Here is a 115343-nt window from a genome sequence, read left to right on the forward strand (position 1 = left end):
ACTATGTAAGCTATTAGCTTTACCACCACTACTCTCGGTCGGCTTGATGCTCTTAGCGGCTTCCCCAGGTGGAGCCACAGCCAACCTGTTTAGTTATCTGTTCAAAGGTGATCTGGCGCTAAATATCACCCTGACCGCAATCAACTCAGTCATTGCAGCGATTACCCTGCCTTTAATTATCAACTTTTCGATCATGCACTTTATGCAGGATAGCCAGCAAATCGGCCTTCAGTTTGGCAAAATCTTGCAAGTCTTTGCAATTATCCTGATTCCAGTGGGAATCGGTATGTTGATTCGTCATTATGCACCGGGTATCACAGCAAAATTAAACCGACCACTGCGGATTTTTGCTGTTACCTTCCTGGTACTCATTATTGTGGCAACGATTGTGAAGGAGCGCGCTAATATTAGTGAATACCTGACTCAAGTGGGTCTAGCGACTGCCTTATTCTGCATACTTAGTCTCGGCATCGGCTATCTGGTACCACGAATGCTTAACATTAATAGTGCTCAAGCACGCGCTAGCGCCTTTGAAATTGGTATTCATAATAGTACGCTCGCCATGACCATTGCTTTAACTGTCATAGGCAGCTCAGCGGTAGCGATGCCAGCTGCGGTTTATTCTATTTTTATGTATATCTTTGCGGCATTTTTTGGAACCTTATTGAATCGACTAGCACCGCTACAGGTACAAAAACCACTGACAAATATCGATTAGATAAAATTTAGCCCTTTTTAAAGGATGTCTTAGGCATCCTTTTTTTATTTACACCCGCACAGCAATCAAGCCGCACAAAAACCGGAACTTCCGTTACAATAGCTTTTTGAAAAGATATACATAAGGTTATTTCTGTGAAGTGGTTACAAATTCATATTACGGTTGATCAGGCTCAGGTTGATTTCACTGAAACATTACTCAGCTCGCTGGGTGCGGTGAGCGTGACCCTAGATGATGCTGAAAATCAGGATTTACTTGAACCACTTCCGGGTGAAACACCGTTGTGGAATAAAGTGATTGTTACCGGTATTTATGCACAAGAAGAAGGCGAAGAGATCGATGTTGATGCACTCGAAACCTTTATTCGTGCACAAATGCCTGAAGCACCAATCCGTCATGAGTTCCTGGAAGATCAGGCTTGGGAACGTACCTGGATGGATACTTACGAGCCAATTCAGATTTCTGACAAGTTCTGGATCGTACCGGAATGGATGAAAGCACCTGAATCAGACGCGGTGAATATCAAGCTTGATCCAGGTTTAGCTTTCGGTACAGGTAACCATGCGTCGACTTTCCTATGCCTGCAATGGCTAGGCAAAACCGATGTCAAAGACAAGATCGTGATCGATTATGGCTGTGGTTCAGGCATTTTGGCTGTGGCTGCTCTGCTACTTGGCGCGAAAAAAGCATATGCAACAGATATCGATCCACAAGCAGTATTAGCAACTCAACAAAATGCTGAACTGAATGGTGTGCTTGATCGACTCTATGTAGGCTTGCCTGAAGAGTTCAATGAAGAACTTGGCCCGATTAAAGCTGACGTCTTTGTTGCCAATATCCTGGCAGGTCCACTGATGATGCTTGAGCCACACTTCGCAGAATTGGTAAAAGCTGAGGGTGAGTTCGCACTTGCTGGGGTGATTGAAGAGCAAGTTGCTGATGTTACTAGCATTTACTCTAATCATTTTGATATATTAGAAGTCGAAAAACGAGATGAATACTGGTGCCGTATTTCAGGTAAACGCCATAAGGACTAAAAAAGCGTAAATGTATGAGTAACAAACGAACCCTCTGCCCGACTTGTTCCACAATCTACAAAGTAACGGTTGCTCAGTTAACTATTGCTCAGGGTATGGTTTGTTGTCCCAAATGCACCACGTCATTTAATGCACTTTCTCATCTGGTGACTGAACCTCAGGCTTCAGCCACCAATACCACGCCTGAAGCCACTGTTGAATCGCTTAATACAGTGCAAGGTGCTTCAGAATTTGATGCCGACTTATATAACAGCAAAATTTCTTCACGTCTGAACAACCTGCTACATATTTTTGATGAAAAGGTCGAAAACTCGAATATTGACCTGAAAACCTATCTAAATAACCTGAATTACTTTAGTACCGAGCCGATCAGTGCCCTACCAACCATGAACTGGGATGAAGATACGGATGACAAAAGCTCGCGCTCTGTAGTGCAATACGCTGGCTGGACAGCAATCAATGTACTATTACTTGCTGTATTGGTATTCCAGTTTTTCTGGTTTAACCCACAATACTTAAAGAATAGTCATGTGATGGGTACCGCATTTAATGCAGTGTGTGATGTATTCAACTGTTCCAATATGGAAGAACATTACAATCTGATTAATACCAAGAAGGTTAAGATCATTGCCCTAGATTCAAAGCAAACCCAGTTCACAGGTGAACTGATCAATTATCATGACCGCAGTCTGGCCATGCCAATTTTACGTCTGGATTTAAAAGACAATGGTGTCATTACAGCTTCTTATACACTTTCACCTTCTGAATACCTGATTGAAAGTTTAGTCCGCATTGAACGCATTCCCCAAAATAGTCCTTTTAAATTTGACTTTAAGGTTCCAGTCGAGCGAAAAAGTTTCGATAGTTATACTTTAGAAATAATTCGCCCATAATATTGAAAAAAACTATTAAAAAAACAAAAAAAAACTAAAAAAAATGCAGTTTTCTTGCTCACTTTTGCCTAGACAATGGTATTATACGCGCCACGAAAGCTATGTGCTGCCAACTCCTCGCGACTTTTTCACTAAAAATACAGTCTTGCCTAATGCGCTTATTCATTAATGCGTATCGAGCAGATTTTTTTGTGTTAATTTTGGCCAGTAACAAAAATTTAACTATTGTTACGCTTATTTTTCGACCAATTCGCACAGATGTGGCAAGCTACTAAGCTCAATGTAATGACCAAGTTTTAGAACTCCAGTTTTAGGATCTAAAATGGAGTTCATTTCAATTTCTAGACCACTTTTATATATCGCTTTACCCAAGTGATATTTGATTTTTCGGATTAATTCGCATGAATAGCAAATCTCCTATTTTTACTGCACAATCTGATGTCGCTCTTCGTATTCACGTAGATCGCGCAGTTCGCCACTACTTTGCACAACTGCAAGGCGAGCAACCTTCTCAGGTGTATGACATGGTGCTAGCAGAAATGGAGAAGCCTCTTCTATCTGTAGTTCTAGAATATACGCGTGGTAACCAGACCCGCGCTGCTGAAATTCTCGGCTTAAACCGTGGTACTTTACGTAAAAAGTTAAAAGCACACGGTTTAATGAGTGAATAAATGATAAAATGCTTGCGTTAATCGCAGGCATTTTTTTTGACTGTAAATTAGCTATTTAGATTTAATCTGTTCCTTGGTAACTGTGACGAAGATCATGACTATTAAACGCGCTTTAATCTCTGTTTCTGACAAAACCGGTATTGTCGAATTTGCACAAGACCTTGCTGCTCTTGGGGTAGAAATTTTATCTACAGGTGGTACATACAAATTGTTGAAAGACAATGATGTCGCTGTAGTCGAAGTTTCGGAGCACACTGGTTTCCCAGAGATGATGGACGGCCGTGTAAAAACACTACATCCGAAAATTCATGGTGGCATCCTGGCTCGTCGTGGTCTAGACGAAGCTGTGATGGCTGAACACAACATCGATGCGATCGATCTTGTCGTTGTTAACCTGTATCCATTTGCTGCAACTGTAGCGAAACCAAACTGTTCACTGGCTGATGCGATTGAAAATATCGACATCGGTGGTCCAACAATGGTCCGTGCTGCTGCGAAAAACCACGCATCTGTTGGTATCGTGGTAAATGCTGCTGACTACGCAACTGTAATTGCTGAGCTTAAAGCTGAGGGTGCTTTATCTTATGCAACCCGTTTCGACCTTGCTGTTAAAGCATTCGAACATACTGCTCAATACGACGGTATGATCGCATCTTACTTGGGCGCTCGCGTAGGTAAAGAAGAAGGTCAGGCAGATAAATTTGCGCGTACTTTCAATACTCAATTGAACAAAGCTCAAGACTTACGTTACGGTGAAAACCCACATCAGTCTGCTGCGTTCTATGTAGATCCAGCTGCGAAAGAAGCTTCTGTTGCGACTGCTAAACAGTTACAAGGTAAAGAATTATCTTATAACAACATCGCTGACACTGACGCTGCACTTGAATGTGTTAAATCATTTTCGAAACCTGCTTGTGTGATTGTAAAACACGCGAACCCATGTGGCGTTGCAGTATCTCTGGACGGTATTAAAGCAGCTTATGATCTTGCATATGCAACGGATCCAGAATCTGCATTCGGTGGCATCATTGCATTCAACCGTGAATTAGACGTTGCAACTGCGCAAGCAATTGTGGATCGTCAATTCGTTGAAGTAATCATTGCACCAAGCGTTGCTGACGGTGTACTTGACGTGACTGGCGCGAAGAAAAACGTCCGTGTACTTGTATGTGGCGAACTTCCGAAGATTGACGAACGTGCTGCACAGCTTGACTACAAACGCGTAAACGGTGGTTTACTGGTTCAAGATCAAGACTTGGGCATGATCACTAAAGATGACCTGAAAGTTGTGACTAAACGTGCACCAACTGAACAAGAAATCGATGACATGATCTTCGCTTGGAAAGTGGCGAAATACGTGAAGTCTAACGCGATTGTTTATGCGAAAAACCGTCAAACTATTGGTGTGGGCGCTGGTCAAATGAGCCGCGTAAATTCTGCTCGTATTGCTGCGATCAAGGCTGAACATGCAGGTTTAGTGGTTGAAGGTGCAGTGATGGCGTCTGATGCATTCTTCCCATTCCGTGATGGTATTGATAACGCTGCGAAAGCAGGTATCAAATGCATTATCCAACCGGGTGGTTCAATGCGTGACGAAGAAACAATTGCAGCAGCTGATGAAGCTGGTATTGCAATGGTATTCACTGGCATGCGTCATTTCCGCCACTAATTTTTAAGTATTAAATTCCAGACCCTCCTTTTCGTAAGGAGGGTTTGTTACATCAGTAGATTATTTAATATCTTGCTATAAGATGTTAAAAGATTTTTAAACCTCATTGGGTTTGTGGAATTTCATTTTCGAGGGAATTTTCTAAAGATGAACATTTTAGTTTTAGGTAGTGGCGGCCGTGAACATGCACTTGCATGGAAAATCGCACAAGACGATCAAGTAGCAAAAGTATTTGTTGCACCGGGCAATGCAGGCACCGCAACTGAAAATAAATGTGAAAATGTCACTTTGGACATTCTCGACAATCCTGCCATCATTGATTTTGCAAAAAACAATGCAATTGAAATGATTATCGTGGGACCTGAAGCACCGCTGGTAAATGGTGTGGTAGATGCTTGCCGCGAAGCAGGTGTGAAAGTTTGGGGGCCTACTCAATTTGCTGCTCAGCTGGAAGGCTCTAAAGCATTCGCTAAACATTTCTTAAAACGTCATAACATTCCAACAGCTTTCTACGATGTATTTACCGAAGTGGAAGCAGCAAAAGCATTTGTTGAAAAAAATGGTGCGCCAATTGTGATCAAGGCCGATGGCCTTGCTGCAGGTAAAGGCGTGATTGTTGCCATGACTAATCAGGAAGCATTTGATGCGATTGATGACATGCTGGCAGGCAACAAATTTGGTGATGCCGGTTCTCGTGTAGTCATTGAAGAATTCCTTGCTGGTGAAGAAGCATCTTTCATTTGTATGATTGATGGCGACAACATCCTGCCAATGGCAACTTCTCAAGATCACAAACGTATCTTTGAAGGTGACCAAGGTCCAAACACAGGTGGTATGGGTGCGTACTCTCCTGCTCCTGTTGTCACTGCTGATGTGTTTGAAAAAGCCATGAACGAGGTGATGCGTCCAACTGTTGAAGGTATGAAAAAAGACGGTCACGTATACACAGGTTTCTTGTATGCAGGTCTGATGATTGACGACAAAGGTCAACCAAAAGTGATCGAGTTCAACTGCCGTTTTGGTGATCCTGAAACTCAACCGATCATGATGCGTCTAAAATCATCTTTAGTTGATTTGGTTCAAGCAGGTCTTGAAGGTAATTTACCGAAAGAAGCTGAATGGGATGAGCGTAAAACTGTGGGGATCGTACTGGCATCTAAAGGCTATCCAGAAACTTCAAGCAATGGCGATGTGATTTCAGGCCTAGATACTGAAATGACTGATGCGAAAGTATTCCATGCAGGTACGAAAGCCAATGAAAAAGGCGAAATCGTCACTGCGGGTGGTCGTGTGCTCTGTGTGACTGCACTAGGTAATACCATTGGTGAAGCACAAGCGAAAGCATTAGAACTTTGTGAAAAAGTGACTTTTGACGGCGTTCAATACCGTAAAGATATTGGTTACCGTGCGATTGCACGTGAAAATGCTTAATTGTTTTTTTCTAAAATATTAAGTAAAGAGCCCTGCTGAATGCGGGGCTTTTTTTATAGTTAAGAATTTCAACTTTACTCATGCTTGGCTTTATAGTTTTATAAATAGCTAGATCACTAAATTCCATTTTTAGAAATGTTAGAAACAGAACGCCTCATCCTCCGCCAATGGAAAGACTCCGACATTGCCCCATCTATCCAAATGTGTGCAGATGATGAGGTCATGCGTTATTTTCCTGCCCCACTGACACCTGAACAAAGCCTACAGTTTATTGAAAAAGTTACTCGACAGATTGATCAGTATGGTTGGGGTTTATGGGCAGTTGAACTTAAAGAGACTAAAGAATTTATTGGCTTTATTGGCCTGCAACCACAGCCTGATCTGTTTGAGTTTTCACCCTGTATTGAAATCGGCTGGCGACTTGCCAAAAAGTATTGGCATCGAGGTTATGCCACTGAAGGTGCACGTGCAGTATTGGATTACGCATTTACCACTTTAGGTTTGGATAAAGTTGTGTCTTTCACCGCCACAATCAATACGCCTTCTGAAGCGGTGATGAAAAAGATAGGTATGGTAAAGACTCAAGAATTTCAGCATCCAAAGCTGCCAGAAGATCACCCTTTATGTTGGCATGTGTTGTATGAGATCGATCAAAGCAATTATTCAAGTAAATAAGAGTTGATTTAAGTTATCCTTAATCATTCTTTAAAAAAGATCGTTCAGTAGCTTAATAAACTGGTAGATTTATCATGTTTATTCATTTTTATGATTTCTATTGGATAAAATCTTATAAAGATCAATATTTAAGCATTTCATAATTCCGCCTTATCTTCAATAAAAATAATATATTGTATTCATTAATATTTTGATCATTTTCATCTAATTTATATTCTATTAAAAAGATAAGTAAATAGTTTTTATCCACTATATCGAATAAATAATAATTGCTATGATTGCGCCCATTCAGAGCACCAAATACGATTATATCTTTTAAAAATCTCTATTTACTCTCTCCAAATAGAAAAATGATATAGCGGCTTGGTGAACTCTGACCCGATCGAATTAACGTGAACTGTTGCAGTACATTTGCATTTTCCCTGCCGGAGCCACATGCGACTCGATCTAAGGTCAGCTGAAAGTGTAATAAAACTCCACTTTAACATGATCTTAAAATGCATATACTTTAGGCAACACGAGAATTAGGACATCTTTATGAAAAAGCTACTTGGCGTTTTACTCAGTGCATCTGTACTGACTTTAACTGCGTGCGGAAAACAAGAAGCGCCTGCAACGGACGCAGCACAAAACAAAGACTCAGGTGAACTGCAAACAGTTACTATGGCATCCACTGGTTCAGATGCTGACGTATGGCGCTACATTTCAACTTTGCCTGAAACTAAACAAGCCGGCATCAAACTTGATGTGAAAAACTTCACTGACTATGTGGCGATGAATACTGCTGTTGCCAATAAAGAAATTGATGTCAACGCATTCCAGTCTTATGCCTATATGGTCGCTTATAACGACGCCAATACTCAAAAGATCGCTCCGCTTTCTACGACTTATCTTGAGCCAATGGGGATTTACTCAAGCAAAGTGAAAAAAGTTGAAGAGTTTAAGCAAGGTGCGACAATTGCTATTCCTAACGATGGCGCGAATGAATCACGTGCATTGTTATTATTACAATCTGCAGGTCTGGTAAAACTTAAACCAAACTTTGACCTGGTAAAAGGTACGCCTGCTGACATTACTGAAAATGCGAAACAGATTGTGATTAAGCCAATTCAAATGGCAACTGCAGTTCGTGTGAAAGATGAAGTTGATGCGATTGTTCTAGGTAATACTTTGGCAATGGAAGGTGGTCTGAACGTATTGAAAGATGCGATCTACTACGAAGCGATTGATCAAAGCACTAAAATGAATGTTAACGTTTTAGCCGTTGCTGCTGACCGTCAAAATGATCCTGTACTTCAAAAAGTTGGCCAGTTGTATCATACTCCTGCTGTGAAAGCCTATGTTGATGAACACTTCGGTGGTACTAAAGTTGCTGTAAATAAACCAGTGACTTATTTAACCGAAGAAAAGTAATACAATAATCAATATTCAGAACAGGCAAGATTTCTTGCCTGTTTTTTTATTCGTGATGCAGTATTTGACACTATGATTGAATTTAAAGACATCTCCAAACAGTATGAGCTCAAGGGTCAAACCTTACGTGCCCTGAATCGGATCAATTTGCAGATTCCGACTGGCAGTATCTTTGGCATTATTGGCTATAGTGGTGCAGGTAAAAGTACCCTGATCCGCCTGATTAATCTGCTTGAACGCCCTACTTCTGGTCAGGTGATTATCAATGGCACGAACTTTACTGCTTTGGATGCCAAATCATTGCGTCAGGAACGTACCCAGATCGGCATGATTTTTCAGCATTTTAACTTGATGCAGACTAAAACAGTGGCTGCCAATATTGAAATGCCAATGAAGTTGCTTGGCTGGAGTAAAGCTGAACGGGAAAAACGTCTCGAAGAACTGCTGGATTTTATTGACCTAAAACATAAGCGTCATGCTTTCCCGGATGAATTGTCAGGCGGTCAAAAGCAGCGTGTTGGTATTGCGCGTGCCCTAGCGAATCATCCAAAAATTCTGCTGTGTGATGAAGCCACTTCTGCTCTTGATCCACAAACCACCAAGTCTGTATTGCAACTTCTGAAACGTATTAATCAGGAACAAGGCATTACCATTGTCATGGTGACTCATGAAATGGATGTGATCGAAACCGTGTGCGATTATGTGGCCGTGATGGAAAAAGGTGATGTGATTGAAACGGGTTCTACCCTACAGATTTTTAGTCAGCCACAGCATCCAACGACGAAAAATTTTATTCAGACTGTACTCCAGCAAAACTTGCCAGTGAATATTCTGGCGAATCTGGAAAATCAGAATCATCACAGTATTTATTGTTTAAAATTCCTGGGTAGCTCTGCGCAGGAAACCGTGATTCAGGGTGCGATCAAACAGTTCGATATCAGTTTAAATATCCTGTTTGCCAATATGACAGAAATTAATGGGTCGGTGATTGGTCAGATGTTTATCCAACTTTTAGGCGATCCAGCGCAAATCACAGCAGCAATGCAATATCTAAGAGATAACGGCGTACAAGTCGATCAGGCAGGAGTACAAGAATGAGAGACTTAATTGTACAGTGGCTGACCACGATCACTGTACCATTCTGGAAAAGCTCCCTATCGATGGATCAGTTTGTCACTGCGTTGCAAGAAACTTTCCATATGGTGTTCTTTGCAATGCTGTTTGGCTGTATCTGGGGCTTTATTCAGGCGATCATTTTGCTGGTAACACGTCCAAACGGGATTCTGCCAAACCGTGTGATTTACCACGTTCTAAACCCGATCGTGAATGCACTACGTTCCCTGCCATTTATTATCCTGCTAATTGCGGTGATTCCACTAACCAAGTTTTTGGTCGGAACATCAATTGGTACTTGGGCAGCGATTGTACCTCTGACGATTTATGTCGGTCCTTATATCGGCCGTCTGGTAGAAACTTCTCTGCTGGAAGTGAATGAAGGCATTATCGAATCTGCACAAGCGATGGGCGCAACGCCAATGCAGATTATCTTTAAGTTTATTCTGCCGGAAGCACGTAGCTCACTGATTCTGAACCTGACCACAGCAACCATCAGCTTGATTGGTGCAACAGCGATGGCAGGTGCAGTCGGCGCCGGTGGTATTGGCGACTTAGCGATTTCTTATGGTTACCAGCGTTTTGATACCTCTGTCGTGATCATGACTGTAATTGTCTTGTTGATCGTAGTGCAGATTGTACAAAGTGTTGGGGACTGGTTATCACGACTTCGTTAAGCTAAATTCCTAAGTAAATAAAGCCCTCTTTCTGAGGGTTTTATTTTCTACCGATAAAATATCTGCATCTTAAACATCGAAGCGCACATTTGATACATGACTTAGCAGCATGGATGCTGCCGTTGATCTGTGGCACATGGAAGTGCCATCAGATCAACAAAGGGGTTTTGTTATTTTTGGCCCGTCAAAAGTAAGGCATAACTACTCAAAATTTAAATTAAAGTAAAAATAATGAAATTCTAATTTTCAAATAACTTCATGAATAAACTTACTGACACTTGAAATTCTTTTTTTTACTTTTGAAAGATCAAAAGTAAAAAAAATCTTCTGTTGGCTTGATGATACGTCCCTGTATCACAAGCCAACGGCGACATCCATGTCGCCTAATACAAATTCAATTTGGGTGCGTAGTTCTATTCCGATAAAATGATAAACATGACTTTAAGTCAATTCTAATTCACAATCTAAAAGTTCAGCATTTCCCCTCAATTTCAAACTGAAACAATAAATCCCGTGCTAAACTATCGAGTGGTTTTTGCAGGGACTCATTTATGCACTTTGTTCATCTTGGTATTCATACAGAATTTTCGATTACTGAATCCATCGTACGTATACCTGACTTGGTCAAAGCTGCTGCGAATGACGAGATGCCAGCACTCGCGCTGACTGATTTATCCAATCTACATGCCGCGGTTAAATTCTATAAAAAATGTCTGGATAAGGGTATCAAGCCAATTCTTGGCTCTGAAATCCGCCTGAATGATGCCGAGCATCGGGTCACCCTGCTATCCATGACCAACAAAGGCTGGCGCAACCTGACCGAACTGGTTTCTGAAGGTTATATCAGCGGCCAGCAACTAGATATTCCCTGTGTACAGAAAGATTGGATCTTGAACCAACACGATGACATGATCGTGTTATTGGGCATGCAATCCGATGTCGGCAAAATGCTGATTACCTCAAATCCTGATAAAGCTGAACCGCTACTACAAGAATGGGTAGAGAAATTTGGCAACCGTGTTTATCTAGCCCTTACCCGCACCGGCCGTGCTAATGAAGATACATTCATTGAAGAAGCGGTAAAGCTCGCGAAGAAATATAATATCGGTGTGGTGGCACATAATGACGTGCACTTTATTGCTCGTGAAGATTTTGAAGCGCATGAAGCACGTGTCTGTATCGCCGATGGTTATGTGCTCGGTGATAATCGCCGTCCTAAAACCTATAGCCCTGAGCAATATTTTAAAAGCTCAACAGAAATGGCGGAGCTGTTCTCAGATATTCCAACCGCGATTGAGAACACCTTCCATATCGCAAAACGTTGTAATGTCACCTTACGTTTAGGTTTCAACGATTTACCAGATTATCCAATTCCTGAAGGCCATACTATTGATACCTACTTCGCACATTTATGTGAAGAAGGTTTAGAAGAACGCCTGAATTTCCTGTATCCACCAGAAAAACGTGAAGAAGATTGGCCTTTAATCCGGCAGCCTTATGATGAACGTCTGGCCTTTGAAATCAAAATTATTCTGGACATGGGTTTCCCGGGTTACTTCCTGATCGTGATGGACTTCATTCAATGGTCCAAAGGGAATGGTGTACCGGTGGGTCCGGGTCGTGGTTCAGGTGCCGGTTCCCTTGTAGCGTACAGCCTCAAAATTACCGATCTTGACCCACTGCGTTATGACCTGCTGTTCGAACGTTTCTTGAACCCGGAACGTGTGTCAATGCCCGACTTTGACGTCGATTTCTGCATCGCTGGTCGTGACCGCGTAATTGATTATGTGGCACGGACATATGGCCGTGATGCGGTATCCCAGATTGCGACTTTCGGCACCATGGCGGCTAAAGGTGCGATTCGTGACGTAGCCCGTGTACTGGGTAAATCTTATGGTCTGGCTGATCGTATTTCCAAACTAATTCCAACCAAGCCTTTGGGTTTAAGTCTGGAAGAATCGTTGGAAGCCGAACCACAACTAAAAGATGTAGTCACAAATCCATCGAATCCCGATTATGACGATGCTTCAGAAATCTGGGAAATGGCACTCAAGCTTGAAGGTATCACCCGTAATACCGGTAAGCATGCCGGTGGTGTGGTCATTGCGCCAACCAAACTGACCGACTATTCAGCTGTCATGTGTGATGCCGATGGTACTGCACGTGTTGCTCAATTTGATAAGGATGATGTCGAAGCTGCTGGTCTGGTCAAATTCGACTTCTTGGGTCTACGTAACCTGACCGTTATTGAAGATGCCATCAAGCACATCAATGCTCGTCCGGATGTCACTGAGCCAGTCAATATTTCCTATATTCCGCTGGATGACAAACCTGCCTATAACATCTTCGCGACGGCGAATACCACCGCGGTATTCCAGTTTGAATCCGTCGGTATGAAGAAGATGCTCAAGGAAGCACGTCCAAGCAAGTTTGAGGAGATTATCGCTTTCGTATCATTGTATCGTCCGGGTCCAATGGACCTGATTCCTGACTTTATCCACCGTATGCATGGTGGTGATTTTGAATACCTGCATCCCTTGCTGGAAAAGGTTCTGGAACCGACTTACGGGATCATGGTCTATCAGGAACAGGTAATGCAATCGGCACAGTTCTGTGCGGGCTATAGCTTGGGTGGTGCGGACTTACTTCGTCGTGCGATGGGTAAGAAAAAACCTGAGGAAATGGTCAAGCAGCGTAAAATCTTCATTGAAGGTGCTGCGAAAAAAGACATTGATGAAGCGACAGCGAACCATATCTTCGACTATATGGAAAAATTCGCAGGCTACGGCTTTAACAAATCGCATGCTGCCGCCTATGCCCTTGTTGCCTATCAAACAGCCTGGTTAAAAGCGCATTATCCTGCTGAATTTATGTCCGCGGTGATGACCTCGGAAATGCAGAACACCGATAACGTGGTGTTCCTGATTGATGACTGCCGTCATAACGGACTTGAAGTTCTTCCACCCTCGGTGAACATGTCGATTTACCAGTTCCATGCCAGCGATCCAAAAACCATTGTTTATGGTTTGGGCGCGATCAAGGGCGTCGGTGAAGCGGCGATGCAGTCGGTAATCGAATCACGTCAGAAAGAGGGTCCATATAAAGACCTGTTTGACTTCTGCCATCGTATTGACCTGAAGAAAATCAACAAACGTACTCTTGAGGCCTTGATTCGTGCTGGTGCACTGGATTGCTTGGGCATTGAACGTGCGGATCTGATGGCGCAACTCCCTGAAGCGGTACAAGCAGCGGATCAGGCCCGTCAAAACCGTGAAACCGGTATTATGGACCTATTTGGTGAAGTTGAAGAAGTTCAACGTAAACCTTCTAAACCTGTCAAACCGTGGTCTGATGAAGTTCGCCTAAAAGGTGAAAAAGATACCTTAGGTCTCTATCTGACCGGCCACCCAATCGATGTTTATCGTACTGAGCTCAAAGCTTTTGTACCTTGTCAGATCAACGAATTAACTCCGACCCGTCGTGGTGTAACCACTGTATTTGCCGGTCTGGTAGTCGATGTCGCTAACTTCCCGAACCGTATGATGGTCACGCTAGATGATGGTACTGCGCGTATCGAAATCTCCACCAACCATGAACGCTTCCAGCGCTTTAAAGACATTGTTCAGGTCGATAAAGTCGTGGTGATTGAAGGTGAAATCTACGAGCGTGAAGGTTTTGACCGTCCACTGGGTCGTCTCACCAAAGCCTTTAGCTTAAATGAGATCCGTCAAAAACGTGCCAACAGCATCAAGATTACCCTTCAAGCTGAACACTATAGCAAGACTCTAAGTCGTGATTTACAGCAAATTTTGATGCCATATACCAATGTGGATATGAGCACCCATATTCCAGTGATTCTGTATCTGGATTATAGCTATGCCACAGCTGAACTGCATCTGGGCTTAAGCTGGAAAGTTGCGCCGCTAGATGATCTTCTCGCCAAGCTGCGTGACTATTTTGGCAAGACTGCGTTATATATCGAGTATCAGGTGAAATCTAAAGCTGCACGTGCTGTGTCTTATGAAGAAGCCAAGCCAGTTGAGGTTCCACCTCCACCTTCAGATATGAGTATGGACGATGCTCTGGCACAATATGAAGCCGAGTCTCAACCGCAATACTCATAAATCCTGACCTTTAAAAATATTTAAATTGGAATCATCATGAGTCAAATTGACAATGCTGTTGTTTCAGCACATCTCTCCCATGTGCGTATTGTCATGGTTAATACCACCCTGCCTGCCAATATCGGTAGTGCATTACGTGCCATGAAAACCATGGGCCTGTGCAAACTGGTTCTGGTTGCGCCTAAAACTTATCCGCACCCAGATATTGATGCACTTGCTGCAGGTGCAACTGATCTGATCGAACAGATTGAAATCGTAGAAACGCTAGAAGATGCGATTAAAGATTGTCAGATTGTGTTTGGTACTAGTGCGCGTAGCCGTACTATTCCATGGCCTTTACTAGATGTCCGTCCAGCAGCAGAAAAAGCACTTTCAGCTGTTGTTGAAGAGAAACAGGAAATTGCCATTTTATTTGGCCGTGAAGACCGTGGCCTGACCAATGAAGAACTGGCGATGGCGAATTATCATTTAACTATTCCTGTAAATACTGACTACGGAGTATTGAATGTTGCGCAAGCGATTCAGGTGATTTGCTATGAATTGCGTATGGCGGCACTGGATCAGGTGGAACATCCTCGTGATCCTAAAGCCACCATGCAAGTTATTGATGGCATTGAAATGGAATGGGATGAGCCACTGGTTAATCATGAGCAAATGAAACAGTTCTACCCTCATTTAGAAAAAATGCTGGCAGAAATTGAGTTTATGGACCCAAAAAATCCACGATTGTTGCCTTTACGCTTGCGTCGCCTATTTGGACGTATACAATTAGATCGTATGGAATATCATTTACTTCGTGGTATTTTCAGTCGGGTCCAAGCATTAAATAATGGTACCTGGAAGAAATCTTCACACACTACCCAACAGGACGAGGATCAAATCTAATGTTCAAACAGCTCAAAGAGGATATACAGGCTGTCTTCGCGCGCGATCCTGCTGCACGTAACACCCTGGAAGTCTTGACTACATATCCTGGTATTCACGCGCTGATGATGCATCGTGTGGCTCATGAACTGTGGAACAAAGACTGTAAAGGCACGGCACGTGCTTTATCCTCATTTAGCCGTTTTGTGACAGGGATTGAAATCCATCCAGGTGCCAAGATTGGCCGCCGTTTCTTTATCGATCATGGCATGGGTGTAGTGATTGGTGAAACTGCGGAAATTGGTGATGATGTTACCCTGTATCATGGCGTAACCTTAGGTGGTACGACCTGGAATAAAGGCAAACGCCATCCGACCCTGGAAGATGGCGTGGTTGTCGGTGCTGGTGCCAAGATTCTAGGTCCTTTTACCGTCGGTAAAAATGCCAAAGTTGGCTCAAATGCCGTAGTGACAAAAGCAGTACCGGAAAATACCACTGCGGTCGGTAATCCAGCCCGATTTATTACTAAAGATCAGCCGAAAGATGATGCAGAAGCACGTCGTCGTGATTATGCCGAAAGTATTGGCTTCCAGCCTTATGCAACGACACAAGATCAGTCTGATCCGATTATTGAAGGTATGCGTGTGCTGCTAGATCGTATTCAGCAAAATGAAAAACGCATGAATATGCTCTGCAACCGTTTATCTCTGCTTGATCCAACTTTCAAGAAAAACCAGCTGAATGAACATCCGCTCAGTAAGGAAGATCTAAAAATTTTGGAAGAAGCACGACGTGAGTGTGAAGCACAGACTTCTCAGTCTAAAGCTTGATCCATCAGTAACATGCCGTAACTTGCATGTTCGCTACAGTTTTTTTAGACTGACGAACATGCAATTTCACAATTTTTTAAAATAACATAAATGGATGTATACCATGACATTTAAGCCTTTGGCACTTGCCTGCTTAGCAGCACTTGCATTGACGGCCTGTTCAACGCCATCACAAAAGCAAGAAGCACCTAAACAGGCGATGGTGTTTGCTGAACCGGAACTCACTCCACCCTTTTATGCCTTAAATCCATTCAATTATAACGAACCACCTCCATTTGAAGTTCACTTGCAAAAAGCTGCAGCTGCGCCTGTAACCAAAATGGTAGTAAACAGCAGTGATGATCCATCTAAAAAAATTACACTTGATGTGAATCGTCTGATCATTCCAGTGGTAAATAGCACTACGCGTTCTATGCGTTATGCAACTTTAGCCGGACCGGATGAAATTGATATCACTGAAGTTGATGATTTCCTGCAACTGGTTGAAGGTAAAGCACGTCATTATCCACCGCGTTTTAGCGACCGTCAGGAGCGTAAAGGTTTTGAACTGAAACTAAAACGCGTGACTCAGGAACTGGATACACTAGCTGCAAATAACAATGCATCTTTTGATATTTTACTGCGTGCATTTAAAGCCAGCGTGATGGCGCGTAATCTGGACTTAGGTTCGGTGTACACCACTAAATCTTTGGCGTATGCTCAGCGTATTTTAAAAGTGAATCAGGATGATGCAGAAGCAAACTTCTGGTTTGGTTTTGGCCTGTCTGAAGGTGGCGGTCAGCGTGAAGCCATTCCATACCTGGAAAAAGCGATGCAAGCTGGCGTTCAGGAAGCGTATTTATCTGCGGCAAACAACTATATTGCCATGGAAAATAAAAAGAACGCGGTTCAGGTGCTGAAAAACTATAAAGTGAAATACCCACAAGAAGCGCAAGTGGCAGATCAGCTGATTCAAGAAATTGAAAAGCAAGGACGCTGGAATGTGTGGCAAGTGTTGACACCAAAAAATTAATGTGAAAATACTCGTGATCTGAGTTACAAAATAGACTGCTTCGGCAGTCTTTTTTTTGATAAAAATGAGTAGAATACAAAACATTATTTCAATATTTAACAGAGCATTCAGATTTCACATGCACTATAAAATGAATAAAGCATTCGTCCTCTGTTCACTCCTATTCACCACAGCCCTGACCGGCTGTCAGGTGGTCAGTGTGAAACAACAAGCCCTCAATGTCACCATCAGCAATGAACGTGACAGTATTTTGACCCGGGATAAGCTCAGTGAAGCCAGCCTGAATGTACTGTCCATGACCGGGCGTGAGGCACGCATCTGTACGGAACAACCACAAGAATGTGTAGAGGAGCTCAAAGAAATTCCGCAAATTCTGGATGAGCAGCTGCTATCAACTGCAAGTGAATTGTATTTAGCCAAATCTCTGCAATTAGGAAAAGGTTCGGATTGCAAAACCAGTGTTCTAACCAAAACCCAATCTGAAGAAAAAAAGCAGCTACAAAAACAGAATATTCAGAAATGCCAGGATCAGCAGCTGGCGATGCTGGATCAAAGTATCCGTTATAGCTATGCCTATCTGTTCAAGACCCAACGTGCACCGCAAGACCGCATTTTTGATAACCGTCAGGTACAAATTCGTGATTTCTACAACCAAGCCATCGCTCATCTGATTCATGTCTATTCCGAGCGTCATCCAGCCAAAGAAGTGAGCCGCAAGATTCAGGTCGGAAATAGTATTTATACAGTAGATTTTGAAAACTATCCGGAAATCAAAGATCAGGCTTTCGAACAATTGATGTCGACCTATAACATGAACTTCTCCGGCTTGCGTTCGATTACCCGACGTGACGGTTTTGGTTCAGAATTTGTAGTGGTCCTACCTGAAGAAAAACGCATCACCTCAAACAAGAAATACATTGTCGATCCGCTGAATTTTAAATACGCAGAAGGCAGCAACCCGAATATCCATGCAGCACGTTATTTGGCGACGACTATTACCGCAGTCCCTAAATCTGCGACCAGTGTTGAGCAGATTATTAATGGTCCGGAATTCCAGTTAAAATTGCATGATCCCTACAAGCATGAAAAAGTAACGGTTGCCGGCAAACAATATGCGCTGGCGGCAAACTTCTCGGCGCCTTATGGCCTATGGCTAGCAGAAAATAATCTGGGTCGTGCTGCTTATCTGGTGCTGATTGATCGGGACGACAACCTGACCATGCCGCACCTGTATATGCTGGAGCCGTATAATCCGAAGAAAAAAGTGATTGTCCTGATCCATGGTCTGGCCAGTAGCCCTGAAGCCTGGATTCGTCTGACCAATGACATTATGGGTGATCCGGTACTACGTGAAAATTTCCAGGTCTGGCAAGTATTTTATTCAACCAATATGCCAATTCTTGAAAGCCGTTATCAGATCAATGCGCTGATTCAGCAAGGTTTCCAACGTATCAATGCGCAAGAGCCAGCCAAGAAAGATGCGGTATTGGTCGGTCATAGCATGGGTGGTGTAATTGCCCGTCTCTTAGTCAGTGATGCTAACCTGATTCCAAAGACCGAAGAACTGATTAATAGCCGCCGTATCGACCGTTTCCGTAATAATTCATTATTTAAAGCGCGTTTGCAGCTTAAACCGATTCCAAACTTTAGCCGAGGAATTTTCCTGGCAGCGCCACATCGTGGGACAGATTATGCCGATCGCTGGTTCACCTTGGCAGCGCGTAAAATTATCCGTTTACCGGGTGCATTCTTAGGTGCATTCGCGGATACTCTGCAAGGTGATATTGGTCTGGATGATTTCATCAAGGAAATTGGTCATGACATGATTCAGAATGGACCAAGTGATTTATCCAAGAATTCGAAGTTTAATGCCCTGACCCGTGATGTCGTGCCTTATAAAGGTTTTAAATTCCACAACATCATGGGCAATATGACCGATAGCACTGATAAATTAGTGATGACGGATGATGTGGTTCCCTATAAAAGTGCCGAGCTAAAAGGTGCAATTTCTGAGGAAATCATTAAAGGTGGTCACTCGATTCAGGAAACACCTGAAGCCGTGCTTGAATTACGCCGTATCTTACGATTGCATCTGACTGAATTGGGTTTATATAAACCGCAAAAAGTACTCAAATAAGCATTAAAGCCGAAGTTAATCATCGGCTTTTTACTTTCTGGCTTCCAGAATTTTTATACATCCAAAGTGATTTAATTTCATCTGATCTAAATTAACGAACATTCCTCTCAGATGATAAAGACAGATTTACAGCTTGATGAATTTCTTATTATTAATTGAAATATCAAACTTTAGTCGCTTTACACTGTATTTCTTGAGCAGACTACTTTATTCGTGCTATCAATAGCTTAACCCACTGATATAAACTTGAATTTCAGTCGAGGTAAGACTTTATTTGATGAGCAATGGTATTTTATGAAATTAGCTGGCTCTAAACAGATTAGCCGTGAAAAAGTAAATGACCTGATTGCACATGGACTGAACTATGTGTATTTCAGAAAAGAACTCGAGCCAATCTATTGCCAGCAATACCGTGACGAAGCTGCTTATGAATTTCGTTTTCGTGGCAGTATTATTCTGATTCTGTATTTCGTGCTTAGTTACGGGATCTTTCAGACCATTTCAATTAATGAGCAACTGATCCATTGGCTTTCTCTGTATGCCTGGGTTGGGATCATCACCATCACACTCTGGTTAATGTCGTTTAGCAAGTCGCTGAATCGTTTCTTTGACCTGTACACCACGCTCGGTGCGACCTGTGCGGTGGCGATTTCTTTCGTGATTATTCCTGTCATTGGTCAAGATATTGATAATGATGCTCTGCTTCATGTCGCCATGATGTATGCAGTAGTGATTAACTATAGCTTTGTAGGCATGCGTTTTTATTCAGCGCTGATTGCGGGTTGGGGCGGCGGACTGATTGGTTATCTGGTCACGGTTTCTCTAAACTACGATATTGACTGGACCTTCCTGCACCGTACTTATACCTTTAGCAGTCTGCTTGGGATGATTATTGCCTATGCGATTGACCGTCAGCATCGTGAGAATTATCTGCAAAACTGTATCATTGAACTAAACAAAGAAGAACTGACGCAACAAGCACAGGAACTGGAACGGCTGACGCAACTTGATGCACTGACTGGCCTCGCCAATCGACGTTATTTGACTGAACATCTGGATACACAATGGCGTCATGCACTACGCCATCAAACACCTTTAAGTATCATGATGGTCGATATCGATTACTTTAAAAACTATAACGATCATTTTGGGCATATTGCAGGCGATGAATGTCTACAGGCTGTCGCCCATCAGCTACAAGGGATATCCTCACGTAGCATGGAACTAGCAGCACGTTATGGCGGCGAAGAATTTCTGCTGGTCTATCCTTATATCGATGAAGCAGAAATACAGAAAATTGCCGAAGAACTAATCCAACGCATTAATACTTTGCATCTGTCTCATCCAGCTAGTCAGGTATCGGATCATGTCACCATAAGTATCGGTTGTGCTAGCACTATCCCTCAAGAAAATGAACGCTTGGCTGATTTTATTGCCCAAGCTGACGAAGCACTTTATAGTGCCAAAGCAGAAGGCCGTAATCGTTTTAAACTTGCGCAATCTCAGTCTAAAAGCAATCTATATACGATTTAAGGCCGATTCAGGTCTATATATTTCGTGCTTAAAATCAGCAATCTTTCAACTGACTCGACAGAAGTCATCGAATCCATTTCTTTCTAAAAATTAATTTTGCTAGACTTAGCCCAATACATATTTTGCATGGCTGCTTGGATGATTTCTGTTTCGGTGCATGAATAGCGACTATATTGCCGACAGCTCATCATCTCTTACCAGCCTGCCCATTATTTTTTAAAGGATTTCTTCTTAATGACCAGTTCAGAACTTATGGCTGATCTTTCTACCCTGACACCTATGATGCAGCAGTATATGTCTGTGAAAATGCAGCATCCGCATTCATTGATGTTCTATCGCATGGGTGATTTCTACGAACTGTTCTTTGAAGATGCCCATAAAGCAGCCAAAATTCTTGGTATTACCTTGACACACCGTGGTAAAGCCAATGGTCAGCCAATTCCAATGGCGGGTGTGCCTTTTCATGCGGCTGAAGGTTACCTTGCCCGTCTGGTGAAAAAAGGCGAAACCGTGGTGATCTGTGAACAGATTGGCGAGGTTACAGGGAAAGGTCCGGTTGAACGTGGCGTGGTACGGATTATTACCCCGGGAACATTGACCGATGATGCCCTACTCGGGGCACATCAAACTTCTAATCTGGTTGCGCTATGTATTCAGCAAAATAAAATCGGCATTGCCCTACTGGATCTGAGTGCCGGTATTTTTAAAGTTCAGCAGATCGATTATGATCTGAACCAGCTGGCGATTGAACTGGCACGTCTGATGCCAAGCGAAATTGTGGTGGATGAAAATCTTCAGGAACAGGATCTGGTGGAACACTTGAAACTCCAGCTAGATGTACCGGTTAGTAAACGTCCGAATGTCGACTTCAACCTGAACAATGCCCAGAAAACTTTATGTGACCAGTTTGCTGTCAGCACACTGGCAGGCTTTGGCATTGATCATCTGCCTTTGGCTAAAGCTGCCGCGGCCGCATTGATTCACTATGCCAAAGAAACCCAGAAAACTGCACTGCCGCATATTCGTACCATTCAACTAGAACAAAGCTCAGACTTTATTGCATTGGATCCGGTGACTCGTCGTAATCTGGAACTGATTGAACCACTATTTGAACATGGTACTTCACTGTTTCAATTGATTAATGACTGTCAGACAGCGATGGGTGACCGTCTGCTCAGTCGTACCCTGATGCAACCATTACGTGACACTGCCATTCTAGATGAACGACTGGATGCGACTCAGGCATTACTGGAAGGCTTCCATGAATCACCAGTACGCCTGGTGCTAAAAGAAATCAGTGATATTGAACGTGTACTCAGCCGTATTGCTCTGGGTAGCGCACGTCCTCGTGATCTGGTTCAATTACGTCAGGCCTGTGCCCAGATTCCATTCTTGCGTCATGCGCTACAACCAATGGTCAGCCAGCAGCAGTCTAAATTACTGGTTCAACTGAATGAAGAATTAGGTGATTTCCATGGTCTGCATCAACGATTGATGTCAGCGATTGTTGAAAATCCGCCAGTTCTGCTACGTGATGGTAATGTCATTGCCGAAGGTTTTGATGCGGAACTGGATGAACTACGCAAAATTCGTGATCATGCCGGGCAATTCCTGATTGATCTGGAAATCAAGGAACGTGAACAGAGCGGTATTCCTACCTTAAAAATCGGTTATAACCGTGTCAGTGGTTACTATATCGAACTGACTCGTGCGCAGGCTGAGCAGGCACCTGAACATTATATTCGTCGTCAGACGCTAAAAAATGCTGAACGCTATATCACGCCAGAACTGAAAGCCTTTGAGGATAAAGTGCTGTCCAGTGAATCCCGGGCACTTGCATGTGAAAAAATGCTGTTTGAAATGCTACTGAATGAATTGCGTGCGGATATCGGCAATCTGCAAATGATGAGCAGTGCCATCGCACAGATTGATCTGCTGTGTAACTTTGCCCATCAAGCACGATTACGTAACTGGTCACGTCCGAAATATAGTCCGGAAATTGGCTTAAAAATCCAGGCAGGTCGTCATCCTGTGGTTGAGGCTTTAAGTAAAACTGCCTTTACTCCGAATGATACGCAACTGGATTATCAGCATCGAATGGCGATTATCACCGGTCCAAACATGGGTGGTAAATCGACCTTTATGCGTCAAACTGCATTAATTGCCCTGCTGGCTTATTGTGGTAGCTACGTGCCAGCACAAGCTGTAACTTTAGGACCGATTGACCGTATCTTTACCCGTATTGGATCGGCAGATGACCTTTCTACAGGTAAATCTACCTTCATGGTAGAAATGACTGAGACATCGCAGATTCTGCATCATGCCACCAGCCAATCACTGGTGTTGATGGATGAAGTTGGTCGTGGTACCAGTACTTATGATGGCCTGTCACTTGCTTGGGCGTGTGTACTGGATCTGACCCGACGCATTCAATGTCTATGTCTATTTGCTACACATTATTTTGAGTTAACCGAACTAGCCAGTGAATCGGGTATTGATAACTATCATGTGACTGCCCGAGAAGTGAATGGCAATCTGATCCTGCTACACAAAGTGCAACAAGGTCCAGCTAGCCAGAGTCATGGTCTACAGGTGGCTAAACTTGCCGGTATTCCAGCCAATGTGATCAAGGAAGCGCAGAACCGTCTGCGTATTCTGGAAAAACAGCCTCACACCAAGTCAAAAAGTCCACAACCTGATCTGTTTGCAATTGAGCAAGTAGAAACAGTGGTTGAACGGATTATTGAAGTGGAAAAACCATCAGCTGCGCTTGAACTGCTGGAAGACATTGATGTCGATAGCCTTAGTCCACGTGAAGCCTTACAGCAGCTGTATGCGCTGAAAGATCTGCTCAAACTGCCAGGCTAAAACCTGAGACTGCCTCATGTGGTATGGGGCAGTTTGCTATAAAGGTCTCGTAATCCTTGATTTTGCAGCCTTCATCGGATTTTTTGCAAAAATAACAGCCCTATATATAACAAATATCAATAAAAGGAATTGTTAGTTGCTGCGGTTTTTGCCTAAAATACACATTAGTATTAGAACCATATTTTTTAGGTAGCTGTCGCCATGACCTTCGTTGTCACTGAAAATTGTATTAAATGTAAATATCAAGACTGTGTTGAAGTTTGCCCTGTAGATTGTTTCTATGAAGGTCCGAACTTCCTTGTAATTAACCCGGACGAGTGTATCGACTGTGCGTTATGTGAACCAGAATGTCCTGCAAATGCAATTTTCTCTGAGGATGAATTACCTGAAGGTCAGGAAGTATTCATCGAATTGAATGCTGAGCTGTCTCAAAAATGGCCGAACATCACCCAAATTGGTGACCAGCCAGCTGACCGTGAAGAATGGAACGGTAAAGCAGACAAACTGCAGTATCTTGAAAAGTAATTTTTCAGATCATGAAAAAAAGATCAGCATAGTCTGGTCTTTTTTTGTACCTGATGCACACATTTCATTGCAATTTATCCTGAATTTCTCCGCAAAAGTGGACTAAAATAGCGCTATTTTATAAATACCTGATTTCTAATAATGAAGCATTTTTACAAGGGATTATTGGGCCTCTGCATGATCCCTTTTGTCATGGTGGGCTGTACCACTGCGACAAAAAAACCAATGACCTCGCCAGATGGGAAACGAATTTACATTCCTCAAGAACAGGTTAAGGTGGATCGTAAGGTGCTGCCTAAAAGTATTCCCTTTGCCTATACCAATTGGGCAGCTGTATCCAACAATCTCTCTCGTGTACGCGAATATGAGGTGTTTTTGGAACGTAATTCTGTAGGCAACATTATTCCTAGCTTTGAATTGATGCGTACTGCACGTGACTGGTCACGTTGTGGCGGGCCGCAATATATGGTGCCAAGCCGTGAACTTTGGGCAAATCAGTTGCCAACATTACGTGTGTTCAAATATTTGGTTGCAGCCAATGTGCTGAATGATTTTGAAGTGACATCCGTTTATCGTGATCTGCCACTCAATAAATGTGCCGGTGGTGCTAACTCTTCTCGTCACCTATATAACTCTGCGATTGATTTCCGGATTGGGCCGGAATTCCCACAACCAGAAGATTATGCCTATATTGAAAATACCAAGTTCAAACTCTGCCAATTCTGGTTACAGCATGGTCAAAGTCTGAATATGGGCTTGGGTCTATATGCTTCAGGTCAAATCCATATTGATACCCAAGGTTACCGTACCTGGGGACCGGATCTGAGCCGTAGATCTTCAATGTGTAATTACTAAGTCATACCAATTGCAATACAGAACACGTGAAAAGTTCTGTATTGCTCATTTTTAAAGCAAATATAGAACAATAAATTGCGCTCCATGGCGAAAGGTTTAAAATGCCTGCATCGCAACAAAGGTGCTCAAGCTATGCAACAAATGTGGACAGATCTCGACAATTATATTGATTCACATTTAATCCCTGATGATCCCATTCTGAAACAAACTCTTGAAAATACAGCTGCACATGGATTCCCTGATCATCTGGCTGTAGCTGCCAATCAAGGTATGCTGTTACAGATGCTGATTCAGATGAATGGCTGCAAGCGTGTACTTGAGCTGGGAACTTTTGCTGCATATAGCACCATGTGGCTGGCACGTGCCCTACCTGAAGATGGCTATATCCTGACGATTGAAGGTCGTGATACGCATGCCGCGATGGGTCAGGAAAATATCGACCGGGCCAATCTTAAACAGACTGTCGAGCTTAAATGTGGCCGTGCAGCAGATATTCTGAAAGCCCTGCCAGAAGATACTGAACCGTTTGATTTTATCTTTATTGATGCGGATAAACAGAGCTATCCGGAATATCTGGAACTCAGCCTGAAACTTTCTCGTTCAGGAACAGTGATCTTTCTAGACAACGTGATTCGTGCTGGTGCGATTATTGATCCGGACAATAATAAGCCAAGTATCGAAGGTATTCGCAGCATGTTCGAAGCGATGCAGAATCACCCGCGTCTGCTTTCTAGTACGGCTTTACAGACCGTAGGCAGCAAAGGTCATGACGGTTTTGCACTCGCTATTGTCAAGTAACAATCTAAGAGCAAAAAACAGCCAATAAAGTATTTTAAATATATAACAATGACTTGCGTAATGTAACCACAGAGTTATCCACAATATATGAGGATAACTCTGATTATTTTTAAATCAAACTGTAACAATTTCCAACATCATGCTTTTCGACCTTGGTGGAATTGTCATTTTAAACTTATCACTCTTTTTCCAGCATTTACCTTTATTTAGCTACCAGAAGTGGGACTTTTGAATTCCGGAAGATTGTGGTCGCAATGCTACCCAGGAAAAACTGATGAATCTTGCTGTGGCTGAAAGCACCTAGGACAATTAGCTGAATGCCCTGTTCTTGCTGATAAGACAAAATATTCTCAGCCACATCACCATAGCGGTATTCTGGTACAACATCCAGTCCAGCTTCTTTCAGATAATTCAGCGGTTCATTCAGGATTTCTGCATGATCGCCGACATAGAGTAAGTGACATTGTAATAGTTTCAGCAAATCACTTTCAGCAATGCGCTTCATCATCTTGATACAGGTTGGTGAATATTCATAGGCAAAGATAAAACGTGTTGGCGGCTTAAAGTTTTCACCTACCGTCATGACCGTACAGTTGGCACCACGGATAAAGTTTTCTACATTGGTGCCCATCGGCTTATTTTTCTCGGCAGATCGTTCACCTAAGCGACCAATCACCACAATGTCATCGGGTCTCAGCAGCTGAAAGCTTTGTTCCAGGAAATCACCTTTTTCCTGAATATGGATGGTATTGATGTTGTGTTTTTCTTTGATCTGGTCAGAAATATGCCGCAGCAGATTATTGCTATAGTCGAGAGCCAATTCGCTTTGTTTCTGTTCAAGTTCGGCCAATTCCTTCAGCAACATGGCATTGCTTTCAAAACCGATCACACCGCTGATTTCCCCCAAATGATAACTGGCAGGGTAATAATCTAGAACTTGCAATAAGACCAGCTCGCGATGGGTTTGCTTGGCAATCCATGCAGCCGCTTCTGCGAGGGCATTAATGCAAGGAGAAGAATCTATGCAGGCAATGACACGTTTCATGTTTAGCCTCTCTCATTATAATAAAAGTTCTTAGATATTTTTAACTTAGCATAGCCTTCGCCAAATGTGCAGCAAATTCTGTAGCACTGGATTTGAATTATGTTAATTTTTATGTGATGTTCTAGAAGCTTATACCTTTTTGAAATGCCTGAACAATCCTTGTTCCCGCTAAAATTCAAAAATGGATTAATCGCGATAACGGATTAGTTTGGCTGGATTACCTGCCACAATCATGCGTTCGCCCACATCTTTAGTGACCATACTACTCATACCAACCACAGCCTGATCCGCAATTTTTACTCCATCTTTAATGCCGACATGGGCACCAAGCCAGACATCACGGCCGATCTCAATCCCTTTAGAACGCACTGGCTGTTGGTAAATTGGCTGTTCCAGCTCCATACCATGATCAAAAGCATAAAGATGACAATAAGCAGCCATTCGCACCTGATCATGCAATTTAATTCCGCCCCGTCCACCATCTAAAATACAATGATGGTTAATTGCGACTTCACTGCCAATTTCCAGCGGCCCATGCAAGGTACAGTCTGCTGCAATAAAAGTATTATCACCAATCACAATTTTTCGGCCTGGTTCAGCAAAGATATGTGCCACCGGTGAAATAAAGCAGTTTTCGCCGATCTCCACTGTTTCCATTTCACGGAGATAATCCTGATATTCACGTTGCCACTGCTCTGCCCAGCCTCGATTTTTGGGCTTGAGTGACCAGTACAGCCATGGCATATAGTTCAGCCGATGCTTATGCTGCTCGCGATATTTCAGTAAAGGATCCTGTTCAGTCATCTTGTGGCTCATCTATAATTTTTAAGGCTTCACGTCCACGGCTGACATCTTGGATCTTTAGGGCAAATGGCTCAATCTGATGCTTTTGCATGTGTGCAATGACCTCGACACCTTCTGCGGTATAGTCTTCCTGATAGTCGATTTGTTGTTGATTCAGCTCATATTGAAAAATAGCCCATTCACTAAAATTACAGCGGAAGAACACTTTTTTCTTTTCAATTAGTTCAATCTTTTCAGCCAAGACGAGGCATTGACCAGCACATCCACCATAGGCACGTACCAAACCGCCTGTACCCAACTTGATTCCGCCATACCAGCGATTCACCAAGACCAGGATATTGGTCAGCTCATTGCCTTCAATGGTCGCTAAAATCGGCCGACCTGCAGTTCCAGAAGGCTCACCGTCATCATTAAAACGGACATTATGCCCAATCTTCCAAGCCCAGCACTGATGTGTAGTGGTTGGATCGCGATAAGCTTCGAGAAAATCCTTTACATCCTGTTCAGATTCCACTGGTATGGCAAAGGCCTGAAAGCGGCTTTTCTTGATCTCTTCTTCAAAACTGACAAGACTGGCAATGGTAAAAGACATTGGATTCAAACAATAACATCACTGTGCTGCAGTATAGCGTGTTTATCTGTACAAACAAAAAAAAGCCCCTATACATAGAGGCTTGATTTTGTACAACTACAATGCAGAATTAGCGTTCGCGCAAGGCTTCTTTGGCTTTGTTAAACGGCTTAACTAGGTAATCCAGTACGGTTTTTTCACCGGTACGAATATCCACGGTCGCCACCATACCTGGTGTGATATTGAATTCCTGCCCTGCCTTATTGGTCAGCTTGTCATTTTCGGTACGGATATACACTCGGTAATAGAACTGATCCTGCTTGACTTCATCACGTAAGGTATCTGGTGAAATCACCGTAACCTTACCTTTTAGACCACCATAAATCGAGTAATCATAAGCCGTAATTTTCACTAAAGCTTCCTGATCTGGACGGATAAAGGCAATGTCCCGTGGTGAGATACGCGCCTCGACTAACAGTTTTTCATCCAATGGCACGATGGTCATCAGCTTACCATTTTGTGGAATGACTCCACCTAAGGTCATGACATCAATTTCCTTGACCACACCACGTACAGGCGATTTGAAAATAGTACGGTTCAAGGTATCAGACTTGCCACGTACCACCTGTTGCTGGGTTTCTACATCGGTATTGGCCTTAGCCAATTCTTCACGTGCTTTGACAAAATACTGGTTACGTACATCATTCATCTGGTTTTGCAGATCATTGGCTTCACGTTTTAATCGCAACACTTCCACTTCACTTGCAGCACCCTTTGCGACCAAAGGCTCAGTCATGGCTAGTTCTTGCTGCACCAGCACCAATGCCTGTTTTAACCCGGCCAAAGATTCTTCCAGATTGGCACGGCGGGATTTAAACAATGCTGTTTCTTCTGCCACCAGTTTCGGCTCTTTAAGCACTTCCGGTGGGAATGACAACGGCGCACCAGTGACTTCGGCACGTAAACGTGCAGCAGTCGCACGTGATGAAATTAACAAAGAAGCAGATTCACCGACATTCGATTCAAAACGGGTCGGATCAAGCTGAGCCAATACCTGACCTTGCTCGACAATCTCACCTTCTTTGACATTTAGCTTGGTGAGGATCCCGCCTTCCAGAGACTGGATAACCTGCTCTTTGGAAGATGGAATCACCTTACCCGTACCAGTCGAAACTTCTTCCAGTTTAAACAGCCACGCCCACATCAGTAGAATAAGTAAACCTAAACCAATGATCCAGATAATCACACTTGATTTTGGCAAAGGTGGTTCCTGAAAGCTGACTTTGGTTGAACGCTTGATTTCCTGTTGTGCACTCATGCGCCTGCTCCCGTTACACGTTTCGCTCCACCTTGTGATTGATTCAGGATCTGATCGCGTGGACCATCCATCACAATCTTGCCATCATTGACTACGATAATCCGGTCTACCAGTTCAAGTACCGCACGACGATGTGTTGCCACTACCATGGTTCGACCAATCAGATAAGTTTTCAGATTATCAATCAGCTGTTTCTCAGTGACATCATCAATGGCAGCAGTTGGCTCATCTAGTAACAAGATACGTGGTTGACGAATCAGCAAACGGGAAAGAAGCAAGGCCTGACGCTGACCACCAGAGAAGCCGACACCGCCTTCAAGAATAATATGATCTAGACCTTCTTTCTTTTCCTGAACAAAGCCCAGTGCACCAGTGAGTTGTAAAGCTTCAAGAATTTGCTGATCGGTTGCCAGGGGAGCACCCAAAGTCAGGTTTTCACGAATGCTGCCGTAGAACAGTTGTGAGTTTTGATTTAGTAAGCCCATATCACGGCGTACATCTGCCGGGTCAATCAGGTTCAGGTCAATTCCATCAAGTTTAACCTTGCCTTGTAATGGTGTTTGCATACCGGATAACAGCTGCAATAAGGTGGATTTACCGGCACCGTTACGTCCCAGAATCGCAATCCTTTCACCCGGTTTGATTTCCAGTTTTGGAATCACTAGTGTTGGCTTAGGATCATCTTCACCATACTTGAATACTGCACCGCTAAGCTCATATTGACCTTCTAGCAATGGACGATGAATCAGATGCGAATAGTCCGGCTGATCCACTGGCTTTTTCATCAGTTCGTCCAAACCGTTTTTCGCGACTTTGGCCTGCTGTAAACGCCCCAACACACCAGTGATCTGGGAAATTGGCGCCAGCATACGTGAAGACAGAATTGAACAGGCAACCAGCGCACCAGTCGTCATTTCACCTTCCATGACAGCAAAACAGCCTACCAGCACTACAATCGCAAACGTCAAACCTTGAATCTTCTGGGTCCAGGCCGTCATCAAGCCCACAATCTTACGTTGCTGCATGCTGACATCCGCTGAAACCTCATTCATGTGGTTCCACTGATTCTGGAAACGTGACTCAGCACGTAGTAGCTTGATATCCTCAATCCCTTGTACTGCTTCGACTAGTAAGGCATTACGGATTGCAGATTCGCGCATGCCCATCTGTGCCAGTGCAGCCAGTTTTTTCTGTGCCAGAATACCCGGTAAAATCATGAGTGGTACGACTAGCAGCATTACCCAGAATAGGTTGCCACCAATCAGCCAGAAGATCCCGAGGAACAGGAAGAAGAATGGCAGATCGGCAATCGCAGTAACAGTCGTTGAAGTGACCAGCTCCCTCACGCCTTCCAGTTCACGAATCTGTGAAATAAAAGTACCAGTAGACTTCGAACGCTCTTTGTTTTTAATCCGTAGCGCATGACCAAACACCCGGTCAGAAATACGCAAATCAGCACGTTTACCAATAATGTCGGATAGATAAATTCGGGAGACGCGCAAGGTAAATTCAAAGATCGCTGCAATCAACACACCACCGGCGAGTACCCATAAGGTTGGAACCGACTGTGATGGAATCACCCGGTCATACACGTTCATGGAAAAGACAATGGTAGCAAGCGCGAGGATATTTGCGATCAAGGAAGCAAACATCACATCGACATAACGTTTCCAATCATTTAGGACGATCGACCAGAACCAGTTCTTCTCAAAAGGCTTGATGTATTCATCGACCCGGGCATCCGGCACTGAAGATTCTGGACGCAGGATATAGAGGTTTTTAGCCCCTTGTTTCAGATGCTCCAGATCAAAGACCTGAGAGAGTCCATGATCACCACTGAGCTGCACACTGGCATTGCCTTCGCTATCAATACGCTCAATCACGCCAACTTCGCCATTTTCAAACTCAACCAGTACCGGCAATTTCCATGGACTGAGCAGACTGGCATCAAATTTGTTTTTACGTACATTTAAACCGACTTGACGCGATACAACCTTAAGCAGCTCATCAACATCATGATGCTGGTTCCAGTCGAGTTGCAGTCGGATTCTTTCCTCAGATGGCTCGATACGATAATGCTTGGCGATATTAAGAATCGCTTGAAGCCACGGCTGATAATTTATTGTATTACTCATGGCTGTACTTCAAACCCCTGAATAGAAATACGGTTAAGGTCATAAAGATCACGTGTGCGACCGGTGACCTGAATGTACTGAACAATGGCGGTATAAATATCGTAGCGCGCAGTTTCAATTTCTTGGGCTGCACTATGAATCGCTTGTTCTGCATTGAGCAGATCAACCACGGTTCGGGTGCCGAGTTTATATTGTTCCTGATACAACTCTCTAGTGCGCACAGTGGTGGCACGGCGCTGCGCCAGAATGTCCATTTGTCGCTGTTTATTTTCAATCTGTTCGCGAATCAAACGTACCTGATCCACCACATCAAGATAGGCAGTATTAACCTGCGCACGTGCTGCTTCTTCAGCAAAACTGGCAGCACGGGTCTGCGACTTGGTCGCCCCACCTTGATAGAAATTACTGGTGGCTTCAATCATGATAGAACTATAAAAGCCATCATCTTCATTATTATTCGGATTTCGACCATTCACGGCCTGATTCATACTCCCCTTAACATTAATCGTCGGGTAAGTACTTAACTTGGCCTGTTCTTTTTGAGAACGAGCGACTTCAACCCCGGCATGTGCCAACATTAAAGTAGGAATACTGGTAAATTCAGGATCTTGATAAAGTCCGGCCTGTTGAACCAGACTATCCGGAATTTCCCAATCCACATTGGTAACATCAAATCCCAATAAAGTACGCAGTTTTTGTTGATATTGGCGTAACTGGGTTTGTTGCACAATTAAGTTATTCTCTGCCGCTTCCAGATTAGACTGTGCCTGAATTGGATCGGCCTGACTGCTGATCCCAGCTCTAGCACGTAGATTGGCAATTTCGGCAATCCGTGCAATCCCCTGTTTCTGCTGTTCAGCAATCCTGGTAATTTCCTGATAACGCTTGATATTGACAATGGCATCTGCTACTTCAAGCGAAATCTGATCCAGACTGACTAAAACCCGTGCCTGTTCTTCAGCCAGCTTGGCTTCTTCAGTAGTGACACTAGATTTGACCTTGCCAAAATCATACAGCATTTGAGTGGCATTCAAAGACACCATCTGACGACCACGTTCACCCTTGGTCAAATCGGCCGTCCCATATCCACCAGAAATCTGCGGATAGTATTGCGCCCTTGCGACATCAATATTGGCTGCCTGTGAAGACAGTGAAGAAATACTTTGGGAAATTTCAGGACGACGCTGAACTGCCGTAAGTACAGCATCTTTCAAATTGATGCGTCTAGGAATACCTGTCACTGGCACATTATTTTGTGTGCGAGTAGCATTCTGAAAACTACCTACTTGAGGCAACTCTTGCACACGTGAGGTATCCAGCTGGTAATTACTCAGCTCCCGCAGATCAACCGTATGGGAAGACTTCACAGGTTCAGGGAAAAACAATTTGCTGACCCCTTGTTTAAATCCCTGAAAATAGCCGTTTTCTGTATCCGCCGCATAAACCTGAGACATTTGCAGAGGCAATAATAGGGCGATAAATATCCCTTTTTTTCCCTGTAAATTACCCCGAAGTTTATTAAAGTTTTTTGCTTGCAATAGCATGATTATTGGTGTCGTTTTTAAACTAACTATATACCAAAAATATTTTAAAATGATGACACTAAAATATTTTCGACGAAAAAATCCCACACAACAGCACTAAGGTCGAATGTGTGGGCTTACTTAAGGCAATAGAGCCTCAATTAAACTGTAAAGTCATCACCGAGATAAACTTTTCTAACAGTTTCATTATTCAGAATTTCTTGCGGTGTACCTTCTGCAATCACTGCACCTTCACTGACGATATACGCATGTTCACAGATCGCCAAGGTTTCACGCACATTATGATCGGTTATTAATACACCAATACCGCGATCTTTCAAGGTGGTAATAATATCCTTGATATCTCCGACAGAAATCGGATCGACCCCGGCAAAAGGTTCATCCAGTAACATGAATTTTGGATCAGCTGCCAAAGCACGAGCAATTTCCGCACGACGACGTTCACCACCAGAGACACTCATACCTAAAGAGTCTTTGATGTGGGTAATCTTAAAATCTGCCAATAATTCTGCTAGGCGTTGCTGGCGCTGGACTTTAGTCAATTCCTTCCGGGTTTCCAGAATCGCCATGATATTTTCAGCAATGGTAAGCTTCCGGAAAATAGAGGCTTCTTGCGGCAGATAGCCAATGCCTTTACGGGCACGCTCATGCATGGCCAGATCAGATAGATCCAGGTCATCCAGATAAATCTCACCTTTATCCATACGCACCAGACCAACGACCATATAGAAACTGGTGGTTTTACCAGCGCCGTTCGGACCCAGCAAGCCAACGATCTGACCACTTTCCATACTGAAGGATACGTCTTTCACCACCCAACGTTTACTATAGTTTTTCGCTAGATGTTTAATGGTTAAGGTTTGAACCTTTGATTCAGCCATTAGTCACGTGCTCCCGGGAAGGATTGAGAACTTGATGGTGGAATCACAATCTGTACACGACCTGAAGACGAACCAGTCTTATTCGGTGTACCCACAGCTTCAATATCACCCTTGTTCATACTATATCGAAGCGTGTTACCACGAATACTGGCACCATCCTGTTCCAAAAAGGCATTTCCGGTCAGGGTAATAATACCAGTATCAGCATTGTAGACAATCTTCTGTGCCTGCCCCTTAGCAATACCTTTAGCAGCATCAATCTTTTGCTGGAAACGTGCAGGACTACCATTTGCCGTAATCGTGCTGATTTGCTTCTTGCTGTTCAGATTTGCCACAATCGAATTCGCCTGCAGCTTCATGGTTCCTTGCTCAATAATGACATTACCCGTATAAGTCGTAATACCAGTACGTTCATTAAAGGTTGCACGGTCGGCAACTAAGGAAATTGGCTGCTGGCGGTCTGAAGGAATCGCCCATACAGCGACTGAAGTAAACCCGAGTACAGCAGCAAGCGCAGTACGCTTTAGGAAAGTAGTCTTCATTTTAGGTTTAAGAATTTGGTTCATACTTTCCTCGAATATTAAAAAATTCGTATTGACCATCATTAAGATTTGCCTTCAATCCCTGGCTGACAAACTCAGCTTGTGGACTCGTTACTTCTACAGTCTTATCCGTTTCAATTTCTCGCGTTTTCGGGAAACCTGTTAACTCCTCAGTTTTAAACTGAAGCTGACCATTCTGCAGAATCTTGGTTGCGATCACCTGCTGCGAAAGGATTACTTTACTATTGTCCTCATAGCCGTTCACAAGTTTGGCATAAAAAGTTGAATCTACCTTGCCATCCTTGTACATCGAAGCATTCATATTTTCCAACTTCGAAGTTTTTTTCTGCATATCCTGTTCAAGTCGATCGACCTGAGCACGAACAGCCAGCTCGCCTTTTTCATCAGTCTGAGTCAAGTTAATATTTTCAGCAGTGGATTTCATACTGCGTGCTGCATCCACCTGAAGCTTATTGCCACTTCCACTGAAATAATAATAACCACCACTTATTGCTGCGAGAGTAATCGCGGTTACGTATAAAACTTTAGTATCCATAAGCGGTGTACTTAATCCAGAACGTATAGTTGATTAATATGGTGCACGGATAAACTTTTCAAGTAATTCTTGGTAAACACCCTTAGACATTAAAAGCATGTCGCAGATTTCACGCACTGCACCACGACCACCCATGGCTTGAGTCACCAGATCAGCACGTCGACGTACTTCAACATGACCATTAGGAACCGTCACTTTCATACCTGCAATGGCAAAAGCAGACAGGTCTGGCCAGTCATCACCCATGTATAAACAGTCTTCAGGATCAATATTCAGTTGAGCACAGGCTTCGCGTAACGCTGTACCTTTATCTTCACGGCCCTGATAAACCAAATCCACACCTAGATCCGACATACGCTTTTCAACGATATTACTTTTACGACCTGTGATGATAATCACCTTAATTCCGGCTTGCTGAACCAGTTTCATGCCCAGACCATCACGGATATCAAAGGACTTGATCTCATCGCCCGTATTGGTCAATGTAACAAAGCCATCGCTTAAAATACCATCTACATCAAGTACCAGTGCCTCAATATGACGTGCCTGCTCTAATAATACATAAGAAGCCATTTATTAATTTACCCCAGCCTGAATCAGGTCATGCATACTAATTACACCAATGACTTTATTAGCATCATCAACTACCACGAATTGATTAACTTTATGTTCGTTCATTCGTTCCAGTGCGACGACAGCGCGTGCTTCCTGAGAAATTGTCAACGGATTTTTGGTCATCACTCCCTGAATCGGCAAATTGACATCAAAACCTTGCTGCTTGTCGATTAAGCGGCGCAAGTCACCATCGGTGAAAATACCCAGCAGAACATCATTTTGATCTACAATTGTGGTTAAACCTAGACGTTTATTTGAAATTTCGTATAAAACCTGATTCATTGGTGTATCAGGCGACACTTTTGGCAGTTCTGAACCGCTGTGCATCAAGTGTTTTACATGTAGCAATAAACGTTTCCCCAATGCTCCTGCTGGGTGTGACAGCGCAAAATCATCAGCAGTAAAACCACGTGCGTCCAAAAGAGCGACAGCCAGAGCATCACCCAGAACTAAAGTTGCAGTCGTACTTGAAGTCGGTGCTAAGCCTAATGGACAAGCTTCCTGAAGATGACCCAGAGTTAAAGCCACATCAGCATTTTGTGGCATTGGGCCTTTTGCATCACCACTAATGGTAATTAAAGGAATTTCCAGACGCTTGATCAGAGGCATTAGCATCATGATTTCATCGCTTTTGCCTGAATTTGAAATAGCAATCAACACATCACCTGGTACCAACATCCCCAGATCGCCATGTCCTGCCTCACCCGGGTGCATAAAGAATGAAGGCGTACCTGTAGAAGCAAACGTTGCCGCCATTTTACGGCCAATATGCCCTGATTTTCCCATCCCGGTAATTACCAGCCGACCTTTACACTGCAGGATAATTTCACATGCCTGGCTAAAACGCTCATCAATCTGCGTGGCTAAAATCTGTAATGCATGTTCTTCGATACGCAGTGTTTCAAGTGCAACTTTTTGGAAGTCTATTTTATTTGACATATTTGGTGGGTTCAAAGTAGGTTTACCTTAACTCTGTTAAAGAGTGACTCATTCTAGCAAAAGATATTTTTGCAATTTTAGCATAGCTATGCAAATTAGAGGTTTTAAAAATGCACAGCTTTTCATAAAACTTGAACAGAATATTTTAAAATTTTTCCCTACAATTAGCCTGTAATCAATCCAATTTAAATCATGTAAATCAATAAAAACTTTATTTTTATATTTTGATCAGGCAATAAAAAACCCCAATCTTCCGATCAGGGTTTTTTAAATTTTGGAGCGGGAAACGAGACTCGAACTCGCGACCCCAACCTTGGCAAGGTTGTGCTCTACCAACTGAGCTATTCCCGCAATATGGGAGTGAATTATAGAGAGTTTCTGCTAACTGTCAACTCTCTATTGATTCAACTGTCGAATTAATCAGCACGACGCCATACAGTTCCTTGACGGGTATCTTCCAGCACCACACCTTGGTCTAATAATGACTGGCGAATTTTATCGGCACGAGCAAAGTTTTTCTCTTTTTTGGCATCTTTACGTTGCTGGATAAGATCTTCAATCTGCTCTTCAGACAAGCTCAAAGTTTCCTGACCAATATCAGACTTCAAGAATTCATCGACATTGTGCTGTACCAGACCCAGAATATTGGTGAGATGGCGCAAAGTAGAATAATAAACAGCAGCCTGTTCCTGATTCTGGTCTTTTACTGTGCGGTTTAGCTCTTTGTTGAGCTCAAACAACACTGCAATGGCTTCTGGCGTATTGAAGTCATCACGCATGGCTGTATTAAAACGCTCAACAAAATCTTGATCCAACGTCTCAACTAGTTGTTCGCCATACACTGCCTGATAAGCTTTGAAAGAATGATAGAAACGCATCAGCGTATTTTTCGCTTCTTTTAAGGCTACATCAGAATAGTTCACCGGACTGCGGTAGTGTGAAGATACGATAAAGTAACGCACTACTTCTGGATGGAATTTTTTAATCACATCACGAATGGTAAAGAAGTTACCCAAAGACTTCGACATTTTTTCGCCATCGACATTGATGAAACCGGCATGCATCCAGTAATTCACATACTGCTCCCCGGTTGCTGCTTCAGATTGTGCAATCTCGTTTTCATGATGCGGGAAGCTTAGATCAGCACCACCACCATGAATATCAAAATGATTGCCCAGGCAGCAAGTTGACATCGCAGAACATTCAATATGCCAGCCTGGACGACCATTGCCCCATGGTGAAGCCCAAGAAGGTTCATTTTCTTTGGCATGTTTCCACAGTACAAAGTCAAACGGATGTTTTTTCTCGACTTCGACATCAACACGCTCAGAAGCCCCTGCCTGCATATCTTCCAGTTTACGACCTGAAAGACGACCATATTTGGCAAATTTTTCAACTTCGAAATAAACATCGCCATTATTTGCCGGATATGCAGTCCCTTTTTCCACTAGCGTACCTATCATATTTTGCATTTGATTGATGTAATCAGTGGCTTTTGGTGCTTCATCTGGTGCAAGACAACCCAGTTTGGCAAAGTCTTCATTCATGGCATCAATAAAATGGCTGGTCAGTGATGAAATGCTTTCACCATTTTCATTGGCACGTTTAATAATCTTGTCGTCAATATCCGTGATATTGCGTACGTATTTTACCTTCCAGCCCTGACTGCACAAGAAACGGATAATATAGTCGAATGCAACCACTGTACGTGCATGTCCAATATGACAGTAGTCATAGACCGTCATCCCACAAACATACAGATCAATCTGACCTTCTTTACGAGGCACAAATTCTACTTTTTTACGTTGCTCTGAGTTATATAGAACAAATGGTTGCATAGGTCTTCTAGAATGCTTTTACAAATGATGGCTCATCTTAACCTAAGCATTATTTTTCATAAAGTTTTCTGTTGATTTTGTTTATAAATAAAAAAGTCCCCAGCCAAGGCTGAGGACTTTTTAAATCAATTTTCTAAATTTAGATTAGAAAATGACTTGGTGATTATTTAACAATTCATCCAATGTTACTGCTTGAGTTTGGTTTGTTAAAGTCAGTAACTTCGTACTCTGATAAGTTTCACCAGATGTACCATCACGATCGATTGCAATTACTGCTTCTTTCTTAGCCTCATCATAACTCACAGATACAAACTCTTTAATATTACTAACATCTTTGTTAAATCCAACAAGCAATTCTGAGATATTAATTGCATCCACACCATCAGAAGCAGAAACATTATAAGCAAAGTCAGTCCAGATATCGTGACCATTACCACCGTTATTTGAAGCATTATCTAGAACAGAATAAAGTAATAAGTCATTACCATCATTACCTTCGATAATGTTATTGAATTTATTACCAATAATAATCTCAGAGCTGGTTGAACCACTTATTAATATATCTGAATAGGTATCCTGATCAGAAATACTTTGATATGAAGATATTTTAATATCTAAGGTGGCTTCTCGAATTTCACCATTTAAAGATTCAATTCGATAGGTAAATTTATCCACATTACCTAAAACATCAGCTGAATTGGTAGAGTAAAGCTCATATTTATAATGTCCATTACTCCAAATCGTTAAGCGACCATATTCACCATTAACAACAAAACCATCATTTGCGCCCATAATGGATGTGACTTGTTGATAAATAGTCACTCCTGAGTCTGATGAAACATATAGCTTGTAAAAACTTTGGTTATATGAATCATTGCTTAAAATATTACCTTCTATCGTTTCATTTCTAGTAGAGTCTAACTCATAATTATATAAATCTGTACTCAAGATTGTCATTTGTTCTAATCCGGCTGATAAACCACTATTAGAAAGCTCTAAACTATAATTACCAGCTGACAACCCTTCAAGAAATATTGTTCCATTAACTGCATTAATTTCTCCAGTTTTAAATACAACTAGGTTTCCATCTTTAAATAACTTCCATGTCTGCTTTACAGTAGAGGCAGATTCAGCAAAAAAAGTAAATAATTTATCTTTACCGTCTAAGGTAAAATCAAGTTTTGCTGAGTTTGAAATTTTATAAAAATCATAAACCTTCTTATCATTTGGCAAATCTTCACTCTTAACCAAATCATTATTGAGTTTTAACTGGATCTCAGAAAGAATTACATTATCATTGGCTTTTTTTAAGTCAATTTTAATTGAATCAACATCATTTTGAGCATTAAAACCACTAGTAATTGTGCCTTCAGCAAAATCAGTTTCCATATTTGGACTTTGAATTCCTATATTTAAACTGATTAATTTATCAATGCCATTGATTTTATAAACTAAATCAAAAGATTCAGATTTACCGATATTAGCAAGACTAGCATTAGGGGTATAAACATAATTGCCAGAAGTATCGATTGTTAATACACCATAATCTGTATTAATTGTTAAAGTTGGTTGTTCTGAAAAATCAACCATCTTAACGCCAGACTCTGTTTTGATTCTAATCTGTGTAAGTGATGTTGTGGCATCAACACCAGCCTGATCAAAAATATTACCCTGCTGACTATAAGAATTCAGAACTAAAGATGACGAATCATTATAATCTTTAACTTTGAAGTTACTCATAGTCGCTGTTAAACCCGAAAGTAGATTTAATCCCTCACTAGTTGTTGCAATAAGTTTATATTTACCAGCAGGCAAATCACTTACATGAAGATTCAAATTATTGATTGGAATAAACAAGAATGATCCTGCAGTTCCAGAACCTATAGTTTCAGAAGTCCAGATGGTCTGACCATTCACTGATTCTTCACGTAGAAGCATGACATTAATTTTTGTTCCAGAAGCAACACCGTTTAATTTCGCAACATAATCGAATGATAATTCCTGGTTTGCTTCAACATAGAAACTAATACCTGCACTCCCCTGGATAACATCAGCACTAATGACATTACCGGCCCCAAGCCCTACTACATTACCACCAATATCTTGAAGTTCATTAACCACCACACCTGATTGTTTGTAACTATTTGATTTAGCTTCAGCATTAATCACAATTGTAGCAAAAGTCGAAATACTTGCATCATTACCGTCCAAAGCTATTTGATCTGCCTGTGCCTTAGCAACAGCAGCTTCCAGTGCCAATTCTGCACTTTCAAGCTGGGTTTGGTTAGAGAACGGATTGTTCTTCACTTCTTCTGCTGCAGCAATCGCTTGAGCCAGTTCAGCCTGAATCGCAGGGTTTAAACCTTCTACTGCTTCTGCTGCAGTAATTGCATCTGCCAGTGCATCTTCTGCTACATCTTCTGCTGCTTCTGATGTTGTTAATACAGCAATCGCATCTTCAAGAGCCGCTTTCGCTTCTTCAAGTGCAGCTACAGTGGTCGCTGTAGCCAATGCATCTTTGGCAGCATTCACCGCTTTCAATGCATCAATTTCTGCCTGACCGTCAAAGTCTTCGGCATCAGTCAAGGCATCTGTAATCGCACCTGCAAGATCCGCCTTCGCCTGAGTCAGCTCATCACTGTTTTCTAATACATCCTGATCTGCCTTTGCCTTAACAACCGCCGCATCCAGTGCCAATGCCGCTTTTTCAAGCTGATCCTCGTTAGAGAACGGATTGCTCTTCACTTCTTCTGCTGCAGCAATCGCTTGATCCAGCTCAGCCTTAATCGCCTGATCCAAGTCTTTTACTGCTTTAGCATCAACAATCGCACCTGCCAGTGCATTTTCTGCAACATCTTCTTCTGCTTCTGATGTGGTTAATCCAGCAATCGCAGCTTCAAGAGCAGCCTGTGCTTCTTCAAGTGCAACCACATTCGTCGCTGTAACCAACGCATCTTTGGCAGCATTAACTGCTTTCAATGCATCAATTTCTGCCTGACCGTCAAAGTCTTCGGCATCAGTCAAGGCATCTGTAATCGCACCTGCAAGATCCGCCTTCGCCTGAGTCAGCTCATCACTGTTTTCTAATACATCCTGATCTGCCTTTGCCTTAACAACCGCCGCATCCAGTGCCAATGCCGCTTTTTCAAGCTGATCCTCGTTAGAGAACGGATTGCTCTTCACTTCTTCTGCTGCAGCAATCGCTTGATCCAGCTCAGCCTTAATCGCCTGATCCAAGTCTTTTACTGCTTTAGCATCAACAATCGCACCTGCCAGTGCATCTTCTGCAACATCTTCTTCTGCTTCTGATGTGGTTAATCCAGCAATCGCAGCTTCAAGAGCAGCCTGTGCTTCTTCAAGTGCAACCACATTCGTCGCTGTAACCAACGCATCTTTGGCAGCATTAACTGCTTTCAATGCATCAATTTCTGCCTGACCGTCAAAGTCTTCGGCATCAGTCAAGGCATCTGTAATCGCACCTGCAAGATCCGCCTTCGCCTGAGTCAGCTCATCACTGTTTTCTAATACATCCTGATCTGCCTTTGCCTTAACAACCGCCGCATCCAGTGCCAATGCCGCTTTTTCAAGCTGATCCTCGTTAGAGAACGGATTGCTCTTCACTTCTTCTGCTGCAGCAATCGCTTGATCCAGCTCAGCCTTAATCGCCTGATCCAAGTCTTTTACTGCTTTAGCATCAACAATCGCACCTGCCAGTGCATCTTCTGCAACATCTTCTTCTGCTTCTGATGTGGTTAATCCAGCAATCGCAGCTTCAAGAGCAGCCTGTGCTTCTTCAAGTGCAACCACATTCGTCGCTGTAACCAACGCATCTTTGGCAGCATTAACTGCTTTCAATGCATCAATTTCTGCCTGACCGTCAAAGTCTTCGGCATCAGTCAAGGCATCTGTAATCGCACCTGCAAGATCCGCCTTCGCCTGAGTCAGCTCATCACTGTTTTCTAATACATCCTGATCTGCCTTTGCCTTAACAACCGCCGCATCCAGTGCCAATGCCGCTTTTTCAAGCTGATCCTCGTTAGAGAACGGATTGCTCTTCACTTCTTCTGCTGCAGCAATCGCTTGATCCAGCTCAGCCTTAATCGCCTGATCCAAGTCTTTTACTGCTTTAGCATCAACAATCGCACCTGCCAGTGCATTTCTGCAACATCTTCTTCTGCTTCTGATGTGGTTAATCCAGCAATCGCAGCTTCAAGAGCAGCCTGTGCTTCTTCAAGTGCAACCACATTCGTCGCTGTAACCAACGCATCTTTGGCAGCATTCACTGCTTTCAATGCATCAATTTCTGCCTGACCGTCAAAGTCTTCGGCATCAGTCAAGGCATCTGTAATCGCACCTGCAAGATCCGCCTTCGCCTGAGTCAGCTCATCACTGTTTTCTAATACATCCTGATCTGCCTTTGCCTTAACAACCGCCGCATCCAGTGCCAATGCCGCTTTTTCAAGCTGATCCTCGTTAGAGAACGGATTGCTCTTCACTTCTTCTGCTGCAGCAATCGCTTGATCCAGCTCAGCCTTAATCGCCTGATCCAAGTCTTTTACTGCTTTAGCATCAACAATCGCACCTGCCAGTGCATTTTCTGCAACATCTTCTTCTGCTTCTGATGTGGTTAATCCAGCAATCGCAGCTTCAAGAGCAGCCTGTGCTTCTTCAAGTGCAACCACATTCGTCGCTGTAACCAACGCATCTTTGGCAGCATTACCGCTTTCAATGCATCAATTTCTGCCTGACCGTCAAAGTCTTCGGCATCAGTCAAGGCATCTGTAATCGCACCTGCAAGATCCGCCTTCGCCTGAGTCAGCTCATCACTGTTTTCTAATACATCCTGATCTGCCTTTGCCTTAACAACCGCCGCATCCAGTGCCAATGCCGCTTTTTCAAGCTGATCCTCGTTAGAGAACGGATTGCTCTTCACTTCTTCTGCTGCAGCAATCGCTTGATCCAGCTCAGCCTTAATCGCCTGATCCAAGTCTTTTACTGCTTTAGCATCAACAATCGCACCTGCCAGTGCATTTCTGCAACATCTTCTTCTGCTTCTGATGTGGTTAATCCAGCAATCGCAGCTTCAAGAGCAGCCTGTGCTTCTTCAAGTGCAGCACATCGTCGCTGTAACCAACGCATCTTTGGCAGCATTAACGCTTTCAATGCATCAATTTCTGCCTGACCGTCAAAGTCTTCGGCATCAGTCAAGGCATCTGTAATCGCACCTGCAAGATCCGCCTTCGCCTGAGTCAGCTCATCACTGTTTTCTAATACATCCTGATCTGCCTTTGCCTTAACAACCGCCGCATCCAGTGCCAATGCCGCTTTTTCAAGCTGATCCTCGTTAGAGAACGGATTGCTCTTCACTTCTTCTGCTGCAGCAATCGCTTGATCCAGCTCAGCCTTAATCGCCTGATCCAAGTCTTTTACTGCTTTAGCATCAACAATCGCACCTGCCAGTGCATTTCTGCAACATCTTCTTCTGCTTCTGATGTGGTTAATCCAGCAATCGCAGCTTCAAGAGCAGCCTGTGCTTCTTCAAGTGCAACCACATTCGTCGCTGTAACCAACGCATCTTTGGCAGCATTCACCGCTTTCAATGCATCAATTTCTGCCTGACCGTCAAAGTCTTCGGCATCAGTCAAGGCATCTGTAATCGCACCTGCAAGATCCGCCTTCGCCTGAGTCAGCTCATCACTGTTTTCTAATACATCCTGATCTGCCTTTGCCTTAACAACCGCCGCATCCAGTGCCAATGCCGCTTTTTCAAGCTGATCCTCGTTAGAGAACGGATTGCTCTTCACTTCTTCTGCTGCAGCAATCGCTTGATCCAGCTCAGCCTTAATCGCCTGATCCAAGTCTTTTACTGCTTTAGCATCAACAATCGCACCTGCCAGTGCATCTTCTGCAACATCTTCTTCTGCTTCTGATGTGGTTAATCCAGCAATCGCAGCTTCAAGAGCAGCCTGTGCTTCTTCAAGTGCAACCACATTCGTCGCTGTAACCAACGCATCTTTGGCAGCATTAACTGCTTTCAATGCATCAATTTCTGCCTGACCGTCAAAGTCTTCGGCATCAGTCAAGGCATCTGTAATCGCACCTGCAAGATCCGCCTTCGCCTGAGTCAGCTCATCACTGTTTTCTAATACATCCTGATCTGCCTTTGCCTTAACAACCGCCGCATCCAGTGCCAATGCCGCTTTTTCAAGCTGCGCCTGGTTAGAGAACGAATTGTTCTTCACTTCTTCTGCTGCAGCAATCGCTTGAGCCAGCTCAGTCTGAATCGCAGGGTTTAAACCTTCTACTGCTTCTGCTGCAGTAATTGCATCTGCCAGTGCATCTTCTGCACCATCTTCTGCTGTTTCCGATGTGGTTAATCCAGCAATCGCAGCTTCAAGAGCAGCCTGTGCTTCTTCAAGTGCAACCACATTCGTCGCTGTAACCAACGCATCTTTGGCAGCATTAACTGCTTTCAATGCATCAATTTCTGCCTGACCGTCAAAGTCTTCGGCATCAGTCAAGGCTTTTGTAATCGTATCTGCAAGATCCGTTTTCGCCTTTTCTAACTCAGATAAATTATTATTTTCATAGTGGCTATTTGAACCACTTGAGCTACCAGAGCTACCAGCAGCTATTGCCAAACCACCGATCACTGCAGCTCCCGCTGCCCAAGGCCAAACACTTACAAATGAACTTTCTGACTGCCCATATAATAATGGTTCAATTTTATCTATAGGGTTATAAGTAATTGTTTTAAAATCAAATAAAAATAATTCTGCTTGCTCATTTCTAAAAACTAGCGAGCTTTCTTCTATATTAAAATTATCAACTGCTATTTTTTCACCGTTCTTTAAAGTGATTACTGCCTGATTATTTAAATATTCAATCTTTTCTATATCTTCAACTTTTACATCTATTAAGACAACGGAGTTATTATTTAATTCAATTTTTTGTGAATAATTTTTTATTAAATTATTACTACCATTTTCTTTTGAAATAACTTGAACCTGCATAGGAGACCCCTAAAAACCAACTAAAATTATAAGAATTAATTAAACGTTTATTTTAGTTATTTTTCAAGCATTTATTTTTTCTAATCTAGACTGTTTGATGAAATATAAATCAATTTAAAATTTCACATAATAAGCTGAAATTATTATGGTTTTATTTATTGCAGTTTTACTAAATTAGCAAAAGTTAAAAATTATTATCTTTTATTTATATAAAGCTTCTTATTTTGATAAAAATAATAGACTTTAGTCTAAGTTTGTTTAAATTATTAAGCCAGACTTAAACCTAAATTCAATATATTAGATTAAATATTATAATATTTAATTTATCTTAAATATATTTTAATAAATATTGAAATGTAAACCTAATTCAACAAATGCAATCTCCTGCATAGATTCTGTTATGAAATGTCAGGTCTCACACTATTCTTGGAAAATCTCCCTAATATATTTTTCTGTCATCACACGAAACAATGGACCTGAGAAAATATGAATAATTATCCTGAAACCCCAAATTCAACCGAAACACAAGAACACCAGCCTGGCGTTCAAACTGAAATGAACCCAGAGCCAGAGATCATTAAGCCCCACTATAAGGGCAGCGAGAAATTAAAAGGCAAAGTAGCTTTAATTACCGGCGGTGACAGTGGCATCGGCCGTTCAGTAGCCGTCCTGTTTGCCCGCGAAGGCGCAGATATCGCGATTTGCTATCTGGACGAAGACCAAGATGCGAAAGACACCAAAAAAATGGTTGAGGCAGAAGGACAGCGTTGCCTAATTATTAAATGCGACCTACAATACCCCGATGAAATTCAAAATTTGGTCAAACAGACCATTCAGGAATTTAAAACGATTAATATTCTGGTTAATAATGCCGGGGTACAGTATCCACAGAAAAGTATTACCGATATCTCCCCTGAACAGCTCAATAAAACTTTTAACACCAATATCCTGAGTATGTTTCATTTGACCCAGGCTGTTCTGCCACATATGCAGGCTGGTGACAGTATTATTAATACCACCAGTGTGACCAGTTATCACGGACATGATGAATTGATCGACTATTCAAGTACCAAAGGTGCAATCACAACATTTACCCGTAGTCTTTCCACGAATCTGCTAAAAAATAAGAAGGGGATTCGGGTCAATGGGGTTGCTCCTGGACCGATCTGGACCCCGCTCATTCCAAGTAGCTTCGATGAAGAAACCCTGAAAGAATTCGGTAAGCAGACCCCGATGGGCCGTATGGGGCAACCCAGTGAAGTTGCTCCTGCCTATTTATTTCTGGCCAGTGAGGAAGCCAGTTATATCTCAGGCCAAGTCATTCATGTAAATGGCGGTAGCATTATTAATGGTTAGATGACCACTTTAAGATAACGGCTCTTTAGGGGTCGTTATCCTTCCTCAAATTAAGATTTAAAATTTATGCTGCACTTCAAAATAAATAAAAAAATTTAAATCGATTCAGCACCCATAAAACAATTCAAACAAATCCTGACAGATGCTTACCCTGTTAAAAATTACCTCTTGATATAGTGGATTCAATTTCAAACTTTAGTTAGGAAATACAAAATGTCTAGAGGTGATAAATCCGCTTATACAGAAAAACAAAAACGGCAGGCCAAACATATTGAAGATAGTGAAAAAGAACAAGGGCGTTCTGAGGAAGAGGCCGAGCGTATTGCCTGGTCTACCGTCAATAAACAGGACGGTGGCGGAAAGAAAAAGAAAAGTTCGGATAAGTCATAATGAGAGCCTTTTTAAAAACTTCATATATTGAAGCTTTTAAAATTTCTGTTTTAAGTATCTTCATAAATGACTAAATCAATGCTGTCCTATATTTAAGTTTCTAGATTAACGCTGGCGATGAGTTGATTCATTGCCTCTAAATAATACAAATTTTTTAATTATTAAATTTTAAATCCGACATAATTTTAGGTACATACATGAAAATTTTGATTGTTCTAACTTCACACGATCAACTTGGTGACACGGGTAAAAAAACCGGTTTCTGGTTAGAAGAACTTGCTGCCCCCTATTACCGATTTATTGATGCAGGCGCTGAAATCACGTTAGCTTCTCCCCAAGGTGGTCAACCGCCTCTGGATCCTAAAAGCAGTGCAGACGATGCCCAGACTGAAGCAACCAAACGTTTTAAGGCTGATGAAACCGCCATGCGTACTTTAGCCAATACTCATAAATTAAGTGAAGTAAATGCAGATGATTTTGATGCTGTATTCTATCCGGGTGGCCATGGTCCTTTATGGGATTTAGCCAATGACTACAATTCAATCCATTTGATTGAACAAACCTTACAATCCAATAAGCCTGTCGCACTAGTCTGTCATGCACCAGGCGTACTAAAAAAGGTGAAAGATGGTGAAGGACATCCCATCGTATCAGGCAAAGCAGTGACCGGATTTAGTAATACTGAGGAAGATGGTGTCGGTCTGACTGATATCGTTCCATTCTTGGTAGAAGATATGCTGAAAGAAAATGGCGGAAATTATTCCAAAGCTGAAGATTGGCAAGTTCATGTACAGCAGGATGGTTTGTTGATTACCGGACAGAATCCTGCATCTTCTGCAGCAACGGCGGATGCCCTATTAGATTTATTAAAGTAATGTTTAAAAGCTACAAATTAAAAAATAACTCCTGATTGATAATAATTCAGGAGTTATTTAAATATTTCAATATTAGGGTTCTTTCATAAATCATTTTTTAATCATTAAAATGAAATTCCCCTCTCCTTGTAGGAGAGGGTTAGGGAGAGGTTATATCTAAGAAATACCCCTCATCCTAACCTTCTCCCAGAGGGAGAAGGAACTTTCAATATCCATTTAAATATGAATATAACGATCATTTTTTGATTTATGAAAAAGATCTAATGATTTAAATCTATAACTCTTTAAAAGCTTTTCCTAGTTTACGGCACATCAAATGGTGATGGATCCCAATTTCCGCGTTCCAACTCTCTTAATTTAAACCAGACATGCACAGATTCGCGCTGAAAATTCCGCATGACATAACTATAGAGTTTTTCAGAAATAGTGACTTTAAAACTTAATAATCGGTGTAGCATGAAAGCTAAATCGAAATCTGCAATACTCCATTGTGAAGTTAACCATTGATCACCAATCAAAGCCTCACTTACTCGGGTTAATCGATCAATTTCCACCTGCGTGTGCCGGTCTGGTATATAAGGTTCTGGCAGTGGCTGGAAGACCCCCGTGGAAGGCATATTTTGGCGGATCAGGTTAAAATCAGACTTAACCAAGGCTTGAACCGCCTTACATTTAGCCCGCGCATGAATATCTACTGGATAAAGAGCCGGATAGTCAGGAGGTGGAAAAAGCTCGTCTAGAAACTCTGTAATCGCCATAGATTCAAAAATTGACCAGCCATCAACAGATAGGCAGGGAATTTTTCCACTTTTACAAACTTTTAGATACGTGTCTGATTGATTCTCATCCTTGTCTAAATCAATTTTAATCTCCTTAAACTCGATATGTTTTTCTCTCAGTGCCACAAAAACTGACATGGCATAGGGACTTAATCTTTTACGATCAATATAAAGGCTCAGACTTTGCATAGCAGGGCTCCCATAATGGAGTTGTTATAAGCATAGAGAACGATGTGATTTCATAAAGTCATCAAGCTTTAAGTTATACCCAAACTGAGGTGAACAATAGCGGAGTATCTTTACAGAGTTTAAGCAATTGCAACCAAGTAAAAGTTAAGTGTAGTAGCTCATTGATTTGTATTGGCCTTTCCAAGCCAGAAGATTCGCGTTAAATTAAATTATCTATTCAATTAACCACAACTATGCTTAATTTTGACGAATTTCCAGATACTGTCTATGCCATCCAACATCTTGCCTTTGAAGACCTCGGTGCATGGGAAGATACTTTTTATCAGCTCGGCCTGCGTGTGCGTTATTTTGAAGCAGGTGTTGATAATCTGACCCCAGCATTTGAGCATCAAGGTCTGACGGTGATTTTAGGCGGTCCAATCGGCGTATACGAAACTGAGGACTACCCTTTCTTACAACAAGAAATAGACTTACTTAAAGTACGTTTAGAGCAGAATTTACCGACTTTAGGAATTTGCCTAGGTGCCCAGCTCATCTCCCATGCACTAGGAGCAAAAGTTTATGCAGGCCACGCCAAAGAGATTGGCTGGTCTAAGCTCAGCCTTGCATCTGTAGAGAACAATCCTCTGCAAAATCTAGAAAATATTGAAGTACTGCACTGGCATGGAGATACTTTCGATCTGCCAGCGCAGGCTGAATTGCTAGCAAGTTCTACCCTGTATCCAAATCAGGCATTCCGGATTGGCAATAATATTCTGGCCCTGCAATTTCATGCTGAAGTTGAAGCTGAGCGTCTGGAAAAATGGTTAATTGGTCATACTTGTGAATTACGTAAAGCAGATATCAATATTCCAGCTTTACGTGCTGATAATCAGCAATATGCAGCAACTTTAGAATCTGCCTCAGCATCTATCTTGCAACAATTTTTAGAGAATATGCAAAACAGCTAAATTTTTATTTTTAGCGAAAAGATTAATTTTTACCCATAAAAAGCACCCAACGAGGGTGCTTTTTAATTCGTCATTTATTATTTCTTTGCAGCGGGTACAGAGGCTTCAGTGGTAATGTTTACGGTAATTTTATCACCGACGTTTGGCACATAAGCCCCAACATTAAATTCTGAACGGTTAAATGAAGTCGTTGCATTAAAACCAACAGTTTGCAGTTTAGTCATTGGATGAACGGCCTGTTTATTTAACACTGCATCCAGTACGACTGGCTTAGTCACACCCTTCACAGTTAAATCACCGGTAATTTTATATTTGTTTTTACCTAATGCCTGAACTTTCGTGCTTTTGAAGGTGATATTTGGATACTTTTCTACATCAAAAAATTCCGCTTTTTGAATATGCTCGTCCAGTGCCTTAACATTGGTATTAATGCTCGATACCGGAATGGTTACATTCACAGATGAATTCGCAGGCTTTTCATTATCAACAGTAATCGTACCTTGAATGTCACTAAAGTTCGCTGATGGTGTCGAGAATCCAAAGTGGCTCCAGCTAAACACGGTCGCAGTATGCGTTGGATCTATGGTGTAGCTCACTGGCTTTGCCATAGAAAATGTTGCTACTGAAGCCAAAGTCAGGCCCAAAGCCAATGTCTTGAATTTCATGTCATAACCCTCTGTTTTGAATAGGTTCTAATCTAGCTTAATTAGAATTATTTGCATCGCTAAAGATAGAACGATTTGTTGCATGCATGGAACGGTAAAATTGTAAGCAATAAGCCCAAGCCGATATTAAGTCATTCTATATTGAATAAACCCGGTCTTCTTGGCAACCTGATCATAAAGTTGCTGTGCTTGTAGATTGGTCTCATGGGTCAGCCAATAGACCCGATCGCAACCTTTCTGTTTAGCATAATCATATACCTTCTCAATCAAAGCTCTTGCCACGCCCTGCCCTCGAAAATCCACATGAGTATAAAGATCCTGCAAATAGGCATACGGCGTTAAGGTCCAGCAGCTGTCATGTTCAATCACATGCACAATGCCAATCACCTGCTGATTTAGAATCGCTGCAAAGCCATAGATATGTTCAAGTTCAGGATTGACCAGCCTTTGCCAAGTATGATGATTGATCTCTTCACTAAGCTGAGTCTGATAAAAGGTTTGGTAGTCTCGCCATAATGGCAACCATTCCTGTTGTTTGATGTTTTCTAAAGGTTCAATTTGAATCTGGTCTTGTATGCTCATTTTTATGTATTTCTTCTATTTAAAATAGATCGAATTAGCTTAGGCTATTTTAATGATTAAGATAGGATTTTTTATTCCAATAAATATAAATTATTGATAAGTATCTACAGCTTATATTTATGATTATTTTTATACAAAAAAAGCCCCACATGGGGCTAATTCAGTCTTCAATCTTACTTAAAGCTTTTCAACCAAAATACGGTCAACCTGCTTTAATCCAGAATGCTTTTCATGGTTTTTGCGACGTACTTTAATGATTTTTTCTTCAGCCATTTCCTGAAGTAATAGTTCAACAGCAACCATTGCTTCAAGTGGCAGATCCTGCCCGATCCATTTCTGTTCGCCTGCATCCATTAAAGTAATTTCATCGCTAATTTGTTCATACAAGCTCATGTTCATCTCACTCTTTCATTTCGACTATGGGAGAACTTTTTAGCAGTTGCCACATGAAAACAATGCCAAAAAGCGGAAAAACAAAAGACGCCCCAAAACTGGGGCGTCCCTTAAAAGCTGTTTAATCAGTTGATTAATCAGTAATCTCTTTTACAGCTGCGACAACAGCTTCAGTAGTAATACCGAAGTGTTTGAACAGGTCTTTTGCAGGTGCAGATTCACCGTAAGTAGTCATACCGATCACACGACCGTCTAGACCTACAAATTTCCACCAGTAATCCACATGTGCAGCTTCAACCGCTACACGTGCACGAATCGCTGTAGGAAGAACTGACTCGCGATAAGCAACATCTTGCTTCATGAATTCTTCAGCACATGGCATAGATACCACACGCACGCCTTCAAGCTGTGCATATGCTTCCATTGCCAAAGATACTTCTGAACCAGTTGCGATGATGATTGCTTTCAATTCGCCTTTTTCTTCAGCCAATACATAACCACCTTTCGCAGCGTTCTCAATTTGTGCTTGAGTACGTGTTTGGAATGGCAAGTTTTGACGAGAGAAGATCAACGCAGTTGGACCTTCAGCACGCGTTAAAGCAGATTTCCATGAAATTGCCGCTTCAACTGTATCACATGGGCGCCATGTATTCAGGTTCGGCGTACCACGTAAAGATGCGATTTGTTCGATTGGCTGGTGTGTAGGACCATCTTCACCCAGACCGATTGAGTCATGCGTATAAACGTGAATCACGCGTTGTTTCATCAATGCTGACATACGTACTGCATTACGTGCATATTCCATAAACATCAGGAATGTTGCTACGTAAGGAATGAAACCGCCGTGTAGCGCTACACCATTTGCGATCGCAGTCATACCAAACTCACGTACGCCATAGTGTACGTAGTTACCCGCTGGATTGTCCTGTACGCCTTGTGCACCTTTCCATAAAGTCAGGTTAGAGCCTGCAAGGTCAGCAGAACCGCCAAGTACTTCTGGTAAAGAAGGTACAAGTGCTTGTAAAGCATTTTGACTTGCTTTACGTGTCGCAATTGTTTCTGCTTTCGCATTTACTTCAGCGATGTAAGCATCAGCTTTTGCAACGAAGTCAGCTGGAAGCTCACCAGAAAGACGGCGTTTTAATTCAGCTGCTTCAGTTGGGTATTTTGCTGCATAAGCGGCAAAAGTTTCATTCCAAGCTGCTTCAGCTTGTGAACCTTTTTCTTTTGCATCCCACGCTGCATATACATCAGCAGGAATAACAAATGCTTCGTCTGACCAGCCTAAAGCTTCACGAGTCAATACGATTTCGTCATTACCTAAAGGTGCACCGTGACAGTCTTCTTTACCCTGTTTGTTTGGTGAACCTAAACCAATCACTGTTTTACACATGATGATGGTTGGTTTGTTCGCTTCAGCTTTCGCTTCAACAGTTGCTTGACGGATTGCATCAGCATCATGACCGTCAACTTTAATCACTTGCCAGCCATAAGACTTGAAGCGTTGCTCTGTATCATCAGAGAACCAGCCTTCAACCTCACCATCAATTGAGATGCCATTGTCATCATAGTAAGCGATCAGCTTGCCTAGACCCAAAGTACCAGCCAATGAACATGCTTCGTGAGAAACACCTTCCATCAAGCAGCCATCGCCCAGGAAGCAGTAAGTGTAGTGATCTACAACTTTAATGTCGTCTTTGTTGAATTGCGCAGCTAAAGTTTTTTCAGCCAGTGCAAAACCTACAGCATTAGCAATACCCTGACCTAATGGACCAGTGGTTGTTTCAATACCAGGTGCATAGCCTAATTCCGGGTGACCTGGAGTTTTAGAATGAAGCTGACGGAATGATTTCAAATCTTCGATTGAAAGATCATAGCCCGTTAAATGAAGAAGCGCATATTGCAGCATGGAGCCGTGACCGTTAGACAATACAAAGCGGTCGCGGTTTGCCCAATTCGGGTTAGTCGGGTTATGGCTTAAAAATTCACGCCAAACCACATCAGCGATGTCTGCCATCCCCATTGGAGCACCTGGATGTCCTGAGTTTGCTTTTTGCACAGCATCCATTGCCAATACACGAATTGCGTTTGCAACACGACGTTCATTAAGCGGGGTTGTCATAAATCAGTGTCCAAATAATTCAAAAATAGAAAATGATGAAAAGACTTTCAAAACTGTTGCATATTGTCTTAAAAAAACAGCGAGGGGTAAAGACCAGCCTACAATATTTATCACTTTATTGTTGCTGAGATGGATCAATGTACATTTAATCTACATTATTAGGCACTAATGCTGGTCAATACTGAATTTTTATTAGAATAAAAACCCTATTTTTCATAAGGTTTAATGGCAAATTTCATTCATTAGATTTTCATCGTCATTTTAAAAGTTTGAGTCAAGGAAATATGTATATATGACTTTTATTGATTCAAATTATTTCGCTTATCAGCAGGATCATAAAATGGGCTAGAGAATGCTGCCATTTATATCTTTTACCCTACCCGTTATTCGCCTTTATCTTAGGTAAATTTATTTGCATATAGTAGCAATGAAGACTGATTTTTTAATTAGAGCACGGAGATAATTGGTCTACACATTTTACATGCGTTTTAAGATGAATAGACTTTAGAATAATTAACTGAGTTTAAAAACTCACTTCTATCGATCTATCAATTGATAGCAAATCTCATTTTTAAAAATTAAGAATGCCGCTTCTTTAAAGGGTTAATGCTTAAGATCAGGGCTGAGAACGATTGCTACAAAAAATGACCAAAAAAATCTGCCAGATCTTTCTTGAGCAAAACATAAGCAAAAGCCGCTGATAAGTGCGGTATATCAGTTTTTCAAATACCAATATTCAAATAAAAACAAATTAAATTGGAACAATTTCAGTCAATTTTACCGTTCAAACCTAGTCCTTCGACGCAACACGATGTAACATATCGGGTCTTTAAAATTAACTGTGATAGGACTATGCGCGAGTACGCTGTATTTACCTCGGAATCTGTAAGCGAAGGCCATCCAGATAAAATGGCTGACCAAATCAGTGATGCTATCTTGGATGCAATCTTAAAAGAAGACCCATATGCGCGGGTTGCTTGTGAAACGCTTGTAAAAACGGGTGCTGTTGTACTTGCCGGTGAAATCACAACAACTGCCAATGTCGACTTTGAAGCAATTGTGCGTCAAACCGTAAATGGCATCGGTTATCACCATTCTGACCTTGGCTTTGATGGTTCAACTTGTGCCGTGATCAACATGATCGGTAAACAGTCTCCTGAAATTGCTCAGGGTGTAGACCGTCAAAAACCTGAAGATCAAGGTGCCGGTGACCAAGGCTTGATGTTTGGTTATGCCAGCCGTGAAACTGACGTATTAATGCCTGCGCCAATTTCTTATGCACATCGCTTAATGGAAAAACAAGCTGAATTACGTCGTAATGGTGCATTACCATGGTTACGTCCAGATGCGAAGAGCCAAGTGACTTTCGCTTATGAAAATGGCATGCCTGTACGTTTAGATGCAGTGGTACTTTCTACGCAACACGATCCAGAAATTTCACAAGCGAATCTGAAAGAAGCTGTGATTGAAGAAATCGTGAAGAAAATCATTCCTGCTGAAATGTTCCATGCAGACACTAAATTCCACATCAACCCAACGGGTATGTTTGTGATCGGCGGTCCTGTAGGTGACTGTGGTCTGACTGGCCGTAAAATCATTGTAGATACTTACGGTGGTATGGCGCGTCACGGTGGTGGTGCATTCTCTGGTAAAGATCCATCAAAAGTTGACCGTTCAGCTGCATATGCAGGCCGTTATGTAGCAAAAAACATCGTTGCTGCTGGCCTTGCTGACAAATGTGAAATTCAGGTGTCTTATGCCATTGGTGTTGCTGAGCCAACTTCAATTTCAATCAATACCTTTAATACCGGTAAAGTATCTGACGAATTGATCGTGCAATTGGTTCGTGAACACTTCGACCTGCGTCCTTACGGTATTACCCGTATGTTGAACCTGATCCAGCCAATGTATAAGCAAACTGCTGCTTATGGTCACTTTGGCCGTCAAGGTTCTGATACTGCATTCACTTGGGAAAAAACCGACAAGGTTGAAGCATTACGCGCTTCTGCTGGTCTGTAATTTTTCTGATTCAAAAAAAGCCTGTCTCCGAGCAGGCTTTTTTTGTTTTCAATCATTTATAAAATGGTTGACAACTTTTACACGAACGCCACATTTTTTAGCATTCTGAAGCACGTGATTCCGATACTATTTTGATATCAATGATCTATGACAACAAAAGGAAATAACACAATGAATAAACTTCTTATTGCTTTAGGATTGGCGACAACTGTAGCACTCGTGGGCTGTAGCAAAGAGAAACAACCTGAAACCGGGGCAACTACGGGTGAACACCTAGAAAATGCTGCAGAACAAGCTGGTCATGACATGGAAGATGCGAGTCATGATGCTGCAGTTTCTACTGAAAATGCGATGGACAATGCTGCAGCCAATACAGCTGAAGCAACCGAAGGTGCAGCCGCAAGTGCAGAAGCCGCTGCTCGACGTGCTAAAGAAGCAGCCAAAGATGCCACTGCGACTGTCGCTGGTTCTGTAGAAGAAGGTGCTGGTAAAGTCCGTGAAAAAGCTGAAAACTAATTCTGCATAACTTGATTCTTTTTGGGAATAAAGTGAATTTAAAAGCCTGCATTTTCAGGCTTTTTTATTTTTTGGCTTATCTTTTCGTGCTTGATATTTATAAGGTTTACGTGCATGTTTGAGCTAAAACAATGCTTTAGAAAAACTTTATGTATTCTCATCATTCTGAAAAACATTATATGAGCCGGGCGGGCTGGTTACGCGCTGCTGTTTTAGGTGCTAATGATGGCATCATCTCGGTGACCAGTTTGATTACTGGCATGGCCGCCAGCGGTGCTTCCAGTCAAACCTTATTGATCGCCTGTGTGGCGGGCCTGATTTCCGGCGCCAGTTCCATGGCTGCCGGTGAATATATTTCCGTTAAATCACAAGTCGATATTGAAAACTCTGACCTGAATATTGAAAAACGTGAATTAAAGCGTAATCCTGAAGCAGAACTCAGAGAATTAACCCAAATCTATATTATGCGCGGCCTGTCACCTGAACTGGCACATGAAGTTGCAGTGCAGCTGACCGCCAATGATGCTTTGGGAGCACATGCCCGGGATGAGATTGGTATTCATGCCAATACAGCTGCTAAGCCTTTGCAGGCTGCCGGATCATCCGCACTCGCCTTTTCTCTGGGTGCACTATTTCCAATGTTTTCGATTTTGCTCAGCCCGGAGCATCTCATCTCAATGACGGTGATGATAGTAGGTGTGCTTTCACTGGCATTTTTAGGTGCAATTTCCAGCTATTTTTCTGGAACATCAAAATTGCGTGGCGCTTCACGCATCACCCTTTGGGGGATTGCAGCAATGGTATTCTCTTACTGGATTGGCTCACTGTTTCACGTTAATCCGATGTAATTTTCATAAGTTAAACTAATATAAAGAATCAGATATTAGAATGAAAAATTGAGGTTTATGAGTCGCATCAAAAAAACTGAGCGCTAGAATAGAACACTTTATTTTTTGATATTCTATTTCTCCCATGTCAGTCATTGCTGCATCCTCAAATCGATCGAATATATCGGTTTGGGTATCCTTTATTTTACTCATTATAGGTACGATCGGTGCCTATCAAATCGTAGGGCTGAATCAAGCCCTTTTATTCCTCACCGGTGGTGCCTTGGGCATGACCTTGTATCATGCCTCTTTTGGTTTCACTTCCAGCTGGCGTGTATTTATCAAGGAACGTCGCGGTCGTGGCCTCCGTGCCCAAATGATCATGCTCAGTCTAGCAGTATTGCTGTTCTTTCCTGCTTTGGGTGCCGGCGAACTTTTTGGTAATCCAGTTAAAGGTCTGGTCAGTCCAGTTTCACTGTCTGTCGTGATTGGTGCCTTTATTTTCGGGATTGGGATGCAGCTTGGTGGTGGCTGTGCCTCTGGTACGCTCTATACCGTCGGTGGTGGTAGTGCGCGAATGCTGGTGACTCTGTTCTTCTTCTGTACCGGCTCCCTGCTTGCGACTTCTCATATTGACTGGTGGTTTAATCTGCCACATCTTGCTCCGATCTCGATTGTAGACAGCCTTGGGGTCGTTCCTGCCCTATTCTTAAGTTTTCTGGTCTTTGCAGCGATTGCGGCAGCAACGGTGTTTTTTGAAAAGAAACGTCATGGCAGTCTGGAGGTTGAACCACAAAGCCAACATCAGGGCTGGAAACGCTTTTTACGTGGTCCATGGCCATTAATCTGGGGTGGAATCATTTTAACCCTGCTTAACTTTGCAACCTTAGCCTTGGCCGGCCGTCCATGGGGCGTTACTTCTGCCCTTGCCGTTTGGGCAGCCAAGTCAGCAAGTTTTGTGGGTGTAGATGTTGCATCTTGGGCCTATTGGCAACAACCAGCAAATGCCAAAGCGCTGTCTGAATCGCTCTGGTTCGATATTACTTCGATGATGAACTTTGGCATCATGCTCGGTGCGCTTCTCGCTGCCAGTCTGGCAGGTAAATTTGCACCAAATTTCAATATTCCAAAACGTTCATTATTGGCAGCGGTCCTTGGTGGCCTAATGCTGGGCTACGGCGCACGGCTGGCTTATGGCTGTAATATTGGCGCTTATTTCAGTGGTATTGCTTCAGGCAGTGTGCATGGCTGGTTATGGCTGGTATTTGCCTTCTTGGGTAATGGTCTGGGCGTAAAACTACGTCCAATCTTTTTCCCAGGTGAAAAACCACAACTAGAAAAACTAACGGGTTGTTAATCTTCCTAATAAAAAGCCCATCATTGAATGGGCTTTTTATGCACTAAATACCCCTAATCAATTTATAATGCAGCTTTTAGATTACAGCCATAGCCCATGGTTTGTTGAACCTGACGATAGCTGGTATAGCGATCCAGAATAAAGGTATAGAACTGATCAGCACTTGAAAAATTGGCTTTAAGATCTTCTTTTTCTGCATTCGGCAGTTGAACATCATTGACCAAATTAAGATTATAATGCCCCAATCGGTACATCTCGGCAAAATAGCCATTCATCATGTCGCAATAAGCCACCTTACTAGACTTAAGTGCTGTGCTTGCCACCAGATGCTGATTCAGGGTTCTTAAATTATTTACATCCAACGGAAATTGATGTGCAAAAGCAATGCTTTCGACTTTCTTAAGCTGGCTAAAGTCAGTTGCCAGTTTTTGATTGAGCGTATCAAAGCGTTGCTGTAATTCCTGAGCGGTTTGAACCTGATATTGAGCAGGATCTACCTCAACCTTTTGAGGTTCTTGCGTACATGCAGTCAACGTCAAGCCTAGCACCAATGTACTCAGCCATACCTTCATAAACACATCACTCAATCAAAAAACAATAGCGTCCTGATTATGCCTGAAAATCCTGAGGCATGTGTTTCAAAGTGCTTTTTCGTTCATATAGCGCCAATAGCGTTTGGGTACATATTGAATATGCAACTTCATATTCTTACGCGCCTGAATATTGACGCTATTAAAATAGTCTTTCCAGAGCTGGTCATAGAGTAATTCGTCCTCATCCAGCTCAATACTGAAAGATTGACTATGTCCAAGCCGAGCTTGCGGATCAATCTGCTCAGCATTCATTTCGACCTGATGTACATCCTGCAAATCATAGTAAATCCCATATTTGCGCTGTTCATCATAAATTAGCCAAGTCTGATCCTGATAACGTTCCTTGAAATGTTTAGTGATAATCGGCAGCACATTAAAATCCGGTTTGACCAGACTCAGAAATAAGCCATCCTGACACTTTTTAAAACGGACAAAGGCTTCCATACGATGCTTTTCACGTCCCACCTGTTTTGCCCATTGCGACATGCCTAATACCGCAGCATGACCATAGTCCTGATCTACGGGACGCTGACTCTGAAAGACATACACAGCAAAATCAAACAAGACCTGAAAAGCCTGTTCCTGCTCAGACAGAAATGTATAGTAAAAAGCCCTTAAGCTGCTCGAACCCACTTTTTGCTTTAAGCCCTGCCAGACCCGTTGACCATGCGCCTCATTCGATGCCACATGAATAAAATCATCAAACAGTCCAGTTTGCGCATGTGGGTTGGCGGTAATTCTGACCTCAAACTCACGAAATTCAAAAGCACGGAAGATACAGCTTAATAAGCCTGTCATGGTGCCGTCAAAACAGTAACAGGCCATTAGAAACCTAATCCTAGCTGAGGTGATAATTGCTGCTGATATTTGGAATAACCTGACTGTAAAATTTGCTGTCGAATCTGTTGGGATTGCTGTTCTTTTTTAAATTTCGGCGTATCGGCACAACGGATAAAATGCTGCGCGCGGTTATACGCCACACTCATACGTTTCAGTTGATCGATATGGATCTGACCAAAACGGCGCGCCTGAACAATTTTCTTGGCTGAACGCACGCCAATCCCTGGAACCCGCAAAATCGTCTTATATTCGGCACGGTTGATATCTACCGGAAAGGCTTCCGGATGACGCAATGCCCAGCTCAGCTTCGGATCAATATCTAGCTCCAGATTTGGATGCTGGTCATCGACAATTTCTTCTGCATTAAAACCATAAAAACGCATTAACCAGTCGCTCTGATACAGCCGATTTTCACGTAGCAATGGCGGTGCTGAACCCACGGCTGGCAGTGCTTTTTCCTCATCATTAATCGGGATATAACCGGAAAAATACACGCGTTTTAACTTAAATTCTTTGTAATGCCGATCTGCCATCAGAATGACATCGCGATCCGTTTCGCTATGTGCGCCAACGACCATTTGCGTGGTCTGCCCTGCTGGCACGAATTTCGGTACAGCTTTAATGATTTTACTTTCATCTTTAATCTGGATCAGGCGGTCACGCACAATGCCTAAGTCTTTCTGCACTTCGGCGTGCGTTTTCTCTGGCGCAAATTTTCGCAACCCATCTTCTGTTGGCATTTCCAGATTGATACTCATTCGGTCCACATACAGACCTGCTTCGGTAATGATTTCCTGTGAAGCGCCAGGAATCGTCTTGAGATGAATATAACCATTAAAGTTTTCTTCCAAACGCAGTTTCTTCACCACCTGTAGCATACGTTCCATGGTGTAATCGGCCGACTTGAAGATCCCCGAACTCAGGAACAGTCCTTCGATATAATTACGGCGATAGAAATTCATGGTCAGATCGACCACTTCCTGCACGGTAAAAGCGGCGCGTTTCACATCATTGGAACGGCGCGAAACGCAATATGAGCAGTCAAAAATACAGACATTGGAAAACAGGATTTTTAGCAAAGAAACGCAACGCCCATCTTCGGTATAGCTATGACAGATCCCATTGCCGGTATTACCTACGCCTTTATCTTTATTTTTACGATTGCTACCGCTGGATGAACAAGATACATCATATTTGGCGGCATCAGCGAGAATCTGTAATTTTTCACGTATACGATCAGACATGAGTTCAGCTAAATTTAACTAAAACAGTATTATAAAACCGCAGTCTTTCCCTCACTATGCGATTGGTCTATGTAGCGACAATCAATGTCGTAGCAAATGTAATCCGAATGTAACGATCGTCGAATATTTCAAAATAAAATAACCAATATGATTTGCTTAATTTGCAAGGCGAAGGCAAAGTAAGGTGATAACAAGGAGCAAAGCCATGTCTTTATTGGAAAAATTAGGCATTAAACACCCAATTCTGTTAGCGCCCATGGCCGGGGTCTCCACACCTGAGCTGGCCGCTGAGGTGTCTAATCAGTGTGCCTTAGGCTCATTAGGATTAGGTGCAAGTAGCGTTCAGTCTGCGCGTGAGCAGATTCTTAAAACTCAAGAGCTGACCGATCAGCCTTTTCAGGTCAATTTCTTCTGCCATAAATCTGAAGATTTAGATGACACTGTGGCACAAGCCTGGATTGATCAGTTTAAGGATAAATTTGCCCAGTATGGTGTAAAACCCCCAAAAACATTGAAATGCATTTACCCAAGCTTTAGGGATAATGACGATTTCCTCAATCTGGTTCTGGAAACCCGTCCTAAAGCAGTGAGTTTTCACTTTGGTATTCCACATCCGCATCAGGTTCAGGCATTAAAAGATGCTGGTATTGTGACCATGGTATCTGCGACTAATCTAGCTGAAGCACGTGCCATCGAAGCTGCTGGTATTGATATCGTGATTGCGCAAGGTATTGAAGCTGGTGGTCATCGTGGGATTTTCAGTACCAAGTTCGATGCCTCTGTCAAAACTTCAAACTTGATTAAGCTGATCAAGCAATACTGTTCCCTGCCAATTGTAGCTGCGGGTGGCATTATGGATGGTTATCAGGCAAGACAAATGCTGGAGTTCGGTGCTGAAGCAGTTCAATTGGGAACTGCATTTGTACAATGCAAAACCTCTAATGCCAACGAAGCTTATCGTAAAGCATTACTATCCAAACCACTGACTCAGGTGACTGCAAGTATTTCTGGTCGCCCTGCACGCGGCATCATTAATCACTGGCATACCGATATCGACACACCAGATCGTCTGGATGTCCCAGCCTATCCTTATACTTATGATCTAGCCAAGCAATTACATGCCGCAGCTGTTCAACATGGTGATCATGGCTATGGTGCGTTTTGGGCCGGCTCAAATGCCGCACAAACCCGTGAAATGGAAGCTTCCGATCTGGTTAACCAGCTGATTTTAGAAATTAAACACCGAGAATAAGTAGTCTGCCTTCTCATAGAAATAAAAAAACCTCTCGATAGTGAGAGGTTTTTTATTGGGCTAGAATTTAACGAGTGGCACGATGCCATGCATCTTTTACTGCAAATTTAGCTTCTTCCCAGTTTAGACGCGAGTCACCTTTCACCTGTTCCCATTTGGTACGTAAGTCAGGTTCAGCTTCATTAAATTCTTTACCGTTATAGTGTGCGCGATTTTCATAACCAAGACGATATGCACCACGGTAGTCACGATCATAGTCTAGATCACCATAGACATTCCGGCTTTCAGTATAATAAGGAGTTTGATGATGCTGTTCCCGCCAGTATTGATCATCGTCATCCTGTAAATTCTCTGATCCTGAAAGTGCGATACCTTCTGGTGTATCTACCGTTGGTCGTGCTGATTCTGCGACTTCATTTCCAGCCAGACCGCCAACTACCCCCCCAACAAGACCACCGATGACCGCACCTGCTGGACCACCGACTGCACCAATCGCCGCACCTGCAGCTGCGCCACCCAACGTACCAGCACTAGTAGCCACGGGATGATCACCCGCTTCATTCATGTCAGGTACACGATGGCTTTCAGTATCTGGTAAATTTAAATCTTGTCGCGCGCTACCTGAAGTTGTCGGAATAGTCCTTAATTCTTCCTCAGTTTTTAATACATCGGTCCGTTCCTGGGACAAATCACGATGTGAAGCTGGATTAATATCTGAAACTGGTCGATTGGTATTTGTCATTCTAAATCTCCCTTGATCTTTTTTAAAACAAAATGGAAATTTCATCTTGCGTATGGCTTTTTATCATAGAGAAAATTCAGGTTAACACTGTCCAAGTCCTGTCCGGTTTCAGTGAAGATATACTGCGCTATGTACCTGTAAGCTACTCATGTAACCATCGTGTCTAAATTGCATGAATAAATATCAAAAAAGTAAATTTTCTATTGCTATATAATTTTGCTTTTTTAGAAAACCCTATTTTTAATTCAATAATAATCCTCTGAAATATACAAATCACCTGCTTATTAAATAATGGCTGTTAGGCATTTCGGTTATATCTATGAAGGTTTGAATGCAAACTTAATCTCTGCAATTTAATCGAATGCTTAAAATCAGATATTGACTAAAAAAACTATTTTAAAAAATAAAAAAACCTCTCTGAATAGAGAGGTTTTTTCTAAAGATATAGTTTAGCGAGTAGTTCGATCCCAAGCATCTTTGACTGCATATTTAGCCTGTTCCCAAGTTAAGCGGGATTCACCTTTGAATTGCTCCCATTTACTGCGTAAATCAGGTTCAGCCTCATCAAATGCTTTTCCATTATAGTGTTCACGGTTTTCATAACCGAGTTGGTAAGCACCGCGATAGTCGCGATCATAGTCCAAATCACCGTGCACATTTCGGCTTTCACTATAATAAGGTCTGCTCTGATACTGTTCACGCCAGTAATGATCATGATCAGCGAATAGACCTGTGTTTTCAATACCGTGCTCTGGATGGTCTGGCGTTGAAATATCCTTTCCTGCAATTCCGCCAAGTACTCCTCCCACGATTCCTCCAACTAATGAGCCCCCTGGTCCACCTACCATACCCAGTGTTGCTCCAAGGGCCGCTCCACCAACACTTCCGGCACCGGTTGCTAGTGCCTGATCTCCAGCTTCAGCTTCTTTCTCATGTGGATCAAGTGGTCTTGTCGATTCTGCTGAATTTAAATTAGGATCGGAACCCTCTGCGATTGATGGATCCATTTTCACAACTTCTTCATGTTTTATCGCATTATTGTCATCAACCAGATCGTTTTGAGGAGGTGGATTAATATCTGAAAATGGACGGTTGGTATTTGTCATTCTGATTCTCCCTTGATTTTATTTAGACAAAATTGAAATTTCATCTTGTGTATGTCATTTATCATAGAGAAAGTTCAGGTTAATACTGTCCAAGTCCTGTCCGGTTTCAGTGAAGTTAATACTCAACTCTGTACAGGTATTTCTTTCATGTAACAGCCTTGCTGTATTGCATAACACAGATATAAAAAAGGTACTGTTTATACAACAGTACCTTGAGGATTGTATTTCAGGAAATAGAGAAAATCAGGTTGTTTCCAGCAGATTCACCTGTTCAACCTGCACATCACTCATGATCTGACCATGTTCAAGCAGGTTATTAAAATAGTCTTCTACCACCTTGTACTGATCCGCAGTACTTTCTACCTTATACATATTCTGGCGAAACTCATTACTTGAACGCAGCCCCTTGGTATACCAGGCAATATGTTTACGCGAAATTCGGCAACCCGAATATTCACCATAAAACTCATATAGTTCAGCCAAGTGACCTAATAGCACTTCTTTGACTTCAGCAATACTTGGTGCAGCCAGCTTTTCGCCCGTCTTTAAATAATGTGCGATTTCACGGAAAATCCAAGGACGCCCTTGCGCAGCACGACCAATCATCACCGCATCTGCGCCAGTATAATCCAGCACATATTTGGCCTTTTCCGGACTGTCGATATCTCCGTTCGCAATCACGGGAATATTCAACATCGATTTCACATCTTTAATCAGTGAATATCGTGCCGTGTTTAGATACATATCTTCACGGGTACGACCATGCAAAGCCAATGCGGCAATGCCCGCTTCTTCTGCCCTTTTAGCCACACGCATTATATTTTCATGACCATTTAAATAGCCCAAACGGGTTTTTAAAGTCACGGGAACATCGACTGCTGCCACCACAGCATCCAGAATACGTGCAACCAGATCTTCATCTTTCAGTAATGCAGAGCCAGCCAGCTTGTTACAGACCTTTTTGGCTGGACAACCCATATTAATATCAACAATTTGTGCACCATTTGCGACTTGATAACGCGCCGCTTCTGCCAGATCATGCGGGTCTGAACCGGCAATTTGCGCCGAGATCGGTGCCAGCTCACCATCGAAGTTCGCACGGTACAGACTTTTCTTGCTCATGCGCAAGGTCTTGTCTGACGTCATCATTTCACTGACAGCATGACCCGCACCAAAATACTTGCATAGTGTACGGAACGGACGGTCTGTTACGCCTGCCATGGGAGCAACAATCAAATTATTTGATAGCTGATACGGACCAATATACATATAAATTCATCACTTTGTTGATGAGCATAGTATACTGCATCTGCCTTGATCGCTCATCTGCTGGAATCTGATTTAGACAACATGAACAACACACTTCACCGAATTTTTACTGTTAAATCGTGGTCTGTCCTTGCCTTATCCTTAAGTCTTACTGGCTGTGGCAATGGTTCCTGGTGGTCTTCGGATGAGCCGACCATGGAAGCTGATCAGATTCGCAAAGCCATTCCATCACGTGTCAGCAACCGCGATTCATGGGCCAAAGACATCTATGACATCACCGAACAACTCGGTATTCCACAGACTAAACAGAATGTTTGTACCATTGTCGCAGTAGTCGATCAGGAATCTAATTTCCATGCTGATCCGGCTGTACCGGGTTTAGGTGAAAAAGCGGTTAAGGAAGTTCAGGATCGTCTAGAAGAGAAATTTACCGAAAAACTGGGCGAAAGTATCGGTGGAACAGTTGCTGGATATTTCCAGGATGTACTCAAGAATCATCCAACACCAGATAATAACTATCTTAGCCAGATGCGTAAGGTGAAAACTGAACGTGAACTAGATGAACTGTATCGTGAAATATTCGACTACATGGCTAAACAGTATCATGTCAGTGCATTGACGGGTGCTGCCAAACTGTTTGGCCAGAATATTGGGGAAAAGCTTAATCCAATTACCACTCTAGGCTCAATGCAGGTACATATCAGTTACGCCAAAGAGCATAAGCGTCAAAGTGGCAATATTGCAGAACTTCGTACTGACTTGTATAGCCAATATGGTGGGTTATATTACGGTATTCACCGCCTGATGATGTATCCTGCGGATTATGACAAACCGATTTATCGTTTTGCCGACTATAACTCAGGCAAATATTCTAGCCGTAATGCGGCGTTCCAAAGCATGCTCAATGATCTAACTGCAGCTGAACTGGATCTGGATGGCGATTTATTGCTGTATAGCAAAGATGGCAGTGTCCGCTCTCAGAAAAGTCAGTCTGAACGTGAGTTGATCAATGTCTTTGCCAAACATAATTTCATCATTACTGAACGCCAGATCCGTTCTGACCTGAAAAAAGAAAAAGAGAAGGATTTTGAAGACACTATGACCTATCGTGGTGTGGCAAAACTCTATCAGGAACAAACGGGCAAAGAACCTTTCTATGCCATCATGCCGGAAGTGGTGATTTCTGGTCCGAAACTGAGCCGTGATTACAATACCAACTGGTTTGCCAGCCGTGTAGATGGTCGTTATCAAACATGCATGCGCAAGATCAAAAACCTCAAGCTCTAGCCCTATTCGACTTCGATGGAACCCTGTATCCGCATGACAGCTTTACAGGGTTTATGTTTTATGTCCTGAAGAAACGGCATATCATTTGGCGTGGCTATAAAGTACTGCATTGGATTACTGCTTATTATCTGAGGCTCTATCCTGCCCATCGCATGCGCCCGAAGCTTTATTCAGCTATGTTTAAAGACTGTGATGTAGAGTTAATTCAGCCTTTAGCATTGCAATACGCGAATAAGGTTTTAGAGAATCTTGACTCAGCTCTATTTGAGCAGCTGCAAAAGCATCAAGAGTTAGGACATAAAGTCGTATTGGTTTCAGCGACCATTGATCTATATCTGGAAATAATTGCCAAGGCTTTAAATGTAGAGCTGATCTGTTCCAAAGTTGAGATCAAAAATGGAAAATTGACCGGTAAATATCTGACGCCAGATTGTAGCTATATGCAAAAGAAATTACGGGTTTTAGAAGTAATTAATCTTGCAGATTTTGAAACAATTTATGCATATGGGAATAGTGAGGAGGATCTCGATATGATGAGTCTAGCGGGAGATACTTATATGGTAGGTCATGACAAAGAATTACCCATATTAGATAAAGTACAAACTTTTTAAAAAAATCTCGAATTAATAATCTATAGATAATAATTTTTTTAAGCTGAATTTATCAATATATATTTATGCTGTTTAACTTAATATTTATATAATGTTATCTAAAATACAGTAATTACTTCTCCCTCACTTTTATAAGATATAAATTAAAAATATATTTAAAGATTAAATTAGAAAGCTTAGGTTAAGTAGATTATTTAAAATTTTTAAATAAAATAAGCTATATCATCATTTTTCATATTTATATAAATTAAATATCATACTTATAACTTTAGTCTATTAGTATAAAAAATCAGCCATTCTATATGATAAATTTCTCATAAATTTTAAGCATAGTGATTTATCTATAATGAGGCATTGCCCTATGAACCAATTCTCTCCTCCCAAATACATAAGAAATCTATATATCAAATACGGTGAAAATCCATTTGTATTATTATCCAAATTTATTTATGCAGCACGCCGCCAGAAATGGACTAAAGAAGAAATTGAACGCGTTATTTCTGCGGCAAAAAAAGGAAACTATGTGGCTCTAATTCGAATTTTGCGCAGCCATACTAATTTAGAAGAATAAAATAATATTTAAAAAATAAAAAACCACTTCAATTGAAGTGGTTTTTTATTAGCTTACATAAACTTATTTTTTGAACGGGAAGGCATATTTCACAATCCGTTTTAATACGCTGCCATACTGTTTAACTAGGCTAGCATTGTTATAGTTTAGACCATATTTTTCACAGACTGCCTGTACTTTTGGTCCCATTTGACGATAACGACGCGCTGGAACATCTGGATATAAATGGTGTTCAATCTGATGACTTAAGTGACCAGTCAGAATATGGAATGCTTCAGAACCGGTCAGGTTTGATGAACCACGGATCTGGCGCATATACCAGTGACCACGGCTTTCATTTTCCAGGACTGATTTCGGGAAAACTTCTACATCTTTAGTGAAGTGACCACAGAAAATAATACTAAACGTCCAAACGTTACGGATGCCATTCGCGACCATATTACCCGCAAATACTGGCAATGCAGCAGGACCTGCGATCAATGGGAAAAATACATAGTCCTTAAACAGCTGCTTGGTAATTTTGCGCTGCATTGGTTTCCATTCTTCTTTGGTCTGCTCAGCAGTTTTACGACCTTTGAAATATTTACCCAATTCCAAGTTTTGAATCGCCACACCCCATTGGAACAATAGGCAGAATGGAATACTGTAAATTGGTTGTAATAAGTAGAATGGTTTCCAGCGTTGTTCCGGGAACAGACGAACCAGGCCATAACCAATATCATCATCCATACCTTTAATATTGGTATAAGTATGATGTTTAAAGTTATGGGTTTGACGCCAGTTATCTGAAGTACCTACAATGTCCCACTCATAAGTCTGGCCATTGAGCTTCGTATCATTCATCCAGTCGTACTGACCGTGCATGACATTATGACCCAGCTCCATGTTTTCCATAATTTTGGAAAAACCAAGCAGGCCTGTACCCAGAACCCATGCTGGTGGGAACCAGCCGGCAAACAATAACGCACGGCCAGCAATAGAAGAATAACGAATTGCAGAATAGACACGACGGATGTATTTCGCATCTTTCTCGCCTAGGTCATCGAGCACTTCCTGCTTGATCGCATCGAGTTCGCGCGCGAGTTCGTCCAATTCTGCCTGTGTCAGTTCACGGTTTTTTGGATTTTTAAAATATTGAAATTTTACTGGCATATTCATAGGAATCAACTCGCTTATAGGTCGATGACAAGGTCAGTCTGCGCTGAGTTCACACAAATTTTCAGGAGATTTCCTGGTTCTTTATTTTGTGCCCCATTGACTAAATTCTTGGTAGAACCTTCGACTTTATTGCAGGCACATTTATTACAAATGCCCATGCGGCAGCCGTGGTTCGGTTTAATATTTTGTTGTTCCAAACTCACCAGAATTGACTGGCCTTTTGGAATGCTAACTACTTTATTAGATTGCGTCAGCGTCACATTCACAAAGCCTGTTTCAGTGTTATCACCAAGGCTCATGCTGAAAGCTTCAGACTTAAATACTTTGGCATCAGCAAACAGGGTTTCTGCCTGAGCGACAAAGCCTGATGGACCGCAAGCATAAACTGTTGCCTGATCCATATTCTGAAGATCAGTCAGATGGCTTTGATTTAAACGTTCTGCCGCAGGTTGTTCCTGAGTTGCAAAAATCTGGAAACTAAAGTTTGGATGTTGTGCAGCCAATTCTTCAAAACGTGCTTTGAATGCTACATCTTGATAATGCTTCACCCAGTACAACAGTTGCACAGGCTGTTGACTCAACTTGCCAGTTTTACTCAAAGCTTCAAATAGACTTAGCATAGGTGTAATACCGCTACCCGCAGCCAGCAACAGCATTGGTGTCGCTTCAGCTGCTAAAGTCATATCACCGAATGGCAGACCAAATTCGATAATGTCACCGACTTGAGCCATATTTGCAGCCCAGTTACTCACCTTACCACCATCAACTTTCTTGATGGTAAGCAACACATGTTGTGAATCTAACTGTGTCAGACTATAACTACGCTCGTAACGAATACCATCTACCACAATATAAACTGGATGATGCTGGCCCGCTTCGCCAAATTTAAACAGGCGATTGACCTGAATTTTCAGGCTGACCATATCTTGGGCAGCATTTTCTTTATGCACAATCTTGCCCAATGGCTGGTTGAGAGACCAGAGTGGGTTCAATTTTTGCATCCAGAAATTAATCGCATGCTGATCAATTACGCTTTCTTTAAAGAAATCGATCGGCGATTTACGTTTTGCGAGTGCCTGCATCTTCATAGTAATCACGTTGGGTTTTGAATTATTATACACATGTATATATATTTGTATATACACTTGTATTGTTTCTATTCATTTCACAAGTTTGCTGCGCTTCGCTATAATGCTGAAATGCCTTATAACCCCATACATGACGAGTCTTCAATGAAAATAAGCAGTGACGCTTCCCTACTCGAAACAAAAAGCATTGATGAACCGATCATTGTACGTAGCGTGGGTCGGAAGGCGACGATTACCAAAGAAGAGCTGTTTCAGGCCGCACTAAATCTGATTGGTCCGCAAAAAAGTATTGCTTCTCTAAGCCTGCGCGAAGTGGCACGCGAAGCTGGCATTGCACCCAATAGCTTTTATCGTCACTTTAAAGATATTGATGAACTGGCAATTGAACTGATTGACCGTGCCGGTCTGGTGCTGCGTAAGATCCTGAATGAATCGCGCTTAAAAGCATCGAAACAGAACAGTATTATCCGTAGTTCTGTAGAAGTATTTATCGCTCAGCTGGATGCCGATGAAGGCAACCTGAGTTTACTGCTCCGTGAAGGTTATACCGGTTCACAATCCTATAAACAGGCGGTAGAACGTCAACTACAATATTTCCAGCAGGAACTTCAGGAAGATTTGGAACGTCTGGAAAGATTAAATAAAAGCCGCCTGCTCTATCCAGATATTGCCGCCAAAGCGATTACCCAGCTGGTATTCAACATGGGTGCTAAAGTGATTGATATGCCGGCTGACCAACGTCAGGAAATTGCTGAGCAGACCATGATCATGATCCGTATGATTTTGGAAGGTGCGCGTCATCTGGATCACTCACAGATTCGCTGATCTTAATTTTTTCAGGCCAAATAAAAGAGATGCATGTCACCTCTTTTTTATTGGATGTTATCCCAGTGTTTGCAGCTTGGCTTTGACAAACTCAGCTACTTTTTCTGGCTGTTCCAGTGGGAACATATGTCCACCTTCTAGAACCGAATAATCAATCTGATAAATTTTCTTCAATCCTTGTGGTAAACCTTGTTTATAGAACTGACTCTGCTCAGCAGTAATCAGATGTATTGGCACTGGTGGCGCTTTACGTGGGGTGCGCCACCACCAAGCGGGTACAGTACGGAAAATTTCTGCTTCCACCAATTTCGGAATTCGCAATGTCACTCCGCCGCGCTCTACATCCTCAACGATGCCACTGTCGATATAGTCCTGAAAACACTGCTCATCAAAGCTTTGGAACAGCCGGTTATTTCTTAAAGTGGCGACTGCATTCTCATGCGATGGCCAATGATCTTTGCGCTTTAAGGTCACACCTGCCGGGGTATAGCGATCGACACTTTTCAGATTGAGCTTTTTGATCACTTCGAAAATCGCGCTATTTTTCCCAATTACAAAAGGCGGATCCATAATGATCAGCTTGGAAAATAAAGTTGGCTTTTTATAGGCCACCATCATAGTGACCAAGCCACCAAAAGAATGCCCCAATCCAACCACAGGCTGTCCTGAAAATTGCTGTTCAATATCTGCAATCACTTCCTCGACCAGATAACGCCAGTCTTTGGTAATGGAATATTGTGGATTCATGCCGATTAAAGGAATACTTTTAACCGTATATTCATCCTGAAAGCAGTCCAAGAACTTGCGATAAGTCGCTGATGGAATGCCATTGGCGTGGGTAAAATGTAAGGCTGGCTTCATTCGTTTATATAGTTTTCAATCCATGATGTTTGCAAGCTTAACCTTAAAACATGACTAAAAATTAGAGCATAATCTTCATAAGCATGACCTTGAAGTCACTTTATCAACAATAATAAAAGCAGCTGAATTATTTTTGCGAAACCGTCAAATGCTGGTTAGGTAGAAACTGAGCACCACAACTGGCTTTGTCACCAGCGACAATCACGGCACGACCCAAAACAGTCGTAGATTGATCTTTGGCAATGGCAGTCACCATGCTATTACACTTAGGACAATAATGTTTCATGCCCTGCAAATGCACAGCGATGCCATTAATGAGTACAGAGTTTTCCGCTTCAGCAACCACACCACCATGTGAAGTTAGCGAGCCTAAAGTAATAAATGCTTGAGACATTATTTTGATTTCTTATTGTGATTTTGGTTTCATTTTAACCGAAGATGATTTTTAACAACAACTATTTACGATTGCTCATCTTTCCAGATAGATACGCTTATATTATGAAATCCGGGTCAATCAGAAAACTATTAATTATAGTGATCCAGAATGCTGGATAGAAAAATAACAGCAATAAAAAAGCAGCCCAAAGGCTGCTTTCCGTTTAAATCATTTTATGGCTTAACCACAACCATGACTTGGATTGCTTCTGGTGTTACAGACAAACCATCCAGCAAGCTTAAACCTTCTTTCTGCAGTTTTTGCAGACGAGAGATTTCATCTTCACGGATGCTTGGGTTGAACTGTTTCAGGTAAGTCAGGCGGTCAATTTCATATTGCCATTTGCTGCCATAGACTTCCTTCGCTTGTTCCTTGAATTGTGGCAAAGCAGCGCGAGCCAGTTCCAGCGCCTGTTGATAGCGTGCTTCAATCACTTCACGACGTGCTTTTACAACCTGACGGCAGCTGTTGCCATCCAGGTGATGCAAGTACGGTTTCAGGATTTCTGGTGCAATTTTTTGCGATAGATCCTGACCTTTTTCACTCAGCAATACACGAACCAGTTGCTGTGGCAAGCTTGAAGGTAAGTTCAATGCTTTTGGTGCAACCACATCTACTTTAAACCAAACTTCAAGTAACACCGAACCTTGTGGCAATGCAGCAGATTTCAATACCGCTACGTTGGTACTACCAAAGCCTTGAGTATTGATCATTTCCATTACAGATTCAGTAAATGGGTGTTCAAGCGTTAAGTATTGAGCATCTTCACGGATTTGTGCTTGGTCACGATAGAAAGTGGCTGTCATGCCTTCTTCATCAAGGGTTAAACCTTGAACCTGCATCTGGTCAGTCGGCTTGATGATTACCGTACCATTGCTTTGCTCATCAAAATCAATATTCGTCGACGCCATAAAGCGCTTCATGAACATTGGTAATGTGGTGTTATCGTCATAGTCTTCTAGAGCAGTCACAATTTCTTGAGCGACCATTGGACGGCAAGAGTTGTACTCGAGCAGACGGTCACGGCCTTCTTGCAGCTCTGCTTCCAGTGCCTGACGTTGTACAGTGACTTCTTCCAATAGATCTTCAAAAGCTTGACCTTTATCGGCAAGCAGGCAGTCTTTCAGTTCAACAATGAAGTTTTCTTGAAGTGTTTGCGCCGTTGGCGAAATATTGCTGAAAATATTCAGTGCTTCGTTATACCAACGGAACATACGCTCTTGCGCAGTACCCACCAGATAAGGCACATGAATCTGAATACGGTTTTCCTGACCAATACGGTCCAAACGACCAATACGTTGTTCAAGTACATCCGGGTTGGCTGGCAAGTCAAACAGAATCAGGTCAGAAGCGAACTGGAAGTTACGGCCCTCAGAACCAATTTCTGAACACAATAGAATTTGAGCACCATAAGACTCTTCAGCAAAATAAGCTGCTGCCTGGTCACGTTCCAGCAGGCTCATGCCTTCATGGAACATGGCAGTACGGATACCTGCATGCAGACGTAGTACATTTTCTAACGCTTCAACTACCGGACCACTACGTGCAATCAGCAACACTTTTTTATGTTTCAGATCGGTACGTAGCTTTTCCATTAACCACATGACACGTGGATCAGTTTCCATCCACGAGCCATCCAGCTGTGATTCTTCTGGCCACATTTGTTCACGTAATTTGCCATCTTTAGACCAGTTTTCAGGTGCTGGCAATGGTGCTGGCTGGCAATCACGACCCGGGAAGCCTTGAATTGCTTCACGGGTATTACGGAACAGAATACGACCCGTACCATGACGGTCTAAGAGTTCATGAATCGCACGGAAACGCTGTTCAGGTGTATCTTCAATTCGGTGACCCAGCAGACCTTCAAGCGCTGTCAAATGCCCTTCTTCAAGCGGCATGTCTGACATCAACACTTCAGCAATTTTTGCAGTCTGCTGATATTGCGCTTCTTCATCCAAGAAGCGGTCTAGTGAACTGAAACGTTGTGGGTCCAACAAACGCAGACGCGCAAAGTGTGATTCCACACCCAGCTGTTCAGGCGTAGCAGTTAATAGCAATACGCCTGGTGTTTTTTCAGATAATTCTTCAACCAGATCGTAACGGTCATTACCGCCTTCTTCCTCACTCCACATCAAGTGATGCGCTTCATCGACAACCAGAAGATCAAAGCCCGCTTCAAGCGCCTGCTCACGCAGATCTTCATGGTCAATCATCAAGTCGACAGAAGCAATGATACGTTGCTCAGTCAAGAATGGGTTTAAATCAGGATCGTGTTCTTTGATCGATGCAGTACGGGTCAAGTCAAACAGTGAGAATTCCAGATTGAAACGACGACGCATTTCAATCATCCACTGATATTGCAATGAATCTGGTACCAGAATCAAGATACGTTCAGAACGGCCAGTTTTCAGCTGTTGGTGAATGATCAAGCCAGCTTCAATGGTTTTACCCAGCCCCACTTCATCTGCCAGTAAGACACGCGGTGCAAAACGTTTACCGACTTCATGCGCGATATACAATTGGTGTGGAATCAGACCAACACGTGAGCCGACCAGACCACGTAATGGACTGCTTTGCATATTGGCTTGCATCAGCATGGCTTCAATACGCAGGTCATACCATTCTTTATAATCAATCTGACTAGCTAGCAAACGATCTAATGGTTTAGACAACTGAATGGTCGCACCAACACGGGTTTCATTCAGTGCTTTACGTTCTTCTGTACCATCATTGAGTGTACGTACAACTTGGTAACGCACTACACCGTTGCGATCTTCAAAAGATTCAACTGTCCAGGTATTGCCTTCCTGATCTTGCAGCTCATCATTTACATTGAAAATGATACGAGACAAAGGTGCATTGCTGCGCGCATAGACACGGGTTTCATCACTTTTTGGGAATAAAATGCTGACCGATCGCTCATCAACATCAATGAGAACCCCCAGACCGAGTTCTGTTTCAGTATCTGATAACCAACGTTGACCAATAGCAAACTGCTGCAATTTTTCCACCTTTATCTTAAGTACAAGACTGTAAAGATCATGCTCAAATACAACTCGTCATTTGAGCAAAATTTCACACCTTTAAGCAATATATTTTGACATAAAGCCCACCGAAAGTGGGCATGAATAACGACGATTAAACAAGTATTTCCTAGAATGGTGCCGGGCAGTAAAACTCGACTTTTTCTGCATTTTTAGGATGAATAAAACTAAGCTGCTCTGCATGCAGGCAAAGACGCGGCATCAGCTGTTGTTGTTCGGCTGTGGCATATAAGGTATCGCCAATAATTGGATGACCTAAATACTGCATGTGTACACGGAGTTGATGTGAACGTCCGGTAATTGGGGTCAGTTTGACGCGAGTGACTGGCTGCCCCTGAATTTCAAAATGTTCAATAGCCTGCCAATGTGTCAATGCCGGCTTGTTATGATTTGGTTCAGCAATATGCAGTGGCGGACGGCTCGGATCATAGATCACTGGCACATCAACTGTACCTTCGCCTTCTAATGTGCCTGCGACAATGGCATGATAAGTTTTATCAGTTTGGCGTTCTTGAAACTGGCGGGAAATAATTTTTTGTCCTTCACGGGTCAAGGCAAACACCAGAATTCCGGAAGTGTCCCGATCGAGACGATGAATAAGTAATGTTCTAGGTTCTAATTCTACTAATCTGTTGATGAGGCAATCTTGCAAATCTTCTGTTTTACCGGGAACCGTGAGTAAACCTGGTGGTTTATGAATGACCATAAAATCGTCATCACGATGTATCAGATGTTCGGTTAGAAAATTATTCAAGCTTCAATCCCTGGCTGATCGCGAAAAACAAGGCGGCAATAATAGAAAGCCTGGCACAGAATTACAATGTCGTTTTCTTTAATTACCGATGAAATTTCCGATTATATTAAGAAAATTGTCCAATTAGCGCTTATCGACCTGCCGACTGCATTACAAAACTGACCAGTTCTTCTAATGAAGGATGTTCATAGACATCTTCGTAACGTACATTGGCACCGTTGGCACGCCATACGCCGACTAGGCTCACTACGGCAACCGAGTCTAATCCATACTGTCTTAAATCTACATGCGGATCGATTTCTAGTGCATCCATATTCAGCTGTTCTGCCACAGCCAGCATGATGCCCTTGGTCGACAGCACATATTCTGTTGGCGCACTCAGGTTCCATAACCGGGTCAGACTATAGCTATTCATGTGATGCAAGCCTTGTGCCGAAATATTATCAATCCACTGAATATGCTGTTCCTGATTGGGTAGCAGAATCGCATCATCGATCACGCAGATTTGCTCAGTCACACTTTGTAAATGTGGCAGGATCTGTTTCAGCATCGGTGTAATCTGCCCAGCAAAGATCAGTTGTGGATGGGTTGAGGCATATTCACCGAGTTGCTGCATGCCTTGAATCAGGTCATTGCCATAGAGGTCGACAATTGGAATATCCAGTGCTTTGGCTTTATTGCTGATCTGGATCAGATGAGCCATCAGGTCACTGTCTTGTATGCCTGCCATCATCCTTAGATTTTGTAGCCCCACCAGTACCAGAACAGATTGAGTTGAGGATAGCTGCCATTTGGCTTGAGAAGGAGCAAACTGGATTTTTTTGGGCATTGGGTACAGCATGGGAGACTCTTATATTTAACACTCAGATTTTCAAATAATATTCTAAACCAGATTAAAGAGTATTGAATAAATTTCAGGTTCGACTAAGAAATTATTAAATAATCTTGTATGTTAAATGTTAAAAAACCTATTAACTCCTTTTAAAAAAAATAAACTTATCCAAACCAATTATAATTTAAACACAAAGAGAGAAATAAAAATGAGATATCAAAATACCATAAACCTATTTCAACAAAATATTTTTATTCAACAAGTGAATATTAATATAAATATTTACCCCATTATAAACACTATGCTTAAAGATTTAAATATAGCATTTAGTGAATTTAAGACAGCTTGTGAATTTTCAAATGAGGCGGAAGTACGAGAAAAAGCTTTAAGTGTATTAGCTAGATATCGAAGTATTTTAGACAATAAACGTGATTTTTATCAGGCTATTCCCAATAATTATATCCATATGAATAATTATAATGAATTAAATAAAAACCAACTATTACATTTGAGTTTTCTTGAAACTGGACTCATATTACTTTCCACTTTTTTGGATAATGCCGCAAAATTTGATAGTGAAAAGATAGCGGCAAGTCTATATACAAATATTATAGATCTTTATGAATACTCTTTCCCTAATACAATAAATAATCAATTTTGGTATAATTTAAAGCTATTTGAATTCTTATTAAGAGAAAATATTATTCACAACTGGAATATTTCAAGAATTAATTTCACATTTACAGAAGATCAGCTTGAAGATTTTTTCACAAAGAATAGAAAAACAATATTAAAGGATATTAGAAGTTTAAATAATATCTTCAATCCACTAGATAATTACGAAATTAATATTATTTTTCAAATGCATAAAAAAATAGAAAGCTTTAAAGAAAAATTCGAAAGTAAAAAATTAGTTACAGTTAATTGAATAACATTTCAAATGTTTAATATCACCCAAAACTGTAACGTTAGTTACATCTATGCATGTATGATATAAATTCAAAAAAATGCATCATACATGCATTTCAAAATTCATCTTAATTTTCTTAAAACATCTTAAATTTATTATTTTGATTTAGCTAAACTGCGTTAAAAACTTCTCAATCGCCACCTGTGCAATCTCAGCATCCTGAAAAGACTTCACTCCAGATACACCCATTGCTCCGACTAACTGACCTTGGTACAGAATCGGTTCACCACCTTCTAACATGCCAGAAAAAGTATCCATAGTCAGAAAGCCCATTTGACCGCCTTTAATAATATCTTCAAACAGCTTGGACGGACGGCGACTAATCGCAGAACAACGGGCTTTTTCTAGACACAAATTTGCCGTCATTGGTGAAGCGCCATCCATACGCTTCATCGCCAGCAAATTACCAGTTTCATCGACCACGGCGATACTGACATTAAAGCCCTGCTCTAACGCATATTCATAGGCCTGATTTAATAAAAACTCGGCATCACTCAATGTCAGATAATGTTTGGTTTTCATCAATATTTTTCCTAATTTTTAATATAAATCTCCCCCTAGCCCCCTCTTTTAAAAGAGGGGGAACTTAAATTTTTAAGCTTAAGATTTCCCTCCTTTTTCAAAGGAGGGCTAGGGAGGATTTAAAACTTAAGCTTTCATTTCTACAAAAGTTTCTTTGGCAGCCTGAATTGTGAATTCAATATCTTCATCACTGTGTGCAGCTGAGATAAAGCCTGCTTCAAATGCAGATGGAGCTAAGTTCACACCACGACTCAACATGCCATGGAAGAATTTCTTGAAGGCTTCAACATCACATTTCAACATTGAATCAAAGCTGGTGATGTCTTCTTGGTCCGTAAAGTACAGACCAAACATACCGCCCACTTGCTGAGTCTTGAATGGAATACCTGCTTCATCCGCAGCCGTTTGTAAACCTGCAAGGAGTTTTTCAAGTTGCGCTGTCAGTTTTTCATAAAAGCCTGGCTCACGCAGATGTTTAAACATCTCGATACCAGCACGCATCGCCAGTGGGTTACCTGACAAGGTACCTGCCTGATACACGTTACCTAGTGGCGCGATGCATTCCATCACTTCACGCTTACCGCCAAAGGCGCCGACTGGCAGCCCCGCACCAATAATTTTACCCAAAGTAGTTAAATCAGGAGTCACGCCATAATGTGCCTGAGCACCACCTAGACCGACACGGAAACCTGTCATCACTTCATCAATGATGAAGACTGAACCATGTTCGTCACAGACATCACGTATTGCTTGCAAGAAACCATCAATCGGTTTCACCAGATTCATGTTACCTGCAACCGGTTCAACAATGACACCTGCAATTTCAGAGCCAAACTTGGCAAAGCATTCTTTTAAAGTCGCAATGTCGTTATATGGAAGGGTTAAAGTATGTTTGGCAAAATCAGCAGGTACACCCGCAGAAGTCGCTTCGCCCTCACCTTTGGTTAAAAGGCCTGAACCTGCTTTTACCAGTAGCGAGTCCGAATGACCATGGTAGCAACCTTCAAATTTCACGATCTTGTCACGGCCAGTATAACCACGTGCCAGACGGATCGCGGTCATAGTTGCTTCAGTACCCGAGTTGGTCATACGCACCAATTCAATGGATGGCATGATGTCGCAGATGATATCTGCTAAAGTGGTTTCATGAACTGTTGGCGCGCCAAAGCTTAAACCGTCTACTGCTGCATCCTGCACAGCTTTAATAATTGCAGGATGTGCATGTCCCAGAATCATTGGTCCCCATGAACCGACATAGTCCACATAGCGTTTGCCATCTACATCGTACAGATAAGCACCTTGTGCTTTCTCGATAAAGACTGGCGTACCACCCACACCGTTAAAAGCACGTACAGGTGAATTTACACCGCCCGGAATATGTTTATTGGCTTGTTTAAATAGTTGTTCTTGCTTTGGAGATAAACTCATGAGAATCACTCAACTCAAAAAATAAAATAAAAATTAAGCTTGTTCAGCAAATAGTTCCGACCAGTCATACACACGTTGACCGACAGTCGACATTGAGCGACCCAATACATCACTAATGACCGCACAAAGATCAGCGCCGGCTTCAATGACTTCTTTACTGTTTTCAACTGTCAAACCACCAATGGCACAGATTGGCACATTCAATTTTTCTTTAGCGAGTTTCAAGGTTTCTAAACCAATATTACCTGCTTCTGGCTTGGTATCAGTCGCATAGATCGCACCAAATGCCACATAGTTAGCACCATCAGCAATGGCTTGCTCTGCCAATTCCAGTGAGTTATTACAACTGCGACCAATCAATACATTCTTAGGCAAACGTTCAACCGCTTCCTGAATTGAGCCATCATCCTGCCCCAAATGCACGCCTACGCCATATTTTACTGCAGTTTCCAAATCGTCATTAATCACAAATGGAACTTTGTACTGTTCACACATTTGTTTCATATATTCGATTTCGTAAGCCTGATCTTCTTTCGCTACTTTTTTACGGCGATACTGAAGTACTGCAACTTCATAAGTCGCCATTGCACCTTCAAGTTTTGCCAGGAGAAGTTCAATAGGATCATTATTGGTAATTAAATATAAACCGCGCATGACTGCCGCCATTCAAAATACATACACTATTATAGGCATAACCAGCACTATGATGACACCATGCAAGTCTATATAACCCCACATTTCAGTAATTAAATACAATGAATAGAATCGGTAAATAAGCATTTCATTTAACCTGCAAAATCCCTTATTTAAGGATAGCGAAAACTCGATATTTGGGCTTAGATCAGCCAGACAAAAATACTTATGAGTTGTGTATCGCTCAATTGACGCACTTTATCAATAGACTGAATTTCAGAACTCAGCTTTTGTGCAGAAATTAGAAGATGTCAGGTAATTTCAGATTGGAGGATTTTGAACATAAAAAAAGCCCGGAGAAGGTCACTCCAGGCATGGAAAACTGTGTAATTCTTGGCGCTGTATCTTTTGGCAAAAGCTTACCGTGAGACAACGCCTTAATTATTAGAACATTAACTCTAAGCTTGCAAGCGTTTTCATGTAATTCTCGTGACCCGTGGATACAATTTTTTATTTTTTAACCCGTCTCAGCTTGGGGCCTTGTCCTGATCACGACTGATCAGGCTGATATTGCCACGTAGAACATCAGCAAACATACGCCAATCCGAGATAAAACTGTATAGCGGCTGCTTAAAGCTGGCAGGCTTGTTTTTCTCAAAAATAAAGTGTCCGATCCAGGCGCAGGCATAGCCCGATGCCAGACCATACAAAAAATATTTAGGTTTACGCTGAATAATCGCCTTGCTAAAGAAGTATAGCCCGATACTGCTCCCTGCCACATGCAGACGGCGACTCATAATATTGCGGTGTTCAGTCAGATAAAATCGATAGAATTCATGATAATCACGGATCGGCATCGGCTGGCTGACTGCTGGTGTTAGATCCGCTTGAGGTTCTACTTGTGCATTCATGACATCATCCTGATATTTTTAATTTTACATTAGCGCATTATTTAAACATTTAAAAGCGCGATCTATTACAGCGATTTTTCCATGCTAATTCAGCTTTTCCCTGAATCTAGCATGCTTTCAACTGTTTAGGCAGCTATAAATTTCATTAACTTAAACAGGTTCATGATTTTTTCAGCCCGGTCAAGTCTTACTAAAAAAATGATTTTAGTTACAATCTTCGACTTAAAAATTAAAAACATGATTGCTGCGTGTATGCGCTCAATTCCACAACATATTCAAAGCATCATCAAATCTGTCTATTACTTTTATAGACGGTACAAACAGGACATTTATCATGGTTGAAGTTGAACTTAAATTTCAGATTCCTGCAGCGCGCCGTAATGCGCTGTTAAAGGCACTTGATCCGAAGAAATCCGAACAGATTCAACTGCAAGCCAAATATTATGATACTGAAGATCGCCTGTTGTCTAAAAATGGCGTAGCCCTGCGTCAGCGTCTAGAAGATACACGTTGGGTACAAACTCTGAAAGCAGCGAGTAAAAGCCATATTGAACGCTTTGAACATAATCATGACTTAGGTGAACTAGAGCAGGCACCTGAACTGGATCTAAATATTTATGCCACTGCGCCTGAAGCACAACAGATTTTAAATCATGCACTGGGCAATCAGATCAGTCAGCTCAAGCTACAGTTTGAAACGGATATCTCCCGTACCCTGCGCGTGATTGAATATGAAGGTACTGAAATTGAAGTTGCCCTCGATATCGGTGCAATCCGTACCCTAGAGGCTGAGCAAGAAGTCCATGAAGTTGAATTCGAACTAAAAAGTGGTTCGGTTGAACAGTTACTGGCGTTTAGCTTTGAATGGGTCAAGAAATATCAACTATGGCTCGATGTACGCAGTAAGGCAGAAATCGGCAATCTGCTGGCAACACAGCAAAAAGTTAGCCCTGCTGTACAAGCCAAAGAATTTCAGCTCAGCAAAAAAGATAGTGCTGCTAAAGCTCTATGTAGTCTAATTGCCCAGCAGATGCAACATTTACTGCCAAATATTGCAGCGATCTCAGCACAAGTCGCTGAACAGGATCATATCGATCAGGCGCAGCAGGCACTGGATCATCTATATTTAAGTGTTTTGCTATTTAAGAACTGGCACTCCGGCATTTCAGATAAATGGGCGCATCAGCTGGAAACTTTTAAAAAGCAGTTTGAACATTTGCAGCATTTACAGCATATGCAAAGTACATTGGCCGCTTTCCTGCAGAATCCGACTACGGCGGAAAACCTGAGTAAAGACATTCTGTATGCCAAGGAAAAACTGGGCAATCTAGTGAAGTCAACGCAAAATGTGCATCACTATCTGGAATTACTCATCTTTAGCCTAACTGATGATGCTAAAAATACACAAGATTTAAGAACCGCAGCTCAAGCAACTTTGCAGCAGCAGTATAAAACGCTACAAGAACAAATGAACCAGACTGAAATTCATGATTTTGAGCAACTGGATTTACTTGCGATTCGTATTCAGGAATTGAAGTTCAGCTTCCCGATTCTAACCTCAATTTATGATGTGAAAAATCTGCAGAAATACAGTAAAGCGTTGAATGATGCGCAACTGGCAGCAGCTGAATATCAAACCCTAGCCTCCTCTGCGGTATATATTCAACAGACTGAGCTAGAAGCTAGTGACTGGTTTGTATTAGGTTGGCTGACTGCTAAACAGGAAGTCTATGCACAGCGCCTGTTAGAAGCCACTGAACAGTTCCTGGTCAGCCGTAAACTGATTAAATAGATCGACTACTGATTATCCAGATAATTTAAAAATGCCTGAGCACCTGCTTGGGCATTTTTTATAATTACAGTTTTGAAATTTACTGCAATCAGAGTCTTATCTACCCGCTTAAGACCTGTTAAAGAATACTCACCGAATCACAACAAATAGGCAGCCGTTTTCCCCATCGTCATTGTGCCTGTATATAAGCTATAGTCAGTGATAGAGCTTTATGAGGAATGCTGTGATGTCGGAAATAGAATTCAAGTTTCAGGTCCCCTCGCACATGCATGCACAACTGCAACAGGATTTTGCTGGTCTGACCCTTGTGCGCGATAATCTCTGGGCTCGGTATTTTGATACGGCTAACTTACAGCTACGGGAATATGGCATTGCCTTACGACAGCGTCTGGAAAATGACATCTGGCTACAAACCCTTAAAGCTCCCGGTAAACAGCCTTTTGAGCGTCTAGAACTGGAATATGAATTAGGCAAAGAACAACCTGAGCAGTGTGACCTCAAATACTATAAAGATCATCCTGAAGTCAGCGAACTGCTCAAAGAAGCATTAGGTTCACTGAAAGTCCCTTTAAACCTGCAATTCGAAACCGAAGTACAGCGTTCTATTCATATAGAAAACTATAAAAACAGCGTGATTGAAATTGCTTTTGATCAGGGCGAAATCCGGCATGGCACAGAATTTACTACCATTTATGAGCTAGAATTTGAACTCAAACAAGGAAAACTGAATGAGCTGATCGAATTTGTACGACCCTGGATTCAACGCTATGAGTTGTGGCTGGACAGCCGTAGCAAATCAGACCGCGGCTTTGCCCTAGTAGAAGGCAGCAGCATTCCCCCTGTTCAGCATCAACTTCCGCTCGAGTTGAGTGAAGACGATAACCTGTATACTATGCTGCAAAAAATTATTAGAAATACTTTGCAGCATCTCCTTCCTAACGCGACGGCACTGTCTACTGAACATTATGACAGTGAACATATCCATCAGGCTCGGGTTGCCATTCGGCGTTTGCGTAGTGCCTTACGCTTTTTTGATGTTGATGAGCTGGAGCTTCCTCCTGTCTGGGCTGAACAGTTGACTGAGCTTTTCCAGCAACTCGGTGCGGCACGTGATCGGGATGCTTTAGCAGAAAGTTTATTGCCACAGCTTGAAGCTGCCGGATCACCGATCCTGACTTTACCACCGGCAACAGAAGACACTATTGAAGTAGCACAATTATTCCGAGAACCAGAAACCAATTACCTGCTGCTTGATTTACTACGTTTCAGTCAGGCTGAACCTAAACAGATCGCGACAGATATTCGCGTGCTGTATAAGCGCCTGACCAAACTACACAAGCAGATCTGTGCCGATGCTGAACAGTTTTGTGAGCTAGAAATTGAAGACCAGCATCGTACTCGTAAGCGAGTAAAGCGTTTACGCTATAACGTCGAATTTTTGCAAAGCCTGTTTCCAGCTAAACAGGTGAAAAGCTATCTCAAGGCTTTAAAACCACTCCAGGAAAGCTTAGGGCAATATAATGACCTGCATGTCGCAGAAAACCTGTATCAGCCTTATGTGAAACGAAAACCTAAAGCCTGGTTTGTGCTCGGCTGGCTCCGTGCTGAACAACAACGACTACAAAAGGAAATTCAGACAGAGCTAAAAGACTTTGCCCAAGTGCAGCCTTTCTGGAAGAAATAGAGCGGTAAATACTTAACGATATTTGCCGTAAACTTTCCAGGTGTTGTTATCGGCAAGCGGATTGTTATAACTGTCACTGCGCTGTTTACGTGGTTTATCCCGTGCATCGACCAGTTCAAAATGCTGCTCTACGCTGAGCACAATCCCATTCACATAGAATCGTGTCCGGGTATATTCGCTTTGTCCGTGCTGGAACACATAGGTACGTAAATCGATAAATTCCCGATGCGCGACCAAAGCTGCGGTTTCATCGCTGTCTAACCAACGTTGCATGGCCTGAATCTGCTCTGGCTCAAACTGGCCGCATTTTTCAATCAAGCTGGCAATGCCACGAAAGGTTTTCGATTCCTTGGCGCGGGTTTTGTTAATCCGGATCCGATCCACATGGAAATAAAATAATGGAAGGTTCAGGTGACTCGGCAGATGGATGGCATCCAGCACTTCATCCTCCATAAAAGGTTGGAACAGATCCTGCGCCCTTTCAATCAGGCCAGTCCATTGACGATAATATTCTTCTACCTGTGACTTGCTACCATAGTAAATTGGCAACCCTTCGACATTGGCCAGATTTACCGGTGGCCAGATATTTTGACGTAATAAAGCAATGTCACTTTTCAGGCTTTGTACCGCAATTGCATCTTGCATGGGAATCACATTTTTATGCTTAGGCTATTTTTAGATTAAGGCAAAGGTTTAGTTTCTGCAAGGCTTTGCCTATAATGAGTCGATTAAGATTTTAGTGTCAGGAAAAATTCATGGTTCAAAAGATTGAAGCGACCGATGTAACCGAAGAAGAAGCGTTAAATGCTGCATTCTTTGAACGTGCTGATGAATTTATCAAGCAAGCTAATGAGTTTAGCCGTGTAGAAAAAGGCTCTCAGGAGAATCCGGCAGAAAAGCGTGGTCAAGTCAGCGCTGCTATGCTGTTTGGTACTGCCCGTTTTAATACCTGGGTAGCAGCCAACAATTTCAAAGATGGCAATGAAATGCGTGATGCCAAAGATCAGGTCATGTCTTATATTCTTCAGCAGTTCCAAATGATGCTAGAAGATAACTATGACGAATACTGCGATCAATTTGAAAACTACTTACGTTTCCGCCATAACGAAGAGTTCCATGCCAACAAGCATAAACATGATCACGACCACGATCATTAATGCTCAGCCCTTCGGGGCTTTTTTTATGCCTAACATTTTTAGCTAAACTTTCTGCATTGACGCCCCGCTTATTTTGCTTTTATATAACTGTAAAAATTATTCCAATAAAAACAAGGAAGGTCATGCAGCTGAATTTCCCCATCATCGACCCACATATCCATCAATGGGATCCCTATCACACCCCTCATGCGGCTGCACTGGCAGTCAAACTGTTTGGTAAACATCCTCGCCTGCTGGATCGTATGGTACGCCTGCTGAATCCCAAGCCAGTCATTGAGACGATAGGTCTGACTGAACACATTACTGCGCCTTATCTACCTGCCAATTATCAGCAAGATATCGGTGATTATCAGGTTGAACAGCTGGTACATATTGAAGCCAGCTGGCATGAACACAAAGGTACAGGTGTGGTGAATGAAACCCGATTTGTAGCCAACTTACCCTTTCAGGAGCATGGTCTGGAACTGGGTGCAATTGTGGCAACAGCAGATCCACGCAGGAAAGATTTTAAAAAGTTGCTGCAACTGCATCAGGAAGCATCACCCAAATTTCGCGGTATCCGTAAAATGGCATCCTTCCATCCGGATAAAGGGATCCATGCCTGGGCTGATGAACCGCATCTATATCTCAATAAAAAATTCCTAAAAGGCTTTGAACATCTAGCCAAAGCCGGGCTCAGTTTTGATGCCTGGGTTTATTCCACCCAGATTGCTGACGTGATTCATCTCGCCAAAACCTTTCCAGAAACGCCGATTGTGCTGGATCACCTCGGTACGCCTGTCGGAATCTTTGGCAAGGTTGGCAAAGGTACTGGCAAGACGGCACAAGAAAGACAACAAATTCTGGAAAACTGGCAAGCAGATCTGGCGAAACTGGCAGAATGCCCAAATGTCATGACTAAAATCTCCGCATTATTTATGCCGGTTCTAGGTCATAATTTTCATAAGCAGCGACAATTAGCTTCCAAAGCTGAACTGATTGAATATGCGACTCCTCTGATTCAGCATGCACTAAAATGCTTTGGGACAAATCGCAGCATGTTTGCTTCTAATTTCCCCATGGACCGGGTCAGTGCAAATCTGGTCGATATTATTGATGCATTTAGCGATATCGTGCATGGTTATGATGAAAATGCCTTAAAGCCTGTGTTCTATGACAATGCTAAAACATTTTATCGATTATAAAGCAGAGCTATTCCATACTTTAGATTCATCATGTCAGTTTCAGTCAAAAAAATGGATGTGTGGTTTTGATTGAGTGTCTATATATTCTTTTTTTTTAATCTATGGATGGCAGCCTCAACTCGCAGTACTTGCTGGCATCCTCGGTGGTCTTAGCTTTAGCTATCGAGCAACTTAAATGATTATTTTTAATTGAAAAAGAATAAAAAAATCCTGCTTTTAGGGAGGATTTTTTTATATCGTCACTTTTACAGGTTTATTTTTTGGCTAATGTAGCCTGATTCACTGGCTTCCCGTATTGATCTGCCATCACTTCTACCAGTTGATCAGCATTCAGATACTTCTGAATCACTACGTCAATATCTGCTTTGGTCAAAGCTGCCACCGCGCGGTCACGCTTCTGGCGATAATTCAGGTCACGGTTTCGTTCCAGTTGAGGAACCAACATGCTATGAATACGGCGGTCATCTTCCAGTGAAGTCACTCGTTTTTTTAGAATACTAGCTTTAGCAGCTTCAACTTCCTGTGCAGTGACGCCTTTGCTGCGTAGCTCAGCAATGACCTTACGTATAGAATCCGATACTTGAGCAGATCGTCCTGCAGTATAGTTTGCGCCAAAGGCCAAGGCACCAGCATTATCCCATTCAGCGAAATCTACATTAGCACTGAAGCCATAAACCAAGGCATTCTTTTCACGTAATTCCTGGGCTAAACGTGAAGACAGTTGTGATTCACCTAAAATGTGTCTTAACACTAAAAGGGCCGGTACATCCGGATGATCCGCCCCCACTGGAATTGAAATAGCGGCTACATAGCTACCAAACTCACGCTGTTCTGATAATGCATGTACCTTTTCAGCAGTACGCGCAACATATTGAGACTCTAGGCGTGCATAAGGCTCACTGCTATTCCAACTTTCAAATTCCTGCTTAATCAGTGCCTGCATTACTTTTGGTTTAAAGTCACCAGTCACTGCAACTCGGGCATGATGAGTTTTAAAGAAACGCTGATATAGCTGCTGAACCTGTTCACGTGTCGCTGCCTGAATCTGCTGTTTGGACAAGTCAGGTTCAAAGTGATAACGCAAATCACCCGGTTCATAACGCTCTAACAGTCGCGCAAAGGTCAGACCGGTCACCGTATCCGGTTCAGTATAAGGACGATCCAGACTGGATAAGGATTGAGACTTGATCAGGTCAAACTGGCTCTGCTCGAAAGTTGGATTTTTCAGTACATCCAGAATGTATTTGAAATACTCTTCAAAATGTTCTTTCTTGGCTGAAATCGAAATATTTAGACCATTGCCTGATGCACTGACATTCGCCGAGCCACTCACTTCAATGGTCTTATCTGAAATCTGTTGCAGGCTCTGAGTTTCAGAGGCACGCATAATTAGATAAGCCATCAAATCCAGCAATTCACCCTTATGCTTGAGTGTTTCAGCTGTACCGAAATCTAAGGCAATGGTGGAGTAAACTTTATCGTCTCGAGTCTGGGTTGGAAATAACGCATATTGGATGCCATTATTCAGCTTGCCGCGTTGGATCTGCTTTTCTTTGCTAGTGAGCAGCTTTTTAGACTCCTTCACATATTGCTTCACTTCAGCCTGATAAACAGAAACATCTTTTAATGGCTCTTCAGTGATAGCCTGCTGATCCAAGGTCGGTTTAGCTTCTGCAAGCTGCTCTTGTTGTTTGGCTTTTTTCTGATCTTCAGGAGTCGGTACAATATTGCCCTGAATGCGATATTCCGCCTTGAAGAAATCTTTATAGATATTATTAGCATCAGCCACAGTCAGGTTTTGAATCTCATTCAAATCCCTAAAATATTTGGTCCAGTCTCCATTCGATGATGCAATATAATCACTCAAGCGTGAACCTAAAGCTGCTGCATTATTTTTAATATTTTCAGCTGCATTGCGGGTCATATTTTTGACACGATTTAGCTCAGTTTCATTAAAGCCTTTGCCCTGCTCGACACCGGTTTGCAACGCCTGTTCGACCTTTTTCGCATCATGATTCGGCGCATAGACCGCCCCCATGAACACCATATTCATGTCTTTATCCAGCCAGGTGGCAGACTGCACAGCTGTCGCAGTTCCTTGCTCCACAACCCCCTGATACAGATGCCCGCTCGGTTGCAAGGTATACAACGTTGGTGTTACTGACAAAGCAGTTTGCTTAGGTACTTCTGAACGGTTCAGATAAATATTAAATTTGGCAAAATCACTACCCTTGGCTACGGTAAACTGACGCTGTTTAATTTGTTCAGGACGTAACTCCGGCACTTTAGGCTGCTCTGGTACTGGGCGTGCCTTGATCGGACTAAAATGCTGGTCGATATATTTTAGCACCTGTTTCTTATCGAACTTGCCTGAAATCACCATGTAGGCATTATTTGGCGCATACCAGGTCCGGTAGAACTGATTCAGTTCCTGCATATTGATCGATTGCAGCTCGTTTAAATCGCCAATTGGCAAACGGCCAAGATGCTGGTTACCATAAGCTGATTTAAAGATCTGGTCCATCAGCACTGAAAATGGCTGATCCAGACGAATTTCACGTTCACGTTTAACGATATCAATTTCGGTCGGTACATATTTTTCTTGTAGTACCAGCTTGTCCATACGTTCTGCTTCTAGCTGAATCACCGCAGCCAGTGCAGTGCTTTCAGGACGAACCAGATTGGTATATTTAGTGGAGTAATAATCTGTACTGGCATTCGATGAGAGTGTGTACTGATCCAGACGGCGCTGGAATTCATCACCTTTAATATTTTCAGTGCCTTTAAAAGCCAAATGTTCTAATAAGTGCGCTAGGCCGCCTTTACCCTGCGGATCATTCAATGAACCGGTAAAATATACCGTGTTCATAAAAGTCTTATTTTCTTTATCATTCGGTGCAAGAACAATTCTTAAACCATTATCCAGTTTATATTCTTCAATATTTTGTTCTGTTTTTACCAAGACCGGTTGAGCAAAACTGAGCGTCGCTGCGCCCATTAAAAACATGGAAAGTGTTAATTTTTTAATACGTAGTGACATTCTGGATCCAGCAAATTTAAACATGAACTTTCTTATTCAGTGAACATCATAGAGAATGATTCACTTGTTGTGAGTTGTATTTTTATAAAAGCTGCTGTACGCAGCAGCTTTTGGACATCTTACCTGATTAAAGCAGAATTTCAGCCTTCATATATAACTTGCCATAACCTGAAATTTCAATCCGGTCATTATCCTGCATTTCACAATATAACACCCCACCCCGGCTTGAACCTTGGTAAGCAACCAGCTGCTGTTTTCCAAGTTTTTCCGCCCAGATCGGCACGATTCCGGTATGAATGGAACCGGTCACTGGATCTTCATTAATGCCGTTACTTGGCGCAAAATAACGTGATACGCAGTCATACTGTTCTGCACCAGCCGTCAAAGCTACATCAAGTAATGGGCCTGTTGCAGTAATCGCAGTACGACGGTCATTGACCTGTTTCAGCAATTCAAAATCTGGCGTTTCATCCAGCACATCCTGTACCGACTCATATTCAACAATATAGGCCTGTTCATTCAAATAAACATTTTTAAAAGATTTAGTCAGTGCGCCACGCAAGACTGCCGGATATTCATCAACCAAGGCTGCACGACGAACTGGAAAGTTCATACGGATTTTGCCATCTTCATCCTGATTTACAGTAAAAATACCCAGATTTTTTACATGAAATCGAATGGTTTTATGTGATGTGTAATCCAGAAATAACACAAAGCTGCTGGCCAAGGTGGCATGCCCACAAAAATCAACTTCCCGTGTTGGCGTGAACCAGCGAATTTCATAATTCTCCGCATCTATGGTTTTGACAAAAGCGGTCTCAGATAAATTATTTTCCAGCGCAATGTTTTGCATCAGGCTTTCATCCAGCCACTCATCCTGCACAATCACTGCAGCGGGATTGCCCTTGAACAGCTCCGTAGTGAACGCATCCACTTGATACATTTTCATTGCTTAAGCTCCTTTTGTTTAGCATCTTAGTTTAAAAGCTTTTTTAGCTGAAAAAATTTATATATGTTAAAAAGCAGATAAGTGCGTAATTTTTAGCAAATCCATTTTTTATTTTAAGGTTTTCAATGTCTAATCCTCATCTCAAAGCTGTTCCCCTGGAAAAATCCTATCGTCTGCTCAATCACGGTCCAACGGTACTGGTCTCTGCTAAGGATCAGGAAAATACCGATGTCATGGCTGCAGCATGGGCTTGTGCCTTAGAGTTTCAACCCGCTAAAGTGACCGTGGTACTAGATAAAAGCACCAAAACCCGCAAGATTATTGAAAATTCAGGCTACTTTGCCTTGCAGGTTCCAACGCTTAAACAGTTAAACATGGTTCAAGCCGTGGGAACGGTCAGCATGCATAATGAACCAAACAAACTGGAACAATGTGGCGTAGAACTGTTCCAGTTTGAACAGTTTGACATTCCTGTGGTGAGAGGTTGTGCTGCTTGGCTGCTGTGTGAGCTGATTTCTGAACCGCATAATCAGCAAACGCATGATCTGTTTATTGGCAAAGTTATTGCAGCTTATGCAGACGAACGCGTGTTCCGTGATGGGCACTGGTATTATCAAAATGTAGCACGTGAATGGCGTAGCATCCACCATATTGCAGGTGGGAATTTTTATACCATTGGCGATCCAGTTTCAGTAGATGATCTAGACTAATTTTATAAGTCGTAAATTCCCGAAAAATCGTATACATATATTATCAATACTCACATACCCAGCATCCCTATCTGCTGGGTAAATATGCTACTTTATTAAATATCTTCAAACGGTTTGATTGAAATGATGCCTTTCAAAATTCACTGCATAGACGTCAAAAATAACTTACAGAATTATATCTGGCTGTTGGAGCATACGGATTCTAAACAGGTCGTGGCAATTGACCCAACAGAAGCTGGACTGGTACAGAAATATTGCCAGCAGTATGGGCTAGAACTGGCTCAAATCTGGTTAACCCACTGGCATAAAGACCATATTGGTGGTGTACCAGAGTTGATTCAGGAAAAAAATATTCCGGTGTATGGTCCACGTGAAGAACTGAGCAAAATTCCATTTATCAGTCATCCTCTAGATCATGAAGATGAATTCGATTTTCATGGCATCGATATCAATATCATCAGTGTGCCAGGCCATACCTTAGGGCATATTGTTTACTTTATCGATGCGCTAGATATTCTGTTCTGCGGTGATACCCTATTTGCCATGGGTTGTGGTCGGGTATTTGAAGGTACTTTCGAGCAGATGTATCACTCACTCTCTCGCCTGGCAGCGTTGCCACCACGCACCAAGGTGTACTGCACGCACGAATATACGCTTTCCAATGCCCAGTTTGCGTTACATGCAGAACCGGATAATCTGGAAATCCAGGCCCGTCATGAACAGGTAGAACGCCTGAGAATGCTCGGTGAATCTACTCTACCAAGCACGATTGAAATTGAGCTTAAAACCAACCCTTTCTTGCGTGCTGACAGTGTCGAAGAGTTCGCCCGTTTAAGAACTTTAAAAGATAATTTTTAAATACAGTTCTTTCTAAATACAGATCTTATAGAATCTGATTGCTTTGCGCGTAGGCATCCAGCTCTGCCTGAGTCACTACGCGTAAAGCATGCATTTCATCCACTCGTACTAATAATAAACCACCGAATGCTGGCTGATAACGTCTTGCACTGCCGAATGGTGTATATGCCACTTGAGACTGTACCGTAAATTCGATCCAGTCTTCATGTCCTAACATAACAGCAACTGCTGTCTGACCCTCTTGCTGCATACGTTCAATGCAGTCCTTTACGTGCTGCTCAATATTCACTTGTGACATTATTCAGGCTCACTATTTTTTGCCAGTATAAATTATTCTGTGCATCAATCGAGGGACGCTCATTTCAAAAAATGATCGACTATACGATTCAGTTAATTCCTTAGCCCATTGAAATGAATAAAAAATCAGCTAAATTTATATCATTCCGGACAGCAATATCCTCAGGACTTTAAAATGTATGAAATACAATCACTCAGGGCTTAATATCTAATATTTAGTTACAACATCTAAAAGCATTCATAAATCATAAATTTAGCTATTTATTGATGATTTTTCACTCAAATATTTGCACATAAAAAAGCCACTTTCAGGAAATTTAAAGAATTTTTAAAAATTTACCCTTTAAAAAAATTTTATTCACCCTAATTTATTAAAGAACAGTGATGAAGGAGTTATCTCGTGAAAAAAGTGGTGAAAGCAAAAAATCTTCTGGCATTTCGTCTATGGCTTGAAAAATTGGGGTATTCAGTACGTACCTTGGCAGACAATCGTGGTTTTACATTCAGCTTTAAAAAAGAATATGGTCTAGTGACCTGCGATCTATCTGGAAATACCTTGGCTATGCAATTGGGTGAAGAATTCGAAGACCATTTGAAAGCTTAATTTGCGTCACTTTTAACGCGAAAGATCAATTTCACGCATCTTAAGTTAACGCCAAGCTCGCCCATTTCGATGGGCTTTTTTTATGGCTATAAAATTTCAGGCAAAAAAAAACAAGGTATCAACCTTGTCTCTTTTGAGTGGTGGGGACGGAGAGACTCGAACTCTCACACCTCGCGGCGCTGGAACCTAAATCCAGTGCGTCTACCAATTTCGCCACGTCCCCATCGGGTACCAACTTATCGTTGGATTTCTCAAACTTTAATGGCAGAGGATCAAGGATTCGAACCTTGACGAACGGTTTTGGAGACCGTCATGCTACCATTACACCAATCCTCTACTCGGCCATCTCTACTCATTCTCATAAGTAAATTTGGTGGGGACGGAGAGACTCGAACTCTCACACCTCGCGGCGCTGGAACCTAAATCCAGTGCGTCTACCAATTTCGCCACGTCCCCGATGGCTGTGTATATTATAGAGATCATTTCCCTTTGACAAGCCATTTTGCGAGCAATAAAAGCCTAATCTGCTATAAATTAAGCAGTTAATTGTATTTTTTTATTTTTCATCAAATTAATACAGGAAATTGCGTCATTTTTATTCTTCATTCACCGATTCAGTCATTGAGATCATCTGATTTACTCATCTGCCCGTCACTTATACAGCTTGATCACAATATAAGAAATCAATATTTAGCCTTGTACTAATCAAATTTCAGGCAAAAAAAAACAAGGTATCAAACCTTGTTTCTTTAAATTTGGTGGGGATAGAGAGACTCGAACTCTCACGCCCAGAAGGCGCTGCGACCTGAACACAGTGCGTCTACCAATTCCGCCATATCCCCGCTGACCTGTATATTATAGAGATCAGGCTTTATTGACAAGCGATTAAATGAGCAATAAAGCCTTATTTAATCAAAAATTAAGCAATTAATTTTTCCAGCCATTTTGATCAATATTTTTAAAAAATTAAGAGCGGTTTCATCCAAGAATCGATAAGTATCTTAATAACTCTATTGAAAGTCTTATTTTTAAATACTGTCTTCAATCAACAATGCATACCAAGAACTATCTTCTTAAATGAATCAATAAATCTGACCTCTTTTTATAAATTCTATTCATTATAAAAGCTGGCTTCCCTTTCCTTCTATAAATTACTGAAAGGAATCCTTATTCAATCAACTAGGCTTTTATAAATTTTTCTTTGAATGATGATTATGAAGCTTCGAACAGCTTTAATTTTTAAGGTTTGAATCAGAGATGAAAGCTCACCATTAAACTTCAGGCAAAAAAAAACAAGGCATCAACCTTGTCTCTTTTGAGTGGTGGGGACGGAGAGACTCGAACTCTCACACCTCGCGGCGCTGGAACCTAAATCCAGTGCGTCTACCAATTTCGCCACGTCCCCATCGGGTACCAACTTATCGTTGGATTTCTCAAACTTTAATGGCAGAGGATCAAGGATTCGAACCTTGACGAACGGTTTTGGAGACCGTCATGCTACCATTACACCAATCCTCTACTCGGCCATCTCTACTCATTCTCATAAGTAAATTTGGTGGGGACGGAGAGACTCGAACTCTCACACCTCGCGGCGCTGGAACCTAAATCCAGTGCGTCTACCAATTTCGCCACGTCCCCGATGGCTGTGTATATTATAGAGATCATTTTGGCCTGACAAGAACTTTTTCATAAAACTCTTGCCGTTTGATTAAATAAAAAACAAAGTGTTGATTTTTGTATTTTTATCAGTCGATTACAGTTAATAAAGCTGCTTTGATCTGTTCAAAATCCGAAAAACGTGATGACTTGTGCCTGCTCAGCATACCTTCTAATACACTTTGAAAAGTCTTAAATTTGTTTGGTAGCCGAATTTCCAAACGCTGGCAGTGCAGATAAGCCCAGTCCTCATAAGTTCTAGCACTCAGTCGTGCCTGGCTAAACCATTCCAGCCAGATGATTCCTAAAGCATAAATATCGGATTGAATAGTTTTTGCTTCGGCATGAAACAACTCTGGCGCCATATAACGTAGCGTTGCATCCAGCATTTGAGATGGAACATCTATGATCCGACGTGCCTGTTCAAAATCAATCAAACAGACACGACCATTGCACTGGACAAAATGTTCTGCTTTTAAATCGTGATGTAGATAACCACCTTGATACAGATTCATCACCGCATCCAAGGCTGCAAGCAAATGTGCCTGAATCTCTTTCAAGCTTAGATCATGAGGATTAATCGCAAAATGAGAAGGACAATCCTGTAAGAATATCCCCTGCCGAAAAATTTCCCCATTGACGACGATGTCTGAATTAATTAGTAAATGAGGCACCAAAAACTTTGCTTGGGAATTTATAGATAACGTCCGATAAAAAGCAAATTCATTTTCAAAGCCGCGCTGACTATTTACAGTCGAATCTTGCTGCTGCACCTTCAGCCAGAATGTCTGCTGCCCCAAGCTACCCTTATATAGTCGACGACCAAAAGCCAGACTACGTGGCTTTGTATTTAATTCAAATTTAATCTGGTTCAGGTCACGACTAGATATCAACGGGAATATATTCTTCTTTCTGCTGTTCAGGTGCATGTTGATATGTCAGTAGTTCCAGGCAATGCTGTATGGTCTTTCCTACCCGTTCCTGAGTTTCAATCATCGAGATTTTCGGCCAGGTGGCACGCTCGCCTTCACGTTGCAGGATTTTAAACAGGTGCGGACGTGGGTTTTGCAACATATAAGTATAATGTCGCAGGCCATATTTTCCGACAATATTCACATCACCATAATAACGCTGATCGACTACACCATAGCCATGGTCCAGCAGACGACGTACAGGTGGTACGCTACCAGCCCGCTCACGGGTAAAGTCCATCATGCCTTTAGCAAATACTTTGCCTTGACGTCTCGCAATTCGCTGTGGCCAGCTCAGCATATCCTTACGGAACCGGGCTGCATCATCCTGCATAAAAGGCACAATATGCGGATTCACCTGACTGGCGATGGTGTAGTTAATATTATACAACCGCGCCATTTTCTCCTGCGGGAAATCACTACGTACACTACCATCCACCCAACGCGTTGAGGACATATAGGGCGTGAATTTCCCATCACTACGCTTACTGGTAAGACGCACAGGTGGAAATAGAATCGGCACAGCACAGGACGCCAATACTGCACTCCAGACCAAAAGATCTGGCGCAGTATAGGCATTCATAATCCGTGCATCTTGACCGGCATCATAAGGTGCCACTGCTACATTAATATGTAGACCTGATTTTTCGAGCGCTTCATCAAAGGTAAGATTACCCAAGTTCTCGATTAGGAATTTTTTCAGATATTTCACATCCGCGAGACCACCATTGCCTTTCATCAGCTCACGGAAACTTCGAAAATGAAATGCTTCAGTAAAGAAGTTGTGCCCTTGCAGAATATCTGGATATTCAGAAGGCTTGGATACCCCCAGCATAGCGGTCATGATAGCGCCCGCACTTGAACCAGAAACCACTTTCGGCATCAAGTCCTGTTCCATCAGTGCTTTACATACACCGGTATGAAAGAGTCCTAGCGTTGAACCACCTGAAAACATCAGCGCTGGCTGACCATAAGCACGCTGGCAACGTTCAAAATATTCTATTTTTTCTTCAAGCGTCAAACATTCACATTCTTGCGAAGCAATATAAGCCAATCCCTTGCTTACTTCTTCAACATAATCTTCAATAATTTTTTTGGTGCCAACATAAGTTTCTATAAAGAGTAAAGGATGAGCAATATTGGCAATGTCATAACTTAGCCCTTCACGCAATATATGCATCAAATCGCGGGTACGCTTTTGCATGCGATAACGACGCAGTTTACCAAGACGATGAGCGATCACCTCTGCATCAAAATAATCTGAAGAATTATCCAGTTTCCATTCTTGCGTGCCTGATTCTTCGTCTAGTTTCAACGCAATGTATTTCCACTCCTCATAAGTTTCAGCAGTCTGCAATTGTTGCTTTAATTTCTTGATGCGATAAGCCTGATGAGGATTAATATGACTGGTAAAATCTTTTAACAACATGCTATGCGTGATCCTTATGTTTATTTTTGGCGCCACCAGATCTGTAACATACTTAAATTAAGCAGATCATAGGTACGGGACAATAGCGAAAATCTCCTTTCTTTGGCAAATTATCACATTTTTCTCGCTTTGACTGCGTTTTTTACAGTGGTAGTATCGTGAGCATAATTTAAATACGTAATCTGAGATCATGGCTATAATTGATTTACCTGACAATATTTTAAATGCCCTTTCAACTGTTCTGCAGCAGCTTCAGCAAAGCCTGCCGGAAGTTAAAACCGCACCAGATTTCTCTGCTTATGCTTATAAATGGCAAGATGGTCAACTCAAACCAATTCATAAGCTGAGAACAATTCAGTTGGCTGATTTAAAAGGCATTGAAAAACAAAAAGAGAAAGTGATTCAGAACACTTTACAATTTCTGAATAACCTCCCTGCCAATGATGTATTGCTCACTGGTTCACGCGGTACGGGCAAATCTTCTATTGTTCGTGCCCTACTCACTGAATATGCTGATCAAGGCTTACGTCTGATTGAAATTGAACGTGATGATTTATCGGATTTACCAGAAATTCAGAAACTGATTGCTGACCGTCCGGAAAAGTTTATCGTCTATTGTGATGACCTTGCCTTCAATGCTGAAGATGAAAACTACCGTAGTTTAAAAAGTGTTTTGGATGGCTCTTTACAATCTGGTTCCAGTAATTTCGTAATCTACGCGACCAGTAACCGTCGTCACTTACTACCTGAGTTTATGCATGAAAATACGCCTGTTACTAAAGTAGATGTACCGCAATACACTGAACTTCATCCTCAGGAAGCCATTGAAGAAAAAATCTCTTTATCAGACCGCTTTGGTATGTGGTTGTCTTTCTATCCGATGGATCAAAACCTTTACTTAGAAATTGTGGAACATTATCTAAAACAGGCTAGCATGGAACTCACTACAGAAACTCGTGCTGAAGCTTTGCGTTGGTGTCAGGGTCGCGGTCAACGTTCAGGTCGTGCAGCGTATCAGTTCTCTAAACATTGGATTGGTTCGCAGCAGCTTAAATCCTTAAATTAAAAGATTTAATTAAAAAACTGTTGGCTCAGCTTTGTTTCATCTCGTAAATGATTTTCAGCAAAACTGAGCCATTCAATTAAGATGAAAAATTGATAAATAATTTAAATATAAAATAATTTAGTTACTCGAGCCCTTCTAAAATTTCTTTATATAATTACACACTCAAACAAATAAACACCAAAGAAATACATTACATTTCAATATTATTTCTTCACCAAATCTTTCTAATTATTAATAAATCAAGTTCTCTTATAAAATTATTATGAGTACCTAGATGATTGTTTTAATGCAAAATAAATAGAGCATTTACTCTAAAACAAAAACCAATATTATTAAGAAATACTTATCAAAATATGCAAAATTGGCTATTTCCAACCTAAAGTTCCCAAAATTGTAAACTTATAATAATTATGCATAATTTCCATGAATTTGAGATGTAGTTGTTAATTAAAAACTCAAAATGCAACTTTATCTTCAATCTTCTTTAGTAAGAAAAACATACTCCTTTTAAATAAATTCAAAAAATATGTATTGAGGGAATAATCATGACACTTCGATTCAAAGTTAGTGGCGTAGCGCTATTAAGTACACTATTAGTTGCATGTGGTGGAGGTGGTAGCGGAAGTAGCAGCAAATCCTCTCCTACAAGTGACTTGCCAGAAAATTTACCAGAAGCCATTTCTCCTGAATTACCGGATGACTTTGTTCCATTTACGGATCCAAATATTCTAGAAAAAATCAAAGAAGCTCTTACTGGTCAAGCAGGCACAAGCGAACTGGCAAATGCCTATAATGAAGCTTTAGCTCATATGGTGGGTGAAATTTTCGCTGACTATCCGCTTGGACGTACAGCACGCGCTGTGCAGATTTTTAATCTTGGTATAAACAGCATCAAAATTGGCAATTTAACTTGTGCCGAAGTTACAACAAGTGGCAATACCAAGACACTAACATTAAAATCCAATAAAGAAACCTGTATTGTTCTGGACAAGACATTTGTAGCAGGTTCTAAAATCACACAAACTACCAATGGCGATACAACTACTGTTTCTTTCGACAATGTTCGCTATGGCCATAACCTGGACTTTAGCCTGAAAGATCAATATCTGATCTCTGGCTCAATTCAATTTACTTCTTCAAAATCGGATTTAGGTAAAGAACGTAAATACAATATTTCTAATTTAAGCTTCCAGCGTGTAAAAACAGCGAGCAACAAGCTAATTGAAGGTGATGTTTATAATGCGGAAAGCCGAGAATATTTACAGTTAAAAGATTATTCCTTCAGCTTAGTCGATGACTTTGGTAGCAGTAATAATGGTGTACGCACTTTACACTCAAAAGGTACGGTCATTGGTCAACCATTAGATGCTACGTTTAGATATACCTTTAGTTTTGATACAGGCTCTACCCCATTTATTATGAATGAAACAGTAGCAAACAATTATCACCATTTACCTGAACAAGGTAGTGTCAGCATCACGCATCAAAAAGGCTTATTCAGCTCTCAACTAATCACTAAAATCAGTCAGGATGAGCCTGGATCAATAAAAGCAGGTGTATACCTCGGCACTCAGAAAGTAGATGACATTCTTTGGTCAACGATAATTGGCAAATAAGAATTTATTTAAAAAAACCCGCATTTGCGAGTTTTTTATTTTTTAATAATAAATTAAATGAAGCTAAACCGCTTCAGGATTGGTCAACTCCGTCATCGGCCAACGTGGTGTTGTAGTCACAGCTAAACCATCATTTTGACCCGCTTTTAAACGTTGATAACCTGCAAAGGCAATCATGGCACCATTATCAGTGCATAGTGCTGGTTCAGCATAATAAACATTTGCTTTGATTTTCGCTAAGTCTGCTTCCAGACGTTCACGTAAACGTTTATTGGCACTTACACCCCCAGCAATTACTAATCGTTTCAATCCAGTTTGCTTGAGTGCTTTAACTGATTTTTTCACCAAAGTATCGACAATGGCTTCCTGGAAACTTGCAGCAATATCAGCATCACGTCTTTCTTCACCAAGTTTCTTCATCTGAACAGAAACCGCAGTTTTTAAACCACTAAATGAAAATTCTAAGCCTTGATGCAGCATTGGACGTGGGAAAGCAAAAGCATTCGGATCACCCTGCTCAGCCAGTTTGGAGATATTTGGACCACCTGGATATGGCAAGCCCATCATTTTGGCAACTTTGTCAAAAGCTTCACCGGCAGCATCATCAATCGACTCACCAAGGAGTTCATACTGCCCAATGCCATAGGCTGCCATCAATTGTGAGTGACCGCCTGAGACTAAAAGTGCCACGAACGGAAATTCCGGTGGAGTTTTAGAAAGCAATGGCGCCAGCATATGACCTTCCATATGATGCACACCAATCGCTGGTTTATTCAGCGCAAAAGCCAAGGTACGACCAAACAATGCACCTGTCATTAACGCACCCATTAGGCCTGGGCCACGGGTATATGCTACGGCATCAATCTCAGATTTTTTCACGCCGCTTTGTTCAAGCAGCTGATTAATGAGCGGAATTAACTTACGCACATGGTCACGCGAGGCAAGCTCAGGAACTACACCACCATACTCGGCATGCAGTTTAATCTGGCTGTACAGAACCTGGCCGCGTAAACCCAGCTCGCTGTCATAAAGCGCGAGTCCTGTTTCATCACACGATGTTTCTAAGCCTAAAACGATCATTAAACTGCCTATAACCTGTATCAAATCAATTGCGACAACTATTATAGACTTGTGATATGAGATGTAAATGAGTAAAATACTGACCTTCACTTGTGATCAAGGGCAATTCGGCCCTGATCTTATCCATAACTTAATGAGGATTCTTCATGCCACAAGTTAAATTGAAAGAAGGCGAACCAGTAGACGTAGCTATCCGTCGTTTCAAACGTTCATGCGAAAAAGCGGGCGTTCTTGCTGACGTTCGTAAACGTGAATTCTACGAAAAACCAACTCAAGAACGTAAACGTAAAAAAGCTGCTGCTGTTAAACGCTACCAGAAGAAACTGGCGCGCGAATCAGTACGTACTACTCGCCTTTACTAAGATTAATTTGTGATTGACTGCCTGGACTAAATAAATGACTACTTTAAAAAACCAAATAACTGAAGTTTTGAAAGCAACAATGCGTGCTAAAGAAATGTCTAAGTTAACGGTAATACGTAGTCTTCAGGCGGCAATTAAGCAAATCGAAGTCGATGAGCGCAAAGAACTTGACGACGCTCAGGTTCTTGCGGTCATTGAAAAGCAAATTAAACAACGTAAAGAATCGATCAAAGCCTTTGCAGGTGCTGGTCGAGAAGATTTAGCTAGTAAGGAACAAGCCGAAGTTGAGGTTCTATCTCAATTTCTACCAGAAGCTATGACTGAGGAAGAACTTGATTCCATCATTGCGCAAGCGATTACAGCGCAAGAAGCTACTAGCATGAAAGATATGGGTAAGGTGATGAATTCTCTGCGTCCGCTCATAGCCGGGCGCGCCGATCCTGCACAAGTTTCAGCTAAAATCAAAGCTAAACTGGCATAATCCCCCGCTTTAAATCTCTATTTGCGTTGAACTGACTGAATCTTTAGCCAGTTCTTAGCAACTCCAATTTCTGTTTTTCAATTCTAATAAATCACAAATTACAATTCACATTTTTGCTTTGCAATAATTGCATCATTTTCGAAGATTTTACCTGATCTACAATATCTTGCCTCGTCAGCTTTTGCAGCTGAAAATCCAATGCATCACGTTTTTTATCGGTTGCCTGATAGAGCTGATCTACATAACGCCCTACGATTCCACAAAATTCGACCTGTTGACCTGCTGTTAAATTCTGTTGTTGTGGATTCAAACTGCGCAGAAAATCGCGTGACTGCTGATGATATTCATCACTAATACGCTCTATTGCTCGTACATAATCCTTGGTACTCGCTGCATAGCTATTTGACATCTCCCAAACCAAAAACAGGCACAAAAATGTTCTTTTCATTCATCCTTTCTCATGTGCTTTCATTCGCAGCTCAGCATAGTACATGCCAAGCTTGAAATAAAGCACAGAGGTTGATGCAGATCACAGCTCTATCGATATTTTTTATTAGAAAATTAAATCTTGTATTTACGTTCCTGCTGCATCTGCTTTAAACGCTGTGTAATACTTGCAGACAATGACTGATTTCCTTTACTGACTCGCTGTGCATGTAGTAGCGATTTAATTGCAGCTTCTTCATTTCCCGCCCAGTATTCCACTTCAGCCCGGTAACGCAGCACATTGATGGTTTTAATCTCAGACGCAGGCTCTGCAGTAGTAGCCGATAACATCAAACGCCAGGCACTCAAATCACGTGGATTAGATTGCAAGAATTTCTGCACGATCATCTTGGCCTGATCAGGCTGTTTCATACGAATCAGCACTTCTGCATATTTATAATTCAGTGCCCGATTTTCCGGCATGATCGAAGCAGCAGAGCGAACACTCCGTAGCGCTGGCTCTAACTGATTTTTCCCAAGATAAATATCGGTTTGGAACAGCACCAGTAAAGGATGAATCTGATTATGCTTTTTCGCCTGATCTAAAGCTAGTTGCGCATTATCCTCATCACCTTGCTGCAAATAATAAGCACTCAGCGCCAACTGCCCTGCAAAACTGTTTTGTCCTGCTAAAATCTGCAGTTGTTGTTCGGTAGTTTGCCGAGAGAGGACTTTGCTATACCAACGAATAATTTCAAAATTCTGATCGATTAGTTTTGGCTTAACTTTCGGCATCTGGTTGGCACGTAAACGCGCTTCACTCATACGCTCAGTGGTTAAAGGATGCGTAAACCAGAAATCTGGCAGGAAGCTTAAGCGGCTAGTCGAGCGATGCATTACCTCAAAAAAATCGGCCATGCTTTGCGGGTTATAACCTGAAGCATACATATATTGCATCCCGATTCGGTCCGCTTCTCGTTCCTGATTACGACTATAAGATAACTGCTGATCCATTAATGCTGCCTGGGAACCCATCATCACTGCTGCACCAGCATCGCCATCTGCTTGTGATGCAACTAAAGCGCCGACCAGAATTCCGGCAAGTGCCAATAATCCCTGTCCTTTAAACGCTTCTTGGGATCGGCTGTAATGACGTTGTGTGACATGTGCAATTTCATGTGCCATCACCCCCGCCACTTCATCCATATTTCGCGCTGAATTAAGCAGCCCCATATTTAGAGCAAATAAGCCACCAGGAACAGCAAATGCATTAATCTGAGGATCATTCACCACAACCAAGCCGATCGGTTGTTGCAATTGGGTCTGACTGAGAATATGTGAAAACACTGAAAACAGCTGGTCTTCCATCCAGGGATTTTGCACCACAGGCAATTGCTTCTGTACCTGACGATAGACTTTTTCACCGATCATGCGTTCTTTTTGCTGATCAATCAGGCCCACACCTGCTCCGATTTCAGGAACAGTAAACTGAGCAGACTGGGTATTAAAAGTATCGGAAGTTGTATGCCCCATCGCGATACATGCACTTAATCCACAAACCAAAACCAAACGTTTCAATGAATTATTCTCTAAGCCTGACGATGAAACCTGCTTGAATATACCATTGAAAAACGGGCATAAACGCAAGGAAATGTTATTTAATTTTATTGAAACTGCGGATTGATCACATAGCGTGGCATGCGGCCTTCTAAAGTATCGACCACGTTCTGATACGCCAGTTCTGCCATGCGTTTCCGCGTTTGTGCAGTTGCTGAACCCACATGCGGCAAGGTAACGACATTATCAAGTTTAAATAGCTCTGATTCTTGTAAAGGCTCTTTTTGATAGACATCCAGTCCTGCGGCAAAAATCTGGCGATTCTTTAAGGCTTGAATCAATGCCTGTTCATCTACCACCGAGCCGCGAGAGATATTCACAAAAACCGCATGCGACTGCATCAATGCCAACTCTTCTGCACCAATAAGCGCTTTGGAATCCGCATTCAAATCGACTGCGACCACCACAAAGTCAGAACGCTGCAATAAAGATTTCAAATCACAATATTCTGCATTTAAGCCCTGCGCCAGTTCCAGCTTTTCACGACGGTTATGATAAAGCACATTCATGTTAAAGCCATAAAATCCACGTCGTGCAATCGCTGCGCCAATATGACCTAAGCCAATCATCCCCAGAGTCTTACCATAGATATCCATCCCAAATTGTGCTTCGCCGACGGTACGCTGCCACTGCCCTTGTTTGGTCCATTGATCCAGATAAGTGACTTTACGTGCAGCCGACATCAGCAAGGTAAATGCGAGATCAGCTGTGGTTTCTGTCAGCACATGTGGGGTATTACTCAGATAAATTTTCTGTTCATTTAAATATTCAAGATCGTAGTTGTCATGACCCACACTGACACTGGAAATAATTTTAAGTTTAGTCGCAGTGGCCAGGTTATTTCGATTAAGCAAACGTCCTGCGCCAATCATGGCATCTGCGTCTTTTACATACTGCAAAATCTGTTGATTGACATCACCCAACTTAGGCTGGATATACATCACATCATATTGTTGTTCGAGTTTGGCTTGGATTTCTGGATGGATTTGACTAAATACAACAACTTTTTGCTTCATGCTTATTTATTCCATATTGACAGGCCTACTTTGCATAAACTGCCAGAGTCGCTTTTTAAGAATTGGTCGATCCAGCATTTCCTGCAGGGAGGCCAATTGAGTAATTTTACTGCTTGAAAAATGCGGAACTTTTCCAAGGAAAATAATATTTTTTTCATGGCTCATGACATCCAGAAAACCCTGGATATAAGATTCTACACCACGTCCATCCTGCACATTATCCCAAGGGAATGGCCAATTGAGTTCTGAAAATTCACATAGCACTGCACGTTGAATGTTCGCCCAGAGCAACTGCTGATCTTCAGTTAAAGTGCTGGCATCGATGACAATAGTACAATGCGCCAAGCTTAAAGCTTGCAAGCTAAAAGGCGCGACCTCAATAATTTCACGAAGCTCATGCACCAGTTCTGACTTAAATGGTATTTCGAATGTAGGTGCTTCGACAACTGGCGCAGGTACTTCTATAGGTACAACAGGACGTTCAATAACTGGCGTTTCAGCTTTAAGCTCAGGAAGGATAATTTCACTTAGGACTTCAGGTTGTGACTGGTCACGCCACAATGCAGGCTGATGCGGTTGACACGGCTCCGCCCGAGGAATCCAGATATCAATTCCTAGTGTCGCCAGTATGTCACGCTGATGCCCTATCATCTTCTTTTCATCACCTATTTCAGGCTGAATATTTTAACGGGATTCCACTTCCTTTGCCGAACTTTTTCGGATTTTTCACTGCACATTACAATTGATTTGTAGAGAATCTAGTTTTAGTAACTCTCATCGTTTTATTTATATGCAGATTCAAGCATTATTTAAGATCATGCGTTAGTTAATGAATACTTTCAAGTCTGGATTAAATAATCATGATGCTGTTCTTTTTCTGCATCTGATCAATAATTTCATCGACTTCAAAGCCCAGACGCCAGTACAGCAATTCCATCACATCAAATTCATCTTGAGTAATGATGCGGTCATTCCAGAGACAGATTTCTGCAATACCCAATATACTGAGTCGGTCACGCAGTAATAGTCCCGAAATATCATTCAGAATTTCCGCCAGATCAATCGGCTCATCTGAAATCTCGGTATACATTTCCAGTTCTTTTTGGGTCAGGATACGTTTTAAAATCCGCTCACGCACATCCAGCTGGTTATCACTATTGATCTGTTGCACATGCAGCAAGGCATCAATCAGACGCACAATTTGCGGTTTAACTTCTTCCAGTGCCGTCGGCGTATGTGCTGGCAGTAAGTTCAGCTCATATTTCACACATTCCAGTAGCAAAGCATCTAGTAGACCAATTTCACCATCTTCCTGAATAATTCGTGCCAGTTTCATCACAAACTGCCGTGCTACCGTAGTTGGCATGCCACCAATATTTTTACAGGCTTGCTGGAAAATTGAAATATGTACCCGCCCATCCAGATTCAATAATGAATCCACAATCGCCCGACTGATTTCGGCTTCGGTTGGAATAAATTCTCGGTACTGACGAATCATTAGAATTGCAACCATCACTTCTCGTGAACCCGTTGCAGTTTGCAATGCACGCTGAATCAGCTCTGGTCGTGGTGTATTGGCACGGTTCTCTGGATTTAGTGGCTTAACCGCATCCTTTATAGCAAAACTGATCGGGGATAGACGCAATAAAGGCAATGGCTGTGGCGAACTCCAAGCCGCCGTGCTGGTTACTGCCATCTCTTCAAGAGATCGAAATAAACTAAATAGAGGCTGATTTTGCAGTTTTTTCAAATTTTCAAGCTGTAAATCCTGGATTAAGGATGGATTCAGCTCATAGATTCGCTGTTCAATACTTGGATGGATATTTAGCCAGTTCTGCTGACTCAATGAGTTGGCAAAACACATATGCGAAATCGATTCGGCATATTCACTATGAATCTGCGAGCCGGAATGATGCACATAAATCCGTAGTAAGGTCTGCACATTGGCATCATTCTGAATCAGGCGACGGGTCTTTTGATCATTTTTAAAGGTTCTGCCACCTAAGGAAATATATTTAATGAAACGGGTAATCAGTACACCTAGGCTACCAATCAGCCAGATCACTGCGCCAATGCCAACAAACAGGGTTTCAAACTTGTTTTCTGCCGGCATCCCATTGCGATAGAAGCCCCGCTTAGCCATCTTACTGCCCCACTGGCTAAAGGTAGTCAGGCTGCTATAGAGAATCTTGAGACGGGTATTTTCTGCCGCCTCACCGGAAAGAATCTTGTTAAATTCATGGCTCAACAAGCCATACAGTTCAATTTCATCAAGCGTCTGTAAAGCTCCCCAAGTCAAAATAATAGCCGTATTTCCCGGATTAAAACCCGCGGTCAGGGCATTGACCCCGATTTCATCAGGTAAAACGTATACTGCTGGAGGCTCAATCAGAAAAGTATCAGCTAATTGTTCTGCAATCTTCAGGGCGATGCTTTCTTCCGGTACGCTTTCAATCAGGCTCAGGCGACGTGCACCCATTTGACGAGCCAAAGAATAACCACCAGCACGAAAGACATAAAACTCATACAGTACTGACACGACCATGATCGAACCGACCAGCGCGATCAGATAAGGGCTCAACACATGCCAATAAATAGATTGTGTAGGATCAAAATAATGGACGAGTAAACCAGTGACGGTATTAATAATCGCAATTGTTAATAGCACAGCAATCAGACAGACACTGGCTGGCCATAGCATATTTTTATTCTTAATAAACGCATATCCTACGCTTTTCAATGCTTCACCCTGATCACATTGTTTTAGCTTTGCCCAATCATAAATGAAAAAAGCGGGAAATTCCCGCTTTTTTCATGATTTTAAAGACTTAGACTTCGCGTACGCCAGTCAGGTCTACGGATGCAGCATCAATATTTACATCAATAAACTTGTCACCTTTTTTGGCGCCATCACTACGCTTTTGCTGTAACTGATCCAGGTATTCTTCGTTAATACCACCCGCCACATACACACCATCAAATACAGAACAGTCGAATTCACGCAGGTTCGGTACAATCTTGGTACGCACTGCATCTTTCAAATCTTCCAGATCCTGGAAAATTAGACGATCAGCACCAATAATTTCACGAATTTCTTCAACACTACGCTCAGATGCGATCAGCTCAGATTTCGCTGGCATATCGATACCGTACACGTTTGGATATTTCACCATTGGTGCAGCAGACGCAAAGAATACTTTCTTCGCACCAGCATCACGTGCCATTTGGATGATTTCGTTACAGGTGGTCCCACGTACAATCGAGTCATCGACCAATAGAACATTCTTGCCTTGGAACTCAAGCTCAACTGGGTTCAGCTTTTGACGTACTGATTTTTTACGCAACTGCTGACCTGGCATAATAAAGGTACGACCGATATAACGGTTTTTCATGAAGCCTTCACGGAATTTCACACCGAGAGTATTTGCTAGCTCAAGCGCAGAAGTACGTGAGGTATCTGGAATTGGAATCACCACGTCAATATCGTGCTCATCACCCCACTCGCGCAGGATTTTATGCGCTAGCTTCTCACCCATTTTAAGACGGGCTTTATATACTGAAATACCATCAATGATTGCATCTGGACGTGCAAAGTACACATATTCGAAAATACATGGGCGGTATTCCGGATTTGCTGCACATTGCTTGGTAAAGAAATTACCTTCCGAGTCAATAAACACAGCTTCACCTGGCTCGATATCACGCTCAACTTTAAAGCCTAACGCTGTGATCGCTACAGATTCAGAAGCAATGATATATTCCATACCATTTTCAGTTTCACGCGAACCGTAGATTAATGGACGGATACCGTTTGGATCACGGAAGCCGACAATCCCTTGACCTGTAATCATAGCAACCACTGCATAACCACCTTTACAGCGTTCATGCACACGCGTTACTGCATGGAAGATATCTTCAGAAGTCGGTACCAGTTTGCCACGTTTCTGCAATTCGTGCGCCAATACGTTCAGTAATACTTCCGAGTCAGAATCAGTGTTCATGTGACGCAAATCAGTCTTGAACAGGTCATCATGGATTTCTTCAGCATTGGTCAGGTTACCGTTATGTGCCAAAGTAATCCCATAAGGAGAGTTCACATAAAACGGCTGCGCTTCCGCACTGCTCGACGTACCCGCAGTCGGATAACGCACGTGACCAATACCGTAATTACCTTGTAATGCACGCATATGACGGGTATGGAATACATCACGCACCATACCAACATCTTTGCGAAGGAACAGGCGGCCTTCGTGACAAGTTACAATCCCAGCTGCATCCTGTCCACGATGTTGTAACATCGTTAATGCATCAAACAACATTTGGTTAACAGCTGATTTACCAGCAATACCAACCACTCCACACATAGCAACCTCGCAGACAAGCTAGGATTAATAAAAAGGATTATTCGTAGACTCAGCCGATGACTTGCTTTTTGCAGCAGGCTCAGCTGATACATCTGAAGATTTTCTGGAATCTTCAGACTTGATATGTTGTAGGGCTTCGTTTGCAGTATCTTTGGACATCTGGGTCGCCCATGGCGCATAAGGAAGCAAATTCTGAATCACTTTGGACTGTTTCCAGTGCGGTGAGCTCTCTACCCATGGACCAATGCCCTGCATGGTGATCAGAACAATCAGCAAGCCTTTCAGGCTGCCAAATACCCCACCCGCAAGCCGGTTTAAAGGTCCCAGTTTCAGGGTTTTCATCAGGCGGTTGAGTAGGAAGGTCACAATCCAGGTCAGAACCACAATCATCAGGACGATGAAAGCGAATGCTGCAATTTTTTGTACCACTGGATCTGTACTGAGAGCAAGCATGGAAGGCGCAAGTAGTGTTGAATATTTCGCAGCCACAATCAGCGCAAAAATCCAGCCAGCTAAGTTCGCAAAGGCTTTAATAAATCCTTGACGCAAACCGTTTAGCCCTCCAATGAGCAATATAAACAGTAAAAAGATGTCAATAGCAGTCATGGAATTCAGAATGCGTCAACACAGTCTTTTACAAGTTTCGGTCCTGTATATATGAGGCCACTATAAACTTGTACAAGGCTGGCACCAGCTTGCTTTTTGGCAGCGGCATCGGCACCCGAAAGAATACCACCCACACCAATCAATGGAATCTGTCCTTGCAGCGCATCTGCAAAGGCTTTTAAACATGCCGTACTTTTCTCAAAGACCGGCGCACCAGATAAACCACCTGCTTCTTCAGCATGTTCCAGACCTTCAACACCTTCACGGGATAAAGTCGTATTGGTCACAATCAAACCATCAATCTTGAATTGCAATAATTGCTGGGCAATAAATGCAATATCTTCAGCTTCGAGGTCTGGTGCAACTTTTAGGACCAAAGGTACATAATGCTGGTTTTCTTGAGCAAGCTCAAGCTGACGGTTTTTTAGCGTTTCCAGCAGCTCGGTAAGCGCATCACCACTTTGCAGGCTACGCAGGTTTTTTGTGTTGGGAGATGAGATATTAACAGTGATGTAGGAAGCGTAATTATAAACCTTTTCCAGACAGATTAAATAATCATCAACTGCATTTTCAACCGGAGTTGCAGCATTCTTGCCAATATTAATCCCAAGAACACCTTTAAATTTTGCAGCCTTAACGTTTTCAATCAGTTTGTCCACACCGTCATTATTAAAACCCATACGGTTAATAATCGCTTTCGCTTTTGGTAAACGGAACAAACGGGGTTCTGGATTACCTGGCTGAGGAAGCGGGGTAATCGTGCCGATTTCAATAAAACCAAAGCCTTGGCTTGCAAGGGCATCGATATAGGCACCATTTTTGTCCAAACCTGCTGCCAAACCCACCGGATTCGGGAATTCAATTCCCATACAGGTGACTGGTTTAGAAGCAACATTTTGACGCATCATCCCCATGGCATGGGAGGATTTCAACAGTGATAGTGTCAGCTCATGTGCACGCTCTGGTGCTAAAGAAAACAACAAAGGGCGGGCTAGAGAATACAACATATCTAGAAAAGTCTACTGCTTTTTAAGTCGGCATATTATAGTCACAGCCCGGTAAAAAAACCATGCTTTGCAAATCTTTATTTTTACCGGTTATATGACAGTCGCTGTTAATTTAATCTGCCCAGCGTCGCTGATAAGTTCCATTTTTTCAACACTTAAGCCGCTTTGTGCCAGCTGGGTCAGGAAATTTGCCAGTACAGAATAATTTTCATGACCAACATTCAGTAAAATTTTACCTTCCTGCTGCTGGGATGAAACCGATAATCCCTGCTGCTGAGCCGCACGTTGTACTTTTTCTGAGGCATCCAGTTGCAGATCCCCTGCTGGCTTCATGGTCGCTGCGTTACTCTGCATCCAGACCAAGGTGTCTTTTAAGGTATTCAGGCGCTTTTGCTGGGTATCCGCAGCTTTGTGCATATAGAATAGCACGGAACCGACTGCAGCCACGATGACAAAGATCGTGGTAAAGATCACCATATAGCGCTCGCGAGTGCTCAGGCTATCCAGATAATCTGTGATGCGTTCAATGCGCTGATCCAGCTGAGTTTGAATATTATCGAGCATTTTCATTATTGTATTCTCACCGATCCAACTGCACCTACGGCATTGGCTTGCACATTGCCTAGTTCCACCTTAAAGCCTTGCTGTGTCAATTGACGCGTCAGAGTACTCAGAGCATCAGAAGACTTTGCCTGCAGATCCATATTCAGACTTGAGCTATCATAGCTGACCCGCTGTGCAATAATCTGATTTTGCATTAACATCGGTCCGACTCGACTGATCAGATCAAAGGCTTGGGTATTCGCCACTTGGCTTAAACGCATCTGCCCTTCAAACTGGCTCTTGATATTCTGCTCGTTTACCGGGTAGTTCTGACCAAACCAATATTTAAACTGGTCAATGGCTTGAGAAGCCGTTTGATTGGCTATCTTTTTATATTGGTACCAACGCACCGCATCATAACTAAATTGCAATACCAGAATACCCAAGAATACAGCTGCACAGGCTTTCCAATAACCGGAAACCGGCGCATCTGACTTGGCTTTGGGCAAAACATTAAAAGGATGCTGTTTGGCTTTTTTCAGTTGAGGAATGCTGTACTGGAATGATTCAATCTGGTCATGCGTAACATACGCTTCCAGACTTCGCAGCTGGTCGTTATTCAGGTTGCTGACTTTGTAATTTACATCTTTAGGCTGATAATCCAGATACAAACTCAGATCATCCACCGAATGACCGACATATTCCGATTCACGGACCAGCAACCGTCCAGCGACTTCAGCTATTATATGTTGATTTTCTTCAGGAACCGGCAGGACCAGAAAATCTGGCAGTAAAGCTGTGACTTTGACCGGCAGCAGATGTAAGGCATGCTGCATGGTTTCAACGGTTGAATTGGCAATTCCGAGCACACTGAGCTGATCGGGCTGCTGAAAATGATGCAGTACTTTCATCGCATCCACTGGCAGAATGACATATTCCTCCAGCAAATATTTGATGGCATCTTGTCCCATTTTCTTATACTGGGCTTTGGACATTGTCTGCTGCAAAATCTGCACATGACGACTTGGGAAAAAGACGGTTGCCTCTGTCCCATGCTGTCCCTGAATCTCCTGAATCAGTTGCTCAAGTGTATCGGCACTTTTCCAGAATTCCCCATCTGACCATTGCCAAACCCCATTGGCTTCTGGCATCCATAAATACAACATTGATTGTTTTCTGCCGTTTTAATAGTTTTTTATACTGTTGGAATAAAGCTTTTTTGCTGGGTCGATAGCCCTGCTGTAATCACTGCCTGATCATAAATTCGCGCTTCTGATAAATGAAAAGGATGGAAAGATTCCTCTGTCAAAATGGAAGCAATATGTGCCACCACATTCATATGACAGACTACCGCAATTGACTCATACGGCAATTGCGACAACCACTCAACTGCGACTTTAGCATCATCATCCGGTTTAATAGTATTACAGATCACGACTGGAACATCTTTATAAAAAGCTTGCAAATGTGCCAAGGTTTCTTGGGCACGCAGCAACGGACTCACGACAAAGACTTCTGGTTTTATCACGCCTTTTAAATATTGAGCAGTTTGTTCTGCCTGCAGATGCCCACGCTCAGTCAAAGGACGCTTGGTGTCATTACCATGTACTGGTGGAGCTGCTTCGCCATGACGCACGAGTGTCAGTTGCATACATTTCCCTATTCGTTCATTCAGCTGATGATCAGACCCTAATTCAAGACTGATCAACCAGTTCCATCACTTATAAATCAGACTTGATGATGTGGCAAGACAAATTCCACATCACTGCGATGACCATTTTTCATTAAGGACACGGCAATGCTCATTGGTGGCGCACCTTCGAAGATCACCGCATACAAAGCGCAGGTAATTGGCATATATACATCCAGCTCTTCAGAGCGCGCTTTCACCTGCACAATGGTGTTAATCCCTTCTGCTGTTTGACCTAATTCAGTGGTTGCCTGCTCCAGCGTTTTACCTTTACCCAATGCATAACCGACCTGATAGTTACGGCTTAGCGGACTGTTACAAGTCGCAAATAAATCGCCTACGCCAGACAATCCCAAGAAAGTTAACGGATTGGCACCCAGCTTCACTGCAAAACGACTCATTTCAGCCAAGGCACGTGTCAAAATCATACTCTTGGTATTTTCACCAACGTTATAAGCGGCCGCCATACCCATCGCCACAGCATAAATATTTTTCAGTGCACCACCAAGTTCCACACCATGCACATCATCGCTGGCAAAGACACGGAATAAAGCGCTATGTAATGCTTGCTGCACCGCATAACGCACCAGTTCTGACTCACTCGCAATTACAGTACCCGCTGGTTGCCCAGCGACAATTTCTTTCGCAAGGTTTGGGCCAGACAGCACACCATACGGTACTTCAGGCAATTCCTCATGAATGATATCGCTCATAAAACTAAAGGTTTTTGCTTCAATCCCTTTAGTCAGCGAAATTACTGCTTGAGAGCTAATAAACGGCTTAATCTGTTTCAGTACATCACGGAAAGAATGGCTAGGAATCGCTACCAAAATGATGTCACGGTCACGTACTGCTTGTTCCAGATCAGATACCGCTAATAATGCAGGTTCCAATTGGAAATCCGGCAAATAACGCTTATTAATATGGGTGGTATTAATATCCGCAGCAGTGGCTTCATCACGAATCCAGATCATGGTGTCACAACCATTGCGTACTGCGGTATTGGCCATCGCTGTACCAAAACTGCCACCACCCAACACCGTAATTCTTAACGCAGTCTTACGGTCAATTTCTACTGGTTCAACCAGATCTGAAAATTTTAATTCTGACATGTAGTTTTAATATCCTATATTCAGCCAAATTAGTGTGATGGATTCCACTGGCTGACAAATTCTTCTGTATGGATTTCTGCACGTGGCGCAATCGTTTTTGCTGCCGTACCAATATAAATAATGCCTGAAACCAGATCCTTCTCTGAAATTCCCAAAGCCTGCTTAAAGTATAGCGACTCTACAACGGCTCCACTACGCCACATGGTCGAAAAACCTTGAGCCTGTAAGGACAATAAGAAATTCTGAATTGCAGCGCCAGAACTCAGGATTTGTTCAAAATGTGGCACTTTGGGATGGTCTTTTAAACGGGTTAAAGCCAGAACCAGCAAAGGTGCACGGAAAGGATGGTGCTTGACCCGCTCAATCTGTGCTGCTTCGGTCTGGC

Annotated in this window: 104 protein-coding genes and 8 tRNA genes (2 of these 112 running past the window's edge); 45 read left to right on the forward strand and 67 right to left on the reverse strand. The window is 42.2% G+C overall.

Annotation, left to right across the window (positions count from 1 at the left end; all coding sequences use genetic code 11):
* The 20 genes from BS636_RS14265 to BS636_RS14360 all read left to right on the forward strand — a co-directional run.
* Window positions 1–718 carry the 3' portion of a bile acid:sodium symporter family protein gene (locus tag BS636_RS14265; RefSeq protein WP_099339381.1) on the forward strand. It extends 170 nt beyond the left edge of the window, so the window shows 718 of its 888 coding nt (coding positions 171–888); its start codon lies beyond the left edge, outside the window; it ends in the stop codon at window positions 716–718.
* Window positions 719–852: 134 nt separating this feature from the next.
* Window positions 853–1755: a 50S ribosomal protein L11 methyltransferase gene (gene prmA / locus BS636_RS14270; protein WP_099339382.1), complete on the forward strand. Its 903-nt coding sequence runs from the start codon at window positions 853–855 to the stop codon at window positions 1753–1755.
* A gap of 14 nt (window positions 1756–1769) precedes the next feature.
* Window positions 1770–2648: a DUF3426 domain-containing protein gene (locus BS636_RS14275; protein WP_099339383.1), complete on the forward strand. Its 879-nt coding sequence runs from the start codon at window positions 1770–1772 to the stop codon at window positions 2646–2648.
* Between the two features lie 401 nt (window positions 2649–3049).
* Window positions 3050–3319: a DNA-binding transcriptional regulator Fis gene (fis, locus tag BS636_RS14280; RefSeq protein WP_001086304.1), complete on the forward strand. Its 270-nt coding sequence runs from the start codon at window positions 3050–3052 to the stop codon at window positions 3317–3319.
* A gap of 94 nt (window positions 3320–3413) precedes the next feature.
* Entirely contained in the window at window positions 3414–4988 is a 1575-nt protein-coding gene (gene purH / locus BS636_RS14285) for a bifunctional phosphoribosylaminoimidazolecarboxamide formyltransferase/IMP cyclohydrolase (protein ID WP_099339384.1), read from the forward strand.
* Window positions 4989–5135: 147 nt separating this feature from the next.
* Entirely contained in the window at window positions 5136–6419 is a 1284-nt protein-coding gene (gene purD / locus BS636_RS14290; protein WP_099339385.1) for a phosphoribosylamine--glycine ligase, read from the forward strand.
* A gap of 135 nt (window positions 6420–6554) precedes the next feature.
* Window positions 6555–7094 carry a GNAT family N-acetyltransferase gene (locus tag BS636_RS14295; RefSeq protein ID WP_099339386.1) on the forward strand — a complete coding sequence of 180 codons (540 nt, stop codon included), beginning with the start codon at window positions 6555–6557 and terminating at the stop codon, window positions 7092–7094.
* Between the two features lie 537 nt (window positions 7095–7631).
* Window positions 7632–8507 carry a MetQ/NlpA family ABC transporter substrate-binding protein gene (locus tag BS636_RS14300; RefSeq protein WP_099339387.1) on the forward strand — a complete coding sequence of 292 codons (876 nt, stop codon included), beginning with the start codon at window positions 7632–7634 and terminating at the stop codon, window positions 8505–8507.
* Window positions 8508–8579: 72 nt separating this feature from the next.
* The gene (locus tag BS636_RS14305) at window positions 8580–9605 is read left to right on the forward strand and encodes a methionine ABC transporter ATP-binding protein (protein ID WP_099339388.1); all 1026 of its coding nucleotides are present in this window, start codon (window positions 8580–8582) and stop codon (window positions 9603–9605) included.
* The gene (locus tag BS636_RS14310) at window positions 9602–10297 is read left to right on the forward strand and encodes a methionine ABC transporter permease (RefSeq protein ID WP_099339389.1); all 696 of its coding nucleotides are present in this window, start codon (window positions 9602–9604) and stop codon (window positions 10295–10297) included. The genes BS636_RS14305 and BS636_RS14310 overlap by 4 nt, the downstream gene beginning before the upstream one ends.
* A gap of 551 nt (window positions 10298–10848) precedes the next feature.
* Entirely contained in the window at window positions 10849–14421 is a 3573-nt protein-coding gene (gene dnaE, locus BS636_RS14315; RefSeq protein WP_099339390.1) for a DNA polymerase III subunit alpha, read from the forward strand.
* A gap of 36 nt (window positions 14422–14457) precedes the next feature.
* Window positions 14458–15306 carry an RNA methyltransferase gene (locus tag BS636_RS14320; protein ID WP_099339391.1) on the forward strand — a complete coding sequence of 283 codons (849 nt, stop codon included), beginning with the start codon at window positions 14458–14460 and terminating at the stop codon, window positions 15304–15306.
* Window positions 15306–16115, forward strand: coding sequence for a serine O-acetyltransferase (gene cysE / locus BS636_RS14325; RefSeq protein ID WP_099339392.1), 810 nt, complete (start codon window positions 15306–15308; stop codon window positions 16113–16115). The genes BS636_RS14320 and cysE overlap by 1 nt, the downstream gene beginning before the upstream one ends.
* Before the next feature lie 103 nt (window positions 16116–16218).
* Window positions 16219–17127, forward strand: coding sequence for an ABUW_2363 family tetratricopeptide repeat lipoprotein (locus tag BS636_RS14330; protein WP_099339393.1), 909 nt, complete (start codon window positions 16219–16221; stop codon window positions 17125–17127).
* A 118-nt stretch (window positions 17128–17245) separates the two neighbouring features.
* The gene (locus BS636_RS14335; RefSeq protein ID WP_099339394.1) at window positions 17246–19264 is read left to right on the forward strand and encodes an alpha/beta fold hydrolase; all 2019 of its coding nucleotides are present in this window, start codon (window positions 17246–17248) and stop codon (window positions 19262–19264) included.
* A gap of 294 nt (window positions 19265–19558) precedes the next feature.
* Window positions 19559–20797, forward strand: coding sequence for a GGDEF domain-containing protein (locus BS636_RS14340; protein ID WP_213064226.1), 1239 nt, complete (start codon window positions 19559–19561; stop codon window positions 20795–20797).
* 234 nt (window positions 20798–21031) lie between these two features.
* Window positions 21032–23665, forward strand: coding sequence for a DNA mismatch repair protein MutS (gene mutS / locus BS636_RS14345; RefSeq protein WP_099339395.1), 2634 nt, complete (start codon window positions 21032–21034; stop codon window positions 23663–23665).
* A gap of 201 nt (window positions 23666–23866) precedes the next feature.
* The gene (fdxA, locus tag BS636_RS14350; RefSeq protein WP_004812595.1) at window positions 23867–24190 is read left to right on the forward strand and encodes a ferredoxin FdxA; all 324 of its coding nucleotides are present in this window, start codon (window positions 23867–23869) and stop codon (window positions 24188–24190) included.
* A gap of 141 nt (window positions 24191–24331) precedes the next feature.
* Window positions 24332–25045, forward strand: coding sequence for a D-Ala-D-Ala carboxypeptidase family metallohydrolase (locus BS636_RS14355; RefSeq protein WP_099339396.1), 714 nt, complete (start codon window positions 24332–24334; stop codon window positions 25043–25045).
* Between the two features lie 132 nt (window positions 25046–25177).
* Window positions 25178–25843: an O-methyltransferase gene (locus tag BS636_RS14360; RefSeq protein ID WP_099339681.1), complete on the forward strand. Its 666-nt coding sequence runs from the start codon at window positions 25178–25180 to the stop codon at window positions 25841–25843.
* 202 nt (window positions 25844–26045) lie between these two features.
* Here the strand turns inward: BS636_RS14360 and BS636_RS14365 are convergent, their stop codons facing one another.
* The 18 genes from BS636_RS14365 to BS636_RS14450 all read right to left on the reverse strand — a co-directional run bounded on the left by BS636_RS14365 (window position 26046) and on the right by BS636_RS14450 (window position 45644).
* Entirely contained in the window at window positions 26046–26888 is an 843-nt protein-coding gene (locus BS636_RS14365) for a universal stress protein (protein WP_099339397.1), read from the reverse strand.
* A gap of 186 nt (window positions 26889–27074) precedes the next feature.
* Complete coding sequence (locus tag BS636_RS14370) at window positions 27075–27692, reverse strand: acyltransferase (RefSeq protein WP_099339398.1); 618 nt, start codon at window positions 27690–27692, stop codon at window positions 27075–27077.
* Window positions 27685–28284 (reverse strand): IMPACT family protein, encoded by a 600-nt coding sequence (locus tag BS636_RS14375; RefSeq protein WP_099339399.1) that lies wholly within the window; start codon window positions 28282–28284, stop codon window positions 27685–27687. The genes BS636_RS14370 and BS636_RS14375 overlap by 8 nt, the downstream gene beginning before the upstream one ends.
* A gap of 109 nt (window positions 28285–28393) precedes the next feature.
* Entirely contained in the window at window positions 28394–29581 is a 1188-nt protein-coding gene (locus BS636_RS14380; RefSeq protein ID WP_099339400.1) for an HlyD family efflux transporter periplasmic adaptor subunit, read from the reverse strand.
* A complete protein-coding gene (locus BS636_RS14385; protein WP_099339401.1) occupies window positions 29578–31716 on the reverse strand; it encodes a type I secretion system permease/ATPase in 2139 nt (712 codons plus the stop codon). Before BS636_RS14385 ends, BS636_RS14380 begins: the two co-directional genes overlap by 4 nt.
* A complete protein-coding gene (locus tag BS636_RS14390; RefSeq protein WP_099339402.1) occupies window positions 31713–33260 on the reverse strand; it encodes a TolC family outer membrane protein in 1548 nt (515 codons plus the stop codon). Before BS636_RS14390 ends, BS636_RS14385 begins: the two co-directional genes overlap by 4 nt.
* A 140-nt stretch (window positions 33261–33400) precedes the next feature.
* On the reverse strand, window positions 33401–34141 hold the full coding sequence (gene lptB, locus BS636_RS14395) for an LPS export ABC transporter ATP-binding protein (RefSeq protein ID WP_099339403.1): 741 nt from the start codon (window positions 34139–34141) through the stop codon (window positions 33401–33403).
* Window positions 34141–34707 carry a lipopolysaccharide transport periplasmic protein LptA gene (gene lptA, locus BS636_RS14400; protein WP_099339404.1) on the reverse strand — a complete coding sequence of 189 codons (567 nt, stop codon included), beginning with the start codon at window positions 34705–34707 and terminating at the stop codon, window positions 34141–34143. Before lptA ends, lptB begins: the two co-directional genes overlap by 1 nt.
* A complete protein-coding gene (gene lptC / locus BS636_RS14405; RefSeq protein WP_099339405.1) occupies window positions 34691–35239 on the reverse strand; it encodes an LPS export ABC transporter periplasmic protein LptC in 549 nt (182 codons plus the stop codon). The genes lptA and lptC overlap by 17 nt, the downstream gene beginning before the upstream one ends.
* 33 nt (window positions 35240–35272) lie before the next feature.
* Window positions 35273–35812, reverse strand: coding sequence for a KdsC family phosphatase (locus tag BS636_RS14410; protein ID WP_099339406.1), 540 nt, complete (start codon window positions 35810–35812; stop codon window positions 35273–35275).
* Window positions 35813–35815: 3 nt separating this feature from the next.
* Window positions 35816–36793: a KpsF/GutQ family sugar-phosphate isomerase gene (locus BS636_RS14415; RefSeq protein ID WP_099339407.1), complete on the reverse strand. Its 978-nt coding sequence runs from the start codon at window positions 36791–36793 to the stop codon at window positions 35816–35818.
* Window positions 36794–37068: 275 nt separating this feature from the next.
* Window positions 37069–37144 (reverse strand) — tRNA-Gly (locus BS636_RS14420).
* A 65-nt stretch (window positions 37145–37209) separates the two neighbouring features.
* Window positions 37210–38631: a cysteine--tRNA ligase gene (cysS, locus tag BS636_RS14425; RefSeq protein WP_099339408.1), complete on the reverse strand. Its 1422-nt coding sequence runs from the start codon at window positions 38629–38631 to the stop codon at window positions 37210–37212.
* A gap of 144 nt (window positions 38632–38775) precedes the next feature.
* Window positions 38776–42744 carry a type I secretion C-terminal target domain-containing protein gene (locus tag BS636_RS14430; protein ID WP_099339409.1) on the reverse strand — a complete coding sequence of 1323 codons (3969 nt, stop codon included), beginning with the start codon at window positions 42742–42744 and terminating at the stop codon, window positions 38776–38778.
* A 5-nt stretch (window positions 42745–42749) separates the two neighbouring features.
* On the reverse strand, window positions 42750–43313 hold the full coding sequence (locus BS636_RS14435) for a hypothetical protein (protein ID WP_099339410.1): 564 nt from the start codon (window positions 43311–43313) through the stop codon (window positions 42750–42752).
* Window positions 43259–43618, reverse strand: a complete 360-nt coding sequence (locus BS636_RS14440) for a hypothetical protein (RefSeq protein WP_099339411.1) — start codon at window positions 43616–43618, stop codon at window positions 43259–43261. Before BS636_RS14440 ends, BS636_RS14435 begins: the two co-directional genes overlap by 55 nt.
* 5 nt (window positions 43619–43623) lie before the next feature.
* Window positions 43624–44052: a hypothetical protein gene (locus BS636_RS14445; RefSeq protein ID WP_099339412.1), complete on the reverse strand. Its 429-nt coding sequence runs from the start codon at window positions 44050–44052 to the stop codon at window positions 43624–43626.
* A gap of 5 nt (window positions 44053–44057) precedes the next feature.
* Window positions 44058–45644: a BapA/Bap/LapF family prefix-like domain-containing protein gene (locus BS636_RS14450; RefSeq protein WP_099339413.1), complete on the reverse strand. Its 1587-nt coding sequence runs from the start codon at window positions 45642–45644 to the stop codon at window positions 44058–44060.
* A 486-nt stretch (window positions 45645–46130) separates the two neighbouring features.
* Here BS636_RS14450 and BS636_RS14455 point away from each other — a divergent pair, with 486 nt between their 5' ends.
* The 3 genes from BS636_RS14455 to BS636_RS14465 all read left to right on the forward strand — a co-directional run bounded on the left by BS636_RS14455 (window position 46131) and on the right by BS636_RS14465 (window position 48265).
* Complete coding sequence (locus BS636_RS14455; protein ID WP_099339414.1) at window positions 46131–47000, forward strand: SDR family oxidoreductase; 870 nt, start codon at window positions 46131–46133, stop codon at window positions 46998–47000.
* A 213-nt stretch (window positions 47001–47213) separates the two neighbouring features.
* A complete protein-coding gene (locus tag BS636_RS16370; protein ID WP_099339415.1) occupies window positions 47214–47390 on the forward strand; it encodes a hypothetical protein in 177 nt (58 codons plus the stop codon).
* Between the two features lie 197 nt (window positions 47391–47587).
* Complete coding sequence (locus BS636_RS14465) at window positions 47588–48265, forward strand: type 1 glutamine amidotransferase domain-containing protein (RefSeq protein ID WP_099339416.1); 678 nt, start codon at window positions 47588–47590, stop codon at window positions 48263–48265.
* 302 nt (window positions 48266–48567) lie between these two features.
* On the opposite strand, the gene yfcF is transcribed toward BS636_RS14465, so the two are convergent.
* Window positions 48568–49233, reverse strand: coding sequence for a glutathione transferase (yfcF, locus tag BS636_RS14470; protein ID WP_099339417.1), 666 nt, complete (start codon window positions 49231–49233; stop codon window positions 48568–48570).
* Window positions 49234–49466: 233 nt separating this feature from the next.
* Here yfcF and BS636_RS14475 point away from each other — a divergent pair, with 233 nt between their 5' ends.
* Window positions 49467–50183, forward strand: coding sequence for a glutamine amidotransferase (locus BS636_RS14475; RefSeq protein WP_099339418.1), 717 nt, complete (start codon window positions 49467–49469; stop codon window positions 50181–50183).
* Window positions 50184–50260: 77 nt separating this feature from the next.
* Here the strand turns inward: BS636_RS14475 and BS636_RS14480 are convergent, their stop codons facing one another.
* The 4 genes from BS636_RS14480 to tkt all read right to left on the reverse strand — a co-directional run bounded on the left by BS636_RS14480 (window position 50261) and on the right by tkt (window position 53945).
* The gene (locus BS636_RS14480) at window positions 50261–50848 is read right to left on the reverse strand and encodes a YceI family protein (protein ID WP_099339419.1); all 588 of its coding nucleotides are present in this window, start codon (window positions 50846–50848) and stop codon (window positions 50261–50263) included.
* Between the two features lie 126 nt (window positions 50849–50974).
* Complete coding sequence (locus BS636_RS14485) at window positions 50975–51430, reverse strand: GNAT family N-acetyltransferase (protein ID WP_099339420.1); 456 nt, start codon at window positions 51428–51430, stop codon at window positions 50975–50977.
* A gap of 177 nt (window positions 51431–51607) precedes the next feature.
* Window positions 51608–51823: a hypothetical protein gene (locus tag BS636_RS14490; protein ID WP_004786275.1), complete on the reverse strand. Its 216-nt coding sequence runs from the start codon at window positions 51821–51823 to the stop codon at window positions 51608–51610.
* 133 nt (window positions 51824–51956) lie between these two features.
* Complete coding sequence (gene tkt / locus BS636_RS14495) at window positions 51957–53945, reverse strand: transketolase (protein WP_099339421.1); 1989 nt, start codon at window positions 53943–53945, stop codon at window positions 51957–51959.
* An 852-nt stretch (window positions 53946–54797) separates the two neighbouring features.
* On the opposite strand from tkt, the gene metK reads away from it, so the two are divergent.
* The 4 genes from metK to BS636_RS14515 all read left to right on the forward strand — a co-directional run bounded on the left by metK (window position 54798) and on the right by BS636_RS14515 (window position 58664).
* Entirely contained in the window at window positions 54798–55964 is a 1167-nt protein-coding gene (gene metK, locus BS636_RS14500; RefSeq protein WP_099339422.1) for a methionine adenosyltransferase, read from the forward strand.
* Window positions 55965–56135: 171 nt separating this feature from the next.
* Entirely contained in the window at window positions 56136–56480 is a 345-nt protein-coding gene (locus BS636_RS14505) for a hypothetical protein (protein WP_099339423.1), read from the forward strand.
* A gap of 149 nt (window positions 56481–56629) precedes the next feature.
* Entirely contained in the window at window positions 56630–57328 is a 699-nt protein-coding gene (locus BS636_RS14510; RefSeq protein WP_099339424.1) for a VIT1/CCC1 transporter family protein, read from the forward strand.
* A 124-nt stretch (window positions 57329–57452) separates the two neighbouring features.
* Window positions 57453–58664 carry a YeeE/YedE family protein gene (locus tag BS636_RS14515; protein ID WP_099339425.1) on the forward strand — a complete coding sequence of 404 codons (1212 nt, stop codon included), beginning with the start codon at window positions 57453–57455 and terminating at the stop codon, window positions 58662–58664.
* Between the two features lie 62 nt (window positions 58665–58726).
* Here BS636_RS14515 and BS636_RS14520 read toward each other — a convergent pair whose 3' ends face one another.
* The 3 genes from BS636_RS14520 to BS636_RS14530 form a co-directional block, all read right to left on the reverse strand.
* Window positions 58727–59236, reverse strand: a complete 510-nt coding sequence (locus BS636_RS14520) for a hypothetical protein (protein ID WP_099339426.1) — start codon at window positions 59234–59236, stop codon at window positions 58727–58729.
* A 66-nt stretch (window positions 59237–59302) separates the two neighbouring features.
* A complete protein-coding gene (locus BS636_RS14525) occupies window positions 59303–60082 on the reverse strand; it encodes a TIGR03915 family putative DNA repair protein (protein ID WP_099339427.1) in 780 nt (259 codons plus the stop codon).
* Window positions 60082–61341 (reverse strand): putative DNA modification/repair radical SAM protein, encoded by a 1260-nt coding sequence (locus BS636_RS14530; protein WP_099339428.1) that lies wholly within the window; start codon window positions 61339–61341, stop codon window positions 60082–60084. Before BS636_RS14530 ends, BS636_RS14525 begins: the two co-directional genes overlap by 1 nt.
* A 205-nt stretch (window positions 61342–61546) precedes the next feature.
* On the opposite strand from BS636_RS14530, the gene BS636_RS14535 reads away from it, so the two are divergent.
* Window positions 61547–62593 carry an NAD(P)H-dependent flavin oxidoreductase gene (locus tag BS636_RS14535; RefSeq protein ID WP_099339429.1) on the forward strand — a complete coding sequence of 349 codons (1047 nt, stop codon included), beginning with the start codon at window positions 61547–61549 and terminating at the stop codon, window positions 62591–62593.
* 67 nt (window positions 62594–62660) lie between these two features.
* Here BS636_RS14535 and BS636_RS14540 read toward each other — a convergent pair whose 3' ends face one another.
* The 3 genes from BS636_RS14540 to dusB all read right to left on the reverse strand — a co-directional run bounded on the left by BS636_RS14540 (window position 62661) and on the right by dusB (window position 65710).
* Entirely contained in the window at window positions 62661–63335 is a 675-nt protein-coding gene (locus tag BS636_RS14540; protein ID WP_099339430.1) for a hypothetical protein, read from the reverse strand.
* Window positions 63336–63784: 449 nt separating this feature from the next.
* Complete coding sequence (locus tag BS636_RS14545) at window positions 63785–64441, reverse strand: hypothetical protein (RefSeq protein WP_099339431.1); 657 nt, start codon at window positions 64439–64441, stop codon at window positions 63785–63787.
* A gap of 243 nt (window positions 64442–64684) precedes the next feature.
* Window positions 64685–65710, reverse strand: coding sequence for a tRNA dihydrouridine synthase DusB (gene dusB, locus BS636_RS14550; RefSeq protein WP_099339432.1), 1026 nt, complete (start codon window positions 65708–65710; stop codon window positions 64685–64687).
* Window positions 65711–65791: 81 nt separating this feature from the next.
* Here dusB and BS636_RS14555 point away from each other — a divergent pair, with 81 nt between their 5' ends.
* The 3 genes from BS636_RS14555 (at window position 65792) to BS636_RS14565 (ending at window position 68179) form a co-directional block, all read left to right on the forward strand.
* Window positions 65792–66997 (forward strand): DUF1615 family protein, encoded by a 1206-nt coding sequence (locus BS636_RS14555; protein ID WP_099339433.1) that lies wholly within the window; start codon window positions 65792–65794, stop codon window positions 66995–66997.
* The gene (locus BS636_RS14560; RefSeq protein ID WP_099339434.1) at window positions 66964–67608 is read left to right on the forward strand and encodes an HAD family hydrolase; all 645 of its coding nucleotides are present in this window, start codon (window positions 66964–66966) and stop codon (window positions 67606–67608) included. Before BS636_RS14555 ends, BS636_RS14560 begins: the two co-directional genes overlap by 34 nt.
* Window positions 67609–67969: 361 nt before the next feature.
* Window positions 67970–68179, forward strand: coding sequence for a hypothetical protein (locus tag BS636_RS14565; protein ID WP_099339435.1), 210 nt, complete (start codon window positions 67970–67972; stop codon window positions 68177–68179).
* A 63-nt stretch (window positions 68180–68242) separates the two neighbouring features.
* Here the strand turns inward: BS636_RS14565 and BS636_RS14570 are convergent, their stop codons facing one another.
* Together BS636_RS14570 and BS636_RS14575 are read right to left on the reverse strand one after the other, a co-directional pair.
* Window positions 68243–69337, reverse strand: a complete 1095-nt coding sequence (locus BS636_RS14570) for a fatty acid desaturase family protein (RefSeq protein ID WP_099339436.1) — start codon at window positions 69335–69337, stop codon at window positions 68243–68245.
* A 14-nt stretch (window positions 69338–69351) separates the two neighbouring features.
* Window positions 69352–70419: a ferredoxin reductase gene (locus BS636_RS14575; protein WP_213064240.1), complete on the reverse strand. Its 1068-nt coding sequence runs from the start codon at window positions 70417–70419 to the stop codon at window positions 69352–69354.
* Between the two features lie 150 nt (window positions 70420–70569).
* Between BS636_RS14575 and fabR the strand changes: the two genes are divergently transcribed.
* Entirely contained in the window at window positions 70570–71250 is a 681-nt protein-coding gene (gene fabR / locus BS636_RS14580) for an HTH-type transcriptional repressor FabR (protein ID WP_099339437.1), read from the forward strand.
* 57 nt (window positions 71251–71307) lie between these two features.
* Here the strand turns inward: fabR and BS636_RS14585 are convergent, their stop codons facing one another.
* From BS636_RS14585 to BS636_RS14605, 5 genes are all read right to left on the reverse strand, one after another.
* Window positions 71308–72111 carry an alpha/beta fold hydrolase gene (locus BS636_RS14585; protein WP_099339438.1) on the reverse strand — a complete coding sequence of 268 codons (804 nt, stop codon included), beginning with the start codon at window positions 72109–72111 and terminating at the stop codon, window positions 71308–71310.
* A gap of 127 nt (window positions 72112–72238) precedes the next feature.
* The gene (locus tag BS636_RS14590) at window positions 72239–72505 is read right to left on the reverse strand and encodes a PAAR domain-containing protein (protein ID WP_099339439.1); all 267 of its coding nucleotides are present in this window, start codon (window positions 72503–72505) and stop codon (window positions 72239–72241) included.
* A gap of 215 nt (window positions 72506–72720) precedes the next feature.
* Window positions 72721–75558: an RNA polymerase-associated protein RapA gene (gene rapA / locus BS636_RS14595; RefSeq protein WP_099339440.1), complete on the reverse strand. Its 2838-nt coding sequence runs from the start codon at window positions 75556–75558 to the stop codon at window positions 72721–72723.
* A gap of 142 nt (window positions 75559–75700) precedes the next feature.
* On the reverse strand, window positions 75701–76345 hold the full coding sequence (locus BS636_RS14600) for an RluA family pseudouridine synthase (RefSeq protein ID WP_099339441.1): 645 nt from the start codon (window positions 76343–76345) through the stop codon (window positions 75701–75703).
* A 130-nt stretch (window positions 76346–76475) separates the two neighbouring features.
* On the reverse strand, window positions 76476–77186 hold the full coding sequence (locus tag BS636_RS14605) for a phosphopantetheine-binding protein (protein ID WP_099339442.1): 711 nt from the start codon (window positions 77184–77186) through the stop codon (window positions 76476–76478).
* Between the two features lie 115 nt (window positions 77187–77301).
* Between BS636_RS14605 and BS636_RS14610 the strand changes: the two genes are divergently transcribed.
* On the forward strand, window positions 77302–78105 hold the full coding sequence (locus tag BS636_RS14610; protein WP_099339443.1) for a hypothetical protein: 804 nt from the start codon (window positions 77302–77304) through the stop codon (window positions 78103–78105).
* A 147-nt stretch (window positions 78106–78252) separates the two neighbouring features.
* Here the strand turns inward: BS636_RS14610 and BS636_RS14615 are convergent, their stop codons facing one another.
* The 4 genes from BS636_RS14615 to BS636_RS14635 all read right to left on the reverse strand — a co-directional run bounded on the left by BS636_RS14615 (window position 78253) and on the right by BS636_RS14635 (window position 81641).
* A complete protein-coding gene (locus tag BS636_RS14615; protein ID WP_099339444.1) occupies window positions 78253–78669 on the reverse strand; it encodes a GlcG/HbpS family heme-binding protein in 417 nt (138 codons plus the stop codon).
* A 126-nt stretch (window positions 78670–78795) separates the two neighbouring features.
* Entirely contained in the window at window positions 78796–80097 is a 1302-nt protein-coding gene (gene hemL / locus BS636_RS14620) for a glutamate-1-semialdehyde 2,1-aminomutase (RefSeq protein WP_099339445.1), read from the reverse strand.
* 33 nt (window positions 80098–80130) lie between these two features.
* On the reverse strand, window positions 80131–80751 hold the full coding sequence (thiE, locus tag BS636_RS14625) for a thiamine phosphate synthase (RefSeq protein ID WP_099339446.1): 621 nt from the start codon (window positions 80749–80751) through the stop codon (window positions 80131–80133).
* A 506-nt stretch (window positions 80752–81257) separates the two neighbouring features.
* Window positions 81258–81641: a DUF962 domain-containing protein gene (locus tag BS636_RS14635; RefSeq protein WP_099339447.1), complete on the reverse strand. Its 384-nt coding sequence runs from the start codon at window positions 81639–81641 to the stop codon at window positions 81258–81260.
* Between the two features lie 334 nt (window positions 81642–81975).
* On the opposite strand from BS636_RS14635, the gene BS636_RS14640 reads away from it, so the two are divergent.
* Together BS636_RS14640 and BS636_RS14645 are read left to right on the forward strand one after the other, a co-directional pair.
* Entirely contained in the window at window positions 81976–83433 is a 1458-nt protein-coding gene (locus tag BS636_RS14640) for an inorganic triphosphatase (protein WP_099339448.1), read from the forward strand.
* Between the two features lie 226 nt (window positions 83434–83659).
* The gene (locus tag BS636_RS14645; protein WP_099339449.1) at window positions 83660–85117 is read left to right on the forward strand and encodes a CHAD domain-containing protein; all 1458 of its coding nucleotides are present in this window, start codon (window positions 83660–83662) and stop codon (window positions 85115–85117) included.
* A gap of 12 nt (window positions 85118–85129) precedes the next feature.
* On the opposite strand, the gene BS636_RS14650 is transcribed toward BS636_RS14645, so the two are convergent.
* Window positions 85130–85762, reverse strand: a complete 633-nt coding sequence (locus BS636_RS14650) for a hypothetical protein (RefSeq protein ID WP_099339450.1) — start codon at window positions 85760–85762, stop codon at window positions 85130–85132.
* 110 nt (window positions 85763–85872) lie between these two features.
* Between BS636_RS14650 and BS636_RS14655 the strand changes: the two genes are divergently transcribed.
* Window positions 85873–86274, forward strand: a complete 402-nt coding sequence (locus BS636_RS14655) for a DUF3144 domain-containing protein (RefSeq protein ID WP_099339451.1) — start codon at window positions 85873–85875, stop codon at window positions 86272–86274.
* Between the two features lie 122 nt (window positions 86275–86396).
* Window positions 86397–87458, forward strand: coding sequence for an amidohydrolase family protein (locus tag BS636_RS14660; RefSeq protein WP_099339452.1), 1062 nt, complete (start codon window positions 86397–86399; stop codon window positions 87456–87458).
* A gap of 253 nt (window positions 87459–87711) precedes the next feature.
* Here BS636_RS14660 and BS636_RS14665 read toward each other — a convergent pair whose 3' ends face one another.
* Window positions 87712–90498, reverse strand: a complete 2787-nt coding sequence (locus BS636_RS14665; RefSeq protein ID WP_099339453.1) for a M16 family metallopeptidase — start codon at window positions 90496–90498, stop codon at window positions 87712–87714.
* Between the two features lie 127 nt (window positions 90499–90625).
* Window positions 90626–91447 (reverse strand): PhzF family phenazine biosynthesis protein, encoded by an 822-nt coding sequence (locus BS636_RS14670; RefSeq protein WP_099339454.1) that lies wholly within the window; start codon window positions 91445–91447, stop codon window positions 90626–90628.
* Window positions 91448–91572: 125 nt separating this feature from the next.
* On the opposite strand from BS636_RS14670, the gene BS636_RS14675 reads away from it, so the two are divergent.
* Window positions 91573–92157, forward strand: coding sequence for a flavin reductase family protein (locus tag BS636_RS14675; RefSeq protein ID WP_099339455.1), 585 nt, complete (start codon window positions 91573–91575; stop codon window positions 92155–92157).
* 123 nt (window positions 92158–92280) lie between these two features.
* Window positions 92281–93015 (forward strand): hydroxyacylglutathione hydrolase, encoded by a 735-nt coding sequence (gene gloB, locus BS636_RS14680; protein WP_099339456.1) that lies wholly within the window; start codon window positions 92281–92283, stop codon window positions 93013–93015.
* A gap of 25 nt (window positions 93016–93040) precedes the next feature.
* On the opposite strand, the gene BS636_RS14685 is transcribed toward gloB, so the two are convergent.
* Entirely contained in the window at window positions 93041–93313 is a 273-nt protein-coding gene (locus BS636_RS14685; RefSeq protein ID WP_099339457.1) for a hypothetical protein, read from the reverse strand.
* Window positions 93314–93712: 399 nt separating this feature from the next.
* On the opposite strand from BS636_RS14685, the gene BS636_RS14690 reads away from it, so the two are divergent.
* The gene (locus BS636_RS14690) at window positions 93713–93916 is read left to right on the forward strand and encodes a hypothetical protein (RefSeq protein ID WP_004812366.1); all 204 of its coding nucleotides are present in this window, start codon (window positions 93713–93715) and stop codon (window positions 93914–93916) included.
* Between the two features lie 138 nt (window positions 93917–94054).
* Here the strand turns inward: BS636_RS14690 and BS636_RS14695 are convergent.
* The 9 genes from BS636_RS14695 to BS636_RS14735 form a co-directional block, all read right to left on the reverse strand.
* Window positions 94055–94139 (reverse strand) — tRNA-Leu (locus tag BS636_RS14695).
* A 39-nt stretch (window positions 94140–94178) separates the two neighbouring features.
* Window positions 94179–94252: transfer RNA gene (locus BS636_RS14700), tRNA-Trp, on the reverse strand.
* Between the two features lie 35 nt (window positions 94253–94287).
* A tRNA-Leu gene (locus tag BS636_RS14705) sits at window positions 94288–94372 on the reverse strand.
* Between the two features lie 300 nt (window positions 94373–94672).
* Window positions 94673–94758 (reverse strand) — tRNA-Leu (locus BS636_RS14710).
* A gap of 478 nt (window positions 94759–95236) precedes the next feature.
* Window positions 95237–95321 (reverse strand) — tRNA-Leu (locus BS636_RS14715).
* A gap of 39 nt (window positions 95322–95360) precedes the next feature.
* Window positions 95361–95434, reverse strand: a tRNA-Trp gene (locus BS636_RS14720).
* Between the two features lie 35 nt (window positions 95435–95469).
* A tRNA-Leu gene (locus BS636_RS14725) sits at window positions 95470–95554 on the reverse strand.
* Window positions 95555–95661: 107 nt separating this feature from the next.
* Window positions 95662–96465 (reverse strand): protein kinase domain-containing protein, encoded by an 804-nt coding sequence (locus BS636_RS14730; protein WP_228206911.1) that lies wholly within the window; start codon window positions 96463–96465, stop codon window positions 95662–95664.
* Window positions 96455–97972, reverse strand: a complete 1518-nt coding sequence (locus BS636_RS14735) for a DUF3336 domain-containing protein (protein ID WP_099339459.1) — start codon at window positions 97970–97972, stop codon at window positions 96455–96457. The genes BS636_RS14730 and BS636_RS14735 overlap by 11 nt, the downstream gene beginning before the upstream one ends.
* A 190-nt stretch (window positions 97973–98162) precedes the next feature.
* On the opposite strand from BS636_RS14735, the gene BS636_RS14740 reads away from it, so the two are divergent.
* Entirely contained in the window at window positions 98163–99038 is an 876-nt protein-coding gene (locus BS636_RS14740; protein WP_099339460.1) for an ATP-binding protein, read from the forward strand.
* A 545-nt stretch (window positions 99039–99583) separates the two neighbouring features.
* Window positions 99584–100654, forward strand: a complete 1071-nt coding sequence (locus BS636_RS14745) for a hypothetical protein (RefSeq protein ID WP_099339461.1) — start codon at window positions 99584–99586, stop codon at window positions 100652–100654.
* Window positions 100655–100717: 63 nt separating this feature from the next.
* Here the strand turns inward: BS636_RS14745 and tsaD are convergent, their stop codons facing one another.
* On the reverse strand, window positions 100718–101734 hold the full coding sequence (tsaD, locus tag BS636_RS14750; RefSeq protein ID WP_099339462.1) for a tRNA (adenosine(37)-N6)-threonylcarbamoyltransferase complex transferase subunit TsaD: 1017 nt from the start codon (window positions 101732–101734) through the stop codon (window positions 100718–100720).
* Window positions 101735–101880: 146 nt separating this feature from the next.
* Here tsaD and rpsU point away from each other — a divergent pair, with 146 nt between their 5' ends.
* Entirely contained in the window at window positions 101881–102096 is a 216-nt protein-coding gene (rpsU, locus tag BS636_RS14755) for a 30S ribosomal protein S21 (RefSeq protein WP_001136722.1), read from the forward strand.
* Window positions 102097–102130: 34 nt separating this feature from the next.
* Entirely contained in the window at window positions 102131–102577 is a 447-nt protein-coding gene (locus BS636_RS14760) for a GatB/YqeY domain-containing protein (protein ID WP_099339463.1), read from the forward strand.
* A 91-nt stretch (window positions 102578–102668) separates the two neighbouring features.
* Here the strand turns inward: BS636_RS14760 and BS636_RS14765 are convergent, their stop codons facing one another.
* The 13 genes from BS636_RS14765 to BS636_RS14825 form a co-directional block, all read right to left on the reverse strand.
* Entirely contained in the window at window positions 102669–103025 is a 357-nt protein-coding gene (locus BS636_RS14765; protein WP_099339464.1) for a hypothetical protein, read from the reverse strand.
* A gap of 113 nt (window positions 103026–103138) precedes the next feature.
* Window positions 103139–104581, reverse strand: a complete 1443-nt coding sequence (locus tag BS636_RS14770; protein ID WP_171266034.1) for a M48 family metalloprotease — start codon at window positions 104579–104581, stop codon at window positions 103139–103141.
* Window positions 104582–104667: 86 nt separating this feature from the next.
* Window positions 104668–105636: a 2-hydroxyacid dehydrogenase gene (locus BS636_RS14775; protein ID WP_099339465.1), complete on the reverse strand. Its 969-nt coding sequence runs from the start codon at window positions 105634–105636 to the stop codon at window positions 104668–104670.
* 6 nt (window positions 105637–105642) lie between these two features.
* A complete protein-coding gene (locus tag BS636_RS14780) occupies window positions 105643–106287 on the reverse strand; it encodes a hypothetical protein (RefSeq protein WP_099339466.1) in 645 nt (214 codons plus the stop codon).
* A gap of 199 nt (window positions 106288–106486) precedes the next feature.
* Complete coding sequence (locus BS636_RS14785) at window positions 106487–108376, reverse strand: M48 family metalloprotease (protein WP_171266035.1); 1890 nt, start codon at window positions 108374–108376, stop codon at window positions 106487–106489.
* Window positions 108377–108464: 88 nt separating this feature from the next.
* Window positions 108465–110000 (reverse strand): amidophosphoribosyltransferase, encoded by a 1536-nt coding sequence (purF, locus tag BS636_RS14790; protein ID WP_099339468.1) that lies wholly within the window; start codon window positions 109998–110000, stop codon window positions 108465–108467.
* Between the two features lie 24 nt (window positions 110001–110024).
* Entirely contained in the window at window positions 110025–110606 is a 582-nt protein-coding gene (locus tag BS636_RS14795; protein WP_099339469.1) for a CvpA family protein, read from the reverse strand.
* Between the two features lie 5 nt (window positions 110607–110611).
* A complete protein-coding gene (locus BS636_RS14800) occupies window positions 110612–111613 on the reverse strand; it encodes a quinone-dependent dihydroorotate dehydrogenase (RefSeq protein ID WP_099339470.1) in 1002 nt (333 codons plus the stop codon).
* Window positions 111614–111703: 90 nt separating this feature from the next.
* Window positions 111704–112183, reverse strand: coding sequence for a type II secretion system protein GspM (gene gspM, locus BS636_RS14805; protein ID WP_099339471.1), 480 nt, complete (start codon window positions 112181–112183; stop codon window positions 111704–111706).
* Window positions 112183–113322, reverse strand: a complete 1140-nt coding sequence (gene gspL, locus BS636_RS14810) for a type II secretion system protein GspL (RefSeq protein ID WP_099339472.1) — start codon at window positions 113320–113322, stop codon at window positions 112183–112185. The genes gspM and gspL overlap by 1 nt, the downstream gene beginning before the upstream one ends.
* Window positions 113323–113351: 29 nt before the next feature.
* Complete coding sequence (locus BS636_RS14815) at window positions 113352–113807, reverse strand: phosphoglycerate mutase family protein (protein ID WP_099339473.1); 456 nt, start codon at window positions 113805–113807, stop codon at window positions 113352–113354.
* Window positions 113808–113884: 77 nt separating this feature from the next.
* Entirely contained in the window at window positions 113885–114958 is a 1074-nt protein-coding gene (locus BS636_RS14820) for an NAD(P)H-dependent glycerol-3-phosphate dehydrogenase (protein ID WP_099339474.1), read from the reverse strand.
* Window positions 114959–114987: 29 nt separating this feature from the next.
* Window positions 114988–115343 carry the 3' portion of a nitroreductase family protein gene (locus tag BS636_RS14825; protein ID WP_099339475.1) on the reverse strand. The gene runs 226 nt beyond the window's last position, so the window shows 356 of its 582 coding nt (coding positions 227–582); its start codon lies beyond the right edge, outside the window — the gene reads right to left on this strand; its stop codon occupies window positions 114988–114990.

Source organism: Acinetobacter sp. LoGeW2-3 (genome assembly GCF_002688565.1).
In the GTDB taxonomy this organism is placed as follows: domain Bacteria; phylum Pseudomonadota; class Gammaproteobacteria; order Pseudomonadales; family Moraxellaceae; genus Acinetobacter.

Coding starts and splice junctions, on each gene's coding strand:
- BS636_RS14275 (WP_099339383.1), top strand. CDS start 1,770: ATGAGTAACAAACGAACCCTCTGCCCGACTTGTTCCACAATCTACAAA.
- fis (WP_001086304.1), top strand. CDS start 3,050: ATGAATAGCAAATCTCCTATTTTTACTGCACAATCTGATGTCGCTCTT.
- purH (WP_099339384.1), top strand. CDS start 3,414: ATGACTATTAAACGCGCTTTAATCTCTGTTTCTGACAAAACCGGTATT.
- purD (WP_099339385.1), top strand. CDS start 5,136: ATGAACATTTTAGTTTTAGGTAGTGGCGGCCGTGAACATGCACTTGCA.
- BS636_RS14295 (WP_099339386.1), top strand. CDS start 6,555: ATGTTAGAAACAGAACGCCTCATCCTCCGCCAATGGAAAGACTCCGAC.
- BS636_RS14300 (WP_099339387.1), top strand. CDS start 7,632: ATGAAAAAGCTACTTGGCGTTTTACTCAGTGCATCTGTACTGACTTTA.
- BS636_RS14305 (WP_099339388.1), top strand. CDS start 8,580: ATGATTGAATTTAAAGACATCTCCAAACAGTATGAGCTCAAGGGTCAA.
- BS636_RS14310 (WP_099339389.1), top strand. CDS start 9,602: ATGAGAGACTTAATTGTACAGTGGCTGACCACGATCACTGTACCATTC.
- dnaE (WP_099339390.1), top strand. CDS start 10,849: ATGCACTTTGTTCATCTTGGTATTCATACAGAATTTTCGATTACTGAA.
- BS636_RS14320 (WP_099339391.1), top strand. CDS start 14,458: ATGAGTCAAATTGACAATGCTGTTGTTTCAGCACATCTCTCCCATGTG.
- cysE (WP_099339392.1), top strand. CDS start 15,306: ATGTTCAAACAGCTCAAAGAGGATATACAGGCTGTCTTCGCGCGCGAT.
- BS636_RS14330 (WP_099339393.1), top strand. CDS start 16,219: ATGACATTTAAGCCTTTGGCACTTGCCTGCTTAGCAGCACTTGCATTG.
- BS636_RS14335 (WP_099339394.1), top strand. CDS start 17,246: ATGCACTATAAAATGAATAAAGCATTCGTCCTCTGTTCACTCCTATTC.
- BS636_RS14340 (WP_213064226.1), top strand. CDS start 19,559: ATGAAATTAGCTGGCTCTAAACAGATTAGCCGTGAAAAAGTAAATGAC.
- mutS (WP_099339395.1), top strand. CDS start 21,032: ATGACCAGTTCAGAACTTATGGCTGATCTTTCTACCCTGACACCTATG.
- fdxA (WP_004812595.1), top strand. CDS start 23,867: ATGACCTTCGTTGTCACTGAAAATTGTATTAAATGTAAATATCAAGAC.
- BS636_RS14355 (WP_099339396.1), top strand. CDS start 24,332: ATGAAGCATTTTTACAAGGGATTATTGGGCCTCTGCATGATCCCTTTT.
- BS636_RS14360 (WP_099339681.1), top strand. CDS start 25,178: ATGCAACAAATGTGGACAGATCTCGACAATTATATTGATTCACATTTA.
- BS636_RS14365 (WP_099339397.1), bottom strand. CDS start 26,888: ATGAAACGTGTCATTGCCTGCATAGATTCTTCTCCTTGCATTAATGCC.
- BS636_RS14370 (WP_099339398.1), bottom strand. CDS start 27,692: ATGACTGAACAGGATCCTTTACTGAAATATCGCGAGCAGCATAAGCAT.
- BS636_RS14375 (WP_099339399.1), bottom strand. CDS start 28,284: ATGTCTTTTACCATTGCCAGTCTTGTCAGTTTTGAAGAAGAGATCAAG.
- BS636_RS14380 (WP_099339400.1), bottom strand. CDS start 29,581: ATGAGTGCACAACAGGAAATCAAGCGTTCAACCAAAGTCAGCTTTCAG.
- BS636_RS14385 (WP_099339401.1), bottom strand. CDS start 31,716: ATGAGTAATACAATAAATTATCAGCCGTGGCTTCAAGCGATTCTTAAT.
- BS636_RS14390 (WP_099339402.1), bottom strand. CDS start 33,260: ATGCTATTGCAAGCAAAAAACTTTAATAAACTTCGGGGTAATTTACAG.
- lptB (WP_099339403.1), bottom strand. CDS start 34,141: ATGGCTGAATCAAAGGTTCAAACCTTAACCATTAAACATCTAGCGAAA.
- lptA (WP_099339404.1), bottom strand. CDS start 34,707: ATGAACCAAATTCTTAAACCTAAAATGAAGACTACTTTCCTAAAGCGT.
- lptC (WP_099339405.1), bottom strand. CDS start 35,239: ATGGATACTAAAGTTTTATACGTAACCGCGATTACTCTCGCAGCAATA.
- BS636_RS14410 (WP_099339406.1), bottom strand. CDS start 35,812: ATGGCTTCTTATGTATTATTAGAGCAGGCACGTCATATTGAGGCACTG.
- BS636_RS14415 (WP_099339407.1), bottom strand. CDS start 36,793: ATGTCAAATAAAATAGACTTCCAAAAAGTTGCACTTGAAACACTGCGT.
- cysS (WP_099339408.1), bottom strand. CDS start 38,631: ATGCAACCATTTGTTCTATATAACTCAGAGCAACGTAAAAAAGTAGAA.
- BS636_RS14450 (WP_099339413.1), bottom strand. CDS start 45,644: ATGCAGGTTCAAGTTATTTCAAAAGAAAATGGTAGTAATAATTTAATA.
- BS636_RS14455 (WP_099339414.1), top strand. CDS start 46,131: ATGAATAATTATCCTGAAACCCCAAATTCAACCGAAACACAAGAACAC.
- BS636_RS16370 (WP_099339415.1), top strand. CDS start 47,214: ATGTCTAGAGGTGATAAATCCGCTTATACAGAAAAACAAAAACGGCAG.
- BS636_RS14465 (WP_099339416.1), top strand. CDS start 47,588: ATGAAAATTTTGATTGTTCTAACTTCACACGATCAACTTGGTGACACG.
- yfcF (WP_099339417.1), bottom strand. CDS start 49,233: ATGCAAAGTCTGAGCCTTTATATTGATCGTAAAAGATTAAGTCCCTAT.
- BS636_RS14475 (WP_099339418.1), top strand. CDS start 49,467: ATGCTTAATTTTGACGAATTTCCAGATACTGTCTATGCCATCCAACAT.
- BS636_RS14480 (WP_099339419.1), bottom strand. CDS start 50,848: ATGAAATTCAAGACATTGGCTTTGGGCCTGACTTTGGCTTCAGTAGCA.
- BS636_RS14485 (WP_099339420.1), bottom strand. CDS start 51,430: ATGAGCATACAAGACCAGATTCAAATTGAACCTTTAGAAAACATCAAA.
- BS636_RS14490 (WP_004786275.1), bottom strand. CDS start 51,823: ATGAGCTTGTATGAACAAATTAGCGATGAAATTACTTTAATGGATGCA.
- tkt (WP_099339421.1), bottom strand. CDS start 53,945: ATGACAACCCCGCTTAATGAACGTCGTGTTGCAAACGCAATTCGTGTA.
- metK (WP_099339422.1), top strand. CDS start 54,798: ATGCGCGAGTACGCTGTATTTACCTCGGAATCTGTAAGCGAAGGCCAT.
- BS636_RS14505 (WP_099339423.1), top strand. CDS start 56,136: ATGAATAAACTTCTTATTGCTTTAGGATTGGCGACAACTGTAGCACTC.
- BS636_RS14510 (WP_099339424.1), top strand. CDS start 56,630: ATGTATTCTCATCATTCTGAAAAACATTATATGAGCCGGGCGGGCTGG.
- BS636_RS14515 (WP_099339425.1), top strand. CDS start 57,453: ATGTCAGTCATTGCTGCATCCTCAAATCGATCGAATATATCGGTTTGG.
- BS636_RS14520 (WP_099339426.1), bottom strand. CDS start 59,236: ATGAAGGTATGGCTGAGTACATTGGTGCTAGGCTTGACGTTGACTGCA.
- BS636_RS14525 (WP_099339427.1), bottom strand. CDS start 60,082: ATGGCCTGTTACTGTTTTGACGGCACCATGACAGGCTTATTAAGCTGT.
- BS636_RS14530 (WP_099339428.1), bottom strand. CDS start 61,341: ATGTCTGATCGTATACGTGAAAAATTACAGATTCTCGCTGATGCCGCC.
- BS636_RS14535 (WP_099339429.1), top strand. CDS start 61,547: ATGTCTTTATTGGAAAAATTAGGCATTAAACACCCAATTCTGTTAGCG.
- BS636_RS14540 (WP_099339430.1), bottom strand. CDS start 63,335: ATGACAAATACCAATCGACCAGTTTCAGATATTAATCCAGCTTCACAT.
- BS636_RS14545 (WP_099339431.1), bottom strand. CDS start 64,441: ATGACAAATACCAACCGTCCATTTTCAGATATTAATCCACCTCCTCAA.
- dusB (WP_099339432.1), bottom strand. CDS start 65,710: ATGTATATTGGTCCGTATCAGCTATCAAATAATTTGATTGTTGCTCCC.
- BS636_RS14555 (WP_099339433.1), top strand. CDS start 65,792: ATGAACAACACACTTCACCGAATTTTTACTGTTAAATCGTGGTCTGTC.
- BS636_RS14560 (WP_099339434.1), top strand. CDS start 66,964: ATGCATGCGCAAGATCAAAAACCTCAAGCTCTAGCCCTATTCGACTTC.
- BS636_RS14565 (WP_099339435.1), top strand. CDS start 67,970: ATGAACCAATTCTCTCCTCCCAAATACATAAGAAATCTATATATCAAA.
- BS636_RS14570 (WP_099339436.1), bottom strand. CDS start 69,337: ATGAATATGCCAGTAAAATTTCAATATTTTAAAAATCCAAAAAACCGT.
- BS636_RS14575 (WP_213064240.1), bottom strand. CDS start 70,419: ATGCAGGCACTCGCAAAACGTAAATCGCCGATCGATTTCTTTAAAGAA.
- fabR (WP_099339437.1), top strand. CDS start 70,570: ATGAAAATAAGCAGTGACGCTTCCCTACTCGAAACAAAAAGCATTGAT.
- BS636_RS14585 (WP_099339438.1), bottom strand. CDS start 72,111: ATGAAGCCAGCCTTACATTTTACCCACGCCAATGGCATTCCATCAGCG.
- BS636_RS14590 (WP_099339439.1), bottom strand. CDS start 72,505: ATGTCTCAAGCATTTATTACTTTAGGCTCGCTAACTTCACATGGTGGT.
- BS636_RS14605 (WP_099339442.1), bottom strand. CDS start 77,186: ATGCTGTACCCAATGCCCAAAAAAATCCAGTTTGCTCCTTCTCAAGCC.
- BS636_RS14610 (WP_099339443.1), top strand. CDS start 77,302: ATGTTAAAAAACCTATTAACTCCTTTTAAAAAAAATAAACTTATCCAA.
- BS636_RS14615 (WP_099339444.1), bottom strand. CDS start 78,669: ATGAAAACCAAACATTATCTGACATTGAGTGATGCCGAGTTTTTATTA.
- hemL (WP_099339445.1), bottom strand. CDS start 80,097: ATGAGTTTATCTCCAAAGCAAGAACAACTATTTAAACAAGCCAATAAA.
- thiE (WP_099339446.1), bottom strand. CDS start 80,751: ATGCGCGGTTTATATTTAATTACCAATAATGATCCTATTGAACTTCTC.
- BS636_RS14635 (WP_099339447.1), bottom strand. CDS start 81,641: ATGAATGCACAAGTAGAACCTCAAGCGGATCTAACACCAGCAGTCAGC.
- BS636_RS14640 (WP_099339448.1), top strand. CDS start 81,976: ATGGTTGAAGTTGAACTTAAATTTCAGATTCCTGCAGCGCGCCGTAAT.
- BS636_RS14645 (WP_099339449.1), top strand. CDS start 83,660: ATGTCGGAAATAGAATTCAAGTTTCAGGTCCCCTCGCACATGCATGCA.
- BS636_RS14650 (WP_099339450.1), bottom strand. CDS start 85,762: ATGCAAGATGCAATTGCGGTACAAAGCCTGAAAAGTGACATTGCTTTA.
- BS636_RS14655 (WP_099339451.1), top strand. CDS start 85,873: ATGGTTCAAAAGATTGAAGCGACCGATGTAACCGAAGAAGAAGCGTTA.
- BS636_RS14660 (WP_099339452.1), top strand. CDS start 86,397: ATGCAGCTGAATTTCCCCATCATCGACCCACATATCCATCAATGGGAT.
- BS636_RS14665 (WP_099339453.1), bottom strand. CDS start 90,498: ATGTCACTACGTATTAAAAAATTAACACTTTCCATGTTTTTAATGGGC.
- BS636_RS14670 (WP_099339454.1), bottom strand. CDS start 91,447: ATGAAAATGTATCAAGTGGATGCGTTCACTACGGAGCTGTTCAAGGGC.
- BS636_RS14675 (WP_099339455.1), top strand. CDS start 91,573: ATGTCTAATCCTCATCTCAAAGCTGTTCCCCTGGAAAAATCCTATCGT.
- gloB (WP_099339456.1), top strand. CDS start 92,281: ATGATGCCTTTCAAAATTCACTGCATAGACGTCAAAAATAACTTACAG.
- BS636_RS14685 (WP_099339457.1), bottom strand. CDS start 93,313: ATGTCACAAGTGAATATTGAGCAGCACGTAAAGGACTGCATTGAACGT.
- BS636_RS14735 (WP_099339459.1), bottom strand. CDS start 97,972: ATGTTGTTAAAAGATTTTACCAGTCATATTAATCCTCATCAGGCTTAT.
- BS636_RS14740 (WP_099339460.1), top strand. CDS start 98,163: ATGGCTATAATTGATTTACCTGACAATATTTTAAATGCCCTTTCAACT.
- BS636_RS14745 (WP_099339461.1), top strand. CDS start 99,584: ATGACACTTCGATTCAAAGTTAGTGGCGTAGCGCTATTAAGTACACTA.
- tsaD (WP_099339462.1), bottom strand. CDS start 101,734: ATGATCGTTTTAGGCTTAGAAACATCGTGTGATGAAACAGGACTCGCG.
- rpsU (WP_001136722.1), top strand. CDS start 101,881: ATGCCACAAGTTAAATTGAAAGAAGGCGAACCAGTAGACGTAGCTATC.
- BS636_RS14760 (WP_099339463.1), top strand. CDS start 102,131: ATGACTACTTTAAAAAACCAAATAACTGAAGTTTTGAAAGCAACAATG.
- BS636_RS14765 (WP_099339464.1), bottom strand. CDS start 103,025: ATGAAAAGAACATTTTTGTGCCTGTTTTTGGTTTGGGAGATGTCAAAT.
- BS636_RS14775 (WP_099339465.1), bottom strand. CDS start 105,636: ATGAAGCAAAAAGTTGTTGTATTTAGTCAAATCCATCCAGAAATCCAA.
- BS636_RS14780 (WP_099339466.1), bottom strand. CDS start 106,287: ATGATAGGGCATCAGCGTGACATACTGGCGACACTAGGAATTGATATC.
- purF (WP_099339468.1), bottom strand. CDS start 110,000: ATGTGTGGAGTGGTTGGTATTGCTGGTAAATCAGCTGTTAACCAAATG.
- BS636_RS14795 (WP_099339469.1), bottom strand. CDS start 110,606: ATGACTGCTATTGACATCTTTTTACTGTTTATATTGCTCATTGGAGGG.
- BS636_RS14800 (WP_099339470.1), bottom strand. CDS start 111,613: ATGTTGTATTCTCTAGCCCGCCCTTTGTTGTTTTCTTTAGCACCAGAG.
- gspM (WP_099339471.1), bottom strand. CDS start 112,183: ATGAAAATGCTCGATAATATTCAAACTCAGCTGGATCAGCGCATTGAA.
- gspL (WP_099339472.1), bottom strand. CDS start 113,322: ATGTTGTATTTATGGATGCCAGAAGCCAATGGGGTTTGGCAATGGTCA.
- BS636_RS14815 (WP_099339473.1), bottom strand. CDS start 113,807: ATGCAACTGACACTCGTGCGTCATGGCGAAGCAGCTCCACCAGTACAT.
- BS636_RS14820 (WP_099339474.1), bottom strand. CDS start 114,958: ATGTCAGAATTAAAATTTTCAGATCTGGTTGAACCAGTAGAAATTGAC.